The 102,542-nt window shown below is 54.5% G+C and carries 82 protein-coding genes, 1 rRNA gene and 1 pseudogene; 24 read left to right on the forward strand and 60 right to left on the reverse strand.

Features of this window, described 5'->3' with window-relative positions; translation table 11 throughout:
- From F0Q32_RS22295 to guaB, 4 genes are all read right to left on the reverse strand, one after another.
- The coding region (locus F0Q32_RS22295; RefSeq protein WP_223145811.1) for a RecQ family ATP-dependent DNA helicase at nucleotides 1-2,775 on the reverse strand (2,775 nt) is incomplete at its 3' end.
- A gap of 210 nt (nucleotides 2,776-2,985) precedes the next feature.
- Complete coding sequence (locus F0Q32_RS22300; protein ID WP_149464782.1) at nucleotides 2,986-4,050, reverse strand: SEL1-like repeat protein; 1,065 nt, start codon at nucleotides 4,048-4,050, stop codon at nucleotides 2,986-2,988.
- Nucleotides 4,051-4,203: 153 nt separating this feature from the next.
- A complete protein-coding gene (gene guaA, locus F0Q32_RS22305; RefSeq protein ID WP_149464783.1) occupies nucleotides 4,204-5,781 on the reverse strand; it encodes a glutamine-hydrolyzing GMP synthase in 1,578 nt (525 codons plus the stop codon).
- A gap of 69 nt (nucleotides 5,782-5,850) precedes the next feature.
- Complete coding sequence (guaB, locus tag F0Q32_RS22310) at nucleotides 5,851-7,317, reverse strand: IMP dehydrogenase (protein ID WP_149464784.1); 1,467 nt, start codon at nucleotides 7,315-7,317, stop codon at nucleotides 5,851-5,853.
- Nucleotides 7,318-7,478: 161 nt separating this feature from the next.
- Between guaB and xseA the strand changes: the two genes are divergently transcribed.
- Nucleotides 7,479-8,846 carry an exodeoxyribonuclease VII large subunit gene (gene xseA, locus F0Q32_RS22315; protein ID WP_149464785.1) on the forward strand — a complete coding sequence of 456 codons (1,368 nt, stop codon included), beginning with the start codon at nucleotides 7,479-7,481 and terminating at the stop codon, nucleotides 8,844-8,846.
- Between the two features lie 55 nt (nucleotides 8,847-8,901).
- Here the strand turns inward: xseA and F0Q32_RS22320 are convergent, their stop codons facing one another.
- The 14 genes from F0Q32_RS22320 to F0Q32_RS22385 form a co-directional block, all read right to left on the reverse strand.
- Entirely contained in the window at nucleotides 8,902-16,986 is an 8,085-nt protein-coding gene (locus F0Q32_RS22320) for an adhesion domain-containing protein (RefSeq protein ID WP_149464786.1), read from the reverse strand.
- A 109-nt stretch (nucleotides 16,987-17,095) separates the two neighbouring features.
- A complete protein-coding gene (locus F0Q32_RS22325) occupies nucleotides 17,096-18,088 on the reverse strand; it encodes a SinI family autotransporter-associated protein (protein ID WP_149464787.1) in 993 nt (330 codons plus the stop codon).
- A 55-nt stretch (nucleotides 18,089-18,143) separates the two neighbouring features.
- Nucleotides 18,144-20,321 carry an intimin-like inverse autotransporter SinH gene (gene sinH / locus F0Q32_RS22330; RefSeq protein WP_149464845.1) on the reverse strand — a complete coding sequence of 726 codons (2,178 nt, stop codon included), beginning with the start codon at nucleotides 20,319-20,321 and terminating at the stop codon, nucleotides 18,144-18,146.
- Nucleotides 20,322-20,541: 220 nt separating this feature from the next.
- Entirely contained in the window at nucleotides 20,542-20,760 is a 219-nt protein-coding gene (locus F0Q32_RS22335) for a zinc ribbon domain-containing protein (RefSeq protein WP_149464788.1), read from the reverse strand.
- Between the two features lie 49 nt (nucleotides 20,761-20,809).
- Complete coding sequence (der, locus tag F0Q32_RS22340) at nucleotides 20,810-22,288, reverse strand: ribosome biogenesis GTPase Der (protein ID WP_149464789.1); 1,479 nt, start codon at nucleotides 22,286-22,288, stop codon at nucleotides 20,810-20,812.
- A 134-nt stretch (nucleotides 22,289-22,422) separates the two neighbouring features.
- On the reverse strand, nucleotides 22,423-23,601 hold the full coding sequence (gene bamB, locus F0Q32_RS22345; protein ID WP_108473402.1) for an outer membrane protein assembly factor BamB: 1,179 nt from the start codon (nucleotides 23,599-23,601) through the stop codon (nucleotides 22,423-22,425).
- A 10-nt stretch (nucleotides 23,602-23,611) separates the two neighbouring features.
- Nucleotides 23,612-24,232: a YfgM family protein gene (locus tag F0Q32_RS22350; RefSeq protein WP_149464790.1), complete on the reverse strand. Its 621-nt coding sequence runs from the start codon at nucleotides 24,230-24,232 to the stop codon at nucleotides 23,612-23,614.
- 33 nt (nucleotides 24,233-24,265) lie between these two features.
- Complete coding sequence (hisS, locus tag F0Q32_RS22355; protein WP_149464791.1) at nucleotides 24,266-25,540, reverse strand: histidine--tRNA ligase; 1,275 nt, start codon at nucleotides 25,538-25,540, stop codon at nucleotides 24,266-24,268.
- Between the two features lie 239 nt (nucleotides 25,541-25,779).
- Entirely contained in the window at nucleotides 25,780-26,898 is a 1,119-nt protein-coding gene (gene ispG / locus F0Q32_RS22360) for a flavodoxin-dependent (E)-4-hydroxy-3-methylbut-2-enyl-diphosphate synthase (RefSeq protein WP_015963437.1), read from the reverse strand.
- A gap of 26 nt (nucleotides 26,899-26,924) precedes the next feature.
- A complete protein-coding gene (rodZ, locus tag F0Q32_RS22365) occupies nucleotides 26,925-27,935 on the reverse strand; it encodes a cytoskeleton protein RodZ (RefSeq protein WP_149464792.1) in 1,011 nt (336 codons plus the stop codon).
- A gap of 277 nt (nucleotides 27,936-28,212) precedes the next feature.
- On the reverse strand, nucleotides 28,213-29,379 hold the full coding sequence (locus tag F0Q32_RS22370; RefSeq protein ID WP_149464793.1) for a bifunctional tRNA (adenosine(37)-C2)-methyltransferase TrmG/ribosomal RNA large subunit methyltransferase RlmN: 1,167 nt from the start codon (nucleotides 29,377-29,379) through the stop codon (nucleotides 28,213-28,215).
- 260 nt (nucleotides 29,380-29,639) lie between these two features.
- Nucleotides 29,640-30,071 (reverse strand): nucleoside-diphosphate kinase, encoded by a 432-nt coding sequence (gene ndk, locus F0Q32_RS22375; RefSeq protein ID WP_015963434.1) that lies wholly within the window; start codon nucleotides 30,069-30,071, stop codon nucleotides 29,640-29,642.
- A gap of 156 nt (nucleotides 30,072-30,227) precedes the next feature.
- Nucleotides 30,228-32,552 carry a peptidoglycan glycosyltransferase PbpC gene (gene pbpC, locus F0Q32_RS22380; protein WP_149464794.1) on the reverse strand — a complete coding sequence of 775 codons (2,325 nt, stop codon included), beginning with the start codon at nucleotides 32,550-32,552 and terminating at the stop codon, nucleotides 30,228-30,230.
- Between the two features lies 1 nt (nucleotide 32,553).
- On the reverse strand, nucleotides 32,554-37,506 hold the full coding sequence (locus tag F0Q32_RS22385; RefSeq protein ID WP_149464795.1) for an alpha-2-macroglobulin: 4,953 nt from the start codon (nucleotides 37,504-37,506) through the stop codon (nucleotides 32,554-32,556).
- 219 nt (nucleotides 37,507-37,725) lie between these two features.
- Between F0Q32_RS22385 and sseA the strand changes: the two genes are divergently transcribed.
- A complete protein-coding gene (sseA, locus tag F0Q32_RS22390; RefSeq protein ID WP_149464796.1) occupies nucleotides 37,726-38,571 on the forward strand; it encodes a 3-mercaptopyruvate sulfurtransferase in 846 nt (281 codons plus the stop codon).
- A 496-nt stretch (nucleotides 38,572-39,067) separates the two neighbouring features.
- Here sseA and sseB read toward each other — a convergent pair whose 3' ends face one another.
- The 11 genes from sseB to trmJ all read right to left on the reverse strand — a co-directional run bounded on the left by sseB (nucleotide 39,068) and on the right by trmJ (nucleotide 47,884).
- Nucleotides 39,068-39,844 (reverse strand): enhanced serine sensitivity protein SseB, encoded by a 777-nt coding sequence (sseB, locus tag F0Q32_RS22395; protein ID WP_149464797.1) that lies wholly within the window; start codon nucleotides 39,842-39,844, stop codon nucleotides 39,068-39,070.
- A gap of 122 nt (nucleotides 39,845-39,966) precedes the next feature.
- The gene (pepB, locus tag F0Q32_RS22400) at nucleotides 39,967-41,253 is read right to left on the reverse strand and encodes an aminopeptidase PepB (protein ID WP_149464798.1); all 1,287 of its coding nucleotides are present in this window, start codon (nucleotides 41,251-41,253) and stop codon (nucleotides 39,967-39,969) included.
- A gap of 53 nt (nucleotides 41,254-41,306) precedes the next feature.
- Entirely contained in the window at nucleotides 41,307-41,507 is a 201-nt protein-coding gene (gene iscX, locus F0Q32_RS22405; protein WP_015963428.1) for a Fe-S cluster assembly protein IscX, read from the reverse strand.
- 11 nt (nucleotides 41,508-41,518) lie between these two features.
- Nucleotides 41,519-41,854: an ISC system 2Fe-2S type ferredoxin gene (gene fdx, locus F0Q32_RS22410; RefSeq protein ID WP_015963427.1), complete on the reverse strand. Its 336-nt coding sequence runs from the start codon at nucleotides 41,852-41,854 to the stop codon at nucleotides 41,519-41,521.
- A 1-nt stretch (nucleotide 41,855) separates the two neighbouring features.
- Nucleotides 41,856-43,706 (reverse strand): Fe-S protein assembly chaperone HscA, encoded by a 1,851-nt coding sequence (gene hscA, locus F0Q32_RS22415; protein WP_149464799.1) that lies wholly within the window; start codon nucleotides 43,704-43,706, stop codon nucleotides 41,856-41,858.
- A gap of 15 nt (nucleotides 43,707-43,721) precedes the next feature.
- Entirely contained in the window at nucleotides 43,722-44,237 is a 516-nt protein-coding gene (gene hscB / locus F0Q32_RS22420) for a co-chaperone HscB (RefSeq protein WP_149464800.1), read from the reverse strand.
- Between the two features lie 69 nt (nucleotides 44,238-44,306).
- On the reverse strand, nucleotides 44,307-44,630 hold the full coding sequence (gene iscA / locus F0Q32_RS22425; protein ID WP_004104506.1) for an iron-sulfur cluster assembly protein IscA: 324 nt from the start codon (nucleotides 44,628-44,630) through the stop codon (nucleotides 44,307-44,309).
- A gap of 16 nt (nucleotides 44,631-44,646) precedes the next feature.
- A complete protein-coding gene (iscU, locus tag F0Q32_RS22430) occupies nucleotides 44,647-45,033 on the reverse strand; it encodes a Fe-S cluster assembly scaffold IscU (protein ID WP_005120408.1) in 387 nt (128 codons plus the stop codon).
- 24 nt (nucleotides 45,034-45,057) lie between these two features.
- On the reverse strand, nucleotides 45,058-46,272 hold the full coding sequence (gene iscS, locus F0Q32_RS22435) for a cysteine desulfurase (RefSeq protein ID WP_149464801.1): 1,215 nt from the start codon (nucleotides 46,270-46,272) through the stop codon (nucleotides 45,058-45,060).
- A 135-nt stretch (nucleotides 46,273-46,407) separates the two neighbouring features.
- The gene (iscR, locus tag F0Q32_RS22440; protein WP_149464802.1) at nucleotides 46,408-46,899 is read right to left on the reverse strand and encodes a Fe-S cluster assembly transcriptional regulator IscR; all 492 of its coding nucleotides are present in this window, start codon (nucleotides 46,897-46,899) and stop codon (nucleotides 46,408-46,410) included.
- Nucleotides 46,900-47,149: 250 nt separating this feature from the next.
- The gene (trmJ, locus tag F0Q32_RS22445; protein ID WP_149464803.1) at nucleotides 47,150-47,884 is read right to left on the reverse strand and encodes a tRNA (cytosine(32)/uridine(32)-2'-O)-methyltransferase TrmJ; all 735 of its coding nucleotides are present in this window, start codon (nucleotides 47,882-47,884) and stop codon (nucleotides 47,150-47,152) included.
- 121 nt (nucleotides 47,885-48,005) lie between these two features.
- On the opposite strand from trmJ, the gene suhB reads away from it, so the two are divergent.
- A complete protein-coding gene (gene suhB / locus F0Q32_RS22450) occupies nucleotides 48,006-48,809 on the forward strand; it encodes an inositol-1-monophosphatase (protein ID WP_149464804.1) in 804 nt (267 codons plus the stop codon).
- 84 nt (nucleotides 48,810-48,893) lie between these two features.
- Here the strand turns inward: suhB and F0Q32_RS22455 are convergent, their stop codons facing one another.
- Both F0Q32_RS22455 and F0Q32_RS22460 read right to left on the reverse strand, forming a co-directional pair.
- Complete coding sequence (locus tag F0Q32_RS22455; protein WP_149464805.1) at nucleotides 48,894-49,874, reverse strand: nickel/cobalt transporter; 981 nt, start codon at nucleotides 49,872-49,874, stop codon at nucleotides 48,894-48,896.
- Complete coding sequence (locus F0Q32_RS22460) at nucleotides 49,865-50,503, reverse strand: DUF1007 family protein (protein WP_149464806.1); 639 nt, start codon at nucleotides 50,501-50,503, stop codon at nucleotides 49,865-49,867. The genes F0Q32_RS22455 and F0Q32_RS22460 overlap by 10 nt, the downstream gene beginning before the upstream one ends.
- A 122-nt stretch (nucleotides 50,504-50,625) precedes the next feature.
- Here F0Q32_RS22460 and csiE point away from each other — a divergent pair, with 122 nt between their 5' ends.
- The gene (csiE, locus tag F0Q32_RS22465) at nucleotides 50,626-51,903 is read left to right on the forward strand and encodes a stationary phase inducible protein CsiE (protein WP_149464807.1); all 1,278 of its coding nucleotides are present in this window, start codon (nucleotides 50,626-50,628) and stop codon (nucleotides 51,901-51,903) included.
- On the opposite strand, the gene F0Q32_RS22470 is transcribed toward csiE, so the two are convergent.
- Both F0Q32_RS22470 and hcaR read right to left on the reverse strand, forming a co-directional pair.
- The gene (locus F0Q32_RS22470) at nucleotides 51,900-53,036 is read right to left on the reverse strand and encodes a 3-phenylpropionate MFS transporter (protein WP_149464808.1); all 1,137 of its coding nucleotides are present in this window, start codon (nucleotides 53,034-53,036) and stop codon (nucleotides 51,900-51,902) included. The genes csiE and F0Q32_RS22470 overlap by 4 nt on opposite strands.
- Before the next feature lie 128 nt (nucleotides 53,037-53,164).
- Complete coding sequence (gene hcaR / locus F0Q32_RS22475) at nucleotides 53,165-54,049, reverse strand: DNA-binding transcriptional regulator HcaR (RefSeq protein ID WP_149464809.1); 885 nt, start codon at nucleotides 54,047-54,049, stop codon at nucleotides 53,165-53,167.
- Between the two features lie 133 nt (nucleotides 54,050-54,182).
- On the opposite strand from hcaR, the gene hcaE reads away from it, so the two are divergent.
- The 6 genes from hcaE to F0Q32_RS22505 all read left to right on the forward strand — a co-directional run bounded on the left by hcaE (nucleotide 54,183) and on the right by F0Q32_RS22505 (nucleotide 58,909).
- Nucleotides 54,183-55,544: a 3-phenylpropionate/cinnamic acid dioxygenase subunit alpha gene (gene hcaE / locus F0Q32_RS22480; RefSeq protein WP_149464810.1), complete on the forward strand. Its 1,362-nt coding sequence runs from the start codon at nucleotides 54,183-54,185 to the stop codon at nucleotides 55,542-55,544.
- Nucleotides 55,541-56,059: a 3-phenylpropionate/cinnamic acid dioxygenase subunit beta gene (gene hcaF, locus F0Q32_RS22485; protein WP_149464811.1), complete on the forward strand. Its 519-nt coding sequence runs from the start codon at nucleotides 55,541-55,543 to the stop codon at nucleotides 56,057-56,059. Before hcaE ends, hcaF begins: the two co-directional genes overlap by 4 nt.
- Nucleotides 56,059-56,379, forward strand: coding sequence for a 3-phenylpropionate/cinnamic acid dioxygenase ferredoxin subunit (hcaC, locus tag F0Q32_RS22490; protein WP_149464812.1), 321 nt, complete (start codon nucleotides 56,059-56,061; stop codon nucleotides 56,377-56,379). The genes hcaF and hcaC overlap by 1 nt, the downstream gene beginning before the upstream one ends.
- The gene (hcaB, locus tag F0Q32_RS22495; protein ID WP_149464813.1) at nucleotides 56,376-57,188 is read left to right on the forward strand and encodes a 3-phenylpropionate-dihydrodiol/cinnamic acid-dihydrodiol dehydrogenase; all 813 of its coding nucleotides are present in this window, start codon (nucleotides 56,376-56,378) and stop codon (nucleotides 57,186-57,188) included. Before hcaC ends, hcaB begins: the two co-directional genes overlap by 4 nt.
- Before the next feature lie 9 nt (nucleotides 57,189-57,197).
- On the forward strand, nucleotides 57,198-58,400 hold the full coding sequence (hcaD, locus tag F0Q32_RS22500) for a phenylpropionate dioxygenase ferredoxin reductase subunit (protein ID WP_149464814.1): 1,203 nt from the start codon (nucleotides 57,198-57,200) through the stop codon (nucleotides 58,398-58,400).
- 86 nt (nucleotides 58,401-58,486) lie between these two features.
- A complete protein-coding gene (locus F0Q32_RS22505) occupies nucleotides 58,487-58,909 on the forward strand; it encodes a DoxX family protein (protein ID WP_149464815.1) in 423 nt (140 codons plus the stop codon).
- A gap of 141 nt (nucleotides 58,910-59,050) precedes the next feature.
- On the opposite strand, the gene glyA is transcribed toward F0Q32_RS22505, so the two are convergent.
- A complete protein-coding gene (gene glyA, locus F0Q32_RS22510; RefSeq protein ID WP_015963408.1) occupies nucleotides 59,051-60,304 on the reverse strand; it encodes a serine hydroxymethyltransferase in 1,254 nt (417 codons plus the stop codon).
- 314 nt (nucleotides 60,305-60,618) lie between these two features.
- Here glyA and hmpA point away from each other — a divergent pair, with 314 nt between their 5' ends.
- The gene (hmpA, locus tag F0Q32_RS22515; RefSeq protein ID WP_149464816.1) at nucleotides 60,619-61,809 is read left to right on the forward strand and encodes an NO-inducible flavohemoprotein; all 1,191 of its coding nucleotides are present in this window, start codon (nucleotides 60,619-60,621) and stop codon (nucleotides 61,807-61,809) included.
- Between the two features lie 119 nt (nucleotides 61,810-61,928).
- On the opposite strand, the gene glnB is transcribed toward hmpA, so the two are convergent.
- The 5 genes from glnB to purL form a co-directional block, all read right to left on the reverse strand.
- Nucleotides 61,929-62,267, reverse strand: a complete 339-nt coding sequence (gene glnB / locus F0Q32_RS22520; RefSeq protein ID WP_003860685.1) for a nitrogen regulatory protein P-II — start codon at nucleotides 62,265-62,267, stop codon at nucleotides 61,929-61,931.
- A 67-nt stretch (nucleotides 62,268-62,334) separates the two neighbouring features.
- Complete coding sequence (gene glrR / locus F0Q32_RS22525; protein WP_149464817.1) at nucleotides 62,335-63,672, reverse strand: two-component system response regulator GlrR; 1,338 nt, start codon at nucleotides 63,670-63,672, stop codon at nucleotides 62,335-62,337.
- The gene (gene qseG / locus F0Q32_RS22530; RefSeq protein WP_149464818.1) at nucleotides 63,669-64,391 is read right to left on the reverse strand and encodes a two-component system QseEF-associated lipoprotein QseG; all 723 of its coding nucleotides are present in this window, start codon (nucleotides 64,389-64,391) and stop codon (nucleotides 63,669-63,671) included. The genes glrR and qseG overlap by 4 nt, the downstream gene beginning before the upstream one ends.
- On the reverse strand, nucleotides 64,388-65,779 hold the full coding sequence (gene qseE / locus F0Q32_RS22535; RefSeq protein WP_149464846.1) for a two component system sensor histidine kinase QseE/GlrK: 1,392 nt from the start codon (nucleotides 65,777-65,779) through the stop codon (nucleotides 64,388-64,390). The genes qseG and qseE overlap by 4 nt, the downstream gene beginning before the upstream one ends.
- A 624-nt stretch (nucleotides 65,780-66,403) precedes the next feature.
- Nucleotides 66,404-70,291: a phosphoribosylformylglycinamidine synthase gene (gene purL / locus F0Q32_RS22540; RefSeq protein ID WP_149464819.1), complete on the reverse strand. Its 3,888-nt coding sequence runs from the start codon at nucleotides 70,289-70,291 to the stop codon at nucleotides 66,404-66,406.
- Between the two features lie 256 nt (nucleotides 70,292-70,547).
- On the opposite strand from purL, the gene mltF reads away from it, so the two are divergent.
- On the forward strand, nucleotides 70,548-72,104 hold the full coding sequence (gene mltF / locus F0Q32_RS22545) for a membrane-bound lytic murein transglycosylase MltF (protein ID WP_149464820.1): 1,557 nt from the start codon (nucleotides 70,548-70,550) through the stop codon (nucleotides 72,102-72,104).
- Here the strand turns inward: mltF and tadA are convergent.
- A complete protein-coding gene (tadA, locus tag F0Q32_RS22550; protein ID WP_149464821.1) occupies nucleotides 72,098-72,637 on the reverse strand; it encodes a tRNA adenosine(34) deaminase TadA in 540 nt (179 codons plus the stop codon). The two genes, mltF and tadA, sit on opposite strands and share 7 nt — an antisense overlap.
- A 27-nt stretch (nucleotides 72,638-72,664) precedes the next feature.
- On the reverse strand, nucleotides 72,665-73,300 hold the full coding sequence (gene yfhb / locus F0Q32_RS22555; RefSeq protein WP_149464822.1) for a phosphatidylglycerophosphatase C: 636 nt from the start codon (nucleotides 73,298-73,300) through the stop codon (nucleotides 72,665-72,667).
- Nucleotides 73,301-73,529: 229 nt separating this feature from the next.
- Between yfhb and F0Q32_RS22560 the strand changes: the two genes are divergently transcribed.
- Nucleotides 73,530-74,378 (forward strand): MurR/RpiR family transcriptional regulator, encoded by an 849-nt coding sequence (locus F0Q32_RS22560; protein ID WP_149464823.1) that lies wholly within the window; start codon nucleotides 73,530-73,532, stop codon nucleotides 74,376-74,378.
- Nucleotides 74,379-74,406: 28 nt separating this feature from the next.
- Here the strand turns inward: F0Q32_RS22560 and F0Q32_RS22565 are convergent, their stop codons facing one another.
- Together F0Q32_RS22565 and F0Q32_RS22570 are read right to left on the reverse strand one after the other, a co-directional pair.
- Entirely contained in the window at nucleotides 74,407-75,324 is a 918-nt protein-coding gene (locus F0Q32_RS22565) for an oxidoreductase (RefSeq protein WP_149464824.1), read from the reverse strand.
- Between the two features lies 1 nt (nucleotide 75,325).
- Nucleotides 75,326-76,534: an OFA family MFS transporter gene (locus tag F0Q32_RS22570; RefSeq protein ID WP_149464825.1), complete on the reverse strand. Its 1,209-nt coding sequence runs from the start codon at nucleotides 76,532-76,534 to the stop codon at nucleotides 75,326-75,328.
- 115 nt (nucleotides 76,535-76,649) lie between these two features.
- On the opposite strand from F0Q32_RS22570, the pseudogene F0Q32_RS26620 reads away from it, so the two are divergent.
- The 3 genes and pseudogenes from F0Q32_RS26620 to F0Q32_RS22580 all read left to right on the forward strand — a co-directional run.
- A pseudogene (locus F0Q32_RS26620) lies at nucleotides 76,650-76,820 on the forward strand (LysR family transcriptional regulator); the annotation flags it as partial.
- 72 nt (nucleotides 76,821-76,892) lie between these two features.
- Complete coding sequence (locus tag F0Q32_RS22575) at nucleotides 76,893-77,573, forward strand: LysR family transcriptional regulator substrate-binding protein (RefSeq protein WP_255475690.1); 681 nt, start codon at nucleotides 76,893-76,895, stop codon at nucleotides 77,571-77,573.
- Nucleotides 77,574-77,610: 37 nt separating this feature from the next.
- A complete protein-coding gene (locus F0Q32_RS22580) occupies nucleotides 77,611-77,871 on the forward strand; it encodes a YfhL family 4Fe-4S dicluster ferredoxin (RefSeq protein WP_149464827.1) in 261 nt (86 codons plus the stop codon).
- Here F0Q32_RS22580 and acpS read toward each other — a convergent pair.
- The 12 genes from acpS to rseD form a co-directional block, all read right to left on the reverse strand.
- Complete coding sequence (gene acpS / locus F0Q32_RS22585; protein WP_149464828.1) at nucleotides 77,868-78,248, reverse strand: holo-ACP synthase; 381 nt, start codon at nucleotides 78,246-78,248, stop codon at nucleotides 77,868-77,870. The genes F0Q32_RS22580 and acpS overlap by 4 nt on opposite strands.
- Nucleotides 78,248-78,979: a pyridoxine 5'-phosphate synthase gene (gene pdxJ, locus F0Q32_RS22590; RefSeq protein ID WP_015963396.1), complete on the reverse strand. Its 732-nt coding sequence runs from the start codon at nucleotides 78,977-78,979 to the stop codon at nucleotides 78,248-78,250. The genes acpS and pdxJ overlap by 1 nt, the downstream gene beginning before the upstream one ends.
- Nucleotides 78,980-79,094: 115 nt before the next feature.
- Nucleotides 79,095-79,802, reverse strand: a complete 708-nt coding sequence (gene recO / locus F0Q32_RS22595) for a DNA repair protein RecO (protein WP_149464847.1) — start codon at nucleotides 79,800-79,802, stop codon at nucleotides 79,095-79,097.
- Between the two features lie 133 nt (nucleotides 79,803-79,935).
- Nucleotides 79,936-80,841: a GTPase Era gene (gene era, locus F0Q32_RS22600; protein WP_149464829.1), complete on the reverse strand. Its 906-nt coding sequence runs from the start codon at nucleotides 80,839-80,841 to the stop codon at nucleotides 79,936-79,938.
- On the reverse strand, nucleotides 80,838-81,518 hold the full coding sequence (gene rnc, locus F0Q32_RS22605) for a ribonuclease III (protein WP_015963393.1): 681 nt from the start codon (nucleotides 81,516-81,518) through the stop codon (nucleotides 80,838-80,840). Before rnc ends, era begins: the two co-directional genes overlap by 4 nt.
- Before the next feature lie 216 nt (nucleotides 81,519-81,734).
- Nucleotides 81,735-82,709, reverse strand: a complete 975-nt coding sequence (gene lepB, locus F0Q32_RS22610) for a signal peptidase I (protein WP_149464830.1) — start codon at nucleotides 82,707-82,709, stop codon at nucleotides 81,735-81,737.
- A gap of 16 nt (nucleotides 82,710-82,725) precedes the next feature.
- On the reverse strand, nucleotides 82,726-84,525 hold the full coding sequence (gene lepA, locus F0Q32_RS22615) for a translation elongation factor 4 (RefSeq protein WP_149464831.1): 1,800 nt from the start codon (nucleotides 84,523-84,525) through the stop codon (nucleotides 82,726-82,728).
- Between the two features lie 185 nt (nucleotides 84,526-84,710).
- The gene (gene rseC, locus F0Q32_RS22620; protein WP_149464832.1) at nucleotides 84,711-85,187 is read right to left on the reverse strand and encodes a SoxR-reducing system protein RseC; all 477 of its coding nucleotides are present in this window, start codon (nucleotides 85,185-85,187) and stop codon (nucleotides 84,711-84,713) included.
- Nucleotides 85,184-86,137, reverse strand: a complete 954-nt coding sequence (rseB, locus tag F0Q32_RS22625; protein WP_015963389.1) for a sigma-E factor regulatory protein RseB — start codon at nucleotides 86,135-86,137, stop codon at nucleotides 85,184-85,186. The genes rseC and rseB overlap by 4 nt, the downstream gene beginning before the upstream one ends.
- Complete coding sequence (rseA, locus tag F0Q32_RS22630) at nucleotides 86,137-86,790, reverse strand: anti-sigma-E factor RseA (RefSeq protein WP_149464833.1); 654 nt, start codon at nucleotides 86,788-86,790, stop codon at nucleotides 86,137-86,139. Before rseA ends, rseB begins: the two co-directional genes overlap by 1 nt.
- A 31-nt stretch (nucleotides 86,791-86,821) precedes the next feature.
- Nucleotides 86,822-87,397 (reverse strand): RNA polymerase sigma factor RpoE, encoded by a 576-nt coding sequence (gene rpoE, locus F0Q32_RS22635; protein ID WP_015963387.1) that lies wholly within the window; start codon nucleotides 87,395-87,397, stop codon nucleotides 86,822-86,824.
- A gap of 55 nt (nucleotides 87,398-87,452) precedes the next feature.
- Complete coding sequence (gene rseD, locus F0Q32_RS26860) at nucleotides 87,453-87,548, reverse strand: rpoE leader peptide RseD (protein WP_144052231.1); 96 nt, start codon at nucleotides 87,546-87,548, stop codon at nucleotides 87,453-87,455.
- Nucleotides 87,549-87,818: 270 nt separating this feature from the next.
- Here rseD and nadB point away from each other — a divergent pair, with 270 nt between their 5' ends.
- Nucleotides 87,819-89,438, forward strand: a complete 1,620-nt coding sequence (gene nadB / locus F0Q32_RS22645; RefSeq protein ID WP_149464834.1) for an L-aspartate oxidase — start codon at nucleotides 87,819-87,821, stop codon at nucleotides 89,436-89,438.
- Here nadB and F0Q32_RS22650 read toward each other — a convergent pair.
- Nucleotides 89,423-90,160: a tRNA1(Val) (adenine(37)-N6)-methyltransferase gene (locus F0Q32_RS22650; protein WP_149464835.1), complete on the reverse strand. Its 738-nt coding sequence runs from the start codon at nucleotides 90,158-90,160 to the stop codon at nucleotides 89,423-89,425. The two genes, nadB and F0Q32_RS22650, sit on opposite strands and share 16 nt — an antisense overlap.
- A gap of 117 nt (nucleotides 90,161-90,277) precedes the next feature.
- Between F0Q32_RS22650 and srmB the strand changes: the two genes are divergently transcribed.
- Nucleotides 90,278-91,606 carry an ATP-dependent RNA helicase SrmB gene (gene srmB, locus F0Q32_RS22655; RefSeq protein WP_149464836.1) on the forward strand — a complete coding sequence of 443 codons (1,329 nt, stop codon included), beginning with the start codon at nucleotides 90,278-90,280 and terminating at the stop codon, nucleotides 91,604-91,606.
- 48 nt (nucleotides 91,607-91,654) lie between these two features.
- Here the strand turns inward: srmB and grcA are convergent, their stop codons facing one another.
- Entirely contained in the window at nucleotides 91,655-92,038 is a 384-nt protein-coding gene (grcA, locus tag F0Q32_RS22660) for an autonomous glycyl radical cofactor GrcA (RefSeq protein WP_015963383.1), read from the reverse strand.
- Between the two features lie 318 nt (nucleotides 92,039-92,356).
- Between grcA and ung the strand changes: the two genes are divergently transcribed.
- Entirely contained in the window at nucleotides 92,357-93,046 is a 690-nt protein-coding gene (gene ung / locus F0Q32_RS22665) for a uracil-DNA glycosylase (RefSeq protein ID WP_149464837.1), read from the forward strand.
- Nucleotides 93,047-93,735: 689 nt separating this feature from the next.
- Here ung and F0Q32_RS22670 read toward each other — a convergent pair.
- A complete protein-coding gene (locus F0Q32_RS22670; RefSeq protein WP_149464838.1) occupies nucleotides 93,736-94,794 on the reverse strand; it encodes a tRNA/rRNA methyltransferase in 1,059 nt (352 codons plus the stop codon).
- 204 nt (nucleotides 94,795-94,998) lie between these two features.
- Here F0Q32_RS22670 and trxC point away from each other — a divergent pair, with 204 nt between their 5' ends.
- The 5 genes from trxC (at nucleotide 94,999) to F0Q32_RS22695 (ending at nucleotide 100,713) form a co-directional block, all read left to right on the forward strand.
- Nucleotides 94,999-95,424 (forward strand): thioredoxin TrxC, encoded by a 426-nt coding sequence (trxC, locus tag F0Q32_RS22675; RefSeq protein ID WP_149464839.1) that lies wholly within the window; start codon nucleotides 94,999-95,001, stop codon nucleotides 95,422-95,424.
- Between the two features lie 68 nt (nucleotides 95,425-95,492).
- On the forward strand, nucleotides 95,493-96,191 hold the full coding sequence (gene tapT / locus F0Q32_RS22680; protein ID WP_149464840.1) for a tRNA-uridine aminocarboxypropyltransferase: 699 nt from the start codon (nucleotides 95,493-95,495) through the stop codon (nucleotides 96,189-96,191).
- Nucleotides 96,192-96,226: 35 nt separating this feature from the next.
- Nucleotides 96,227-98,878, forward strand: a complete 2,652-nt coding sequence (gene pat, locus F0Q32_RS22685; RefSeq protein WP_149464841.1) for a protein lysine acetyltransferase — start codon at nucleotides 96,227-96,229, stop codon at nucleotides 98,876-98,878.
- Between the two features lie 108 nt (nucleotides 98,879-98,986).
- Nucleotides 98,987-100,342 carry a CDP-diacylglycerol--serine O-phosphatidyltransferase gene (gene pssA, locus F0Q32_RS22690; protein WP_149464848.1) on the forward strand — a complete coding sequence of 452 codons (1,356 nt, stop codon included), beginning with the start codon at nucleotides 98,987-98,989 and terminating at the stop codon, nucleotides 100,340-100,342.
- 44 nt (nucleotides 100,343-100,386) lie between these two features.
- Entirely contained in the window at nucleotides 100,387-100,713 is a 327-nt protein-coding gene (locus F0Q32_RS22695) for a YfiM family lipoprotein (RefSeq protein ID WP_149464842.1), read from the forward strand.
- 2 nt (nucleotides 100,714-100,715) lie between these two features.
- Here F0Q32_RS22695 and F0Q32_RS22700 read toward each other — a convergent pair whose 3' ends face one another.
- Together F0Q32_RS22700 and rrf are read right to left on the reverse strand one after the other, a co-directional pair.
- Nucleotides 100,716-102,014: an MFS family transporter gene (locus F0Q32_RS22700; protein ID WP_149464843.1), complete on the reverse strand. Its 1,299-nt coding sequence runs from the start codon at nucleotides 102,012-102,014 to the stop codon at nucleotides 100,716-100,718.
- Nucleotides 102,015-102,371: 357 nt separating this feature from the next.
- Nucleotides 102,372-102,487, reverse strand: a 5S ribosomal RNA gene (gene rrf / locus F0Q32_RS22705).
- Nucleotides 102,488-102,542: the final 55 nt, after the last annotated feature.

A 102,542-nucleotide genomic window follows, 5' to 3' on the forward strand; every position in this document is an offset into this window, starting at 1 on the left:
CTTGTTCGCACCTTCCCTAACAATTCTCGTCCAGAGATGCCGACCTTTAATTCGGAGTTTGAGGTAGTCCCGATTAATCTGCCTCAGTTCAAAAGTGCTGCGCTGATGACCATCTGAATCATGATCCTGGGCCAGGCTACGTAATAATCGCAAAACATGTATTGGGAGTAACCCTTCAATTTCGGTGAGGGCTTTCAACTCCATGGTAAGTACAGGCAGTTGTAAATCCTGCCATCCGCCCTGTTCGGCATCGGGCATCAATTCAGGCAGGCGTTTTAGCAGAGCTGACTCCAGTTTTAAGGAGTTCTGGAGCCGTTGGAGAGAAGCGCCGGCCACGCCATAACGCACGTATATTGTAATCTGAGAGTCATTAATTAATATCCCCAACTCTTCCAATTGCTTTAACGCACTGGCAATTTCCTCTGACTCGAGGCTGGTCAGTTGCATGAGCTGATCGGTATTTATTCTCTCCGCAACGTCTGCATTATAGAGAAAACGCAGGATAGCGCGGTATTCCTCACGCCGACGTTGCGGTATCTGAGCTTTCAGCAGGCGATTTTCCGCTTCTTCCTCAGCAAGATTAAGTTTTCCTGGGAATATCTGAGTATGATTTTCCTCACGTTTAAGATATTCACCACGCTCAAGCCAGGCTACGGCGGTAACCACCTTCGTTTCCGCGTCTCGTTCATCAGCAGAAAAGGTTGTGTCAACGCTATCATCCTGCAAGATTTCTCCGGCAGTAATCACAAGTTTATTTCCCTTTCTTCGATTACTTTCGTTACGCAACTTACGTAAAATTTGTTGGATATCCCGGATACTTAATTTTGAACGCTCACTCATGCCAAATTGCGTTTCGATATCCTGTGGGTCGTATAAAAGAATACAGCGCGCATCTTCTTGATCGCGGCCAGCGCGTCCCGCTTCCTGTAAGTAGTTTTCAAGCGATCCGGGAATATCAGCATGAACAACAAGCCGAATATCAGCCTTATCCACCCCCATTCCGAACGCATTTGTCGCAACGATGATTCGCAATTGGCCCGCTTTAAAACTGTCCTGAATATCTGTTTTCGTATTGGGCTCCAGCCCGGCATGAAAGTGCTTACATGGCCATCCTTGTCCTATCAGAAAATCGGATAGCGCTTCTGCATTCTTTCTGCTTGAGACAAAAACAACCGCTCCACCGTTCTGGTTATCGAGATACTCGTGTAGCAAACGATCCGTATGCTGCCATTTTTCAGCTCGAACACAGGGTAATACATCAAAATAGAGATTAGTACGCTCATGGCCCCCATGAAAAACCGCAAAATCGATATTCAAGGTATCCTTAAAGTGGTTGCGTATATCAGCAAGCACATCCGGTTTCGCGGTCGCAGTAAAGCAGCCTATCTGAGAAAGTGTATTTTCCCCCGTATATTCGCGGATAAAACGAGAAACATAGAGGTAATCGGGCCGAAAGTCGCTGCCCCATTTCGACAGGCAATGCGCTTCATCAAAAATCCATGCCCCAATCTGACGCTGGCTGAGCGCTCGTCTGAATGCTTTATTGCGAAATTGTTCCGGAGATACCAGCAGGATACCGACATCCCCCATCTGAATTTTCTCCAGGACATCCGCACGCTCCGGCATGGTCAAAAGCCCATTCAGGGCCGCCGCACACTGGATATTACGCTCAAGAAGCCCATCGACCTGGTCCTTCATAAGCGATTGTAAGGGGGAAATAATCACTGTCAGGCTGCCATTGCGATGAAAACGGTTGAGGGCAGGCAACTGATAGCATAAAGACTTACCCCCACCGGTTGCCAGTACAGCCAGAACATGTTGCCCTCGCATACCCGCAAGCACGATGTCGTGTTGCAGACTCTTACCCGGCTGCTCATAACGAAAATCGGCAAAGCCGAAATAACGCTTAAGTTCATGACGTGGATTATGGGTTGTCTGGCAATATTGGCAATTGGCCCGCTCGCAAGGGACATCGCGCAGCTCGTGAACCAGTTGTTGCACTTCAGGGAACTGATGCCTTACCCAGGGAGCCAGAACAGAATTCCCGCCCGAAACACGAAGCCATGCCAAAGCATAAGCTAACGGCAAATGTTGTGCAGGATTATGCAAATCCCGCTCAAGCAGGTGTTCCAGCCGTGTCCGACAGACCTTCAAATCTCGAGACAAAGAGGGATCGGATTCTTGTAAAATTTCCGGAAGAAGCGCCTTTAAATCAAATAGAGGTAAAGCGTTACGACCTGTCAGTGAGACAAAAAAAGCAGCCAGGTCAGAATCTGTCGCCGGAGCTAATAATGTTTGATAACACAACAACTCCTTTCGACTCACCGTATTCAATTGTGTAAAGGCCAGACGCTGATCGTTAAAAAGCGTCCAGGTAGAATGGCAATCTGACAGCGGTGAATTCAGGCTATCACGAATGAGTTTATAATCTTTCACCAGACGATGGTACGGGTTCTGCGGAAATGCCAGCGGCGACAGACGCAATGTATCAATCGCGGGTAAAGAATGGAGCGATAAAGAGGGATAAACTTTTCGTAGGATAGGAAGATCGTGCTCAATGATATTATGACCAAGGACGAAACTCGCACCTTCAGACAAACTATCTAATTTCTGCAACGCGGGATAGGGGTCGCCAGAAACTTTTAACTCCAGCTCTGCCCCTGAGTCGGGACATAATGCACCCAGCATGATAATGCGTGGAGGCTGATCGTCAATTGATGGTACGACTTCAAGATCGAACACCATCCCCGTAGATTGAGAAAAAGATAGAGACACCAGGCTATTCCTTTAATACCATTCGATATGAACCACTCCCGGCAAGGAAAATTATTTACACCGTGAATTACTTAAATACATATAAGCCGGGCAGTTATGTGTTAACAATGAGCCGCGCACTCCACAGCTCTCATACTTATAAAATACACATAAAATCCAATAAGGTTCAGTATTTTTATACTTGATGGGACAAAGACAATATATTTATCTCTACTTGTCGGTATCGGTGCCCAACACCCACGCTCCCACATAATGCCCGCCAAGCCGGCTGTACCACATCAGCGCCAGCAGGGTGTTCTTTTCCGTCCCTTCGCCGCGCAGATACATACCTGCTACGGCTTTTTCAGCTTCAGGTAGCCCACGCTCCGCAGCTTTCAGGTACCATTCCAACGCCAATTGGCGATCTTTATTCAGATGGTAGCCATTGTAATACCATACGCCAAAGTTATATTGGACCTTCGCAATTTCCCGTTCCGCGGTCTGGCGATACCACGTCTGTGAATGAACTTGCTCAGGCCTGTGGGCTTTGTCATATATTTCACCAAGAGGAAGCTGGCCTGGTGCATAGCCACTCCGTACCGCTTCATTGAGCCAGTAAACGGCAAGCCGATAATCCTGCTCGACGCCTTTACCGGTGAAATAGGCCTCACCCAGGTAGAATTGCGCCGGCTCATACATTCTGTCTGCCGCTTTGCGCATATAAGCCACTGCCTGTTTATCATCCTTAGGTAAGGCAAGGCCGTGCGCATACATAACGCCAACAAGAAACTGTGCTGTTGAAGAGGGATCGCCTATTTTATCGGCGGCTTTACGATACCAGTTAAGTGCCTGTAGGTAATCCTGCGCAAGCCCATCACCGTAGTAGTACGCGTTTCCCAATATGACTTGCGTAGAACTGTCCCCCTTCTCCGCCGCCTTGCGATACCATTTGAGGGCTTGTTGCCTGTCTTGTGGGAAATTTTTGCCATATTGGTAATGATAGCCAAGGATGAAATACTCAAACCCGTTACCTTCCTTACCTGCTTTTTCAAGCCACTTTATCGCCAGTTTATAATCAGGAATAACATATTCACCATTCGCATACATATCGCCAAGAATAAATTGCGAAAGGTCATGCCCTTCTTCCGCTTTGCGCTCAGTTTGTTGTACATACTGACACTCCTCTGAATCTGACGTGTATCGAGGTAGGCAGCGAGCGGCATAGCTTTGTTGCGGAAGAATAAAACCTAATAATGTAAAAACAGCCACTATTCTCAAAATTAATATTAAGTGCATACAACATCCTTATTGTCATTTTGACATCAGATTATCTGTGCAATATTGTTCCCGTCATCGCTTAATTGTGCCTTCGCCTTACAGGTGAATAGCAGCATAAAAAAACCCGCCGTTAAGCGGGTTTCAATTACTTCACCGTATCAAAAGGAATAATCATTCCCACTCAATCGTTGCTGGTGGTTTACCGCTGATGTCATACACCACGCGGGAAATACCGTTCACTTCATTGATAATGCGGTTAGAGACACGGCCCAGGAAATCGTACGGCAGGTGTGCCCAGTGTGCGGTCATAAAGTCGATAGTTTCGACGGCTCGGAGGGAAACAACCCAATCGTACTTACGGCCATCGCCCATTACGCCAACGGAACGCACCGGCAGGAACACGGTGAACGCCTGGCTCACTTTGTTGTACAGGTCAGCTTTGTGCAGCTCTTCGATGAAGATGGCATCAGCGCGACGCAGCAGGTCGCAGTACTCTTTCTTCACTTCGCCCAGCACGCGAACGCCGAGGCCTGGCCCCGGGAACGGGTGACGGTAGAGCATGTCGTACGGCAGGCCAAGTTCCAGACCAATTTTACGCACTTCATCTTTGAACAGCTCACGCAGCGGTTCAACCAGGCCCATCTTCATCTCTTTCGGCAGGCCGCCCACGTTGTGGTGAGATTTGATGACGTGCGCTTTACCGGTAGCGGAAGCCGCAGATTCGATAACGTCCGGATAGATAGTGCCCTGTGCCAGCCATTTCACATCTTCCAGCTTCAGCGCTTCTTCGTCGAATACTTCAACAAAAACACGACCGATGATTTTTCGTTTTGCTTCCGGGTCGTTTTCACCCGCCAGCGCATCGAGGAAGCGTTTTTCACCTTCTACGTGAACAATGTTCAAACCGAAGTGATCGCCAAACATGTCCATGACTTGCTGAGCTTCATTCAGACGCAGCAGGCCGTTGTCGACGAATACGCAGGTCAGGTTTTTGCCGATTGCGCGGTGCAGCAGCATTGCAGTCACGGAGGAATCCACGCCACCAGAGAGGCCGAGGATCACTTTATCGTCGCCAACCTGTTCACGAATACGAGCTACAGCGTCGTCGATAATTTTCGCCGGCGTCCACAGCGCTTCACACTGGCAGATATCCAGTACAAAACGTTCCAGCATGCGCATGCCCTGACGGGTATGGGTCACTTCCGGGTGGAACTGCACGCCATAGAAGCGTTTTTCTTCGTTCGCCATAATCGCGAACGGGCAGGTTTCGGTGCTGGCAACGGTAACAAAATCGGACGGGATTGCAGTGACTTTGTCGCCGTGGCTCATCCAGACGTCCAGCAGCGGTTTGCCTTCCGGCGTCAGGGAATCTTCGATACCGCGAACCAGCGCGCTGTCGGTCAGGACTTCAACCTGTGCGTAGCCGAATTCACGCTCAGAAGAGCCTTCCACGTGGCCGCCAAGCTGCATGGCCATGGTTTGCATGCCATAGCACACGCCAAATACCGGTACGCCTGCTTCAAAGACATACTGCGGCGCGCGCGGGCTGTTTTCTTCAGTGGTGCTTTCCGGGCCACCGGAAAGTATGATGCCGCTTGGATTAAACTCACGGATTTGTGCTTCAGTAACATCCCACGCCCACAGTTCGCAGTAAACGCCCAGCTCACGTACGCGACGTGCAACCAGTTGGGTGTACTGCGATCCGAAATCGAGAATAAGAATGCGATGCTTATGAATATTGTCTGTCATTTGACGATTGTTCCGAGGCAAGTGAAACAGGGTAAATAAATCGCCCGACGCGGAGTCGGGCGAAGAAAATCAGGAACCCAGACGGTAGTTCGGGGATTCTTTGGTGATGGTCACATCGTGAACGTGGCTTTCCTGAATGCCCGCACCGCTGATGCGTACGAATTCAGCTTTAGTACGCAGCAGGTCAATCGTACCACAACCGGTCAGCCCCATACAGGAGCGCAGGCCGCCCATCTGCTGGTGAATGATCTCTTTCAGGCGACCTTTGTAAGCGACGCGGCCTTCGATACCTTCCGGCACCAGTTTGTCGGCGGCGTTATCGCTCTGGAAGTAACGGTCAGAGGAACCTTTGGACATCGCGCCCAGGGAACCCATGCCACGGTAAGACTTGTAAGAACGGCCCTGGTAGAGTTCGATTTCACCCGGGGATTCTTCAGTACCGGCCAGCATGGAACCCACCATTACCGCGCTTGCACCAGCAGCGATGGCTTTCGCGATATCACCGGAGAAACGGATACCACCGTCGGCGATAACCGGAATGCCCATCCCTTCCAGCGCTTCAACCGCGTCGGAAACAGCAGTGATCTGCGGAACACCGACACCGGTAACGATACGGGTAGTACAGATAGAGCCAGGACCAATACCCACTTTAACCGCGCTGCAACCGGCTTCTGCCAGCGCACGAGCGCCTGCGCCCGTTGCGACGTTACCGCCAATAATTTGCAGATCAGGATATTTAGCACGGGTTTCACGAATACGTTGCAGAACGCCTTCGGAGTGACCATGTGAGGAGTCAATCAGCAGGACGTCAACGCCCGCGGCAACCAGCGCATCAACACGCTCTTCGTTGCCGGCACCCGCGCCTACCGCAGCACCTACGCGCAGACGGCCATGCTCATCTTTACAGGCGTTCGGTTTACGTTCTGCTTTCTGGAAATCTTTAACGGTGATCATGCCGCGCAGATGGAAGCTGTCGTCAACAACCAGCGCTTTTTCAACGCGTTTTTCGTGCATTTTGGCCAGAACCACTTCGCGGGTTTCACCTTCACGCACGGTAACCAGACGCTCTTTCGGCGTCATATATACGCTGACCGGCTGGCTGAGGTCAGTAACGAAACGTACGTCACGACCGGTAATAATACCCACCAGCTCGTAGTCTTCGGTGACAACCGGGTAGCCTGCGAAACCGTTACGCTCGGTCAGTTCTTTCACTTCGCGAAGCGTCGTGGTTGGCAGAACAGTCTGCGGGTCGGTGACGATACCGGATTCATGTTTCTTCACGCGCTTCACTTCTTCAGCCTGGCGCTCGATAGACATGTTTTTATGGATAAAGCCGATGCCGCCTTCCTGCGCCAGCGCAATAGCCAGGCGTGCTTCAGTCACGGTATCCATTGCCGCAGAGAGCATAGGAATGTTCAGGCGAATGGTTTTCGTCAGTTGGGTGCTGAGGTCAGCAGTATTCGGCAGAACGGTGGAATGAGCGGGAACAAGGAGGACGTCGTCAAACGTCAGAGCTTCTTTAGCGATACGTAGCATGGGCAATATCTCGACCAGAGTGGTTAATAAATATTGCCGTGGCATTATACAGAGCGTAATCGGTTGCATCCACCTTTTTTTGCAAATAATGCTTGCGCTCCCCGGTCAGCACGTTACTATCGATTAAATAACCTGCTGATTTAAAATTTGATCTCGCTCACATGTTACCATCTCAATCCCCCGCAATTTTTACGGTTAGTCGCCTGAATCAGACCGTCCGTTTGCTGCTTGAGCAGGAGATGGGGCAAGTGTGGATCAGCGGCGAAATTTCTAACTTTAGCCAGCCCTCTTCCGGGCACTGGTACTTCACCCTTAAAGACGATACCGCCCAGGTGCGCTGTGCGATGTTCCGTAACAGCAACCGCCGGGTAACCTTCCGTCCACAGCACGGGCAACAAGTTTTAGTTCGCGCCAACATTACGCTGTATGAACCGCGCGGCGATTATCAGATTATCGTCGAAAGTATGCAGCCCGCCGGTGAAGGTTTGCTGCAACAGAAGTACGAACAGCTTAAAGCGAAGTTGCAGGCTGAAGGTTTGTTCGATCAGCAAATTAAAAAAACACTCCCCTCCCCTGCGCACTGCGTGGGTGTCATCACCTCAAAAACGGGCGCCGCACTGCACGATATTTTGCACGTGTTAAAGCGTCGCGATCCTTCCCTGCCAGTGATTATTTACCCCACAGCCGTTCAGGGCGATGACGCACCAGGGCAAATCGTTCGTGCCATTGAGCTGGCGAATCTTCGCAACGAATGTGACGTGTTGATTGTTGGGCGTGGCGGTGGCTCACTGGAAGATTTATGGAGTTTTAACGACGAACGCGTGGCGCGTGCGATTTTTGCCAGCAGCATTCCGGTAGTCAGCGCTGTCGGGCATGAAACCGATGTGACCATTGCCGATTTTGTTGCCGATTTACGCGCACCAACACCGTCAGCCGCCGCCGAAGTGGTGAGCCGCAATCAGCAAGAGTTACTGCGCCAGGTGCAGTCTGCGCAGCAACGGCTGGAAATGGCGATGGATTACTACCTCGCCAACCGCACGCGACGTTTTACGCAGATCCATCACCGCTTGCAGCAGCAGCATCCACAGCTCCGGCTGGCGCGTCAGCAAACCACCCTTGAGCGTCTGCAAAAGCGGATGAGCTTTGCGCTGGAGAATCAGCTTAAACGCGCCGGTCAGCAACAGCAGCGATTAACACTGCGGCTGAATCAGCAAAACCCGCAACCGAAGATTCATCGCGCACAAACGCGGGTTCAGCAACTGGAATATCGTCTCGCTGAAACACTTCGCGCACAGCTTAGCGCCACGCGCGAACGCTTTGGTAATACAGTGACGCACCTCGAAGCGGTGAGTCCACTCTCCACGCTCGCACGCGGTTATAGCGTTACCAGCGCCGCTGATGGCGCGGTGCTAAAACAGGTTAAGCAGGTGAAAGTGGGTGAGACACTGACCACTCGCCTGGGCGATGGCGTAGTGATCAGTGAAGTGAGTGCTGTGACGAAAATCCGCAAGCCTCGCAAGAAAATCTAATGACGCATTGCGAATCTTATTTACATCTTGGCCCCCATTTACAGACCCGATAAGTCTACTGGAAACAGGTCGCAAACCCTGCAGTACTGGATGCCTGAATACCGCAGTTTTGTGTCCCCGCCCCTTCATCCATACCACAATAGAACGAACCGGCCCGATCGGTAGAGAAATAGGGGAAGCTTATCGATGATGGCCATCCCAGCGCGCTAAAACCGCTATGCAATGACTGTAAATCAGCATAGCTCGGTGCTTTACTAAAGTCACCGCACTGCTTTGCAATATCCCATTTTTGAGCATCGACCACATGCGCCAGCGCCCAGGTTTCATTATTCACATCAGGCGTTGCTGCCGCTGTAGCCCCTGACGGCAACTCCGATTTTAATAGCGGGCGATGCAGCGTCTTGCCACTTACGGTGGCGGTATCCGCCATATGACCCCAGAAATATGCCGTGGCGACATTCGGGCTGGTCGGCACGGTGAAAATCGTATCCAGCGTCGCCGTTATTGTGGCGTTATCCGTCAGCGTCACCGTCAACGGCGTTTTATATCCTGGCGTATTATCCTGACGAACGGCAAAACTTGCCGTACCGTCCGCCCCTGTCACACCGTCGATCGTATTCCCACTGTCAGCCAGCGTTACCACCGTCCCGCTGGCAGGTTGTACCGTCATATCATCCATCGCCGCAACATCACCATACAATGTCGCCCCGCTGTTACGCGGCACGGCATCACCACGTTTTAAGGTGAAAGCGACATTCGGTACCGGCTTCCCGGCGCTGTCTTTTACGGTAACAACGAGGGGCACGGCTTCACCTTTTTTTACCTTCGCTGCCTGCGTAGTGGCATCTATCGCCGTCGATGTCAGCGTGACGCTGGAGACGGTCGCGCGGGGATTGACCAGACATCCCTGATACCCCGTACTCGCCGTCGACGACTCAAAACCATTATTCAGACTGACAACCAGGGCATTCCCCTGCTTGTTATCCAGTGCCCACCATGCATACTTCGTAGACCAGCCGATTTGAGTCGTCAGCGTGTTCCCCGGATAGCGCGCGTAGAGCGATAATAAATCATCGCTCAATGGCCGACGTGCCGCTTCACAAGGACTGAGGCTGTTATCTTCCCTTTGCGTTGCCTTAAACAACGGCCACACTTCATTGTTATCCGTCACCTGACTGACTCCGGCGCTCGACGGCAGCTCTTTCAACAATTTAGGCCGTTCAAAGACCACGCCGTTTTCCGCCGTTACCGTATCCGGCATATGGCCCCAGTAGGTCGCCATTGCGGAATCCGGGCTGGTGACGACGGTAAAGATCGCATCAATGACGCTGGTAGTTGCGACATCTCGCGCCAGTATAGCGGTGAACGAGATGGCCAGGCCGATGGTCTCAGGCTGTTCAACATTGAAAGTGGCCGTACCATCACTGCCGGTGAAACCTTGCCATTGCGTATCGTGTGCGGCCAGAGAAAACTCCGCCGACACAGGTGTCAACTCTGTCAACGTCATTGCATTTGCCGGCGTGTTCACTCCTGCTCCTGAACGGCTCATCGCTGAACCACGCCTGAGCGTCACGGCCTCTCCCGCCAGCGGGTTACCATCACGGTCTTTGACCGTCACCACAATTGGCAGTGGGTTACCTTTTTTCACTGACGCGCTAGGCCGCCCGCCATTACTGAGGGTTCTGGTGTTATCCATTGCGGATGACGTCAACATTACGCTGACGCCTGCCGGATGCGGCTTCGTCAGGCAAAGCATCAGCGCGTTGTTTGCCGAGCTCTTCGCGATATCTCCTGCGCTCAGGCTGACAGTCTGATACTGCCACGTATATAAATCCGGCATGACCATATCATAAGCCCACCACTTGCCTGCATATATCGGCAGCCCCAGGTCAGTCATTATCGCGCCGTTGGGATGATCATTATACAAATCCAACAATTCATTACTGCGCGGTTGATTCTCCAGCGGACAATCTGTCGATGTTAAATTTTGAACGTTGCTCATATACGACCACACTTCACCATTGCCGTTAGTGCTAATCGATGACCCTGAAGTCGCTTCGGCTTTCAGCAGCGGTCGTCTGAAGGTGACGCCTGCCGAACTGGTAAAGGTGTCCGGCATGTGCCCCCAGAATTTCGCGCTCGGTGAGTCCGGGCTGGTTATCACCGTGTAGATAACATCCAGCGTGGCGGTTTTGGTTACATCACGCGCCAGCGTGACGGTTATCGGTGTCGCCAGACCGGTCGTGGCATTCTGGCTCACTTCAAAGGTGGCTGTGCCATCACTGCCCGTTGTTCTGAGCACTTTTGCCCCATTTGCCGTCAGCACAGCGTCACTGTTCGCGGGTATCAATGACTTCACGGTAAGATCGTCCGCACTCGAGTTAACGGTTGCTTTCGAGCGATCCAGCGTCGTTTCACGCGTGAGGGTAAAGTCGGCATAGGGTACCGGATTCCCGGCGCTATCACGTACGGTCACCGTCAGCGGAATCGTCTCACCTTTCTTCGCTACGGCGCTCGGTCGACCACCATTGCTGACCGTTTTTGCCGCATCCTGTGCTGTTGAAGTGATCTCTATCATCGCCGGAACGGTATGCGGTTCCACCAGGCACATCACTACCGCCGTATAACTGGACGATGCCTGAACTGTCTGACCATTAACGAGCGAATATGCCTGGTTGCTCCAGCTGCTGCCAGAAACCGTCATCATGTCGTAGGCCCACATATACCCGGCGGAAGTCGGCAAGCCGAGCACCGTGCCCAACTGGTTGTTAGGGTAATCCGCATACAACCCCTGCATGTCAGTCGTCAGCGGTTGATAACTCTCATCACATCCAGCCTTGCTGGCATCCGTTTTCTCCGTTGCTGTCAGGCGCGACCAGACTTCATTATTGGTCGTTACCGCCGTACCACCAGAAAGTTCAGCTTTGAGGAAAGGCCGTTTGAAGGTGACGCCCTTGCTGCTGGTAAAGGTTTCCGCCATATGCCCCCAGTTGGCCGCCAGCGGTGTATCCGGGCTGGTGACGACGGTGAAGATCACTGGCAAGGTGTTCGACGACACGCCGGTATCGTTCAACAGAGCATAAAAGTCGGTTTTGAGTCCAGTAGACGCATCCTGTCGGAGTGTCATCGTGGTGGTTCCGTCTGGCCCGGTCACGCCATACAGAATGGTCGATGCAGTGGTATCCACCGTCGTACCCGACGCAGTCGTGACCGACACTTTCTGCGATGTTGACGCCACATTTTGGCGATTGACCGGGTTAGCGTGTTTCAGGGCAAACGGCGTATTGCCGACTAAATTCCCCTGTGCATCTTTAGTCGAAATGCGGATCGACACGCTATCGCCTTTCTGCACTTTGATCGCGCTAAGCGTACTGTCAATGCTGACAAATTGCGCGGGGTCTGAGGCCTCCAGCGTAATCTGGCTAGCAGCCGTCAACGGCGTTGTGCGGCAGGTTTGTAGCACGACTGTGTTCGTCGAGATTTGTGAGACTGCACCAGTATTCAGTTGCACCACATTGTAGTAACGGCTCCCTGTTTGCGTATCACTCGGGGTATTGGTGAGATAGGTCGTTTTTACCGGCCATCCCTGCACCGTACTCATCACATTACCGCTATTGGCGTCATACAAAGACTTCAGTCCATCCAGCGTCGGCATATAATCTGTACCACACCCATTCATGCTGGTGTCAGCCGACTGAGTCCAGGTGAATCTTGCCCAATCTTCACCGTTTTCAGCCGTAGAATTTCGACCACTGGTGTTACTCAGCTCTTTCAACAACAGTGGTCGTTTATAGATTGTACCGTCGGAGGCCATCACCGTTTCGGCCATATGTCCCCAAAAATTCGCTTTTGGCGAATCCGGGCTGGTCACGACAGTAAAGACCACCGGTAGCGTCGCCTTGACGCTGCTGGACGTATCCAGTTTTGCCGTGAGATCGGTTCTTAACCCGGTACTGTTATCCTGTTTCAGGGTAAATGTCGTTGACCCGTCTGCACCAGTCACGCCGTAAATCGTTTCACTCGTCGACTGGAAATTATTTCGCGTATTTCCCCAGGCATCCGTCACCGTCAGCGCGCCCACGCTCGCGGTTGCTGATGCGTTAGCCCGACTCACGCTGTTGGCACGCGTCAGGATAAATGCCGTATTGCCCACCAGGTTGCCTTGCGTATCTTTGGTGGTGACGCGCACCACGGATTCTTCGCCTTTTTTCGCTTTTACCACGTTATAGGTGGTATCCAGCGTCGCCGGATCTGCCGCTTCCAGCAGAATTTGGCCCACCGTGGTTACCGGCGTGGTCTGGCAGGTCAGCAGTTGCAGCGCCGTTGATGACACTGCCGCACTCGTGCCATTGCTGAGATCTACCGCCTTGTAGTTACGCTGCTCCATGCTGCCGTTGTCGGACGTGTTGGACAAATAGCGTGTTGCCACCGGCCAGCCCTGCACGGTTTTCATGGTGTTGCCCGCATTATTAGCAAACAGTGACGTCAGACCGGCTTGAGTCGGAATATAGTTGGTTCCACAGCCACTATACGTCGTAGAAGAACTCGCATAATTAATGTTAAACAACGCCCAGTTTTCATTGTCTTCAGACGTCGATGTTCGCCCAGTCTGATAGGCCAGTTCCTTCAACAACAGCGGGCGTTTAAATACCGTACCGTCCGCAGCCGTCACCGTTTCCGGCATATGCCCCCACATTTTCGCCTGGCTGCTATCCGGGCTGGTGACCACAGTAAAGATTGTGTCCAGGCTGTCTTTTTTTGTTGCATCGGAATACAACGTCGCCGTCAGCGCCGTTTTGGTGCCGTGAGTATCCGGGCGGGTAATATTGAGGATTTTGCTGCCGTCGCTACCGGTCATGGCAGTATAAAATCCCGCGGTGTCGTTCAACGTCGTTTCATCCGCCAGCCCGCTGTTAATCACCACCGGCGCCACCAGCGCATCGCCGCTACCGGCAATATGTTTTTCGCCCGTGCGGGTATAACCGTCTCCGCGACTGAGTTTAAATGGCATATCCGTGAGCCGATTACCCTGCGCATCTTTTACCGTTACCTTAACCTGTAGCGTTTCGCCTTTTTTCAGCTTCGCCGCGTTATTTCCGGCAGCCCACTGTGCGTTATCAACCACATCCAGCGTAATGCTGCTGGCCGGTTTGTTCGCCGTCGTCAGGCAACTGACGTAAACCGGCGTATCGCCGCCGATAGCCTGTGCGCCGTTATCCAGGGCAATGGTGTAATAGTGCGGCGTTACATCCGCGGGGGAACTGCTCCAGTAGGGCTGACGCTGCGTCGGCCAGCCGTGTGTGGTTTGCACCGCATTGCCGTTATTAGCGTCATAGAGCGCACTGAGCTGTGAGCGACGCGGCAGCATATTGGCTCCGCAACCGCCTTTACTGGTAATGGCCGTACTGGCCTGGCTAACGCGCGCCCAGACTTCGTTTTTTTCCGTTAGTGTGCCATCCGGACTGGCGATTTCTGCTGCCAGCTTAGGCCGGGTAAAGGTTAATGAATCAACAGTAATCGTTTCATCCATATGGCCCCACATCTGCGCGCCAATAACGTCCGGGCTGGTTGGGGTGGTGAAAATAACGCTGTAATTAACGGTATTCGGCAGGTAGGAATTTACCGGCGTTACGCTCAGCGCCGTTCTTAGCCCGACGCCTTGTGGTTGCTCTATTTCGACCGTTGCCACGCCTTGTGCATCTGTCGTACCCGTATAAACCATCGACGGCTGCGATGTGCCGTATTGCGTGCCATTCATCGAGATTGCGCCGCTGCTCGGGTCATCAAACCCGCTCACCAGCCCCGCTCGGTTATACCCCATGCCTTTAGTGATGGTGAAGGCAGTAAAGGGAACCGGAGTATTATTGAGCGCGTTAACCGTACGCACGGTCATCACGACGGTGTCTCCCACTTTGGCCTGCGCTTTGGTGCCAGGGGTGACATCGTGATCGGTGCTCACTTCAACCTTCGCGACCATCTCATTGCCCGAACAGGAGAGGTAATTTCGCTTAAAGCCGGGGTAGCTGTCGACGTTTCCGTTCGCCAAATTCACCGATGAATGCGTGGCTTGCTCCACCGCGCTTAGGTAGTTCTGTTGTGCGGTGGGCCAGCCATACTCAGTGCCAATCGCGTTACCGGGATGGGCTGAAAAAAGGCTTTCCAGCCCACTCTGACTTGGCGTATGGCCGACGCCGCATTCAGCCTGCATACTGGTGTCTTGATCGAACAGCGCCCAGTCTTCGTTATTTTCCCGCACCGATCCCAGTTCATGCTCAGTTTCATCCGCCAGCACTGAGCGTTTGAACAGACTGCCAGATACAACAATGCCGCGCATATGGCCCCACATCCGCGCCTTGTCGCTGTCCGGGCTGGTGATCACAGTAAAAATCACGTCTTTGGCATCTGTAGCCGTAAAATTGCTGCGCATTTTCGCCGTGATATGGGTTTTCACGCCTGCGCCGTCGGGCTGGCTCAGGGTTAGCGAAGCCTGACCGTTGACATCGGTCATGCCTTCATAGGTGTGAGCATCAACCTGTTGCAAATTCGAACCACCAGTAATCTGCACCGGATGGGCTTCCCAGGCGGAATCGGTTTGATTTTTGCGGTTAACGCCGTCATCCAGATGCAGCGAGAAGTAGTAATACGCCAGTGGTTGATCGTTATTTTTATTGTCGGTGATCGTCAGACGCATCGTGGCGTCTTCGCCCACCTGCGATTTCATCGCCTGTGCCGTATCATCATAGTTTTCGGGCGTAAGGACGATTTTCGGCTCGACATCAGGCGCGGGTTTATCCACGCAGCTTACAAGAAACGGGGTGCTATCCGGCTTTTGCGTTTCACCACGGTTAGAGACATCCGCCGCATGGTGCTGCCCGGTGGTGCCCGCCAGCGATGACCAGTAATAATCCCCCTGCATCGGCCAGCCAAGGACTGTCTGCACCGATGTGGGGATAACGGTCGCCAGCGCGCCGAAGTGGCGCATGCCGGGCAGCACGGTGCAGTGGTTATCTGCGCCGCTCCAGGTGAAGGTGGACCAGGTTTCGTTGTGATCGACGACCGTGGCGCTTTCATTGCTGACTTCTGCCGCCAGCTTTGGTCGACTGAAGGTGTAACCGTGGGCTTCTACCGTCTCCGCCATATGGCCCCACATCGTAGCCTGCGCCACGTCCGGGCTGGTGAGTACGGTAAAAATCACCGCGGTTTCGCTGGTTTGCGCAATGCCGGAAATGCTGACCACCAGTGGCGTTTTGACGCCAGGGCCGTTCGGTTGGCTCACCGTGATGGTGGCCGTGCCGCTGACATCAGAGGTGCCATGGTATTCGGTAGCCGTCGTCGTTAACTCGGTGCTATCCAGTACCACTGGCGCAGTATTATTCACCGCCCCCTGGCGATTTTCAGCATCTTTACGTTTGATAATAAACGGAATATTACCCGCGACGTTGCCCTGACAATCTTTAGTGGTGACGGTGAGCGTGATGGTGTCGCCAACGGTGGTTTTTGCCGCCGCGATCGTTTCGTTATAACCGCTGGCGCTCACCGAGATTAAATCGCCCTGCGCGGGCGCGATGTTCAGGGTCACTTTCTGGTCCACCAGCGCCACCGTCCCCGCATAGGGATACCCGGTCGAGGTCAGCAGGTAGAGCAGTGGGAGGGTTTGCTGCGCATCAATCTGCGGCCAGGCCACCAGCGAGCGTCCGGCCAGCCCCTGAGCGCAAAAGCTACGGTTAGCAATGGGTTGTGGGTTAAGGGGCACATCGGGCGTGGCGGCATCGGCCCACACCAGGCTGACGGTAGGGGGTGTTTGATTTTCCCAGCGCAGCGCAGGTGGTGTGGAAAAATGGTCGCCTTCATTGTCCTGAGGATTAGCGACAATCAGGTTAGCAGCGTCATCGTCAACGCTAAATTCATTCGGTTTAGCAGAAAACCCGACATCATGAGATTCAGCAGGATTAAGCTGAACACTGCCCTGATAGACGGGTACGCTGGCGCTGTCGGCAAAAGGAACGGTTCCGTTAAACTCGCCTGTAGAATCATGATATGTCTGCCATTCCGCCCCTGCCCGTGCAAAGTCAGACAGCATAAAAGCTGCCAACATGCCCAGAAGCATAATGATTTTCCCTGGTTTCAGACATACCGACATGTAAAAAACTCCAGCATGATAAACAAAACATCAACCTGTTTTGCTTAACGCGTCGCTAAGCAAAACAGGCGGAAAACAGCATTCCCGTATGGGAATGCTGTTGTGCGCATTAGTGGTGTTTGTAAATGATAGACAGCGTATAGCCCTGAACGCCGTCGCCGTTTGCCGGGATCGCAAGACCACTCTTACCATTACGATCACTACCGTTAAGGCTGGTTCTTGCTTCTTCGTTAGTTTGTGGGATAACAATTTTATTGTTATCGAAGCTGGCATTAGCAATACCGCCTGCAGCACCGAGTTGTTTACTGTTACCGTTAAAGACCCATGCAAAGTCATAGTTAGCGGTAACGTCCATATCCGTACCCGCGTCATATTTACCGTTCTGGTTTTCATCCGAGTACAGTTTGGCCACATAGGTTTTGTTAAGCGCAATGGCCGTATTACCACCGATAAGGTTGGTAGTGGTACCTTCCTCGAAGATGGCAACTTTCAGATTCTGGTTCACAACCGGGCCGGGATCGACATTGTCCGTATCGCTGCCGCCACCGCTGGCCGTTGAAATATCCAGCAGAGTCAGCGATGTTCCCTGGAAAGGATTACCGGTCTGGGTGATGGGCTGGATTTCAACACCGATATAACGCCCACGTTCGTCATCAGTGAGTTTATAACTCGTCTTACCCGCCGCTGCGGTCAGCTCCGTTTTACCGCCACCCGCATTATCGCTGTAACTGTACCACTTGATAGTGGCTGTCGTTTTCGCATCAATGCCTGCGGGACCATCATCGATATCCCCTTCGGTATCGCCGATATCCCAACCCAGCGTGATGGTATCCCCTGAGTAAAGGCGTTTATCCGTCTCGCTACCCGGAGGACGGGTACCTTTACCATCAGACGTTACTTTAATGTGATCCGCATCTTCCGAGTTAATCGTGGCATTCCCCCCTTCGCGATAGAGCCAGGGTATGGTCCCCTCGAATTCAGCGGTCGTTCCACTGGCGACCCAGGCGGCATCTTCCGCCATAGCGGCTGGTACGGCACAGTATCCAGCCAGCATCAGTGCCAGCGCGACTTTTGTCAGGCCACGTTTCATATGAGGTTTCATAAACACTCTCCTTGATTAATATTCAGCGGTGGCCCGATCAGCCATGGCGCCGCCCCTATTTCTTGCTGTAATTGACCTGCAAACCGTATCCCTGCACGCCATCGGTTACCTGGGCACTAAACTTTGCTGCCGCGTCCTTGTTGGTTGCCGGAATCTCTATATCGACGTTCGTGGTATTGGTTTGCGCACCGGTATTGCCATTTACGCTATGCCCCGTGAATTCCCACTGATAGTCATACTGTTTCATCTCGTCGTCAGTGAGCTTCTCAGAAAGCTGGAACACGCCGTCTTTGTTAGCGTCGCGCCACAGCACAAAGCGATAGCGGCTATTGAGAGGCAACGGTTCTTTGTTGCCGATAAGATTGACGGGCTTAGCTGCACCAACGCGGTAGATAAAAGCATTCAGCCCGCCGATGTCAGAACCCAGGAACGTTACGTCAACATAGTTACTGTCATCATAAGGGGCGGCTTTCGCTTTCCAGCGGAAGGTGCCGGGCAACGTACTGGAGAGCGTAACGGTCCCCTTTTCTTTATCTTGTTTGGCGATAAAAACGCACGGCACTTCGGTGGTGCAGGGTTTATTCGCCAGCGTCACTTTTTTATCGTTGGCATCAAACAGCTGCGGGCTGAGATTATCCTGCGGCAAGACATTACCGTTACGGTCAGTGTTGTCGCCAAAACTATCGGTAACGTCGAGATCCATGACGACACCATCTACACCATCCGCTTGCGCGCTGGCTTCGTGGCTGTGATTGTTCTCATCCGGTACATTGGCGATGTTGTTAACGATGAGCTCAATTTTACGATCCTGCTGAACGGTGATTTCCACCACGCCGGAGTTCTGCCGATTGCCTTTTTCATCTTCCAGCGCCAGGCGTACCCGCCAGGTATTGAGTTTTTCCTGGTCGGCTTTATCAGAGCTGTACTGCCAGGCAGGCAGTACCAGATTCCAGTGGTTGTTGTTCCCTTCAGTAAGGGTGTTTTCTTTGATAACCGGCATCACCAGCGTACGTGCAGCATTGTTTTTCGCCTGCCAGGAGGCAGCAACGATTTTGTAATGATGATTAATGAGCGCGTTAATGGTCCACTTACATTTTTCCAGCCCGATGGCTGCTTCTGGCGTATCTTTAATCACGCACTCGGGATGTTCATTCGTCGCATCAGCTTTCAGCCACAAAGTGACATCGAGGGGATCTTTCTCTTTGTATTCCAGAACAATAAAGTTGTTACGTTCAACAAAGTCGTGACGGCTGCCCATGAGCGAGTGAGCCGCGCTTACTTTGTCAGGATCAAGCTGGTCTTTGAGCGGGACGCCAAACTGGTAGTTCAGCGTTGCGTTAACAGAAAGATCGGTATTATCGCCAGTGCCGGCTTTGAAATCCGTTCCTACGGCAATGAGCGGTACGGGCTGGTATTTCACACCCAGCGTGACGGCGAAGGGATCTTTCTCCAGATTATCGGTGCCAAAAAGCGCGACTTCATCACCGTAATACTGTTCGAAAACGATTTTACCGCCAAGCTGCGGGTAAGCGGGTAGCCAGGCTTCGGCGCGAATATCCCAACCGCGCGCAGGACGCTCCTCATAAAAATCGAAATCTTCGGAGTCTTTCCAGTCAGAAAGCGGATGATAATAGTTGCCAGAGAATTTTAAATAATCAGTCCAGGCTTCGGCACCTAAACCTAAACGGCGATGCCCACGGGTAAAGTCATAATCATAAAATATATTTCCACCCAATAACCATTTATCAGTATTATGCCTTACGCCTATTCCCAGATTGCCTATTGTTCTTTCCTCTTTTCGTTGCGTAGATAATTGGCTAAAAAATAAGGTCGTTTGGTTATCATATAAGGGAACAAAATAATCTAGCGAGCTGCCATCAAGATCGCCCCCCTCGCCAAGCGAGAGATTGGTTCTCACTTTGCCAAAAGGCGCTAGCGCATCTTCGACAAGTGACTGTGCCCCGGACGTCACCTGCCCCTGAACATAGCTCCTGGCCTGCGACTGCAATGCCTCTGGCGTCAGGTTATCAAACCCTTGTGTCGCCGAGTTGATAAAATAATCCGCCCCTTGTTCCTTAAGGGATTTGCCCTTGCTGTCAGTTTCTTCCTGCTGCGCAGCCTGACTGCCAAGATCGGGGAGCGTAGATTCGAGAGAGGGCTTTTTAACAGATGCAGAAAACTCAGGCTCGGCAAAAACCGAGCCTGATAAAATCATGAGCATCAAAAAAAGCATCCTCTGCACGATAAATCTTCCAGGAAGAAATTATCCTGCCAGTTTAACCACCCGTCGAAATAAAAAAAATAAAATAACGACCAAATAAAATCCGAAAAAATACAATTTGTGACGACTACAAAATAAACGCCACTAAAATAATATTAATATTAAATAAAATCGAGTTAAACATTCAGTATATTTATGCTCTGGCATAACACTTATTACCAGAGCTATTAATTTAAGTGGGAATAACAAACTCCACACGCTTACGCGAAATCAACCCGTGACCATTCTGGCAGAAATAATCGACCGCACCGCAGGCTTTTAGTACCTGTAAAGGCTGATGGCAATCCGGGCAGCAGGCCAGCAGTTCGACATCATTACCGCAGGATGGACAATGCGCATGTGCGCCATCCTGCTCCAGCAGGTGCTGACATTTTGGGCAAAGCAGTTCCATAGTGGCTCCTTAATAACAATGGCCTCTTAACGAGGCCATTGATTAGTGATTACTTACTTTTCTTAATATGCTTAATCAGACGTTTACGCTTACGCATCTGGGTTGGGGTCAGCGTATTGCGCTTGTTCGCATACGGGTTTTCCCCTTCCTTGAACTGAATACGAATCGGCGTCCCCATCACATCCAGCGACTTACGGAAGTAGTTCATCAGATAACGTTTGTAGGAATCCGGCAGGTCTTTCACCTGGTTGCCGTGAATTACCACGATTGGCGGGTTATAACCCCCGGCGTGCGCATATTTCAGCTTCACGCGACGGCCACGCACCAGCGGCGGCTGATGATCTTCCACCGCCATCGTCATGATGCGAGTCAGCATGGCGGTTCCTACGCGGCGGGTCGAACTGTCATAGGCTTCGCGTACGGATTCAAACAGGTTGCCGACGCCGCTGCCGTGCAGCGCAGAGATAAAGTGCACGCGCGCGAAGTCGATAAAGCCCAGACGGTAGTCCAGCGTCTCTTTCACCTGCTCTCTGACTTCGTTACTCAGGCCATCCCATTTGTTGACCACAATAACAAGTGAGCGCCCACTATTCAGGATGAAGCCCAGCAGGGACAGGTCCTGATCGGAGATGCCTTCACGGGCATCAATCACCAGCAGGACCACGTTAGCGTCGTCAATCGCCTGTAACGTCTTGATGACGGAGAATTTCTCGACCACATCGGTAATTTTGCCGCGCTTCCGCACTCCGGCGGTGTCGATGAGCACGTATTCACGTTCATCACGTTGCATTGGAATGTAGATACTGTCACGCGTCGTCCCCGGCATGTCATAGACCACTACGCGGTCTTCGCCGAGAATACGGTTAGTAAGTGTAGACTTACCTACGTTCGGACGACCGACAATCGCCAGCTTGATTGGCAGCGTCGTCGGGTCGAAATCATCTTCCGGCTCTTCAAGCTCTTCGCCGTTCTGCTCAGCTTCAAATTTCGCCCAATACTCCGCGTCTTCGTCTACTTCTTCCGGCGGATTAACGTCATCAACAAACGGCAGCAGCACGTGTTCCAGCAGGCTGGTCACGCCGCGACCGTGAGAGGCGGCGATTGGGTAGATATCACCCAGGCCAAGCGACCAGAAATCAGCGATGGCCTGATCGGCATCAACGCCGTCCGTTTTGTTCGCTACCAGGAAGGTCGGTTTTTCACGAGAGCGCAAATGTTTGGCGATCGCTTTATCCGCAGGCATCAGCCCGGCACGCGCATCAACCATAAACAGCACCACGTCGGCCTCTTCAATCGCCAGCAACGATTGTTCCGCCATGCGGGTTTCCACACCCTCTTCTGTACCGTCGATACCGCCAGTATCGATACAGATGAACTCACGGCCTTCCACTTCAGCACGACCGTATTTACGGTCACGAGTCAGACCCGGGAAATCCGCGACCAGCGCATCACGAGTGCGCGTCAGGCGGTTAAATAGCGTGGATTTTCCAACGTTAGGGCGCCCGACAAGCGCGACCACAGGAATCATGTTAAAGCCTCATTAACTCAATATTTGGTTTGCCGGGTGGCGCATCGCCATCGGGCATAAAAACAATAATAATAAAAATAGCAAACGGCCCCTGATTTAACAGGAGCCGTTATTCACTGAATCACCGCACTATTTTAACGCGTAATCGCGTACAGCGTACCGTCTTTTGCCTGAATCAGCAGTTTGCCATCGGCAACAACGGGTTCAGTCAGGAAGCCAGAGCTGTCCACTTTTTGCTGTGCAACAAAGCGGCCATCTTCAGTGTTAATCCAGTGCATGTAACCTTCGCTATCGCCAACCACCAGGTTGCCGTTATACAGCGCAGGTGCCGTCAGCAGGCGGTGCAGCAGATCGCTTTGCGTCCACAGCGTTACGCCGCCATCAGTGGTGAGCGCCAGAAGGCGGTCGTTCTGATCGACCATGTAGATACGGTTGCCATCGACGATGAAATCATTCACCGAGCCCAGCTCGCGTTTCCACAGGATCTGGCCGCTGCGCAGGTCCAGTGCGGTCAGGTTACCGTTGTATGCCAGCGCGTAAACGACGCCATTGGCGATAACCGGCGTGGTATCGACATCGCTCAGACGGTCAATTTCGGTGTTACCCGTTGCCTGAGAAATACGTTGCTGCCAAATCAGCTGGCCCTGCTGCATCAGCACGGCGCTGACGCGTCCGTTATCACCACCCACAATCGCTGCGCCGTAAGCAACAGCCGGAGCGGATTCACCGCGCAGGGACAACGCTGGCATATCCAGGTTGACGGTCCACTTGATCGCGCCATCAGCTTCGTTCAGCGCCTGCAACTGACCGTTGCTGGTATGAACCAGCACCAGGCCGTCGCTGACCACTGGACGAGACAGTACCTCACCTGCCATTGCGGTCTGCCAGGTGATGGAACCATCGCCTGCATCCAGGGAGTACACTTTCGCTTTTTCACTGCCGACATACACGTGGCCGCCAGAAACGGTCAGGCCGCCGGAAAGCAGCGCCGGTTTACGTGACAGCCAGCCATCTTTTTCCGCCAGGTCGACAGACCAGACTTCTTTACCGTCATCCGCGTTCACGGCTTTAACGGTGCCACGACGATCTGCCGCATAAACCACGCTGTCCGCATAGGCCGGATGCAGGTTGGAATAGAAGTTGCCAATTCCGTTTCCGACCGACACATCCCATGCGGTAGAAGGCGTGAACTGGTTTTCAACCGTCGGCAGCGGGGACATTTTTACGATATCTTCTTCGCCGCTAAACCAGGAACAACCACTCAACAGAGTGACAGAAAGCAGTCCTGGCAAAAGTAATTTACGCAATTGCATCGGGTCCCTCTCAGATGGACAAATTATTAATTTTCATGCGCATCATTTCGCTGAGCGCAGGAGAAGCATCGCTTTTCGCCCCTGCTTCCCAGGCCGCGCGAGCGCCTTGTTTGTCACCTTTGCTGAGCAGAATTTCCCCGCGCAAATCGGCGACGATAGCCGTCCAGCCTTCGCCTTTAATGCTTTCAATGGTCTTCAACGCCGCATCCGGCTGCTTCATTTGCAGTTGAACGCGCGCCAGACGCATGCTGATAACCGATTTCAGATTCTCATCAGAAGCCGCAGCTAAGCCCTGGTTAAGCTGTTTTTCCGCTTTATCCAGTTCATTTTTGTCTACGTATTGCTGAGCCAGTTCCAGCGACGCGAAAGCACCGTAGGTGTTTTTCGATTCGGCGGCGAATTTCTCCGCCCCGGCCAACGCTTCCGGTTTCCCTGAACTAAGAGAAGAAACGGCATTTTCATAGGCCTGTGAAGATTCACGTGCCGTATTCAACTGATGGGACGTCCAGTAACGCCAGCCAACCAGCGCACCAATCCCTAAAATGACCCCAACGGCCAGCGCTTTGCCGTTTTCGGCAAAGAAACGCTTAAGCGCGTCAACCTGGTCGTTATCGTTATTGTACATTTCCACGCAGTCCTTCTCCTGATAAAAATGTCCGGGAGATTAACCCAGAATAGTGCGCAAATGCGCAGCAACGCCGTCCTGCGTTACGGTTGTCTGCTCGCCAGAACGTAAATCCTTCACAACCACATTCGCTTGTGCGACTTCAGACTCACCCAACACCAGAGCAACGCGCGCGCCCCATTTGTCCGCACGGGCGAACTGTTTCTTGAAGTTGCCGCCGCCGTGGTTAGTCATCAGTTTCACACCTGGAATTGCATCACGAACCGCTTCAGCCAGACGCATTGCGGCGGACTGAGTATCGGCACCTGAGGCTACCAGGTATATATCGACAACAGGATCGGCTTTAAATTCCGGATTAACTGCCTGAACTAACAAAACAAGTCGTTCGAGCCCCATCGCGAAGCCCACCGCTGGTGTGGCGCGACCGCCCAATTGCTCAACCAGACCGTCATAACGCCCACCGGCGCAAACGGTACCCTGCGAGCCCAGGCTGTTGGTCACCCACTCAAACACGGTGCGGTTGTAGTAGTCCAGACCGCGCACCAGACGCTGGTTGACGGTGTAGGCAATGCCAGCCGCGTCCAACTGAGCGCACAGCCCGGCAAAGTGTTCGCGAGACTCATCATCGAGATAGTCGCCCAGCGCAGGCGCGTCGTTCAGCAGCGCCTGAACGTCCGGATTTTTTGAATCCAGCACGCGCAGCGGGTTGCTGTACATACGACGTTTGCAATCTTCGTCCAGCTTCTCTTTATGCTGTTCGAGGAAGGCAATCAGCGCATCACGATAGTTCGCACGCGCTTCCAGGGAACCGATAGAGTTCAGTTCCAGCGCAACATGCTCGGAAATACCCAGCGCACGCCACCAGCGAGCGGTAAGCATAATCAGCTCGGCATCGATATCCGGCCCTTGCAGACCAAACACTTCACAACCCAGTTGATGGAACTGGCGGTAGCGGCCTTTCTGCGGACGTTCGTGACGGAACATCGGCCCGATATACCACAGACGCTGCTCCTGATTGTACAGAAGACCATGCTCGATGCCGGCGCGTACGCAGCCCGCAGTACCTTCCGGACGCAGGGTCAGGCTATCGCCATTGCGGTCCTCAAAGGTATACATCTCTTTTTCAACCACGTCGGTCACTTCACCAATCGCGCGCTTGAATAACGGGGTCTGCTCTACAATCGGCAAACGGATTTCACTGTAACCGTAGCTGCCGAGCACGTTTTTGAGTGTGCCTTCAATGCGCTGCCAGATGGCGGTCTCGCCAGGCAGATAATCGTTCATGCCGCGGATGGCTTGAATGTTTTTTGCCACGTTTATTCTCTTTATAAATATAAAAATGAACCCTCAGCGGATTTCCCGCAGGGGTTCAATCATACACGGGAAGTTCGGGTCGTCATATACACTTCATCCTTCAAGTTGCCTCTGCGTTGGCTGCGCTCGTTCACCCGAATCACTTACCCTGGTAAGCTCATCGGGATTCACTCGCTTGCCGCCTTGACGCAACCTGAATGATTTTGTGTATACCTCGAGAACGCGAACTTCCCATCTTGTTATTTTTCGACCTGCTGAACATCGATACGATTGGCTTCATCCAGAATGGTTGCTTTCGCACGAATGCGAGCTTCCAGCTGGTCAATCATATCGTTGTTATCCAGACGGTCTTTACGCACGCCATCTTCGTACAGGCCGCTTTTCTTGTTACCGCCTGTCACGCCCAGCGTTGACACCAGCGCTTCACCAGGACCATTCACCACGCAACCGATGATGGAAACGTCCATCGGCGTGATGATATCTTCCAGGCGCTGTTCCAGTGCATTGACCGTACCGATAACGTCGAATTCCTGACGTGAACAGGTCGGGCAGGCAATGAAGTTGATGCCGCGTGCGCGAATACGCAGAGATTTCAGAATGTCGAAACCGACTTTGATCTCTTCGACCGGATCTGCCGCCAGCGAAACACGCAGGGTGTCGCCGATCCCTTCCGAGAGCAACAACCCTAAGCCGATCGCCGATTTCACCGCTCCACTGCGCGCGCCGCCCGCTTCGGTGATCCCAAGATGCAGTGGCTGATCGATCTGCTTCGCCAGCAGACGATACGACTCAACGGCGAGGAAAACATCAGAGGCTTTCACGCTGACTTTGAACTGATCAAAGTTCAGACGATCGAGGTGATCGACATGGCGCATCGCGGATTCCAGCAGCGCCTGAGGCGTCGGTTCGCCATATTTCTCCTGGAGATCTTTCTCCAGAGAACCGGCGTTAACGCCAATGCGGATAGGGATATTTTTGTCACGCGCACAATCCACTACCATTCGGATACGTTCTTCGTTTCCGATGTTGCCGGGGTTGATACGCAAACAATCGACGCCGTATTCCGCTACTTTTAGCGCAATACGGTAGTCGAAGTGAATATCAGCCACCAGCGGCACGCTGACCTGCTGCTTGATGAGTTTGAACGCTTCTGCCGCGTCCATCGTCGGCACGGAAACACGAACGATATCCGCCCCGACGCGTTCTAACGCTTTAATCTGATTGACCGTTGCTTCCACATCGGTGGTGCGCGTGTTGGTCATCGACTGTACGGCGATGGGAGCCCCATCGCCAATCGGCACGTTCCCAACGTAAATGCGTTTCGATTTTCTACGTTGAATTGGAGCCTGGTTGTGCATGAAAAATCTCCCGCGTTGCCCGTCTGTTACTGTGCCGGTGATTGTTCGGCATTCACGGTCAGACGCGCAACCTGGTTAGTTCTGATAAAACGGCTCAGATCGACAGGTTTACCCTGATACTGGATCTGTACTGCAGCCGGTGCGCCAATTTTCAGTTTGTACGGCGCCTGGCCTACGAGATTCAAGTTACCATCTTTACGCTGCAAACCGCTGAACAGTTTTTTACCGGTCGCATCGGTGACTTCCAACCAGCAATCGGCGGTAAAGTTCATCACCAGCGCATTCGGATCAGCAGCAGGCGTAGCAGGCTGAGCTGGATCGGTTGGCAGGGCAGTGGCTACCGGCGCCGTGGTCTGCGCGGTGGCTGCCGGATCGACATTCGCCTGGGACGGCGCAACAACAGCGTTATTCTGCGCGTCGGTTGCAGGCGCTGGCGTCGCTGTCGCCGCTGGCGTTTGCGTTGCTGCAGTCTCTGCTGGCGTCGTTGCTGGCGCGGTGTTATCCGTTGTAGCAGGTGCGCTGGTTGCGCCGGTATCTAATGGCACATCCTGAGAACCGGTATTGCTGCTGTTATTGAGTTCCACGGAGGATTGATCCGCCATGGTGGTGATCTCTTCCTGCTGCGCTTTGTGGTTTTGCCACCACCACGCCACCGTCAGACCGACGACCACAAACAGCACCAGCCAGGTGAAGCTCATCAGCCAGCCGTCGCGTTTTTTACGACGTTTACCCAGCGAGAAGCTCTGCATCGGCGCGACTTTCGCAGCACGAACCGGCGCCTGCTTTTCCATCATCGGAAGCAGTTCTTCTTCAGGAATATGAACGAGGCGAGCGTAAGAGCGGATATAACCACGCAGGAATGTTGAAGCGAGTTCAGCGGGCGCTTTATCTTCTTCAATATCGCGAACGGTGGAAACCTTCAGGCATAACCGTTCAGCAACCGCCTGCTGGCTGAGTCCGAGTTGTTCACGGGCATTGCGTAAACGGGAGCCCGTGGTGCGTGCTTCTTGTTGATCTGGGTTGGTTTCAGTATTCATTCGCTACAACTGCTGGTTCGTGAAATTAAGACTCTGATGCAGACTACGCCTACACCGCGAAACATCCGATCGTTGACTTCGAACAGACAGTATAAGCTGCCCGATTAGCGACCTCAAAACAGCACCAGAGACGGTAACGGCACTGTCATTCCTGCGCTACATACTGCCTCAATACTGGCGGAAACGCACCGTAATTATTAACCAGATCAGTACGTTTCGCCTAATCCTTGCCCATTTAACGTCGCGCACGCCATTTCTGCCGTGCGCGAAGGCATGATTACACGGCTTTTACGTCGATAGCCTCGCCCTGCATACGCTTACGCAGGGTACGTTTGGTACGGTCGATAACGTCACCGGCCAGCTGGCCGCATGCGGCATCGATATCATCACCGCGCGTTTTACGCACAATAGTGGTGAAACCGTATTCCATCAGTACTTTCGAGAAACGGTCGATACGGCTATTTGAGCTACGGCCATACGGCGCGCCCGGGAACGGGTTCCACGGAATAAGGTTGATTTTGCACGGCGTATCTTTCAGCAATTTAGCCAGCTGATGCGCGTGTTCGGTACCGTCGTTGACATGGTCAAGCATCACGTACTCAATGGTCACACGGCCCTGATTGGCGTTAGATTTTTCCAGATAACGGCGCACCGCCCCAAGGAAGGTTTCGATATTGTACTTTTTGTTAATCGGTACAATTTCGTCACGGATTTCATCGTTTGGCGCATGCAGGGAGATAGCCAGCGCAACGTCAATCATATCGCCCAGTTTATCCAGTGCCGGAACGACGCCAGAAGTAGACAAGGTAACGCGACGTTTGGACAGGCCAAAACCGAAATCATCAAGCATGATTTCCATTGCCGGAACCACGTTAGTCAGGTTCAGCAACGGTTCGCCCATGCCCATCATCACCACGTTAGTGATAGGACGTTGACCGGTGATTTTTGCCGCGCCAACGATTTTCGCCGCACGCCAGACCTGGCCAATAATTTCCGAAACGCGCAGGTTACGGTTAAAGCCCTGCTGCGCCGTAGAACAGAATTTACACTCTAACGCACAGCCAACCTGTGAGGAAACACACAGGGTCGCCCGATCGTCTTCCGGGATATAAACCGTTTCGACGCGCTGATCGCCAACCGCAATCGCCCATTTGATGGTGCCATCGGAAGAACGTTGCTCTTCAACCACTTCCGGCGCACGAATTTCAGCGACCTCTTTAAGCTTATTACGCAGAACCTTGTTGATATCGGTCATATCATCAAAGTTATCGCTGCAGTAGTGATACATCCACTTCATGACCTGATCGGCACGGAAGGGTTTCTCGCCTAAGTCTTTAAAAAACTCGCGCATCTGCTGACGGTTGAGATCCAGCAGGTTAATTTTTCCATCTTTATTGGGAACCGCCGGGATGGCGCTCTCAGGCGTGACAATTTGTTCAGACATAATCTTTACCGGCCTCGTTGTTACACGTTATGGCCCCTGGAGGGTTAATAAAAAGAAACGCCCCGGGAGAGCGGTCTGCTCGTCCGGGGGCGTTGCATTGTACAAATTCTGGCGCACGGACGCCACGTCTGCACGTGACATTCGTAAAAATAATCATACCTGTCTCAACCGTAGGCCTGATAAGCGAAGCGTCATCAGGCATTGTGCGGGTGCTTTGCCGGGTGGCGGCTGACGCCTTACCCGGCCTACAGGCTGATCAATTAGCGAGTGCGCGGGCAGACTTCGCCTTCACCGAAGAAGTAAGCGATTTCGCGCTGTGCAGATTCAACGGAATCGGAACCGTGAGTGCCGTTTTCGGTGAAGCTGTCAGCATAGTCTGCGCGCAGGGTACCCGCCAGGGCGTTAGCCGGGTTGGTCGCACCCAGCAGATCGCGGTGACGCTGTACCGCGTTCTCGCTTTCCAGAACGGAAACCACGATCGGGCCAGAGGTCATGAATTCAACCAGACCGTCGAAGAACGGCTTACCATCATGCTCAGCGTAGAATCCACGCGCCTGCTCAACGGTCAGATGCAGCATTTTGGTGCCGACGATTTTGAACCCTGCCGCTTCAAAACGTGCAAAGATGCTTCCAATAACGTTTTTTGCCACCGCGTTTGGCTTGATGATGGAAAAAGTACGTTCAATAGCCATGATTACCTCTGAAATGTGTTCTGTTGTTATGCATACATCGTATGACCTGGCGCGGATTATAATGAGACAAGCTCGCCTTGCCTATGGACGAAGGTAACATTTTTTTAAAATAAAATTAGCTTTAGCAACATTCTTACGCTACCTGGCGCAAAAATCTTAGCGAAAGGTAAAATTCACCGTCGCTATCTGCCCACCTTCATCCATTACCACCAGTTGATATTCTGCCGCTTTTTGTAACGTAAGCGTCAGATTTTTTCCCGCACTTTCCTGCGGCTCACCATTCAGAAACCACCAGCGTCGCCCTTCTCCGCCGCTGGTTTGCAGCGCAAGCGTCACCTGCGACTCGCCAGGAGCACGTTGGATCACCGCGCCTTCTCGCACGCCAGAAAGTACTAACGGCGGCGCGTCCTGCGATAGTTGTGGCGGGCAAACCGTGGAGGCGGCAGGAAGTCTGACAGCGCGTCGCTCGCTGGCAGGAAGCCAGGGTTCCAGCGGCAGCGGCCACACATCCAGGGTGGTTTGCTTCGCATCCGGGCAATCTGCTGCAACGCGTTTGCCCTGCGCATCCAGCCAGATTGGGAAGCGAATTCCGCGAATGCCTTCCTGACCGGGTAACAGCAGCGTCGGCGGCTGGCTATTGTCCAGAAGCCAGGTCGCGAGACGGCGGCGGCAGTTCGCGTCGCCTTCAGCCAGCGACTGCCCGCCAGGCCAGCAAATCGTCCCGCCGCTCACCGAAGCAGGGCGTGGATCGGTAGGTAATCCGTTTTTCCCTGCACTGGCGCGGGACAGCAACAAATTGCTGACCTGATTCAGAAGCGGCACCGCGCTGGCAAAACCAAACTGCCCGGCGACGGGGGTACCGTCCGGCCTGCCGGTCCAGATGCCGATGCTGTAACGCGCATTCAGCCCAATTGCCCACGCGTCACGGTAGCCGTAGCTGGTCCCGGTTTTCCATGCCAGCGGTACGACTTGTGGCAGCATATCATCTGCCATCGGCTGATCTTCCCCGGCCAGAATACGGCGAATGATCCACGCCGATCCCGGCGACAAGAGCGGGCGCTCCACCAGCGGATCGTCAGCAAGTAAACGTAAGCGCCCTGCTTTACCATGACGTGCAAACGCGCTATAGGCGGCAGTGATATCAGCCAGCCTCGCGCCCGCCCCGCCGAGGATCAACGATAAATTAGGCTCCGCGCCTGCGGGCAATATCAACGGTAAACCGGCGTTACGCAGGCGCGCGGCAAACTGTTTCGGGCCGTAAGCCTCCAGAACCTGTACAGCGGGAAGATTCAGCGATCGCACCAGCGCCTCGCTCATGCTCACCGGGCCGTGGAAGCCGCTATCAAAGTTTCCAGGTCGGTAATCCCCCACCCGGCGCGGCACGTCCTGGAGCAGCGAAGCAGGGTGGATCAATCCTTCATCCATCGCCATACCATACACAAACGGTTTCAATACCGATCCCGGCGATCGGATCGCCGACACCATGTCGATATGCCCAAATCGACTGTCATCACCGATGTCTGCCGACCCCACCCAGCCGCGTACCTGCATCGTGCTGTTGTCCACGACGATCATCGCCAGCGAACTGCGCGGCGGCAGGCGCGATTTCCAGTTAAGCGCCATCTCCTCAAGCTGGCGTTGCAGCCCGGCATCCAGCGTAGTGGTGATTTTTTCTGCTTTGCTCATCGCCAGCACTTTGCGCGAGAAGAGCGGCGCCAGTTGCGGCATCTGCCGTGGGAACAACCAGACAGGCTCTTCGCTGGCCTCTTTCACCACCTTCGCTGGCCACACCTGTTGGGTTTGCATGCGGGCCAGCACTTTGTTGCGTGCCGCCTGCGCGCGTTCCGGCCAGCGATCCGGGCGTAAACGACTCGGCGCCTGCGGCAGCACGGCCAGCAACGCTGCATCGGCATAGCTCAATTGTGCGGGCGGTTTACCCAGATAGGCCCAGCTCGCCGCGCCCACGCCCTGCAACGTGCCGCCGAAAGGTGCGCGATTGAGATAAAGGGTGAGAATATCGCGTTTTGAAAGGTGCCACTCCAACTGTAACGCGCGCCAGAGCTGACGGAATTTACCGCCAAAAGTGCGAGGATGAGGGTCGAGCAGACGGGCCACCTGCATGGTAAGCGTACTGCCGCCGGAGATCACGCGCCCGGACGTAAGATCCTGCCAGGCCGCACGCAGGATCGCCAACGGGTTAACGCCGGGATGATCCCAGAACCAGCGATCTTCATACTGGATCAGCGCATCAAGATAGCGCGGTGACACCTCTTCGATGGTGACCGGATAACGCCAGATCCCTTCGGCGTCAGCAAAGCGCCACAGCGGTGTGCCATCCTGAGCGACCACCACGCGAGCGGGTGTCACTTCATGTAACGGCAGCGGCCAGAGACGATCGGCCCCCAGCACCGCCAGCCACACCACAACTACGCTCGCCGCCAGCCATAGCCAGCGGCGTTTAAACGCATACCACAACCGCATCTTACGGCGTGACGATCAGCGGGCCATCCGCCTGGCCGGTCGCGCGCCACTGCGGTACATACATCGATTCCACCTGCGGCTGCGGCAACTGATAAGTTCCCGGCATCACCGCCCGCGCCAGATAAACCAGCGTGACTGGCTGATTCTCATTGACGGCCACGGCCGCCACAAAGCGGTCGTCGCGGAATTCCATATGCTGAATATCCGCCTGTTGCATCTGGTTGATCAGGTTCTGCGCTTCGCCTGCGTTATCCGCAAGGCTGGCACTGCTGTTTGCCAGGTTCTGATTCTCCAGTTCGAGCCCGGCGGGCAACATATCAACGACCAGCGCATCCGGGACGTTCTGGCTGGCGTTGATCTCAATGCGCACCAGCACCAGGTCGCCGCTGCGCAGTGAAGAGATGGCTTTCGGCCTTCCGTCAGTACCGAGGATCTGGCGTTCAATCTGCAATACGTTACTGACCGGCTCTGGCGAATACTCCGGGTACCCGGTGGCATCGAGGCGCAACCACAGCGGCTGCGTGCCGCTATTAGTCACCTGCAACGCGCCTAACTGATCCGCATCCAGATTACGGGTTTGTGCTTTATCGCTCTGCAACGGTGCGGCATCCAGCGATGTTTGTGCCTGCCAGTTACCCGGCAAATCAGCAAGACCGCGACCCGCCAGGAACAGCGAATTGCTCTCCTGCGTGGATAGCCAACGCTCGCCGAACGCCTGCTCAGAGAGCGTTTGCAGCAGCGTGTTTTGCGCATCCGGCAGCAGTTTGTTCTCTTCCATCAACGCCAGCATCAGCGCGTTATCCCGCAGCGCGCTGCCGTAATCACCAATCCAGCGCGGCGTGTCGGCACGCGGGGTTTTCAGCGCCAGTTGAATGGCTTCTTCACTACGCGGCGCATCGCCCATCGCTTTCAGCGCCACGCCCAGTTGCATCAACGGCAAGCCCGATTTCGCCTGTGCGTGACGCTCCCAGATTTCGCGCAGCGCGCCGAGCGGCGCTTTCTGCTGACGCGCCAGCACCTGCGCGGCATAAGCCTGCACGGCAAAGCGGCTGGCGGCGGTATCATCGCTGTAGCGAAGGGTCATCAGCCCCGGCTCCTGTAGATAACGCAGCAGACGGTTATTGCCTTTGTTAATGGCGTCTGCCGGTACGCTGTAACCCTGTTCGCCCGCGCGCACCAGGAAGTCCATCGCGTAGGCGGTTAGCCAGTACTCTTCCGGGCCTTCTTTATCCCACAGGGCGAAACCACCATCCTGACGCTGCATTTGCAGCATCCGTGAAATTCCCACATCTACCGCCGCGCGACGTTTCTCATCGCTGTCGCCGGTAATACCGAGCGTTTTGAGCTGTGCGGCATTGGTGTATAGCGATGGGAAAAGACCGCTGGCGGTCTGCTCCAGACAACCATACGGATACGCTTTCAGCTCACGAATATAGCGCGCCAGGTTCAGCGGCGGCTTGCCGCTCAGCAGCAGTTGCCCCTGGACCGTGGCCGGGGAGAAATTCGCCAGATAGCCCTGCGGCACACTCCAGCTTTCGCCAGGCTGCAACGCCGCGCCGCTGTTCACCGTCTGCGCCGGGAAGGCCGGGCGTACGCCCAGCTTCCAGGATTTGCTGACCGGCGGCAGCGTTTCACCCGGCAGTTCCAGACCACTCACCGTGATATCCACCTGACCGTCGCCGAAACCTTCTTTGGCGCTAACCGGCACAAACTGAATATTGCGCACGCCCGGCTGTAACGTAATCGGCGCAGGCTGCGCGCCTTCCAGCTGAATCAACCCGCTCGCCGCCAGCTGTACGTTCAGCGTTTGCGGTTTATCCGTGAGGTTCGTGATATCCAGCGTCAGACGCGCGGTATCGCCGCCCGCCAGGAAGCGCGGCATGTTCAGTTCAGCAATCACCGGCGCGGCAACCACCACTTTATCTTCGCTGCTGCCAAAATCTTCATCGGTCCACGCCTGCGCCATCACGCGCAGCTCGCCGTTGAAATCGCCAATCGGCAGCGTGACGGTGCCTTCGCCGTTGTCATCGAGCGTTACCGGCTGGGCCTGTTGCGCGATAATGGTTACATGGTTAACCGGCGGTTTACCGCCACGTTTCAGTTCGTCGCCATCACCACCAAAGCGCAGGCTCGCCAGACGCCCCTGCCCTTCAATCACCTGACCGTAGATATCATAAATATCCGCGCCGTAGCGTTTCTGGCCAAAGAAGCCCTGCCACGGATCGGGGGTGGTGTAATCAGTAATGTTCAGCACGCCGCTGTCCACCGCCGAAAGCAGCACGTTCACCTGTTTCGGCGCAGCACCTTCTTTGCGGTCGACTTTCACTTTCACCGTCAACGGATGATTCGGGCGCATTTTCGCAGGCGCATCAAGAGCGATATTCAGACGGCGGTTGTCATCGCCGAGCGGCAGATGCAGTACGCCGACCGCGCGTTTTGGCGTGGCGGAACGGGATTTGTCACCCGGACGCACCACCAGCGTACTCAAATAGAGGTCATGACGATTCCAGCTTTTATCCACCGGAATGGAGAGATCCAGCCCTTCCGCCGGAACGGTGATTTCCTGCCACCACAACGGGCCTTCGCTCGATTCCACCATTGCATAGCCTTTGCCCGCCGCCGGGGCAGCTACGTGCAGATTGATGGTATCGCCCGGTTTATAAGACGGTTTATCCAGCTTCATGGTCACGCGATCCGGACGCGCCGCGCCGCTGCCGTCGCTGTTATCCTGCCAACTGTAACCGGCCCAGAAACGAACACTACTGATGGTGTCGTTCGGCCCTTTGACTTCCAGACGATAAGCGCCCCACTCGACCGGGAAACTGACCTTACCAGTTTCATCGGCTTTGAGATTAAGGCTCTCTTCGCCTTCCACCAGGTCTTTCTGGTCAAACTGTGATTTCCAGCCCTCGTCTTCTGACCAGTTCCAGTAGTAGTCGCGGCGTTCACGAATAAGACGCACCTGCAAGCCTTCTACCGCTTTGCGCTCGCCCTGAGCATTGGCATAAACGATATCAAATGCCGCCTGGCTGTCTTCGTCGACAATCGGCTGATTCACCGTGGTGTCGGTGCGATAGTCATACACCGCTTTGCTGGCGAACTGCGGTCGAATACCCGGCAGTTCCGGCGCAGGCCAGATAGCCTGTTCGGCACGACGCGTCACCGGACGGCCACCGGACTCCAGCAGGCTGGCCTGTAAAATGACCTGCAACGGGGAATGTGCTTCCTGCCACTGGCTGGAGGTAGTCACTTCCCCGCGCCCTTTTTCATCCAGCGTCAGGCTGGCTTCATCCAGACTGCGCGAGAGATTCTCTTCAGCTATATCGCCGAACTGGAAACCCGGCAGGGCAGCCACCGCATCACGAAGCGGACGCAGGAACAGCTTGCCCTGTAAGGTGTTGCCATTGGCCGGTGCGCCATAGAGGTAGTAACCGACAACGCCAAACTTCACATCATCTTCTGGTGCCAGCGGGGTTTTCTGGGCGCTCAGATTAAGCGCCAGGCGTTCTGGCATGAAATCTTCAACGTGGAAATCCCACTCCTGACGCTGGTTATCACCGGTGTTGGCGCGAATATGCCACATTCCGGTCGCGGCCCCGCTGTCGAGCGGATAGGTGAACTGATACAGACCGTTCACCGGTTTGCTGACCACGCTGCGAACCACCTGGCCGTCGGGTTTCACCACGTCGATTTTGACCGGTTGTTCCGCCAGCGGTTTGCCATCGCCATCGCGCAGAAGGCCGTTCAGGATGACGGTTTCACCAGGACGATAGAGATCGCGCGGGCCAAACATGAAGAACTGTTTGCTGTAGCCAGGCGCACCGGCAATAGCGAATTCAGCGAGATCGAGCGCCGGGAGTTTGAGATCGAGCAGCGTGGTTTGTCCATCTTTACGCGCCAGCACCAGCGCCGCTTCTTTATCAGTTTGCAGCGTGGCGTGCCCCTGCCCATCGCTGTTCGCCTGCGCCAGGGTTTGCCCTTTTTCATTCAGCAGTTGTACATCCACCGCCGACTGCGCCGCGCCGTTTTCCAGACTTTGGGTAAAGACGTCCAGACGATTGTGATAGCGGTGCGCGGAAAGGCCGATATCGCTCAGGGTAAAGAGCGTGGCGGCATTGCTGTAGTTATAGTGTCCTGCCTGATTCATCACCGCGATATAAACACCAGACTGTTGCAGGGGTTTGATATCTTTCAGCGGCAGCAGCAGTTTCTCGCGGGTGTTACGTTCCGGGTTGAGATCGAAGCGCCCGGTGTAGACTAAATCCGCCATTTTCAGCAGTTCGTCAGATTCCCAGTTGCTCAGCGAGTTACGGTATTCCCACGAACTGACAAACGACGCCAGCGACTCCGGCTTCACGCGGTAGAAGTTGACATCGACGTTGTTAACGTTGAGCGCCATCACTGGCAACCCTTCAACCACTTTGCCCGGCAGCAGCGAACCACGGCTGGCAAAACCGACCGTTGGCGCAATATCGCGGGTAGAAATTGTTTTTTCGACGCCTTTGCCCAGCGTCTCTTTATTCACGGCAACCAGTTCAGGATCAATGGTCACAATCAGTTCGCGTTTTGGCTCCAGATGCCGCAGACGTAACTCTTTCAAATTCGGTGCAAGCTCCCAGGCACCGTCAATCTTGCCGCTCTTTTTATCGACGGCATGCACGGTTTTGGCGAAATCCTGATTGGGATCGAGCGGCACTGAGAACGTGAGCACCAGCGCAGAGGCGCCTTCAAGCTGCACTTCCGAGGCATCCAGCAGGGTTAAGGCCTTTCCTTCGCTCTGTTGAGCCAGTTTGGCTAACGTCGCGCTATCAGGTTTTGTAGGAGCAGGCATCGCCGGGGTAGCCGTTGTGGCTGCGGGAGCAGGCGCACCGGTTTTCTCTTTATCGTTATTATCACAGCCGGCAAGCGTCGATGCGGCAAGCAGCGCAAGTGCCGCCAAACGGAAGGGTTTCATCCTTAGAACCTCTGGCTCTGGAGCCTGTTTGTCATGAATGCTCAATAGTATTACGCGTGAACAGCGTTTTACCACCTCTCGGGACGTTTAAATTGCGGTCTTTTTCCGAATTATTTATTCAGTAACTTATTCGGTGTTATCACATACCAGGAGTCATTAACTTGTCACTGCCGGGCAAAACGCCGACAATTCGTTTACAACTGATAAATGGAGGCCCATATGAGCACCTCTTTCTTTGTCGCCGCCGACTGGCTGGCAGAACACATTAATGACCCGGAAGTGCAGATTATCGATGCCCGCATGGCGCCGCCGGGGCAGGAACATCGTGATATGGCCGCAGAGTACCGCGACGGTCATCTCCCTGATGCCCTTTTCTTTGATATTGAAGCGCTTTCAGACCATACCACCCCGCTCCCGCACATGATGCCGCGCCCGGAAGCCTTCGCAGTTGCTATGCGTGAACTGGGCGTCAGCAGCGATAAACATTTGGTGGTGTACGATGAAGGTAATCTCTTCTCCGCGCCGCGCGCCTGGTGGATGCTGCGTACATTTGGCGCTGAAAAAGTCTCAATTCTGGCTGGCGGATTAGCGGGCTGGCAACGCGATGATTACCTGCTTGAGCAGGGTAATGTCGATATGGTCGAAGGCGACTTCGAGGTGAAATTCGATGCTCAGAAGATCAAGCGCCTGACCGACGTGCTGCTAATTAGCCACGAAGGCACTGCGCAAATCGTCGATGCCCGCCCGGCACCACGCTTTAACGCCGAAGTTGACGAGCCACGCCCGGGCTTACGTCGTGGGCACATTCCCGGGGCGCGTAACGTGCCGTGGGGCGATTTAGTCTTCAACGGTGAGCTGAAAACCGTTGATGAATTAACCACGATTTTTGACCGCGCAGGTGTTGACCTCAACCGCCCAATCGTCGCCAGCTGTGGTTCCGGCGTAACGGCGGCAGTGGTTGTACTGGCGCTGGCGACGCTGGAAGCCGATGATGTGACGCTGTATGACGGCGCCTGGAGCGAATGGGGCGCACGCGATGACTTGCCGGTTGAGCCGGTGAAATAACGCGCATTGCAGCAATAAAAAAACCGCCCATAAAAAGGCGGTTTTTTTATTGCTGGTCTGGTTCGCGGCCTTTCCAGCGGGTTCTGTTGCGAAAGCAACGCAGGTACTACCCGGTAACGAAATAATCCGTTTTCAGAGCGCTGAAGTCAAGTCCACTTATGGATTAACCTTGCAAAAAGAGGGTATTATTTAAACGGCCCTTTCCGCCGTCTCGCAAACGGGCACTGGCTTCTGGAGAGGATGTTCCGTGGCCGTAAGCGCAGGTACTATCCGGTACTTGCTATCGCGTCATTATCGCCAGTGGTGCTGCCGTGATGCGGTCTTTGCATGGACCGCGCAATGAAACGATACGTTTGTATCGTGCTTATTGTAACCAGCACGCTGTTTGCTCACGTTAACGAAGACTGGGATCTTTCAGGCTACGCTTTTCGCAACGCAATCAATGTAATGGGCAGGTAAGCCAGGATGCCGCCCTTCGGGGCGGCCTTCCTCAAACTTAAATAATCCGATTCTGTTTAAAATCACGCAGGAAGCCGCCCCAGCGGCGTTCGTAGAACGGCGTGATATGTTCGGTAATAAAGTGGCTGATTCCCTTTTCCCCTTTTACCACCTGGCAGATATCAATCGGTTCATCGCCCGGTAGCGTATCGGTCGCCACGCTGCCTGCGGCGTGAATAATCTCTTCAATATCACCGTCGGCTTCGATACCAATCAGCAGGTTCGCCTCGCCTTCTGCACTCTCTTTGATTGAACAGATAAACGCGCGTTTCACCGGTTTGATGGTTTTAAACAGTGTGGTGAGCGAATCCACCATTTGGGCAGGCGGCTCCGCCACTTCGGAGAGGATCAGCGATTCGCCGCCTTCCAGCACTTCCTGGGTACTGAGCGGGTTTCCCTCTTCACCAATCAGATGGCTGATTTCGCGCGGGGTGAACTCTTTTCCGGTCGGCAGTTTGGCGTTGAGGAACAACGTTTCACCGAGGGTCATTTCAAACAACGTGCGAACGGGCATGACCACGAACGCCTGTTCCTCTTCAACGGCTTGCTGCAAGGCTTCCAGCGAGGTGAAAAAGGGAATAACGGAAGTGCCGTCGTCCTTTTCCCAGTGCTGTAAATCGAGTGCGCTGTCTTCCACAATTTGTTCGCCTTCCGCCGCTGTGCCGGGCACCCACACGGTGGATTCCAGCAGCGTGCGGAAGAACGCAGGGCGATGCGCCGGTTCGGTCGCCGCCTGTTCAAGCAGGATTTCTAATTCGTTTTTGGTTTCGGACATAGAGGATTCCAGGATATCGATTTTCCCCTCACCCCGGCCCTCTCCCTCAGGGAGAGGGAGAAAACCGCACGGAGCAGTCCCCTCTCCCTGAGGGAGAGGGTTAGGATGAGGGGTCACAAAGATTATTCAGCGGTCAGCAGATTCGCAATCGTACGCACGCCCAGCCCGGTCGCGCCGGCGGCCCACTGCTCTACCGCGCCTTTGCGGTAAGTAGCGGAGCAGTCAATATGCAGCCAGCCCTGGTGATAGTTTTCAACGAAGTGAGACAGGAAGCCCGCCGCCGTGCTAGCACCCGCCGGATAAGTGGCGTTCGCGGTGTTGTTCAATTCAGCAAAGTTGGACGGCAACTGGTTGCGGTGGAACTCCGCCAGCGGCAGGCGCCAGAACGGTTCGTTTTCCGCAGCCGCACTCGCCATCATGCGATTGACCAGGCCATCATCGAAGCTGAACAGCGCGTGATAATCGTTACCCAGAGCCGTTTTTGCAGCCCCGGTCAGGGTTGCAGCGTCGATGATCAGTTCTGGTTTCTGCGCAGAGGCGTCAATCAGACCATCGGCCAGCACCAGACGCCCTTCCGCATCGGTGTTCATCACTTCAACGTTTTTACCGTTACGATAGTGAATGATATCGCCCAGTTTGAAGGCGTTGCCGCTCACCATATTATCGGCGCAGCACAGGTACAGTTTCACACGCTTGTTCAGACCACGCGTAATAGCAAACGCCAGTGCGCCAGTGACCATTGCCGCGCCGCCCATATCAGACTTCATCGAGTCCATGAACGCGCTTTGCTTCAGGCTGTAACCGCCGGAATCGAAGGTGATGCCTTTGCCGACCAGGCAGGCGTAGACCGGTGCGTCTTTATCGCCGGTTGGGTTGTAGTCCAGCGCCAGCAGTACCGGCGCGCGCTCGGAGCCACGACCTACGGTGTGAATCCCCATGTAGTTCTGCTCGCGCAGATCTTCGCCTTTGGTGATGCGGTAAGAAACCTGATCGCAGGCGACGCTGCACAGCAGATCAACCGCACGCTGCGCCAGCTGTGACGGGCCAACCTCTTCCGCCGGGGCGTTGATGGTATCGCGCACCCAGTCGATGATGGTCAGGCGGTTATCCAGCTCCTGACGCTGAGCGTCATCCAGTTCCGGCCATTCCACTTTACGCGTGCCTTTCGGCCCTTTATAACCGGCCCAGAAAGCCCACGCGCTGTCGGCGCTCCAGCCTTCGCCGGTCAACGCTACGTGTTTAATGCCCAGACCATCAATTTTACGCGCCGCGCGCTGAATCAGGCCCAGGTCGTCCTTACCGGTCAGGTGCAAAGAGATTCCATTATCGTTAATGCTATAAGTCGCTTTTTCGCCCCAGCGCGCATCGGCGGGCTGCGTGGTAAGCGTAATGTTCATCGCTTCGGTCATTTTAGTTATCCTTATTAGTAAACGGGCCACCCGAAGGCAGCCCGATATGTGACTTATTCAGCTTCGTCTAACCAGACTAGCAGAATTGCCTCAAGGATTTTTTCATTTGATGCCTGAGGGTCATCATCAAAATCCTCAAGGTCGCAAATCCATTGGTGCAGGTCAGTAAAGCGCACGGTCTTCGGATCGGTATCCGGGAAGGTGTCGTAAAGCGCTTCGCCGATTTCACGGCTGTCGGTCCACTTCAGTCCCATACTATCCTCTGTTAGTGCTCTCGTGCGTGGTTAATAGTGTAACGCGGAATTTCGACCACCAGATCTTCGTCGGTGACGCGCGCCTGGCAGCTCAGACGGCTATCCGGCTCCAGCCCCCAGGCTTTATCCAGCATATCGTCTTCATCTTCAGTGCTTTCTGGCAGAGAATCGAAACCCTCACGCACGATGCAGTGGCAGGTGGTGCAGGCACAGGATTTTTCGCAGGCGTGTTCAATCTCGATACCGCTGCGCAGCGCCGCATCCAGAATGGTTTCACCGGTCTCAGCTTCCACAACTACGCCATCCGGACACAGGTCCTGGTGGGGCAGAAAAACAATCTTTGGCATATTAAACCTCGTCCACGGATTGGCCTTTCAGCGCAGCACGGACTGATTTGTCCATACGGCGAGCGGCGAATTCCTGGGTTTGTTTATCAACGTTTTTAATGGCTTGTTCTATGGCGTCAGTGTCATTGCCTTCCGCAACCGCGCTCAGATGCGCAGCGGCTTCGTCAATGACCTGACGTTCTGCGGCGCTTAACAGCGCGGCATCGGCGGCCAGAGCACCGGTCAAACTCTCCAGTACGCGTGCTGCTTCTACTTTTTGCTCCGCGAGCATACGGGCTTTAACATCGTGCTCGGCGTAGCTCATGGAATCCTGAATCATGGTGGCGATTTCACCATCGGTCAGACCGTAGGACGGTTTAACCTGAATCGAAGATTCCACCCCGGTGGATTTCTCCATCGCGGTCACGCTTAACAGCCCGTCGGCATCCACCTGGAAGGTAACGCGAATATGCGCCCCACCCGCCGGCAGCGCCGGAATACCCCGTAACGCAAAGCGCGCCAGCGAGCGGCAATCCTGCACCAGTTCGCGCTCGCCCTGCATCACGTGAATAGACATCGCCGTCTGACCATCTTTGAAGGTGGTAAACTCCTGCGCGCGCGCCACCGGAATGGTGGTGTTACGCGGAATGACTTTCTCCACCAGGCCGCCCATGGTCTCCAGACCGAGCGACAGCGGGATAACATCCAGCAACAGCATTTCACTGTCTGGCTTGTTACCCACCAGAATATCGGCCTGAATCGCCGCGCCAATGGCAACAACTTTATCCGGGTCGATAGCGGTGAGCGGCGTGCGGCCAAAGAATTCACCCACGCGTTCACGCACCAGCGGAACACGCGTTGAACCACCAACCATCACCACTTCCAGCACGTCCTCCGCTTCCACGCCCGCATCTTTCAGCGCGCGGCGGCAGGCCATCAGGGTGCGTTTAACCAGTGAGGAAATAAGGTCGTTAAACTGTTCGCGGGTGATATCGCCTTTCCAGCCTGCAACGTCAACCGTCACGCTCTGAGCATCACTCAGGGCGATTTTAGCGGCGATAGCGGCATCCAGCAGTTCACGCTGAACGCGGTTGTCGCTGCGATCGGGAATACCTGCCTGTTCGCGAATATAGTCCGCCAGCAAATGGTCGAAGTCATCGCCGCCGAGCGCAGAATCGCCGCCGGTTGCCAGCACTTCAAACACACCGCGGCTTAAGCGCAGAATAGAGATATCAAACGTCCCGCCGCCCAGGTCATACACGGCAATCACGCCTTCCTGGCCGGAATCCAGCCCGTAGGCAATTGCCGCAGCAGTCGGTTCGTTAAGCAGACGCAGCACATGCAGGCCCGCCAGACGCGCGGCGTCTTTGGTGCCCTGACGCTGTGCATCGTCAAAGTAAGCCGGAACGGTGATCACTACGCCGTCGAGTTCACCGGCCAGCGATTCGGTCGCGCGCGCTGCCAGCGCTTTGAGGATATCGGCCGAGACGCGAATCGGGTTCAGCACACCGGCTTCTGTGACCAGCATTGGCAGGCCATTTTCGCTTGCCTGGAACTGGTACGGCAGATGCGGATAACGCGCCTGGATGTCGGCCAGCGAGCGCCCCATCAAGCGTTTGACAGAACTGATGGTGTTAGCGGGGTCCTGCGCGGCATTGGCGCGCGCATCATAACCCACGACGTGGCCCTGCGCCTGGTAATGGACAACAGAGGGCAGCAGGTGACGACCCTGGCTGTCGGCCAGTGTTTCCGCCTGACCGCTACGGACCGTCGCAACCAGAGAATTGGTGGTGCCTAAATCGATGCCAACCGCCAGACGACGCTGATGCGGCGCGGCACTCAGACCAGGCTCACTAATTTGTAATAAGGCCATATTGAGCTTCCGAAATTAATAGTCGAGCAGTTTTTCTTCGAGTTGTTCAGCACTGCTGCGCAGTTTATCGAGAAAACGCAGTTTACGCACGGTATCCGCGGCCGTCTCCCACGCTTCATCGTCTAATTCTTTCACCATCTGTTGATGGCGGGTGTCGAACATTGCTTTGACGCGTTTAATGAACCCTTCCAGACGTACTTCATCCTTCGCCTGTTCAATCTCGTCCAGCTCTTCGCGCAGTTCCAGTTGTTCCATCAGAAAAGCGGTATCGCGCACCGTGTGCTGCTCGCTGGCTAAATCAAAACCGTGCAGCGACAACAGATATTCTGCGCGCGGCAGCGGATGGCGTAGCGTTTGCCAGGCCTGATTAATGGTTGCGGAACGTTGCACCGCGGCCAATTGCTCGGCTGCGCTGGCGCTGGCGAATTTGTCGGGATGGTTCTGACGTTGCAGATCCTGAAAACGGGTCGCAAGGGCCTGAGTATCGACGTGATAGTGGGCGGGTAACCCGAAGAGGCTGAAGTAATCCATAACAATCTCAGGGTAAATAAAACAAAACCCCACCCACAGAAGGCCTGCGGTGGGGTTGGTGACGTTCAGTTACACGTTAAAGCTTTCGCCGCAACCGCACTCATCTTTGACGTTCGGGTTGGTAAATTTAAACCCTTCGTTCAGGCCTTCTTTGACGAAGTCCAGTTGAGTGCCGTCGAGGAATTGCAGGCTTTTACCGTCGATCACCACCTTCACGCCTTTGTCTTCGAACACGGTATCTTCTGCCGCAGGTTCATCAACAAATTCCAGTACATACGCCATACCCGAGCAGCCGGAAGTTCTCACGCCCAGACGCAGACCAAACCCTTTACCGCGGTTGGCCAGGAAGGTATTGACTCGCGCTGCTGCACTGTCGCTCAATGTAATCGACATAACAAAACCTCAATTCTTATTTTGCTTCACGTTTGCTTTTGTAATCCGCAATGGCGGCTTTGATCGCGTCTTCTGCCAGGATAGAGCAGTGAATTTTCACTGGCGGCAGTTCAAGCTCGTCTGCGATGTCGGTGTTTTTAATCGCCTGTGCTTCGTCCAGAGACTTGCCTTTCACCCATTCAGTGACCAGCGAGCTGGACGCAATGGCAGAACCGCAGCCGTAGGTCTTGAAACGCGCGTCTTCAATGATACCTTCATTGTTGACTTTGATCTGCAACTTCATCACGTCGCCACATGCTGGCGCGCCAACCATGCCGCTACCTACGCTCTCATCGCTGTTGTCGAAAGAGCCGACGTTGCGCGGGTTCTCGTAATGATCAATAACTTTTTCGCTGTATGCCATGATTGAATTCCTCTTATCTACCGATTAGTGATGTGACCATTCGATGCTGTTCAGATCCACGCCCTGTTTGAACATTTCCCACAGCGGAGAAAGGTCGCGCAGACGGCCAATGGAGTTACGAACCAGTTGAATGGTGTAGTCAATCTCTTCTTCGGTAGTAAAACGACCTAAAGAGAAACGGATAGAGCTGTGTGCCAGCTCGTCGGTCATGCCCAGCGCACGCAGCACGTAGGATGGCTCGAGGCTTGCAGACGTACAGGCAGAACCGGAAGAAACGGCCAGGTCTTTCAGGGCCATAATCAGCGATTCACCTTCAACAAAGTTGAAGCTGACGTTAAGAATGTTTGGCGCGCCCTGCTCAAGGTCACCGTTCAGGTAAACTTCTTCCATATCCTTCACGCCGTTCCACAGACGGTTACGCAGACCGCGCAGACGGGCCATTTCGGTTTCCATCTCTTCTTTCGCGATACGGTAAGCTTCGCCCATGCCGACGATCTGGTGAACAGGCAGAGTACCGGAACGCATGCCGCGCTCGTGACCGCCGCCGTGCATCTGTGCTTCGATGCGGATACGCGGTTTACGACGCACGTACAGCGCGCCAATGCCTTTCGGACCATAGATTTTGTGGCCGGAGAAGGACATCAGGTCAACTTTCAGTTGGCTCAGGTCGATAGGCAGTTTGCCCACGCTCTGGGTCGCATCAACGTGGTAAATAATACCGCGCGCACGGCACATTTCGCCGATGGTCGCGATATCCTGTACCACACCGATCTCGTTGTTCACATGCATGATGGAAACGAGGATGGTGTCATCACGCATCGCCGCTTCGAGTTCTTTCAGGTCAATGATACCGTTGCGCTGAGGGGCAAGGTAGGTGACTTCAAAACCTTCACGCTCAAGCTGACGGCAGGTATCCAGCACAGCTTTGTGTTCGGTTTTGCTGGTAATAATGTGCTTACCTTTTTTCTGATAAAAGTTGGCTGCACCTTTAATTGCCAGGTTGTCAGATTCCGTTGCACCGGAGGTGAAGACGATTTCGCGCGGATCCGCACCAACCAGATCGGCAATCTGATTACGGGCGATATCTACCGCTTCTTCAGCCTGCCAGCCAAAACGGTGAGAACGGGAGGCCGGGTTACCAAAGGTTCCGTCCAGGGTTAAAAACTGCATCATTTTCTCGGCAACACGCGGGTCCACCGGCGTGGTTGCGGAGTAATCGAGATAAATCGGTAATTTCATTGCTCTTAAACTCCGTACATCGCTTCAATGCAAGGAATCAGGCTATCGGCTGGATGTACGACCGAGGAGACGGAGCGCGGCACGCTCCGGCCTGATTCTGAAATCTCTTTATTATCCGTCGCGCGGATATTTATATTACGCGCGCAGTTTGACGTCGATGGCGTCTTGCGCACGGGTGTTGCGCGTTGTTTCATGGGTGTGCTGACGACCAGACACATCCAGCACTTCCTGATTATTCACCAGTTCGCCCAGCGTAATGTTATTCAGGAAGCCGGTCAGGCGATCGCTCAGGTCACGCCACAGCGCGTGAGTCAGGCATTTATCACCGCCCTGACAACCACCTTTACCCTGGCAACGGGTCGCGTCGACGGATTCGTCAACCGCGCTGATGACTTCGCCAACCGCGATATGGTTAGCTTCTTTACCCAGCAGATAACCGCCGCCAGGACCGCGAACGCTGGATACCAGACCATTTTTACGCAGACGGGAGAACAGTTGCTCCAGGTAGGAAAGTGAAATTCCCTGTCGTTCTGAAATATCGGCCAACGGCACCGGGCCCGCTTCGGAGTTGAGTGCAACGTCCAGCATCGCGGTCACGGCGTAACGCCCTTTAGATGTCAGTCTCATGTCTTACTTAACCTCAAACTCGCCCCTGCCCGGGGTTTTTAATAATATATGTGTGGGTATTGCATAGCAGGACCAAGTCTGACATTCCCGAGTAAAATGGTCAACTATTTACTTGAGTAATTTAGTCAGGTATTTAACATTCAGTGCGGTCTGATGCCCTCACCCCGGCCCTCTCCCACAGGGAGAGGGAGAACACAATGCACAGCCTGTCCCCTCTCCCTCAGGGAGAGGGTTAGGGTGAGGGTGGCCCTTATGACTTCTTATTCTGCTGCTCAATCGACGCCAGAATCCCGCGCAGGATGTTCAACTCCTGGCTTTCCGGGCGGGCGCGCGTGAACAGACGACGCAGTTTGTTCATTACCTGCCCCGGATGATTCTCGCGGATAAAACCGGTACTCAGCAGCGTTTGTTCAAGGTGACCATAGAAACGCTCCAGGTCATCAACCAGCGGATATGGCGTTTCGTCGTGCTCAACTTTTGCTTCGCCGCTTTCCTGCGCCGCCAGCCATGCCATGCGGACCTCATAAGAGATAACCTGCACCGCCATCGCCAGGTTCAGCGAACTGTATTCCGGGTTAGCGGCGATTGCGACGTGATAATGGCACTTTTGCAATTCTTCGTTAGTCAGGCCCACGCGCTCACGACCAAACACCAGCGCCACCGGGGCGTGCTCTGCTTCTGCAACGCTCTTCAGCCCGCACTCGCGCGGGTCGAGCATCGGCCACGGCAGCGTGCGCGAACGCGCGCTGGTGCCCACCACCAGGCTGCAACCCGCCAGTGCTTCATCGAGCGTATCGACGATATTGGCGCTACCGATAACATCGCTGGCTCCGGCTGCCAGGGCGATGGCCTGGGAGTCAGGTTTTACCAACGGATTCACTAGCCAAAGGTTGGTTAAGCCCATGGTTTTCATCGCACGGGCCACAGAGCCCATGTTGCCGGTGTGAGAGGTTTCAACCAGCACAATTCGAATATTTTGCAGCATTGTCTTTCTTCGTCTAAAGATTATTCGGCCATATTACCATAAACCGAAGACAGAGTCCGAATTCGCTGTTATGATATGCGCCGTTTTTCCCCGTTCTTTAACATCCAGTGAGAGTAACCTGATGCATCCGATGCTGAACATCGCCGTGCGCGCAGCGCGCAAGGCGGGTAACCTGATTGCCAAACATTACGAAACGCCAGATTCTGTTGAAACCAGCCAGAAAGGCAGCAACGATTTCGTGACCAACGTTGATAAAGCGGCTGAAGCCATTATCATCGAAACCATTCGCAAATCTTACCCGCAGCACACCATCATCACCGAGGAAACCGGTGAACATGTTGGCGAAGATCTGGATGTACAATGGGTTATCGATCCACTGGATGGCACCACCAACTTCGTTAAACGTCTGCCGCACTTCGCGGTCTCCATCGCTGTACGCATCAAAGGCCGTACTGAAGTTGCGGTGGTTTACGATCCAATGCGTAACGAACTCTTTACCGCTACCCGTGGTCAGGGCGCACAGCTGAACGGCTACCGCCTGCGCTGCAGCACCGCGCGTGACCTCGATGGCACCATCCTGGCGACCGGTTTCCCGTTCAAAGCCAAACAACACGCCCCGGCGTACATGAACATTCTCGGTAACCTGTTCACGGAATGTGCTGATTTCCGCCGCACCGGTTCCGCTGCACTGGATCTGGCTTACGTTGCCGCAGGCCGCGTAGACGGTTTCTTCGAAATCGGTCTGAAGCCGTGGGACTTCGCCGCAGGTGAACTGCTGGCGCGTGAAGCGGGTGCTCTGGTGTGCGACTTCACCGGTGGTCACAACTACATGATGACCGGCAACGTGGTTGCGGGTAACGCGCGCGTCGTGAAAGCGATGCTGGCGAACATGCGTGACCAGTTGAGCGAAGCGCTGAAGCGCTAAGCGATTGTTGTGCCCGGTAGCGCTCGCGCTTACCGGGCATACAGAAAATACCCCATCATTGCCTGTCTATCCGTCATCCGACTTTTAAAACGGACGCATTCCCCGCCCCACCGGCACCGCGCTCACCCACATCACCACTGCAGCAATAATCAATAGCGCGCCACCAGCCAATGCCAGCGTGGTCCAGCCTACCTGCCGCCACAATACCGGCGCACGATTTCCACTTAGCCGCACCGCCAGTTGACGGAAACTGTGCACCAACAGCGCAAGCGAAGAGATGGTCAGTGACGTGCCCGCCGCCATCGCCAGCGCCGACGCCATTCCCCAGACAAATACGCCAATCACTTTGCTGAACAGCAAAACCATAATCGCACCGGAGCAGGGGCGTAACCCCATCGAGAGCACCACCATCAGGCGCGCGCGCCAGTCATCACCGCTGCGAATTTGCTCCGGATCGGGCAGATGCTTGTGCCCACAGCCGCAGTGTTCATCATGGACATGAACAGGCTTAAAGGCCGTAAACGCAGGCTTGCGCATCAGAAGGCGCAATTTTTTTAGCGCCCGCCAGCAAAGCATGAGGCCCAGAATCCCCACCAGCGCGTAGCTCGCTTTCTCCATCCAGAATCCGCTAACGTGCAATTGTCTTGCGGGGAGTTGCAACAACAGAAGCACGACCACCACCAGGCCAATCGCCACCAGTCCCTGTAACAGTGACGAGGCCAGCGTCAGTCCGATACCTGATTTGAGCTTTGAAGGATGCGTAGCCAGCCAGGTAGCTATCACGACTTTGCCGTGCCCCGGCCCCAGCGCATGCAGCACGCCGTAGATAAAGCTAAACAGCAGCAACGAACCGCCTGCCTGGGTCGGGTTTTCCGCTACCGCTTTGAGCAGGCCGCTCATCTGCTGATTCACATCGCGCTGCCAGATGATGCTTTTTATCATCACTTGCGGCCATGCCTGCCACAGCCAGAGACCCGCCAGCACGCTCAGTAGCAGAAAAATGGCCAGCGGCCAGAGCGCCAGCCAGCGGCGTGACGGGCGTTTTACCAGAGCGTTCACTGACATGTTAACGTCACCTTCTGGGCAAATTGTTTACCGAGATCCATGTCTTCATCCGGTGCGTCTTCTTTATCAAGCGACAACGCATAAGACATCATTTCGTCACTGGGCTGCGGCGTATGCACCGCCAGTTTGCAGATGGATTTCAAACTCGCGGGTAACGAGACATCACCGTCATTCTCATAGTGCATATCGACATAATAGGTCGGGTCAAATGTCGAGAAGGTGTAGGTCTGCCCCGCTAACTTCTGCGGATTCGCCAGCGGCAGCGTGAACGTCAGTACCGCCTGATGCCCCTCCCGCGCAAGGCCATAATCAGCGGGCAGATTATCAAATTTCACCTTTTTACCGTTGTGCCAGAACTCAGTGAAGTAATGCTGCCCCAGCACGTTGGCCATCACCTCCGCCGCCAGTTTTTTCCACACATCGTCACCCGGTTTAGCCTTTCCGGCATCATATAACAGGTCTGCTGATGTTAATTCATCCATTACCCAGCGCATTTTCAGCCCGCTTATCTGCCCATCCTGCGCCACAACGTCCGTCGTCAGGGTGATAAAACTGTGCGGGTGCGCCTGGACGCTAAGCGATAAAACCGCGAAAAATACCAGACTTACGCTTTGTTTCACTCTCTTCATCCGTTCCTCAGTGAAAAATTCTGTGACCGACGCCGATATTCCTTACGTAAACAGGCTGAGCACGCCGACGAAAGACTATCCTTTAGCTATTCTTATCAAAAACGCAAACTGGAATCTTTCAGATGATGACGCTCATGGAACCTCCATCTGTGCTTTCCAGTCCACAGCGCCGCTGCCAGGTGCTGCTGATGTTCTACCTCCCCGGCCACACCATTACGCCCGAATTCATTGGCAAGGTGAATGGTGTTGATGCAACAACTGCCCGGCAAGATATAGCCGAGACGGAGGAGGAGATCCAGCGTTACCATCGTCTGGCGATTGCCAGCGGAGCGGACGGCAGCTATCGGATTGAAGGCACCACGCTCGATTTACGTCTGTGCTTGCTGCACTGGCTGCGGCGTGCCTTCCGTTTATGCCCACATTTTGTTAGCCAGCATTTTACTCCGGCGCTTAAAACGCACCTTAAACAGCAGGGCATTGCCCGCACGCTGTATGACGACACCAATTTGCAAGCGCTGGTAAACCGCTGCGGGCGCAGCCTGCAACGCCAGTTCGAGTGCCGCGACACGCAGTTTTTGCGCCTCTATCTGCAATACTGCCTGCTTCAGCATCATCAGGGAGAGAGCCCCTCCTTCAACTCGCTGCAAAGTACCTGGACCCGTACCACCCAGGAGTTTCAGGTAGCCGCCGAGATTGTTCGCCACTGGCAGCGTCGCATTCATCAGCAGCCTCACTGCAGCGAACAACAATTTCTGGCACTGCTGTTTATGCTGATGCGCACGCCAAACCCCGTTTACGATGGTCATGCGCAGGACCGTCAGTTACACCTGGCCATTGATCAACTAATCGACCGCTTCCAGCAACTGGCAGGCCGACAACTGGGTAATGAACAAAGCCTGCGCGATCAGCTCTATATTCACCTGGCGCAGGCGCTGAATCGCTGTATTTTCGGCATCGGTATTGATAGCCAACTTACTGAAGAGATTCATCGACTTTACCCGCGCTTAATGCGCACCACACGCGAAGCGCTGGTCGATTTTGAGACGCGTTATACCCTGCAATTCAGCCATGAAGAAGCGGCGTTGATTGCCATTATTTTTGGCGCGGGGCTCATGCAGGAGAGCGAGTTACATGAGAAAGAAGTGGTGTTGCTGACGGGCGATAATCCGGCGCTGGAGCAGGAAATTGAGCAGCAGCTTCGGGAGCTCACGTTGCTGCCGCTCAATGTAAAATATCTGGCGGCGCGAACCTTCCAGAAAGAGGGCGCGCCGAAAAGCGTCAGCCTGGTGGTGTCGCCTTATGCTGTCGCCCTGCCGCTCTTTTCACCGCCGCTGATCCATGCCGATCGGCCATTAAGCGATCATCAGCGGCAGCACATCAGCAAGGTCCTCGACGCTTAAGCGGCTACCGTTTTCGGACGCAGGATCAACGCCGGCAACGCGACCAGCGCCATCACCCAGAATACGCCCTGGTGCAAATGCTGGTACAGGAAACCGGCAAACACGGTCATCACCGCGATACTGCCGCCCATCGCTACCGCAGAGTACACCGCCTGCAATCGAATCACCTCGTTCCCCTGACGCGCGGCGATGTAGCGCATGGCCGCCAGATGGCAAACGGTGAAGGTGCCACAGTGCAGAATTTGCGCAACAATCAGCCACGGCAGTTCCGTGGTCCAGCCCATGATCCCCCAGCGGAACACGCCGCATACCGCCGACAACAACAGGAGGTCGCGCGCACTAAAGCGACGGAAGACTTTCTTGCTCAGAGCAAAAATGACCACTTCCGCCACCACGCCGAGCGACCAGAGATACCCCACAGCCGATGCCGAATAGCCCGCGCCCTGCCAGTAGATGGCGCTGAAACCATAGTAGGCCGCATGCGCGCCCTGCAACAGGCACACGCAGGCGAGGAAGCGCCAGCTCTGCAACACCAGCGCTCGCCATGCTGGCCACCCCGCCGCTTCCTGATGACGTGATTCACCTTGCGGCATTACCGACGGTCGCAGCAGCATACCGAGCAGCATTGAAGCTATCCCTAAGCTCAGCAGCACGAGGATGGCATGATAATCAAACAAGCTCACCAATTTGCCCGTCAGCGCCGAGCCAATCACAAAGGCAATCGAGCCCCACAGGCGCACCCGGCCATAATCCATGGTGATTTGCTTTTGCCAGGTATTGGCGAGCGCATCAGTCAGCGGTACCAGCGGTGAGAAAAAGAGGTTAAAGCCAATCATTACCGCCATCAGCCAGGCAACGTGGCTACCGGCCCAGAAGGCCATCGCAAACAGAAGGGTTAACAGCGCCAGAATGCGCAACACGCTAATTAATCGGGAGGGATCGCTGACGCGCGGCGCAATCAGCAGGCTGCCAAGAAAACGCGCCACCAGCCCCGCGCCAAGCAGAACGCCGATAGTTTCAGGCGTTAGCCCCGCGCCCTTGAGCCAGACGCTCCAGAAGGGCAGAAAAATACCGTAGCTGAAAAAGTAGGTGAAGTAACTGAGCGCCAGCCAACGCGTTGAGTGCAAGACCATGATTTCCTCCAGAATGGAGGCGACAGTCTGGCGGTAAAACGTTTGCCTGGCGCGAATACGGGTTAAAAATCGTGATCTCCATCACCTATTTTCGATGACCGCACACCGGATTCACAAAAATGTGAGAGCTACAGCAACTCACACCGCGTCTTCACAATATCGATAAAATCGCGCAGCGCGGGTTTCAGCTCGCCTTTTTTCCACGCCATCAGTAGGGCAATGGTCGGGGCATCGTCGGCCAGCGGGCGAAACACCACCTGCCCGGTGTTGAAGCTCTGCATGTAACCGGGGATCAGCGACACCCCGAGCCCCATGCCCACCAGATTCATGGTGACCAGAATATTGGTCGCCATCTGCACAATCTTCGGCTGACACTGCTGATCGGTAAGCCATTTATCGACGATCGACGCCAGCGCGCCGGAATAGGCGGGATCGGTACTGATAAAATCGACACCGTTCAGCTGTGCCGCGCTAATTTTGCGCTCACGCGCCAGCGGATGCGTGGCGGGCATCACCACTGCCAGCGGTTCATGGAACAGCTCCAGATAATCAATTTCCGGGTTGTAGATGGGATGGCGCATCAGGCCGACATCCAGCTCACCGCTGCGCAATTTTTCTTCCTGCTGAGTGGTTATCAGGCTCACCAGTTCAATTTGCGTTTCCGGTTGACGCAAGCGCAGCAGCGGCATCACCTTCGGCAACAAATTGACTTCCGCCGAGGGCACAAAACCAATCACCAGATAATTCCCCAGAAGCGCGGCGTTACGTGCGCGGGCTTTCGCCTGCTCCGCCTGGTCAAGGATCGCCAGCGCATCGGTAAGAAAGCATTCACCGGCCGTGGTCAGCGTCACTTTGCGTTTATCTCTTTCCAGCAGCGAGACGCCCACGCACTGCTCCAGGTCGCGAATTTGGCTACTGAGCGATGGCTGCGAGGTATGCAGTTTTTCCGCCGCGCGCGTGAAGTTTAGCTCCTGCGCAACGGCCACAAAGTAGCGAAGGTGTCTCAGTTCCATGCCCTTCTCCCTGTCATAGATAAAACGTCTCAGCTGGTAGAAATTAAGTATTTCACATAACAACAACCAATTAGCAACATAGTAAAGACACAAAAACCAGAAGGTCAATACCTCTTACCCACGAGATAACGATATGACCACGAAAACACCTGTAGACATCTACTCTCTGATCGACACCCACAACGGGAGCGTCACCCCACGCATTTACACCGACCCTGACATTTATCAACTGGAGCTTGAACGCATTTTTGGTCGCTGCTGGCTGTTTCTGGCGCACGAAAGCCAGATCCCGAAAGCGGGCGACTTTTTTAACACCTATATGGGCGAAGACGCGGTCGTTGTCGTTCGCCAGAAAGACGGCAGCATCAAAGCCTTTTTGAACCAGTGCCGTCACCGCGCCATGCGCGTGAGTTACGCCGATTGCGGCAACACCAAAGCGTTCACCTGCCCCTATCACGGCTGGTCTTATGGCATCAACGGCGAGCTGATTGATGTGCCGCTGGAGCCACGCGCCTACCCGCAGGGATTATGTAAATCCCATTGGGGATTAAACGAAGTGCCCTGCGTAGAAAGCTACAAGGGGCTCATTTTTGCCAACTGGGATACCTCCGCCCCGCCGCTACTGGATTATCTGGGCGACATGAAGTGGTATCTCGACGGCATGCTGGATCGCCGGGAAGGCGGCACCGAAATTGTCGGCGGCGTGCAAAAATGGGTAATCAACTGCAACTGGAAATTCCCGGCAGAACAGTTCGCCAGCGACCAGTATCACGCCCTCTTCAGCCACGCCTCCGCCGTACAGGTGCTGGGTGCGAAAGATGACGGCAGTGATAAACATCTCGGCGAGGGCCAGACCGCCCGCCCGGTGTGGGAAACGGCGAAAGATGCCTTACAGTTCGGCCAGGACGGGCACGGCAGCGGCTTCTTCTTCACCGAAAAACCAGACGCTAACGTCTGGGTCGACGGCGCAGTCTCCAGCTATTACCGCGAAACCTACGACGAAGCCGAACAACGACTGGGAAAAGTGCGCGCCCTGCGCCTGGCTGGTCATAACAATATTTTCCCGACCCTATCATGGCTGAACGGCACCGCCACATTGCGCGTCTGGCACCCTCGCGGCCCGGATCAGGTGGAAGTATGGGCCTTCTGTATCACCGACAAAGCCGCCTCTGATGAGGTGAAAGCGGCCTTTGAAAACAGCGCCACCCGCGCCTTCGGTCCCGCAGGCTTCCTGGAACAGGATGACTCGGAAAACTGGTGTGAAATCCAGAAGCTGCTTAAGGGTAACAAAGCGCGTAATAGCCAGCTTTGTCTGCAAATGGGGCTGGGCCAGGAAAAACGTCGCGAAGACGGTATTCCGGGCATTACCAACTACATCTTCTCAGAAACCGCCGCGCGCGGGATGTATCAGCGCTGGGCCGATCTCCTCGCCAGCGAAAGCTGGCAGGAAGTGAATGAGAAAACCGCTGCCTACCAGCAGGAGGTGATGAAATGAGCAATCCCGTCTCTTTAGAACTGCATCATCGCATCGCCCAGTTTCTCTATCTGGAAGCGTCCCTGCTCGACGACTGGCGTTTCCGCGACTGGCTGGATCAGCTTGATGAAGAGATCGTCTACACCATGCGCACCACGGTCAACGCGCAAACCCGCGATCGCCGTAAAGGCAAACAACCGCCAACCACCTGGATCTTCAACGACAACAAAGATCAGCTTGAGCGCCGGATCGCCCGTCTGGAAACCGGCATGGCCTGGGCCGAGGAGCCGCCGTCACGCACGCGCCATATGGTCAGCAATATTCAGGTGAATGAAACGGAACAGCCGGATGTGTTTGCTGTGCGCGTGAATTATTTACTTTATCGCGCGCAAAAAGAGCGTGATGAAACCTTTTACATCGGAACGCGCTTTGACAAAGTGCGCCGCCTGGATGGCGAACAGTGGCGTCTGCTGGCACGTGAAATCGTGCTCGACCAGGCGGTGATCACCTCCCACAACCTGAGTGTATTGTTCTGATGAGCCGTGTATTTGCCTGCTCCACTGCGGAGCTGCCGGAGGGCGAAGCGCTCCGGCTGGAAACATCCCCCGTTATCGCCCTGTTTCACGTCGGCGGGGAGTTTTATGCCATTGACGACCGTTGCAGCCACGGTAACGCGTCAATGTCTGAAGGGTATCTGGAAGACGATGCCACCGTAGAATGCCCGCTTCATGCCGCGAGTTTCTGCCTGAAAACCGGAAAAGCGCTGTGTCTGCCCGCAACCGATGCCATCGCCACCTATCCGGTGTATGTGGAAGGCGACGACGTGTTTGTTGATATTCCGCAGGAGCTATCATGAGTGATTTAAAAGATGAGGTGGTTTTCATCACCGGTGGCGGCTCCGGCCTGGGGCTGGCGCTGGTCGAGCGCTTTATTGAAGAGGGCGCGAAGGTTGCCACACTCGAACTGTCAGGCGCGAAAGTGGCCAGCCTGCGCCAGCGTTTTGGCGAGCATGTGCTGGCGGTTGAGGGTAACGTCACCTGTTACGCGGATTATCAGCGTGCGGTTGACCAGACGCTGACGCAGTTTGGCAAGCTGGACTGTTTTATTGGCAACGCAGGCATCTGGGATCATAACGCCTCGCTGGTGAATACGTCTGCCGACGCGCTGGAGAGCGGCTTCCACGAGCTGTTTAACGTGAACGTGCTCGGTTATCTGCTGGGAGCGAAAGCCTGCGCCCCGGCACTGATTGCCAGCGAAGGCAGCATTATTTTCACGCTCTCCAACGCTGCCTGGTATCCGGGCGGCGGCGGCCCGCTGTATACCGCCAGCAAACACGCGGCGACGGGGTTAATTCGCCAGTTGGCCTATGAACTCGCGCCAAAAGTGCGCGTTAATGGCGTCGGTCCTTGCGGGATGGCGAGCGATTTACGCGGCCCGCAGGCGCTGGGGCAAAGCGATACCTCGATTATGCAGTCGCTGACGCCGGAAAAAATCGCCGCCATTCTGCCGCTGCAATTCTTCCCCGACCCGGCAGACTTCACCGGGCCGTATGTGATGCTGGCGTCACGGCGTAATAATCGGGCACTGAGTGGCGTGATGATTAACGCCGACGCGGGCCTGGGCATTCGCGGCATTCGCCACGTTGCAGCCGGACTCGATCTCTAAGGAGCCGCCATGAATAACGAAATTATTGCCATTATCGGTGGTGGTCAGGCAGCGGCAATGGCGGCTGCCTCGCTGCGCCAGCTGGGTTTTGGCGGCGAAATACACCTTTTCTCCGATGAACCGCAACTGCCCTATGAACGCCCACCGCTGTCGAAAGCGATGCTGCTTGACGATAACCCGCAGTTGCAGCCGGTCCTCGCCGCCGACTGGTGGCTGGCAAATAATGTGCAGTTGCATCTGGGCGTGACAATCCGCCAGCTCGATCGTCAGGCTAAAACGGTGGTACTGGCGGACGGTCAACGCTACCGCTGGACGAAATTGATGATAGCCACCGGGGCGGCGGCGCGTCCTCTGCCGATGCTGGATGCGCTGGGCGAGCGCTGCTTTACGCTGCGTCATGCCGGGGATGCTGAACGTCTGCGCCCGGTGCTGGACGCCGGTAAATCACTGGTGATTGTAGGCGCGGGAACCATTGGCCTTGAGCTGGCGGCTAGCGCCACCCAGCGCGGTTGTCAGGTTACAGTCGTCGAGCTTGCGGCTACCGTGATGGGCCGAAACGCCCCGCCGCCGGTACGCGATTATCTGATTCATCGCCATCAGCAGGCGGGTGTACGTTTGCTGCTCAACAGCGCGATTGAACACGTAGATGCAGGCGATACGCTGACCCTGACATTACAGAGCGGCGAACAGCTTCAGGCCGATGCGGTGATTTACGGCGTCGGTATTGTGGCGAACGACGCTCTTGCCCGCGATGCCGGGCTGGAAACGGCCAACGGTATCGTGGTGGATACTCGCGGTATGACGTCCGATCCCGCTATTTTCGCCGCGGGTGACGTAGCAATAACGCGTCAACCGGACGGTTCCCTGCATCGCATTGAAAGCTGGGAAAATGCCAACTTTCAGGCGCAAACTGCTGCGGCAGCGATGCTGGATCAGGCGCTTCCCGTCGCCACGCCGGGCTGGTTCTGGACCGATCAATTCAGCGATAACCTGCAATTCGTGGGAGAAATGCAGGGCGAAAACTGGATCTGTCGCGGTAACCCGGATGAGCGAAAAGCTATCTGGTTCCAACTGCGCGATGGGGCGCTGGTTGGGGCTGTGGCGCTTAATCAGGGGCGCGAAGTGCGCGTACTGCGCAAATTGATTCAGTCAGGGAAATCGCTTTCGATTGACGCCTTAACCGATGAGAGCATTGCACTTAAGTCGCTGTAAGTCAGTAAACATAACGGCGCGTAGCGTGGCAGAGTGTCGCATTGTGTATTACGTTTTAAGAACACGTCTTAACACAATGGAAGACTATGAACACGCTACGTTATTTCGACTTTGGCTCATCGCGTTCGCTGATGCTGCTTATCGCGCGCATCGCTCTCGTACTGCTGTTTATCCTTTTCGGTTATCCGAAAATGCTGGGTTTCGACGGCACGGTTCAGTATATGGCGTCTTCGGGCGCGCCAGTGCCAACGCTGTCGGCGATTATTGCCATCATTATGGAAGTGCCGGTCGCCATTCTGATTGTACTGGGCTTCTTCACGCGCCCGCTGGCGGTTATTTTTATATTCTATACGCTGGGTACGGCGGTGATTGGCCACCATTACTGGGATATGACGGGTGATGCGGTGGTACCGAATATGATTAACTTCTGGAAAAACGTCAGTATTGCGGGCGGTTTCCTGCTGCTGGCGATGACCGGGCCGGGCGCGATTTCCCTGGATCGCCGGTAGAAAAAATGCCTGATGGCGCTGCGCTTATCAGGCCTACGCGCTCATTTGTAGGCCGGATAAGGCGTTTACGCCGCCATCCGGCAATATGACAGACATAAAAAAGGCCGCTTGCGCGGCCTTTTCTTATTCGGCAAAACAGAATTATGCGTAAACCGGGAAGCGTGCGCAGATATCCAGAACTTTACCTTTGATGCGCTCGATAACCGCTTCATCATTGATGTTGTCCAGAACGTCACACATCCAGCCAGCCAGTTCCTTCGCTTCCGCTTCTTTGAAGCCACGGCGGGTGATTGCCGGAGAACCGATACGGATACCGGAGGTCACGAACGGGCTCTTCGGATCGTTCGGCACGCTGTTTTTGTTGACGGTGATGTTGGCGCGGCCCAGGGCGGCGTCAGCTTCTTTACCGGTCAGGTTTTTGTCCACCAGGTCAAGCAGGAACAGGTGGTTTTCAGTACCGCCGGAAACCACTTTGTAGCCACGGTTCAGGAACACTTCAACCATCGCTTTGGCGTTTTTCGCAACCTGCTGCTGGTAAACTTTGAACTCAGGCTCCATCGCTTCTTTCAGTGCTACCGCTTTACCGGCAATCACGTGCATCAGCGGGCCGCCCTGCGCATTTGGGAAGACAGCGGAGTTCAGTTTTTTGTACAGCTCTTCGTCACCGCCTTTCGCCAGAATAAGGCCGCCACGCGGACCCGCCAGGGTTTTATGGGTGGTGGTGGTCACGACGTGCGCATGAGGAACCGGGTTCGGATAAACGCCCGCGGCAATCAGACCCGCAACGTGCGCCATATCGACAAACAGGTATGCGCCGATGCTGTCAGCGATTTCACGCATTTTTGCCCAATCAACGATACCGGAGTAAGCCGAGAAGCCACCGATGATCATCTTCGGTTTATGCTCTTTGGCCTGCTTCGCCATGTCTTCGTAGTCAATTTTACCGGACTCATCAATACCGTAAGGGATGATGTTGTACAGTTTGCCGGAGAAGTTTACCGGGGAGCCGTGAGTCAGGTGACCACCCTGCGCCAGGTTCATACCCAGAACGGTATCGCCCGGCTGCAGCAGAGCGGTGTAGACCGCAAAGTTAGCCTGAGAGCCAGAGTGCGGCTGAACGTTAGCGTAGTCTGCGCCAAACAACTCTTTCGCGCGGTCGATAGCCAGTTGCTCAACGATATCCACATACTCGCAACCGCCGTAGTAGCGTTTGCCCGGATAACCTTCAGCGTATTTGTTGGTCAGCTGAGAACCCTGTGCCTGCATCACGCGCGGGCTGGTGTAGTTTTCGGAGGCGATCAGTTCGATGTGCTCTTCCTGACGTACTTTTTCCTGCTCCATAGCCTGCCACAGTTCGGCATCATAATCGGCAATGTTCATTTCACGCTTTAACATCCGCATCTCCTGACTCAGCTAACAGTAAATTTTTTAAGCCCTGATGGACAACGGCCAACAGTATAACTGATTAGTTCTGCGATAACAGGTCTTGACAAACGTTTTTACGCAAACGTTTTCCTCCACGCCACACAAGGGCTTGAGGAATAAAGGTTCGCCAAATTTCAACGGATATCTTTTCAGGTTTGTGATGCAAATTCTTCACGTTGTAACTATCGTGATGCATTGTTACAAAGAACCATTTACATTGCAGGGGTATTTTTATAAGATGCATTTAACATGCAACAATAGATAATCCTAAAAGGAAGCCTGCCATGCTAGATGCTCAAACCATTGCTACCGTCAAAGCTACCATTCCCCTGCTGGTTGAAACCGGCCCCAAACTCACCGCCCACTTTTATGACCGGATGTTTACCCACAACCCGGAACTGAAAGAGATTTTCAATATGAGCAACCAGCGCAACGGCGACCAGCGCGAGGCGCTGTTCAATGCCATTGCCGCGTATGCCAGCAATATTGAAAACCTGCCGGCCCTGCTGCCTGCGGTTGAGAAAATCGCGCAGAAACACACCAGCTTCCAGATTAAGCCTGAGCAGTACGACATCGTGGGGGCGCACCTGCTGGCGACGCTTGACGAAATGTTCAGCCCGGGTCAGGACGTGTTAGACGCATGGGGTAAAGCCTACGGCGTGCTGGCGGGGGTATTTATCAACCGTGAAGCGGAAATCTACCAGCAGAATGCGAACAAAACCGGCGGCTGGGAAGGCACGCGCCCGTTCCGTATTGTGGCGAAAACGCCGCGTAGCGCACTCATCACCAGCTTTGAATTTGAACCGGTGGACGGCGGCGCAGTCGCGGATTATCAGCCAGGCCAGTATCTGGCCGTGTGGCTGAAACCGGAAGGCTTCCCGCATCAGGAGATTCGTCAGTACTCTCTTACCCGTAAAGCCGATGGCAAAGGTTACCGTATTGCGGTGAAACGCGAAGACGGCGGTCAGGTTTCAAACTGGCTGCACAACGCCGCGAATGTCGGCGATGTGGTGCATCTGGCGGCACCTGCGGGCGATTTCTTTATGTCCGTGGAAAACAACACCCCGGTGACGCTCATCTCCGCCGGTGTCGGTCAGACGCCGATGCTGGCGATGCTCGACACGCTGGCGAAATCCAGCCATACCGCGCAGGTGAACTGGTTCCACGCGGCGGAAAATGGCGATGTGCATGCCTTTGCCGACGAAGTGAAAACCCTGGGTTCCAGCCTGCCGCGCTTTACCGCGCACACATGGTATCGCCAACCGACCGAGGCAGATCGCCAGGCTTCCGCGTTTGACAGCGAAGGATTGATGGATTTAAGCGCGATGGAAGGGGCGTTCAGCGACCCGGCGATGCAGTTTTATCTCTGTGGCCCGGTCGGCTTTATGCAGTTTGCTGCAAAGCAGTTGGTTGAGCTGGGAGTGAAGCCGGAAAGCATTCATTACGAGTGTTTTGGGCCGCATAAGGTGCTGTGATTTTGCCCTCACCCCGCCCTCTCCCACAGGGAGAGGGAGAAAACCAGCGCAAGAATTGACGCCTGCACAAACCATTCCCTCTCCCTGCGGGAGAGGGTTAGGGTGAGGGAGATGCGGCGTTAAATCGCCGCGTCGTCCTCTTCACCCGTACGAATACGGATCACGCGCGCCACGTCAAAGACGAAGATTTTGCCGTCGCCGATTTTACCCGTTTGCGCCGTGCGGATAATAGTATCCACGCAGGTATCAACGATATCGTCGCTGACCACGATTTCAATTTTGACCTTCGGCAGGAAGTCCACCATGTATTCCGCACCGCGATAGAGCTCGGTGTGGCCTTTCTGACGACCAAAGCCTTTCACTTCCGTTACCGTCATCCCGGTAATACCGACTTCCGCCAGCGCTTCACGTACATCATCCAGTTTGAAGGGTTTAATAATCGCATCAATTTTTTTCATGGTGTTCCTGTTTTTCAGTCGCGTAACCGGTTGCTCACCGTATCATAAATCACGCAAAAGTACGGTGCTACTCTTTAAAATCATTTGCATCCAGTTCGTGGCGTGAAAGTAGCTTGTAAAACTCCGTGCGGTTACGCCCCGCCATTCTCGCCGCATGCGTCACATTCCCTTTGGTAATTTGCAGCAGCTTGCGCAGGTAGTTGAGTTCAAACTGATTACGCGCTTCCACAAAGGTTGGCAGCGCAGTGTTCTCACCTTCCAGCGCCTGTTCGACCAGCGCGTCGCTGATCACCGGCGACGAGGTCAGCGCCACGCACTGTTCAATCACGTTCACCAGTTGTCGCACGTTTCCCGGCCAGTTGGCCGCCATTAATCGCTTCATCGCATCGGTAGAAAACGCGCGTACGAACGGTTTGTGTCGGTCGGCGGACTGGCGCAGCAGATGGTTTGCCAGCAGCGGAATGTCTTCCGTGCGCTCGGCAAGCGTTGGAATTTTGAGGTTTACCACGTTAAGGCGATAGAAGAGATCTTCACGAAACTCACCGCGCGCCATCGCTTTCGGTAAATCGCGGTGGGTCGCGGAGATAATCCGCACATTAATGTCGAGATCGCGGTTGCTGCCCAGCGGGCGCACCTTGCGCTCCTGTAAAACACGCAGAAGTTTGACCTGCAGCGGGGCAGGCATATCACCGATTTCATCCAGGAACAGCGTGCCACCTTCCGCCGCCTGAAACAGCCCTTCCCGGTTGCTTACCGCGCCGGTAAAGGCCCCGCGCGCGTGGCCGAAGAGTTCTGATTCCAGCAACTGTTCCGGCAGCGCGCCACAGTTTATCGCCACAAATGGCTTACTGTTGCGCGGGCTGGCGTTGTGAATCGCCTGCGCCAGAATCTCTTTCCCGGTGCCGCTCTGGCCATTAATCAGCACGCTAACGTCAGACTGCGCAACCATCTGCGCCTGCTCCAGCAGCCGCAACATAATTGGGCTACGGGTCACAATCGATTCCCGCCAGCGCTCATCTACCGCCGGAGCGGTCCGCGCCAGCGCTTCATCGATAGCTTTATACAGCGCGTCTTTGTCGACCGGTTTGGTCAGGAAGCTAAACACGCCCTGTTGTGTCGCGGCGACCGCGTCAGGAATCGAACCGTGGGCGGTGAGGATAATTACCGGCATACCCGGCTGCACTTTCTGAATTTCACTGAACAGCTGCAAACCGTCCATTTCATCCATCCGCAGGTCGCTGATAACCAGGTCGATACGCTCTTTTGCCAGTACACGCAGCCCCTGCTGCCCGCTCTCTGCGGTATCCACCTGATAGCCTTCGCTGGTCAGGCGCATACCCAACAGTTTCAATAGCCCCGGGTCATCATCCACCAGCAACAGGCGGGCCGTTTTCCGTGGTGTCATTGTTTATCCTCCGTGTCAGCAGACGCATCCGTGCCGTGTGTGCTGTCCGGGTTAAAGCCGGACGAGGGTTTACGGCTGGAGAGCTGCCGCTCAATATCGGTCAGGTTTTGCAGCTTGCGGGTCGTCAGATCAAGTTCGCCCTTTAGCGCCTGCTGCTGCTGACGCAGTTCATCCATCGCGGCATCGCTCGACTCCTGTAGCTTGCTGTAGCGCGTGCGTTCATCAGAGAGTTTCAGCTGGAGCATCTGGTTATCGCGCCACACCTGATACAGCGGGCGAATACGTGACGGAATTTGCGCACTATGCGCATCAAGACGCGAAACAATCAGTTCACGTTCGGGGGGCGTGATTTTCGCATTCGCCAGCAGCACACCGCGCTTGAAGGCATCAGACCAGCTCGCATCGCCCAACTGGTTAGCCTGCGCCCGCGCCTGTGCAGGCGTTAGACGGTCGGCACAATCCATGCCGCGCAGCCAGTACAACGGATTGTTCTCCGCAATGGAGCCGTCAAGCGTCCAGAGTTCGTCACAGGTGGTGGAAAGGTAATCCGCCACCTGTTCGTGGGGAATTTTCTCTTCGCTGACGCCAATATGAGGCGTGAGGCCAGCGCTACAGCCAACGAGCGCCAAACAGGATAAGCCCGACAGCCAGAAACGGCGGGCGCCCTGTACGACGCGCGTACTTAAAAAGTGGGACATATGCACCCGATATGTAGTCATGAGTTTGTTTTATCCGGCCCGGGGACAGGGAGTTCAATGCGAAAACAGATATCGCCCGCACTATCGTCAATAAGATGAAGCTCGCCGTGCATCTTGCGCACACAATCGCGGGCAATACTCAACCCCAGACCACTGCCCTTTACGGCCCCTTTTCGCTGGCGACTGCCCTGGAAAAAGGGCTCAAAAATCATTGCCTTTTCGGCATCCGGGATCGGCGTCCCTGTGTTGGCCACATCAATAGCGATTCGCCCGCTGAAGACGTGGCTACGGATATAAATGTTACCGGATTCAGTACCATAGTGCACCGCATTGGAGTAGAGATTATCCAGCGCGCTCATCAATAGCGTCGATTCGGCCAGGCATGCCGGGGCTTCCAGAGAAACCCGGGTATGCATCATTTTAGCTCGCGCCGGCAAACTGTGCGCAGAAACAACGGCTTCCACCATCGGGGCCAGCTCGACGCGGCTCATAGGTACCGCGCCATCGCTCAGTTTACGGTTGTAATCCAGCAGTTGTTCAATCAGCTTTTGCAAATTGCGACTGCTATCATCAAGGATATCCACCACCTCTTTTTGCTCCGGCGTGAGTGGGCCGACAACCTGGTCCGCCAGCAATTCAGTCCCTTCACGCATACTGGCAAGCGGCGTTTTGAGTTCGTGGGAGAGATGGCGCAAAAACTGGTGGCGCTGCGATTCCAGCCAGGAGAGCCGCTCGCTCAACCAGACGATACGCTGGCCGACGGATCGCAGTTCACGCGGGCCACGGAACGTGACGCCCTCTTTGAGGGTTTCCCCCTCGCCCAGGCGATTAATCATACTCTCAATGCCTTTGACCGGGCCGATAATCATGCGCGTAAACAGCAGCACCATCGCCAGGCTGACAAGAAACAACACCAGCGCCTGCCAGCCGAAGAACTGGCCGCGTTCGGCGATTTCCTGCTGTAGCTGTTGACCGCGCGAGAAGACCACCGTACGCGTCGCCTGGACCATTTCGGTATTGGCACTGGCAAAAGCTTCCAGCCTGGCTGCCGCCAGCTTTTCCGGGCCACTATTGAGACACTGTAACTGGGCCAGATCGTTAAGATCTTGTCTTAATGCCTGATACAGTTTTTCATCAGGCAGCACGCCCGCATGCGCGTCGAGCATATCGCTGTAGCGCTTACGTTGACTCTGGTAAACCCGCGCCAGGGTCGGGTCATCAAGCACACAGTACTGGCGATAACTCCGCTCCATTTCCAGCGCAATGTTGGTCATTGCTTCACTGCGGCGCGCGTCAATCAGGGTGGTACGGTTGGTTTTTTCGGCCTGAGCGCTAAGCGCATTCAGGCTCTGCCATGCCTGCCAGGCCAGCACCAACAGCGGCAACAGGATCAGCAGAAAGGCCAGCATAACCAATTGTCGCAGCGAACGGGGAGAAAGAGAGACGCGTTTCACAAGGAGTTCCCAAAAAATCAACCTGTAAGGATGCTAACTGAGGAAGTGACGCGGGGAAAGGCAGAAATAACAAAGCCGGGTCGAAACCCGGCTTTGTTCTGGAATAAGGCGGTGCCTAACTCAACGTTTCGCCCGATGGTTGATATGCAAAGATATCAGAAGCTGGACGGCAGGCACCTTGTTGTGCGTCATTCGAAGTTTATGTAGCACGTCCCGAAGGGGCTGACATAAGAAGGTGAATGAGCCACTGAGTATATTAATGCAGGTTGCGTGCCAACATGGAAGATAAAATGTTAACTTAATGATAATTAAAGATAATATTGATTTTATCAATCTTTGAGCAAATGATTACTTTTTGTTCTTTGCGTCGCTGATTAGCAACACTTTATGCATCGTTAAATAAAATAGATTTTAATCAATGAGTTAGATGTCGCCATTTAGAGACACCTACAATAAGGATTGTCTGTCATTCACGACACTTGAAAACGCCGGATGGCGGCTGCGCCTTATCCGGCCTACACGTCGATGCGAATGATTGCGGTCATCCAACAAAAAGGGCCGCTTTCGCGGCCCTGTCTCTTAACCTAACTGCTTACGCGCATTGCGGAAGATACGCATCCACGGGCCATCCTCGCCCCAGTTTTCCGGGTGCCAGGAGTTCGCCACGGTACGGAAGACGCGTTCCGGGTGCGGCATCATGATGGTGACACGACCACTTTCGTTGGTCACCGCGGTGATGCCGTTCGGAGAACCGTTCGGGTTCGCCGGATAGGTTTCCGTCACCTTGCCGAAGTTATCAACGTAGCGCAGCGCCACCAGCCCTTTGCTTTCCAGCGCCGCCAGATGCGCAGCATCACGCACTTCCACACGCCCCTCACCGTGAGAAACGGCAATCGGCATCTGTGAACCCACCATCCCCTGCAGCAGCAGCGACGGGCTTTGCGTCACTTCGACCAGGCTGAAACGCGCTTCAAAACGGTCCGAGTTGTTACGCACAAAACGCGGCCACAGGTCGCTGCCCGGGATCAGCTCGCGCAGATTAGACATCATCTGGCAACCGTTACACACGCCCAGCGCCAGCGTTTGCGGACGATGGAAGAAAGTTTCGAATTCATCACGCACGCGATTGTTGAACAGGATGGACTTCGCCCAGCCCTCACCCGCGCCCAGCACATCACCGTAAGAGAAACCGCCACAGGCAACCAGCGCATCAAAACGCGCCAGCCCGGTGCGACCGGCCAGCAGGTCGCTCATGTGCACGTCGATGGCATCGAAGCCCGCACGCTGGAACGCCGCCGCCATTTCAACGTGAGAGTTAACGCCCTGCTCACGCAGTACCGCCACCTGAGGACGTGCACCCTTCGCAATGTACGGCGCAGCGATATCTTCGCTGATGTCATAAGTGAGTTTAACGTTCAGACCCGGATCGTTATCGTTGGCTTTCGCGTTATGCTCCTGATCGGCGCTTTCCGGGTTATCACGCAGACGCTGCATCTGCCAGGTCGTTTCCGCCCACCACATACGAAGCGTGGTGCGGCTTTCGCTAAAGACCGGCTGGCCGTTGGCGGTCAGCGTAAAGCGGTCGCCCGTTACGGCGTTACCCAGATAATGTACGCAATCGCCCAGGCAGTGTTTAGCCAGTAGCGCTTCAACCGCCTCACGGTCAGCCGCGCGAACCTGAATCACCGCCCCCAGCTCTTCGTTGAACAGTGCAGCCAGACGGTCGTCGCCAAGCGAAGCAATATCCGCCTCAACACCGCAGTGACCGGCAAAGGCCATTTCCGCCAACGTCACCAGCAGGCCGCCGTCGGAACGGTCGTGATAAGCCAGCAGTTTACGCTCTGCAACCAGCGCCTGAATGGCGTCGTAGAAGCCTTTCAGCTGCGCGACATCACGTACATCGGCCGGTTTGTCGCCCAGTTGACGGTAAACCTGCGCCAGCGCGGTAGCGCCCAGCGCGTTATGGCCTTTCCCAAGGTCAATCAGCAGCAGCGCGTTATCTTCCGTAGAAAGCTGTGGCGTAATGGTATGACGCACATCTTCCACGCGAGCAAACGCGGAAATCACCAGCGACAACGGCGAGGTCATTTCACGCTGTTCGTTACCTTCCTGCCAGCGGGTTTTCATCGACATGGAGTCTTTACCCACCGGAATCGTCAGGCCCAGCGCCGGGCAAAGTTCTTCACCCACCGCTTTCACTGCTTCATACAGACCGGCGTCTTCGCCAGGGTGACCGGCGGCAGACATCCAGTTAGCCGACAGTTTAATGTGTTTGATATTGCCAATTTGCGTGGCCGCAATGTTGGTCAGCGCCTCACCGACTGCCAAACGGGCAGACGCGGCGAAGTCGAGGAGCGCAACCGGAGAACGTTCACCGATCGCCATCGCTTCACCGTAGTAGCTGTCGAGGCTGGCGGTGGTGACCGCGCAGTTAGCCACCGGGATCTGCCACGGGCCAACCATCTGATCACGTGCCACCATGCCGGTGACGGTACGGTCGCCGATGGTGACGAGGAAGGTTTTTTCCGCCACGGACGGCAGGTGCAGAACGCGGTTAACCGCATCGGCAAGGGTAATGCCTTCGCGAACCAGCGCGTCGCCCTTCGCTTTCAGGGTGGTGACATCGCGGGTCATCTTCGGCGTTTTGCCCAGCAGCACGTCCAGTGGCAGGTCGATAGGCTGATTGTCGAAGTGCTTGTCATTCAGACTGAGGTGCAGTTCTTCAGTCGCTTCGCCAATCACCGCATACGGTGCGCGTTCACGCTTACAGAGTTCATCAAACAACGGCATCTGCTCAGGCGAAACCGCCAGCACGTAACGTTCCTGCGATTCGTTACACCAGATTTCCAGCGGGCTCATACCCGGCTCGTCGCTCAGGATGTCGCGAAGTTCGAATTTACCGCCGCGCCCACCGTCGCTGACCAGTTCCGGCATGGCGTTAGAAAGACCGCCTGCGCCGACGTCGTGGATAAACAGAATCGGGTTCGCGTCACCAAGCTGCCAGCAGCGGTCGATCACTTCCTGGCAACGACGTTCCATTTCCGGGTTATCGCGCTGAACGGACGCGAAATCGAGATCCGCGTCAGACTGGCCGGAGGCCATGGAAGAGGCTGCACCGCCGCCAAGGCCGATATTCATCGCCGGGCCGCCGAGGACGACCAGTTTCGCACCCACGGTGATCTCGCCTTTCTGCACGTGATCGGCGCGGATATTGCCGATCCCGCCTGCCAGCATGATCGGTTTGTGATAGCCGCGCAGCTCCTCGCCGTTGTGGCTGTTCACTTTCTCTTCATAGGTACGGAAATAGCCGTTCAGCGCCGGGCGACCAAATTCGTTGTTAAATGCCGCGCCGCCCAGTGGGCCATCGGTCATAATATCCAGCGCGGTAACAATGCGTTCAGGCTTGCCGAAATCTTCTTCCCACGGCTGCTCAAAGCCCGGTATACGCAGGTTAGAAACGGAGAAACCGACCAGACCGGCCTTCGGTTTTGCACCACGCCCGGTGGCACCTTCATCACGAATTTCACCACCAGAACCGGTTGCCGCGCCCGGCCACGGAGAAATCGCCGTCGGGTGGTTGTGAGTTTCGACCTTCATCAGGATGTGCGCAGGCTCCTGGTGGAAATCGTAGCGACCCGTTTCGTGGTCGGCAAAGTAGCGGCCGACTTCAGACCCTTCCATCACCGCGGCGTTATCTTTATAGGCAGACAGCACGTGATCCGGCGTGGTCTCAAAGGTGTTTTTGATCATCTTGAACAGCGATTTCGGCTGCTGTTTGCCGTCGATAATCCAGTCGGCGTTAAAAATTTTGTGTCGGCAGTGCTCAGAGTTAGCCTGCGCAAACATATAGAGTTCGATATCGTTCGGGTTACGCCCAAGCTTAGTAAAGGCGTCCTGCAGATAGTCGATTTCATCATCTGCCAGCGCCAGCCCCAGACGCAGGTTGGCGTCGATGAGCGCCTGACGCCCTTCCCCCAACAGATCGACGCTGGATACGGGTGCGGGTTGATGATGAGCAAACAGTTTTTCCGCATCCTGCAGCGAGTCGAAGACGCTTTCCATCATGCGATCGTGCAGCATCGCCGCCACGTCACGCCACTGCTCCGCCGTAAGCGTAGAGGCTTCCACATACCAGGCCACACCGCGTTCCAGGCGCAGAACCTGAGTCAGGCCGCAGTTGTGGGCGATGTCGGTTGCTTTTGAAGACCAGGGGGAGATGGTGCCAGGGCGGGGAGTCACGAGCAGTAATTTACCGGATGGCGTATGGCTGCTGAGGCTCGGGCCATACTTTAACAGACGTTCAAGTCTGGCGTGCTCTTCGTCGTGAAGCGGAGCATCCAGATCGGCAAAATGGACATACTCAGCGTAAATATTGCTTACCGGGAGGTTGGCTGCCTGAAAACGCGTCAGCAGTTTGTTAATACGAAATGCAGACAGTGCAGGCGAACCACGCAGAATTTCCATCATAAGTCTCTCGTCTTCTAAGCTTTCAGTGTGCGCAAGGGGGGAAAACGGGCGCTATTATAGTTAATCCTGCGCCCTGACGAAACCGTTTGCGTAGAAATAAAATCACTTCCTGCTTTTACCAATAGATGTGACGTATCTCTCGAATTAGTTGCCAACTGGCGTAATCTTAAGCAAAATGCCGCTCATTCTGTTCCAGACCATAGTCTTCTTATGGTCACTGCACACAGTGATTTTGTTAGCGCAGAGAATTAACTATTTGAAAAAATTAAAGATTAATTATCTGCTGATCGGCATCGTTGCACTGCTGTTAGCAGCAGCCCTTTGGCCCTCCATTACATGGATCAACCAACCGGCCAATCGCATTGCCGCCATTCAGGCGCGGGGGGAACTTCGCGTCAGTACCATTGTGTCACCTTTAACCTACTCTCGCGTTGACGATAAAGAGTACGGACTCGACTACGCCCTTGCTGAACAGTTTGCCGATTACCTCGGTGTTAAGCTGAAAGTGACCGTGCGACAGAATATCAGCGAACTGTTTGACGATCTCGACAATGGCAAAGCAGACCTGCTGGCTGCAGGCCTGGTTTATAACAGCGAACGCGTCAAAAACTACCACGCTGGCCCGGCCTACTATTCCGTTTCTCAGCAGGTGGTGTATCGCGTCGGCAGCTATCGCCCGCGCTCGTTGGGAGAACTGAACGCCGATAATCTTTCCATTGCGCCAGGACATGCGGTGATCAACGACCTTCAGGCACTGAAAGAAACGAAGTATCCCGATATCAGCTGGCAAGTGGATGAAAAGCGCAGCAGCGAAGCCTTAATGGAAGATGTACTGGCGGGCCGCCTGAATTACACCATCGCAGATTCGGTGGCGATCAGTCTGTTCCAGCGCGTTCACCCGGAACTGGCCGTGGCGCTCGATATCACCGACGAGCAGCCGGTGACCTGGTTTAGCGTTAACGACGAAGACGACACGCTTTCCGCCGCGATGCTCGACTATTTCAACAGTATAAATGAAGACGGCACCCTCGCCCGCCTGGAAGAGAAATATCTGGGGCATGGCGGCGATTTCGATTATGTCGATACGCGGTCGTTCCTGCGCGCCGTCGATAACGTATTGCCTGACCTTCAGCCGCTGTTTGAAAAATACGCCAAAGAGATAGACTGGCGACTGCTGGCGGCTATCTCGTATCAGGAGTCGCACTGGGATGCGCTGGCAACCTCCCCCACCGGCGTGCGCGGCCTGATGATGCTCACCAAAAATACCGCCCAAAGCCTGGGTCTGACGGATCGTACCGATGCGGAACAAAGCATTGGCGGCGGCATGCGATATCTGCTGGATATGATGGAGAAAGTACCGGATACGGTGCCGCAGGATGAGAAAATCTGGTTTGCCCTCGCCGCTTATAATATGGGGTACGCGCATATGCTTGATGCCCGCGCGTTAACGGTCAAGCAGAAAGGCAACCCGGACAGCTGGACGGATGTAAAACAGCGCCTGCCGCTGCTCAGCCAAAAACCTTATTACAGCAAGCTTACTTACGGGTATGCGCGCGGGCATGAGGCCTATGCCTATGTCGAAAATATCCGTAAGTATCAAATTAGCCTGGTGGGGTATCTGGCGGAGAAAGAGAAGAAAGTGGCTCAGGAGATAGCGATTGCCGCCGATTACCCGGCGGTAACGATGGATGAACTGAACCGCAACAATGCTGACTTCTTACCATTCATTTCCCTGTCGCCACGCGATTATCTGCACAGCGTGCAGGGCTCGACGTCAAGCGAACTGGTCGATGCCGCACAGCCCCGTCATTGATTTTCAGCTTTCTGCGCTTTGCGCAGTGCCTTGATTTGTTCCCGGCGTTCGCGGAAAAAATCACTTAGCATTCCAGCGCATTGATCGCGCAATACGCCTGCCATAACCTCGACACGGTGATTCATTCCCGGATGATGCAGGACATCCATTAACGACCCGGCAGCGCCAGTTTTGGCATCGCGCGCGCCAAACACGACGTGTCCAATGCGGCTATGCACCATTGCGCCTGCACACATCACACACGGTTCCAGCGTAACGTACAGCGTGGCGTTAATCAGGCGGTAGTTTTGCAACACCATGCCGCCCTGACGCAGCGCCATAATTTCGGCGTGAGCCGTCGGATCGTGACGACCAATCGGGCGATTCCAGCCTTCGCCAATCACCTGATTATCGAGCACGAGCACCGCGCCAACCGGCACTTCCCCTTCATCCCAGGCGCGCTGCGCAAGCGTAAGCGCATGGCGCATCCAATATTCATGGTTGAATTCATTGTCGGACAAAGTGGGCACTCCAGATGATAAATCGGGGCGCATTATACATAGAGAGAATAAGATTACCCACTATTCCAGCCGCTGAAGTTCACCGCGCGGCGTTACCCGCCAGCGATGCTGGCAAAAATAGAGCAGCGGGTTATCCTGCTTGCTGTCGCTATAACCGCTAAACAGACGCAGCGGCGTACCGATTTTGCGCTCCAGTTGCACGACTTTTTCATGCCCCAGGCAACGCAGTGAGAGCACCCAGCCGCCATGAGCCCGGGTTATCTGGCTGGCGATAAGATTCACGCGCGGCAGCCAGGGCGTATCAAAATAGACTTTCTCCACCAGCGACTGCGGCGAGCCGGTAATCAGCCATACATCGGCATCGGTGCTGATGAGGTATTCGGTCAGGCGCTTATGCACCACCGGGAAAGCCACCACATTCGCCCGAAACCACGTAGCAAAATCCGCTTCCAGCGCGCGCAGTCTGGCTTCGCTGTGTCCAAAGGTACACCCCCACAACAGCAAACTCATTGGCCAGCGCGCAGCGCGCCCTTTTACCAGCAGCGCGATACCGATAATCGGCAGCAGCGGCAGCACCAGCAATGCGTTGAGGGGCAGTCGCCGTAGCAGATAGCGCAGAAACGTGCCGAACATATCCTGTTGATGCAGGGTGCCATCCAGGTCGAAAAAAATAACTCGACGGGGGTCGTTTGCCAAACCAGACTCCTTTAAGCAATGAATTTCCGTTAACTCATTACAAGCGTAACAGATAGCGCGGGTGATTTCTGGAAACATCGCCTCAACGGCGGGATGCAAAAAGTGTTCAATATTTTGCGCCAGATGGAATATTTAATTCAGGTTAATCCGTTATAATCGAATAATAATTCTTTCAGGCGAGCAGAATTGTTGTCGGGAGAGGTAGCGTAATTTTGCCCTTGAGGAGCGTATGAATTGTTTAATCCGTATTCGCCAGCGATATCCACAACTGGCGCAAAGTGATAAAAAACTGGCCGATTTTATCCTGGCGCAGCCTGACCTGGCGCGTCATCTCAGCTCACAGCAGCTGGCGAGCCAGTCGGGTGTCAGCCAGTCCAGCGTGGTGAAGTTCGCGCAAAAACTGGGCTTTAAAGGTTTTCCGGCCCTGAAACTGGCGCTGAGCGAAGCCCTGGCCAGCAATCCGAATCCGCACTCTATTCCGGTACATAACCAGATTCGCGGTGACGATCCACTGCGTCTGGTGGGCGAAAAACTCATTAAAGATAACGTTGCCGCGATGCATGCCTCACTCGACGTCAACGACGAAGAGAAACTGCTGGAGGCCGTGAACATGCTGCGCGGCGCACGGCGCATCGTACTGACCGGGATTGGCGCCTCGGGCCTGGTGGCGCGCAACTTTAGCTGGAAACTGATGAAAATTGGCCTTAACGCCGTCGCCGAGCTGGATATGCACGCCCTGCTCGCCAGCGTTCAGGCGCTAAGCGAAGGCGACCTGCTGTTAGCAATTTCCTACTCCGGCGAGCGCCGCGAGATAAATCTGGCAGCGGATGAAACCCTGCGCGCGGGTGGCAAAATTCTCGCCATCACCGGATTTTCACCCAACGCGCTCCAGCAGCGCGCCACGCACTGCCTTTATACTATTGCGGAAGAACAGGCCACGCGCAGTGCGGCGATTTCCTCAACCAGCGCGCAGATGATGCTGGCGGATGTGCTGTTTATGGGGCTGGTGCAGCAGGATCTGGAAAATGCGCCGGATCGCATTCGCCATAGTGAAGCGCTGGTGAAGAAGCTGGTGTGATTGCGCGGGCCCACGCCCGCGCCTCCCTTTATTGTGCTTCTTTGGCATGGATAAGCTGGGTTAACAGGCGATTCACAGGCACCGGTATCCCCTGGGCTTCTCCTATGCGCGCCACCGCACCATTCAGGTAATCAATTTCGGTGAGGCGCCCTTTATGCAGATCCTGATGCATCGACGGGTAGTGCTCGCCACTTTCACGTGGATCGAACACCTTCTGAACGGTGTGCATCACTATCTCTTCCGTCAGCGGGATCTGTTGGCTTATGGCAACCTGTACAATCTCCGCCACAACAGTACGCGCAATCTCCAGCGCACCAGGGCGACGGCCAAATCCTCCAACATTACAATCCAGCAGCGCACAGTAGGTATTCATTACGCTGTTGAACGCCGCTTTCTTCCAGATGGAGAGCAACACATTGGCGCTCAGTTCAGCGTTCAGGCCCGCGTGATTAAGCATATCCACAACCTGACCTGCCATTGCCATATCCGTCGACATCAGTGGTTGTAGCTCAATATTACCCGACCCCGTCGCCCGAATATGCCCCGGACCTTCCAGCTCGCAGGACCAGAGTGTCACGCCCGCGTAAATAACTGAACGATCGACATACTGCTCCAGCGTCTCAATGTTCCCAAGTCCGTTAGAGAGCGTCATCACCACCTTTGCTGATGACAGCACCGGTGCAATTTTTCGCAGCATTTCCGCCATCTGCATTGCTTTTGTGAAGAGGATGACCACATCGAATTCGCCGTGCGCATCTTCAGCCAACATCGCAGGGAGAGAATAATGACGACTTCCGCTTTCTGTTTCGACGAATAAGCCCTGCTGATTGATGGCATCAACGTGCGTTTTCCAGCCATCAATCAAGGTAACATCTATCCCGCTATCGGCCAGCATATAACCAAAACGGCAGCCCATTGCACCTGCGCCCGCTATTGCTACTTTCATCTCAGACTCCTTGCGTTTTCATGTTCGTCAAAATTTTCGCGACATAGTTTTTGGTAAACAAAATCAGGATCACCCCAAGCGCCAGCAAGCCGGTGGTGAGCATAAAGACGGGATCATAGCTGCCGCTGGATTTGGCGATTGCAGAGGTAATGTACGGCGCAATCACCGCGCCCACGGCAAAACCGAAATACATAAAACCGTAGTTAAGACCCTGATTACGCATGCCAAAATTCTGACTGGTAAGCCCTGGGAAAATCACCAGGATGCCGGCATAGCCAAACCCGACGCCCAGCGCGCTGAGGTAGAACATTGTGGTGTTACCGGTGAAAAAGAGCAGTGCCAGCATGCACAGCGCAAGGAAGAGATAGACGGTGACAAGCGTTGGGTATCCGCCGAGCTTATCCGCCACGGTCCCCCAGAACAGACGGCCCACCGAGTTGAAGATAGAGACCAAACTCACCACCATCGCACCGGATGCCAGACCGTACTGCATCATGCCGATTTGCGCTGAACTGGAGCTGATCACCATCCCGGAGAAAACGCCCAGCGCCAGAATGGCGAACAGTAACCAGAATCGCGGATCGCGCAGCATCTGACGATAATCTTTATCCATGGGTGAAGCCGCGATGCCACCGCTGTCTTTCGCCGGCGCGCTGCGGATGAAAAACTGCACCACAAATATCACTACCAGATAAACAATGCCTAGATAAAGCAGCGCCTGGCTGACATCGTGGGTTTGCGACATAAAAAATTCGGCGAGTTTGGTACAGAGCAGCGTACCGACTCCAACACCAGCCAGAACGATGCCACTGGCCAGGCCTCGACGGTCGGGGAAGAATTTGAGGATATTATTGAGATTACCGGTAAACGCCAGACCAGAACCTAACCCGGCCAGCACGCCGTAAGTCAGGAACAGCAAATACAGATTGTCGACGAATCCGGAGAGAATGAAACCGAGTGAAAACAGAATGCCACCAATGACAATCGCCTGCTTACCTTTACCATTATCAATCATCTTGCCGCCCCAGATCATGGGGATGGGAATAATCCCCATATTGATTGAGAAGGCTAAGGCCAGCATTGCCGGATCCCAGTGATACTGTGCCATCAGCGGCGTTTTAAAGTAACTGAAGGCATAAACGCCCCCCAGTACAAAGTTAATGCATACGTGTGCCGCCAGCATCCCCCAGCGGTTAATTGGCTTCGCCATCCTTTATTTCCCTTTATAAAAATAAACTGGTCACAGTTTAAAAAAGATGAAATAGGCAAACCATTTGGTAATTTTTATAATCGTGATAATAAAAACCTATTTTGCGAAGCCTGTAATGAATCTCAAGCAACTGCAATCTTTTCTGATACTTAGCGATGAGCTGCACTATGGGCGAGCCGCTGCGCGACTGTTTATCACGCAGCCATCATTGAGCCAACAAATAAAACAACTGGAATTATCATCAAAAATTATTCTTTTCCAACGAAAAGGGCGAAATATAGAATTAACCCGCGCAGGTACGGTATTACGAACTCATGCCATAAAAATTCTTCAGGATATAAAAAATGCTGAGAACGAATTGTCACTTTACCAATATCAGACTCGCGATAATATTTCACTTGGCGTCTCGGGAAGCCATCTGGTACTGCCCATTTTCAAACAATTTAGTGCGAAGTATCCCGAGATAGCCCTGACGGTAAAAGAGTTTTCCACCGAACAAACGATTAAAAAAATTGGCGATAAAGTGATCGACTTTGGCATCGTTTATCAGTGTCGTGTGCCTGAAAACATTAGCGCGACGCGTCTCTTTGAAGATGAGATCGTCGCGGCAGTCCCGCTTTCCCATCCTCTGGCACGACAGACTTCGTTACACCTGGAACAACTGGCTGGACAACCCATTATCATCCTCAATGAATCACTGCTGCTGCGAGGCGTGATTGCCACCGAGTTAGGAAAGCGTCATATCGCGCCGAATATTATTTGCGAACTCGATAACCATTACTCCTGCCTGGAATATGCCGAGGCACAGATTGGCATCGCACTGCTTACCCGTTCGCTGCTGCGATCCACGCCCGCCAAGAACGTTCGGCTGATGTCGTTACAGGAACCCACGTTTTATCAACAGGTCATACTGGTGCACAGTAGCGATTTGCTTCCTGATGAGCCGGTGCGCGACCTGCTGACACAAATCAAAGATCACTACGGTAACGATACGAATACCCCGGAAAAAGTATGGTCTGCGCAGAAAATGCGCGTATAATGCGCGGCCCGAATAGGTTGTTTCTGAGAGTTTCCTGATGGCGTTGTTAATCACCAAAAAATGCATCAACTGCGATATGTGCGAACCGGAGTGTCCGAACGAAGCCATTTCGATGGGTGATAGCATCTATGAGATCAATAGCGATCGCTGCACCGAGTGCATCGGCCATTACGAGACGCCTACCTGTCAGAAAGTGTGCCCGATCCCGAATACGATTTTAAAAGATCCGGCACACCTTGAGAGCGAAGAACAGTTGTGGGATAAATTTGTGACGTTGCATCACGCCGACAAAATCTAGTTTTCCAGAATGACCGTCGCGCAGGCATAGCGACGTTCATCCGCCAGGGTGACGTGTATGTGCACCACGCCCATTTTTTCCGCCAGAATCTGCGCTTCGCCCCACAGGCGCAGTTTCGGTTTCCCCATTTCGTCGTTGTAGACTTCAAACTGGTTAAACGCCAGGCCATTACGGATGCCCGTGCCAAAGGCTTTCGCTGCCGCTTCCTTCACCGCGAAACGCTTGGCCAGAAAACGCACCGGTTGTTGATGCGTTTCCCAGATAGCCCACTCATTGTCGGTTAATACCCGACGCGCGAGGCGATCGCCGCTGCGGGCAATCACCTCGTCGATACGCGTAATCTCGACAATGTCGGTTCCTAGCCCAAGAATCGCCATTATTTGCGCGCTTCCAGCATCAGGCGTTTCATTTCGGCAACGGCCTCTTTCAGACCGGTCATCACCGCGCGGCCAATGATGGCGTGGCCGATATTCAGTTCGTGCATCTCTGGCAGCGCCGCGATAGCTTTCACGTTGTGATAAGTCAGGCCATGCCCGGCATTGACTTTCAGCCCCAGGCTTGCGGCATAAGTTGCGGCGTGAGCGATACGCTCCAGTTCTTTAGCCTGCTCGGCGTCGGTTTGAGCATCGGCATAGCAACCCGTGTGAATTTCGATATAAGGCGCGCCCACTTCTGCCGCGGCTTTAATCTGCTCGTTATCGGCATCGATAAACAGGGATACCAGAATACCTGCGTCGGCGAGGCGTTTGCAGGCATCGCGCATTTTGTCACGCTGACCAGCAACGTCGAGACCGCCTTCGGTGGTCACTTCCTGACGCTTTTCCGGCACCAGGCAGCAGAAATGCGGTTTGGTGTCGACGGCAATGTTCAGCATCTCTTCGGTGACCGCCATCTCCAGATTCATGCGCGTGTCGAGCGTCTGACGCAGGATACGCACGTCGCGGTCGGTGATGTGGCGACGGTCTTCACGCAGATGAACGGTGATGCCATCCGCACCGGCCTGTTCGGCGATGAATGCCGCCTGAACCGGGTCCGGATACGCTGTGCCGCGCGCGTTACGCAGGGTGGCAATGTGGTCAATATTGACGCCTAACAGTAATTCAGCCATGACAATCCTCGGTTTTTAGTTCGGTATTCGTTTTCCCCTCACCCTGGCCCTCTCCCGGAGGGAGAGGGGACCGTTTATGCACTATATTCAGTACTGTGATGATTCAGGGGGGAGGTTATTTCTTTGGCAAAAACTGCCTGAATAATTCCCGGCTTTTTAGCGGTTTGCCACCAAGATACGGCTTCAGCGCCATACGGGTAAAGCGTTTTGCGGCTCGCAGCGAATCCACATCCGGAAACTCGCGGCTGGCCAGCGCTTTCAACTGATGGCCGGTAAAGGTGTAGTTATCAATTACGACGCTGGCGATAAAGCCCTTTTCTTCACGATAGCGATAGGTCATGGTGTCATCAACTTCATCGCCGCTTCCTGCGCAGTGCAGGAAATCGACGCCGTATCCCAGATGCCCCAGTAGCGCCAGCTCAAAGCGACGCAGCGCGGGTTCAGGCGAACCAGAGGTTCCCGCCAGCGCCTGAATGCAGTGCAGGTAATCGAAGAAAAGTTCAGAGAAACGGGTTTCGTGCTCCAGCACGCGGGAAATGAGTTCGTTAACGTAAAGGCCGCTGTAAAGCGTAATGCCGCTCAGGGGGAGCGCCAGCGAAACGGCTTCCGCGCTGCGCAGGGTTTTGACTTCACCGCGCCCGCCAAAGCGAACTAACAGGGGGGTAAAAGGCTGAAGCGCGCCTTTTAGATTGGAACGTTTGGAACGTGCGCCTTTGGCAACAAGGCGCACGCGACCGGACTCTTCCGTGAAGACGTCCAGCATCAGGCTGGTTTCGCTCCAGGGGCGACTATGCAGGACAAATGCGCGCTGCCAGCCTTCCATCATACCCGTCGTCTTTCAAGCCGCAGGTGCGTTGGCTGCGACTGTTCACCCCAGTCACTTACTAATGTAAGCTCCTGGAGATTCACACTCTTGCCGCCTTCCTGCACCATGAAAGCCATAGGGTATGAGAAACTTAAAGATCGTCGCCATAGCCAAGACTACGCAGTGCACGCTCGTCATCAGCCCAGCCGGATTTCACTTTCACCCACAGTTCCAGGTGAACCGGAGCTTCGAACATTTCCTGCATGTCTTTACGGGCTTCGATACCGATGGTTTTGATTTTGGAACCTTTGTTGCCAATCACCATCTTTTTCTGCCCGTCACGCTCAACGAGGATCAGGCCGTTGATGTCGTAACCGCCGCGCTCGTTAGTCACGAAACGTTCGATTTCCACGGTAACAGAATACGGCAGTTCTTCGCCCAGGAAGCGCATCAGCTTTTCACGAATGATTTCAGACGCCATAAAACGCTGAGAACGATCGGTGATGTAATCTTCCGGGAAGTGATGAATCGCTTCCGGCAGATGTTTGCGTACGATTCCGGCGATGGTGTCGACATTCAGCCCGGTTTCCGCAGACATCGGCACGATGTCGAGGAAGTTCATCTGGCTGCCGAGGAACTGCAGATGCGGCAGAAGATCTGCTTTTTCCTGCACGTTATCGACTTTGTTAACGGCCAGAATCACCGGCGCTTTGCCTTCGCGCAGTTTGTTCAGCACCATTTCGTCGTCCGGCGTCCAGCGCGTGCCTTCCACGACAAAAATCACCAGTTCAACATCCCCGATGGAGCTGCTTGCTGCTTTGTTCATCAGGCGGTTGATGGCGCGCTTTTCTTCCATGTGCAGACCCGGGGTATCGACATAGATTGCCTGATACGCACCTTCCGTATGAATACCGACAATGCGGTGACGGGTGGTCTGCGCTTTACGCGAAGTAATGGAAATTTTCTGCCCCAGCAGATTGTTCAGCAGGGTAGATTTGCCGACGTTCGGGCGACCGACGATGGCGATAAATCCGCAGTAAGTTTTGTCGTTGCTCATTCCAGCTCCAGTTTTTTCAACGCCTGTTCGGCGGCAGCCTGCTCCGCCTTGCGACGGCTGGAACCTGTGCCAACCACCGGTTCACTCAGGCCGCTAACCTGGCAGTGGATAGTAAATTCCTGATCGTGTGCTTCCCCACGCACCTGCACCACCAGATAAGATGGCAGCGGCAGATGGCGGCCTTGCAGATACTCCTGCAAGCGTGTTTTTGGATCTTTCTGTTTATCGCCCGGGCTGATTTCGTCCAGACGCGTTTGATACCAGGAGAGGATTAACTTCTCGACATTCTGAATATCGCTGTCGAGGAACACCCCGCCAATCAATGCTTCAACCGTATCCGCGAGGATAGATTCGCGGCGGAAGCCGCCACTTTTCAGCTCGCCCGGCCCTAAACGCAGACATTCGCCCAGTTCGAATTCACGGGCGATTTCCGCCAGCGTATTACCGCGAACCAGCGTCGCGCGCATACGGCTCATATCGCCTTCATCCACACGCGGGAAGCGGTGATAAAGGGCGTTCGCGATCACGTAGCTTAAAATGGAATCGCCCAGAAATTCTAAGCGCTCGTTATGTTTGCTGCTGGCACTGCGATGGGTTAATGCCTGTTGCAACAACTCCTGATGAACAAAAGTGTAGCCCAGCTTCCGTTGAAGCCGATTAATTACGATGGGGTTCATGCGATACCAATAAATGAATGCGTCAAAAATTCAGCACACGAAACAGATCTGAAAGCACCAATACGGTTTCGTGTGCCGTGTCTATTAAGAAAGACATGTGTAACTTCGGGGGGATATTCTATACGCAACGACAAGGGATGTCGTTAGTTTGGAGAGATTTAACTGCTAAATAATTTATGCGGAGGCACTCATGCCCCCGCATCGGTCTGACAAGAATTAGTGGATACCGCCAATACGGCTTAAACGTACGCCGGTCGGCCATTCACCTTCCTGTTTTTCGAAGCTCATCCAGATGGCCGTCGCCTTCCCGACCAGGTTCGCTTCCGGCACGAAGCCCCAGTAACGGCTATCGGCGCTGTTATCGCGGTTATCACCCATCATGAAGTAATGACCCGGCGGCACAATCCACGTAGCCGGCTGTAACCCCGACTGGCGATAGTACATGCCGACCTGATCCTGCGCGATTGGCACGGTCAGAATGCGGTGATTCACCTCGCCCAGCGTCTCCTGACGTTCGGTCAGGCGAATACCATTTTCTTTGGTTTCGCCTTTCGGCAACTCAAAGAAACCGCTGGTCGCTTCGCCGCCGTTACGACGGGCAAAGGTCTGCACGAAATCACTCGGTTCAACGTTCGAGTAGGTGACCGGCAGTGCGTTACCGCAAGCCTGGCCGGAACTGCAGTTCGGTTGAATCGTGACTTCTTTGCTGATCGGATCGTAAGTGACTTTATCACCCGGCAGACCTACCGCACGTTTGATGTAATCAAGGCGCGGATCTTCCGGATATTTAAAGACCACAATATCGCCACGTTTCGGGTGACCCGTTTCGATAATCGTTTTCTGGTAAATAGGATCTTTAATGCCGTAGGCGAATTTTTCCACGAGGATAAAATCACCAATTAACAGCGTCGGCATCATTGAACCGGATGGGATCTGGAACGGCTCATAAATAAAAGAACGCACGATGAGCACAATCGCCAGCACCGGAAATACGGACGCGCCCGTTTCCAGCCAGCCCGGTTTCGGGCCTACTTTTTTCAGCGTTTTTTTGTCCAGCGCATCTCCGGTTGCGACCTGCGCCGCAGCCTGACGTTCCCGACGTTTGGGCGCGAAGATAAATTTATCAACGCACCACAAAAGGCCCGTGACCAGTGTGGCAATCACCAGAATCAGGGCAAACATATTCGCCATGCCAACTCCTTAAGGATTATTTACCGTCTTTTCCGACGTGCAGAATGGCGAGGAAAGCTTCCTGCGGCAGTTCGACGTTACCGACCTGCTTCATACGCTTTTTACCCTCTTTCTGTTTTTGCAGCAGCTTTTTCTTACGGCTGACGTCACCGCCATAGCATTTTGCCAGAACGTTTTTACGCAACTGTTTCACCGTAGAACGCGCGATGATGTGGTTGCCAATGGCCGCCTGAATCGCGATATCAAACTGCTGACGAGGGATCAGCTCTTTCATCTTCTCAACCAGCTCACGACCACGGTACGGGGCATTGTCGTTGTGCGTGATCAGCGCCAACGCATCCACACGTTCGCTGTTAATAAGAACGTCAACACGCACCATGTTAGACGCCTGGAAGCGTTTGAAGTTGTAATCCAGCGACGCGTAACCGCGGGAGGTTGACTTCAGACGATCGAAGAAGTCGAGTACCACTTCTGCCATCGGGATTTCATAGGTCAGCGCAACCTGTTTGCCGTGGTAAACCATGTTGGTTTGCACACCGCGTTTTTCCACGCACAGAGTGATAACGTTGCCGAGATATTCCTGCGGCAGCAGCATATGACACTCGGCAATCGGCTCACGCAGCTCCGCGATGTTATTTAGCGGCGGCAGCTTGGACGGGCTGTCGACGTAGATGACCTCTTTATTGGTGGTCTCTACTTCGTACACTACGGTCGGCGCGGTGGTGATGAGGTCCAGATCGTATTCACGTTCCAGACGTTCCTGGATGATCTCCATGTGCAGCAGACCGAGGAAGCCACAGCGGAAGCCGAAGCCCAGCGCGGTAGAGCTTTCCGGCTCATAGAACAGGGAGGCGTCGTTCAGGCTCAGTTTGCCCAGCGCATCGCGGAAGTTTTCGTAATCGTCAGAGCTTACCGGGAACAGGCCCGCATAAACCTGCGGTTTGACTTTTTTAAAGCCTGGCAGCGCTTTGTCAGCCGGGTTGCGCGCCTGGGTCAGCGTATCGCCAACCGGTGCGCCCAGAATGTCTTTAATGGCGCACACCAGCCAACCCACCTCGCCGCATTTCAGCTCGGTACGGTCAACCTGTTTCGGGGTGAAGATGCCCAGACGGTCTGCGTTGTACACCTGACCGGTGCTCATCACTTTGATTTTATCGCCTTTGCGCATGGTGCCGTTTTTAATACGCACCAGCGAGACCACGCCCAGGTAGTTATCAAACCAGGAGTCAATGATCAACGCCTGTAACGGGCCTTCCGGATCGCCTTCCGGCGGCGGAATATCGCGCACCAGACGTTCCAGAACGTCGGTTACGCCCACGCCAGTTTTCGCTGAGCAACGTACAGCGTCCGCCGCGTCGATGCCGACGATATCTTCAATTTCTTCCGCCACACGCTCAGGATCGGCTGCCGGGAGGTCGATTTTGTTCAGAACCGGAACCACTTCCAGATCCATTTCCATGGCGGTATAGCAGTTCGCCAGGGTTTGCGCCTCTACGCCCTGCCCGGCGTCAACCACCAGCAGTGCGCCTTCACAGGCCGCCAGAGAACGGGAAACTTCGTAGGAGAAGTCGACGTGACCAGGGGTGTCGATAAAGTTCAGTTGATAGGTTTCGCCATCAGCTGATTTAAAGTCCAGGGTGACGCTCTGCGCTTTAATGGTAATGCCGCGTTCGCGTTCCAGATCCATCGAGTCGAGAACCTGGGCTTCCATTTCACGATCAGAAAGGCCACCGCAAATCTGGATGATACGGTCAGACAGCGTCGACTTACCGTGGTCGATATGTGCAATGATCGAAAAGTTACGTATATTCTTCATATATTAAGATAATTATGCCTTACGAATACTTTGAGGCCGCTGTTCTGTGCCTGACGTTTGTGTCGTTCGAAAACGCCGCATTCTACACTACAACTGCGCAACCAGGAAATGCTCTTCCAGCAAGCATAGCGGTTCCGCTTACGGCTTTCTCATACCAGATGTAAATAAAAATAAAGCCAGTGCGATCACTGGCTCAATTCAGAAGAAGTGGAGGTGCGCAGGAGATCTGGCGGCAGGCCAACGCTAATAATGACCGGTTGCCACGTTTCGCGTTTCGCAAGCGTCGGCGAAAAACCGCGCGCCAACAAAAAGCCGCCCACACCGCCTAACAGCGCCCCGCACATGGCGGCGATATCTGTGCCAAACAGCACCTGGAACAGAGAGGCCATGATAAACAGCCCTACAAGCGGTGACAGGTAAACCAGCATAGCCGATCCCAGTAGGCTGCTTTCGCTGATTCCCAGTTCCACTTTTTGCCCTGCCACCAACGGTTCGGCGCTGGGAACGGTAATGGTGTGGCTGGTTTGTGGCCCCAGCTTATTCAGCACACGACTGCCGCAGCCCGCGCGTGACGCGCAGCTGCTGCATGAGGCTTTCACATCACAGTGAACTTTCGCTACGCCGTTCTCCCAGGAGATAACGGTCGCCCACTCTTTAATCATTGTGCGCCCTTGAAGCTAATACCGTCGGCAATACGTTTCGCCGTTGGCGGCGGCAGTTCACCGACGATAGTGATTTCAGCCTGGTTGCGCACGGTGGTGCTCACCGTGCGGCGACCGGTACGCAGCATTTGTTCGCTGCTGTTGGCCGTGGCCCGGCTGATGTTGATGGAGAAACTGAACAGGCCATCCGAGAAGAGACGAGACTCCACGGCGGTATCAATAGTAGGTAACGTGCGGCGGCTGCTGGAGACTTCGCTGAAGCCCTGAGGCACCCAGGTCGGCGACCAGTTGAAGTTCACTTTACTGCCCGCCGGAACGGAGAGCAGCGGTGGCAGGCTGGCTTTCGCCAGTTTATCCATGCTGCTACCCACTTGATCGCCCACGTTAAACGCAATGACGCGGAACTGCTCCAGCGTTTCGCCGTCGCGATCGAGCAGGTCAACGCGCATCGGCAGTTTGCTTTCAGAGTCCATCCAGACGATGTAGCTATAACGGGTTCCATCGCGTGCGACGACGCGGATCACCTCGCATAAGCGATCGGCAATACGGGTGCGGCCAACGGAGATAAAATCGTAGTACGGCGCCAGGCGTTTAAAGTCGGTATAGACCAGCGACGGCAGGGAATCGACGATGTAATCGCCATTGAGCGTAAACGGGTCGAGGCCCGGCTCAAAATAGCTGATTTCATTGCCGCGTTGCACCACTTCGCGACGCGGACCATCGAGCTGCAAAAGCTGCGCCAGCGCCTGATTATTCAAACGCGCGTGACGATAGCGTAGCGATTCGACACCGGCTTTATTGATGCTGACGAATGACAGCTCATAGTTGAGGGACTGACTGGCCAGATTCATCTGCTGCAACAACGCCCCGGACGAGACATCAGCCGAGGCGTTGACAGAGAAGAACAGGCTGCCAGCCACAAGGGACATGGCACACCAAAGTTGCTTCATTACTGCGATTGCGTTCCTAAAGTTTGATAGCCCGGCACCTGAACAGCAGCCTGCTGGGTTTGTGCCTGTTCAAACTGAAGTTGCTCAGAATGCAGGCGGCGCTGCAATTCATAATCCTGCAACATTGCGTTGATGCGACGGCGTTGTTCCTGAACCTGCTGTTGCTGACCAGTACCCGCAGTGGCATCAGACGGCACGCCCAGGCTAACCGGACTTGCTTTGCCCATCATCGGTAAGGTATTAAAAACCGGTGTTTCGGGCTGCTGAGTAGAATCTGATTGCCCATTATAGTGCTGGACACCGACAATAACTGCAAGCGATACGCAAGCCGCAACGCCCATTTGGGTAAGTGAACTCGCCCACGGACGGACTTTTTTCCAGAATGGCATATTCTGCCATTGATGCGGTGCTGGCTGGGCTTCAGGAATGAGCGGCGTCGCCTGGGCAGCAGCGGACTCATTTTCGATGGCAGCCATGACGCGAGAAGAGATATCAAAATGAAGGACATCCGCCGTATCGCCGCGAAGCGAATCACGGATGAGATGATAGCTCTCCCAGGTTTTTTGCATTTCCGGCGAACGAGTTAATTCGACAAGCAACTCGTTATCCAGCGTTTCACCATCCATTAAGGCGGAAAGTTTTTCTTTCTGCATGCCTAATACCTTTTCCAGTATCCCGCTACCGTCAACGCCTGATAAGCGGTTGAACTTTATTATCAATAGCTTCTCGCGCACGGAAGATACGGGAACGAACAGTACCAACCGGGCAATCCATAATTGCAGCTATCTCTTCATAGCTTAGGCCATCCAGCTCTCGCAGGGTAATTGCCATGCGTAAATCTTCTGGAAGGCTTTCAATGGTGCGAAAAACAATTTGTCTCAGTTCTTCTGACAACATTAAGTTCTCAGGGTTCGAAATTTCTTTCAGTGCGCCGCCACTTTCGAAGTTTTCTGCTTCCATTGCGTCCACATCGCTGGACGGTGGGCGTCGCCCCTGAGCAACCAGGTAATTTTTTGCCGTATTGACAGCAATACGGTACAGCCACGTATAGAAAGCGCTATCCCCCCGGAATGAATCCAGCGCACGATAGGCCTTTATAAAAGACTCTTGCACCACATCAGGAACGTCACCTGACGGCACATATCGGGAAACCAGGCTCGCCACCTTATGCTGGTAGCGCACCACCAGTAGGTTAAAAGCTTTCTGGTCTCCTTTCTGGACCCGTTCAACCAGGACCTGGTCCGTTAACTGCTCGCTCATCCGAGGTAATGTCTCCCCAAACCCTATTCCAATGCGTAATCAAAACGCCACTCCGTTACTGCACTATGAGCAAGCACAGAGTTAGAGTGTCTGATGATTGTAAAGTTCCGTTACGCCTTTGTTTTTTGTTTGTCAGTTGTAGACCGTTCATTGTCTCTCATTATAAGTCTACGCATGCACTACGTTGTCTAAGTTGCGAAAGAAAAACGCAATTCTCGCAAGAGTAACGTAACGCGCCTTTTATTTCACCATAAATAGGGGTTTCCGGAGTCAGAGATTCGAATATTTTCCTTCGTTTACAAAGTCCCTTCCGAGGTTGTTATGTTTAGCCGTTACAACTTCCGCTAAAAAAATGTGTGCGCCAACGCGTTTTATGATGCTATGCTGACCAAACCGTGTTTAGTAAATTAAACAAACCATCATGAACACTCTTCCAGATCTCTCCTGTGATGTCCTGATCATCGGTAGCGGTGCTGCCGGTTTATCTCTCGCGCTGCGCGTTGCCGAGCAGCATTCTGTCATTGTGCTCAGTAAAGGCCCGATTAGCGAAGGTTCAACCTTCTACGCACAGGGTGGTATTGCAGCCGTTTTTGATGAAACCGACAGTATCGAATCTCATATTGAGGACACGCTCATCGCCGGTGCCGGGATCTGCGATCGCGACGCCGTGTCGTTCGTTGCCAGCAATGCCAAAAACTGCGTCCAGTGGTTGATTGACCAGGGCGTGCTGTTTGATACGCAATTACAAAGCAACGGCGAAGCGAGCTATCACCTGACGCGCGAAGGCGGCCACAGCCATCGCCGCATTCTGCATGCGGCCGATGCCACCGGCAAAGAAGTGGAAAACACGCTGGTCAGCAAGGCGCTGAATCATCCCAATATTCGGGTGATTGAGCGCTGCAATGCCGTAGACCTGATCATGTCCGATAAGATTGGCCTGCCCGGTACGCGCCGCGTTGTGGGCGCGTGGATCTGGAACCGTAATAAAGAGAGCGTGGAAACGTGCGCAGCAAAATCGGTGGTGCTGGCGACGGGCGGTGCATCCAAGGTCTATCAGTATACCACTAACCCGGATATCTCATCGGGCGACGGCATCGCCATGGCCTGGCGTGCGGGCTGCCGCGTGGCGAATCTGGAGTTTAATCAGTTCCACCCCACCGCCCTGTTCCACCCGCAGGCACGTAACTTCCTGCTCACCGAAGCGCTGCGTGGAGAAGGCGCTATGCTTAAGCGCCCGGACGGGACGCGCTTTATGCCTGATTTCGATGAACGAGGCGAGCTTGCGCCGCGCGATGTAGTGGCGCGCGCTATCGATCATGAAATGAAACGGCTCGGCGTGGATTGTATGTATCTGGACATCAGCCATAAGCCCGAAGAATTTGTCCGCCACCATTTCCCGATGATTTATGAAAAACTGCTTGGGCTGGGTATCGACCTGACAAAAGAGCCTGTGCCTGTTGTTCCGGCTGCGCACTATACCTGCGGCGGCGTGATGGTGGATGATAACGGACGCAGCGACGTTGACGGCCTGTATGCGATCGGCGAAGTGAGTTATACCGGCCTGCATGGTGCAAACCGTATGGCCTCTAACTCCCTGCTGGAGTGTCTGGTCTATGGCTGGTCAGCGGCGGAAGATATCAACAAACGGATTGCCAGCACACGTCAGGTGGAAAATCTGCCTGCGTGGGATGAAAGCCGGGTGGATGATTCCGACGAGCGAGTGGTGATTCAGCACAACTGGCATGAGTTACGTTTGCTGATGTGGGACTATGTCGGCATTGTGCGCACCACGAAACGGCTTGAGCGCGCCCTGCGTCGCATTACCATGCTTCAGCAGGAGCTCGACGAGTACTATTCACGCTTTCGCGTGTCTAATAATTTGCTGGAACTGCGCAATCTGGTACAGGTGGCGGAACTGATTGTCCGCTGTGCGATGATGCGTAAAGAGAGTCGCGGCCTGCACTACACGCTGGATTACCCGGATCTCATGCAGGATTCCGGCCCATCCGTGCTCTCGCCGCTCACTCACATAAAGAGATAAAATGCCTGGGTCAGCGCGGTATACGCTTCGGAGTATTGCTGCTCTGGCCCACGAATCACCATTCTGTCGCTAAAGGCCTCACCGTTTTGTGGCGAGAATGCCAGCAGGACCCGATGCGGCGGGCGGGTATCATATTCGGCGATATCCGTGCGCAGACGTAAATGCCAGCCCATCGACAGAGCCAGTTCGGTAAAACTCTGGCCGATGTTTTCCGGTAATACGACGCAGAAAAATCCCTCTTCGGTAATGGCATCCGCCGCGCAGGTCAGCAACGTTTGATGATCGAGGGATGTGGTGTAGCGCGCCTGCTCACGCTGCGGCGTGGCGCACTCGACGCCCTGCTCATAGTAAGGCGGATTGCTGACGATCAGATCATAGCGACTCCTAACGCTCGCGACCCAGCTCTGAATATCCGCCGTGTGGACGGCAATTTTTTGCGGCCACGGAGATTGCGCGACGTTCTCACGCGCCTGTTCTGCGGCATTTTCATCCAGCTCAACGGCGTCGATGAGCGTATTCGCCTCGGTGCGCTGTGCCAGCATTAACGCCAGCAATCCGCTTCCCGTGCCAATATCCAGCACGCGCGTTACATGGGCAATCGGCGCCCATGCGCCCAGCAAAATGCCGTCCGTGCCCACTTTCATGGCACAACGGTCATGCGCGACAAAAAATTTTTTGAAGGTAAATCCATTACGACGCAGCGTGGGTTTCGAGTCAGACATAGTTATTTTACGTATTCGGTTTTGGCTCAGCACAATACCTGAGAACAGATAGCCATACAAACAGATGAAGATTAGAGCCGTAACGTCTATAATCACCGCCTCACACTGAGGTAGACAATGACTGTAACGACTTTTTCCGAACTTGAACTTGATGAAAGCCTGCTGGACGCCCTCCAGAGCAAAGGCTTTACACGCCCGACCGCCATCCAGGCTGCCGCCATTCCGCCTGCGCTCGATGGACGTGATGTTTTGGGTTCTGCGCCCACCGGCACCGGTAAAACAGCGGCGTATCTGCTGCCTGCGTTGCAGCATCTGCTCGACTTCCCGCGCAAAAAATCCGGCCCGCCGCGCATCTTGATCCTGACGCCAACGCGTGAACTGGCGATGCAGGTTGCCGACCACGCGCGCGAACTGGCCAAAAATACCCATCTCGATATTGCCACCATTACCGGCGGTGTCGCGTACATGAACCACGCTGAAGTCTTCAGCGAAAACCAGGATATCGTGGTTGCCACCACCGGTCGCCTGTTGCAGTACATCAAAGAAGAAAACTTTGACTGCCGCGCCGTCGAGACCTTAATTCTTGACGAAGCCGACCGTATGCTGGATCTCGGCTTTGCGCAGGATATCGAACATATCGCCGGGGAAACCCGCTGGCGTAAGCAGACGCTGCTCTTCTCCGCCACGCTTGAAGGCGATGCGATTAAAGATTTTGCCGAGCGACTGCTGGAAGACCCGGTAGAAGTTTCTGCTAACCCGTCCACGCGTGAACGTAAAAAAATTCATCAGTGGTACTACCGGGCAGATAACCTGGAGCACAAAGTTGAGCTGCTTAAGCACCTTCTGAAACAAGAAGATATGACGCGCGCTATCGTGTTTGTGCGTAAACGTGAGCGTGTACATGAACTTGCCGAAATGCTGCGTGCCGCCGGGATCAACAACTGTTATCTCGAAGGCGAAATGGCACAGATCAAGCGTACCGAAGGAATCAAGCGTCTGACGGAAGGCCGCGTAAACGTACTGGTTGCGACCGACGTTGCCGCGCGCGGTATTGATATTCCGGATGTCAGCCACGTGATTAACTTCGATATGCCGCGCACCGGCGATACCTATCTTCACCGCATTGGCCGTACTGGCCGCGCGGGTCGTAAAGGTACGGCGGTTTCTCTGGTTGAAGCGCATGACCATCTGCTGCTGCAGAAAATTGGCCGTTACATTGAAGAGCCGCTGAAAGCGCGCGTCATCGATGAACTACGCCCAACGACGCGTGCACCTAGCGAAAAAATGACCGGTAAGCCGTCGAAGAAAGTACTGGCAAAACGTGCAGAGAAGAAAAAAGAGAAAGATAAAGACAAACCGCGTGTGAAAGTACGCCATCGCGACGCGAAGAATGTTGGTAAGCGTCGTAAGCCAAGCGGTACGCCACCGCAGCCTACAGAAGAGTAAAAAAAACGCCGGGTCTCCCCGGCGTTTTGATTTTCTGCCTCAGAAAACTTACAGGCTTTCAGTGAAAGTACGGGCGATAACGTCGCGCTGCTGTTCAGGCGTCAGAGAGTTAAAGCGTACTGCGTATCCTGAAACACGAATGGTCAGCTGCGGATATTTTTCCGGATGTTCAACCGCGTCGAGCAGGGTTTCGCGACGCAGAACGTTAACGTTCAGGTGCTGGCCCCCTTCTACGCGAACTTCTGGTTTCGCTTCAACTGGAATTTCACGATATTCGATGTCGCCCAGTGCCTTCACAGCAACCACTTCATCTTCTGCATAACCACCTTTGGCAACCAGGCAGCGTGCTTCACCTTTTTCGCTATCCAGCAGCCAGAAAGAATTCAGCAGGTCGTCGTTAGCGGCTTTAGTAATCTGAATACCAGTAATCATTTGATGCCTCCCTTAGGCTATTCATATTCGTTTTAACCGGCCAGTTCCCGGCCAATTGGTAAAACCATTGTTGCTTGAGTGTATATATACCCCTCAAACACCCCGCATTCTTTGATTTAAATCAACAAAAACCACACCATAAAAGTGGTCATACACTAATTTACTTGTTTTATATCAAGTTACGCCACCTTGCCATGCCAAATTTTATCAGTAAATTTTCAACTTTTTTTAGGGTGAGCGTGCTTTTCCCGCTGGCCGATTTTGTGATGGAGAAAGAAGCAGTTAAGCTATCCCCATGACAATTTCCAGGAGAGCGAGATGAGCGCCCCTTTAACCTGGCACGATGTGCTGGCCGATGAGAAGCAACAACCCTATTTTTTGAACACACTGGCAACGGTGGCGAATGAGCGCCAGGCAGGCACAACGATTTATCCGCCGCAGAAAGATGTATTTAACGCCTTTCGCTTCACTGAACTGAGGGATGTAAAAGTAGTGATTTTAGGTCAGGACCCGTACCACGGGCCGGGTCAGGCGCACGGGCTGGCCTTTTCTGTTCGCCCTGGTATTGCCACGCCGCCGTCGCTGCTGAACATGTATAAAGAGCTGGAAGGTTCAATTCCGGGCTTTACCCGCCCTCAGCATGGCTATCTGGAAAGCTGGGCGCGCCAGGGCGTGCTGTTGCTTAACACGGTGCTGACGGTGCGTGCAGGTCAGGCGCATTCTCACGCCAGCCTCGGTTGGGAAACCTTTACCGATAAAGTGATCAGCCTGATTAACGAACATCGGGAAGGCGTAGTCTTTTTACTGTGGGGATCGCATGCCCAGAAGAAAGGCGCGATTATCGATACACAGCGTCATCGGGTGCTGAAAGCCCCGCATCCGTCACCGCTTTCTGCCCATCGCGGCTTTTTTGGCTGCAACCACTTTGTGCAGGCTAACGAGTGGCTGGTACAACGCGGTGAAGCGCCCATCGACTGGATGCCGGTGCTGCCGGCGGAAAGCGAGTAAAAAAAATGCCAGCGCGATGCTGTAATGCTGGTCAGTTAAGCGCAAAGTTCCGTTCACTTTATGTTTTGCGCAATATGTAACATCAGCATCAGTGAACGGGCAAAGGGGGTCAACCGCGCCCCCCTTCGCAATCCCCGCGGCCCCGCGGGGAAATCGGTGCTTCGCACTACGCTCTCCTCCGAACTCCAGCCTGCGGCACGGCGAAACTCGACGTCCTGTCTCGGTTCGCCTCAGTCCGCCATCCATGGCGGACTGACCTTGTCTTCCATTCTCCGGCTCGCCGATTTCCAACGGGGACTCGTCGGTTTCAGATACGCTGGTTTTTGCTGTTTACTTAAAGACCGCACCGCTGTTGGTGGCGTCAAAATCGCCGAAGTGTTCCCTGAAGGCCGGGGCAGCCCACATGGATGTGGGCTGAGGGCGCGGCTTTACAGGGATGTTACCTCGCGCCCGACCCGAAAGCCGTAAGGGATAAGCTGAGGGAACCGCGAAGCGGCGATTTTTCCGCCGAAGCCCGGGGGTGCAGGGGGCGGCGGCGATTGGCCGCCCCCTGCGTGCTCCCTGCGCCTGCACGATTTATATGGCATGGAGCCAGACAGGAGCGCAACGGGAAGATGCTTTGAAAAGTGAATCAGTGCTTAACTGACCAGCATTACAGCGCGATGCTGGCATTTTATTATGGCTTACGCTCAGGCTTTATTCTGACGCCACCATTCACTCAGCAGTACGCCGGTTGCCACGGAGACGTTCAGGCTTTCAACCGCGCCGGTACCGTCGATCGATACGCTCAGATCGGCGCTCGACAGGGCTGCATCAGACAGACCATCGCGCTCCTGGCCTAACACCAGCACCATTTTCTTCGGCAGCTCAGCCTTAAACAGCGGCGTACCCGCGTGACTGGAGGTGGTCACGATGGCGTAACCTGCTTTGCGGAAATCATCCAACGCATCAATGAAGCTATCGCCGGTGATCGGCTGAACGTGCTCAGCGCCGCCTTCTGCGGTACGGATTGCCGCGCCGGATTCCAGCACACCAGCATCCTGCAGCAGCAGGCCTTTAATACCGAAATGCGCACAGCTACGCATCATCGCGCCCAGGTTGTGCGGGTTGCCGACATCTTCCAGGGCCAGCACACAATCGGTATCGCCGCTTTTAGCGACCCAATCCTGAACGGACGTGCCACTGCGTTTTTTGATCAGGAAGCATACGCCGCCGTGGTGTTCGGTTCCGGACGCTTTCGCCAGCTCTTCTTCATCAACCACGTGGTAAGCTTTGCGGTTTGCCGCCATCCAGCGCAGCGCTTCTTTAAAGCGCGGCGTTACGCTCTGGATAAACCAGGCGCGTACAATGGCGTCCGGACGGCTCTGGAACAGCGCCTGGCAGGCGTTTTCACCGTACACGCGCGTCTCTTCCGCACGCTGACGACGCAGGACTTCCGGATCGATAAAGCTTTTACCGCTAATGCCACCGTGATCGGCTTTTACCGGGGTTTCATCACCCGGGGCGCGGGAAACCGTGCGCCACGGTGAGCTATCGCGTTCTCCGCGATCGTCACGATCGCGGCTGCGTTCGCGGTTCGGGCCTTTTCTGTCGTCACGGGCAGGACGGCGACCACCTTCGGCACGTGTACCAGGACGGCCACCGCCTTTTCCTGTACGCGGATTATGGGTGCGTTTATCCGAGTCATCGTCACTGCGGACATACATCACTTTGACTTTGCCGTTTTTGTTCTTCAGTTCGTCGCTCATATTTTTCTCCACCTGCGCTGCGCGAAGCGCGCAGATTACCTGATGTAGTAGCGCATAGCCATTACTTCATATCAAAGACGGTGACTATTGTACCCATTGAGTAAACCGCATTGTCGAATAAAACAGTCTCATCGATAATATGTAACATTACAGAAACATCCGGCGACCTCGCCGATCGGCAACCCTACTACCCAGAGGTTAGTTATGAATACCGTTTGTGCCCACTGTCAGGCTCTTAACCGCATACCTGAAGATCGTGTAAACGATGCGGCGAAATGTGGACGCTGTGGTCATGATCTGTTTGATGGCGATGTGATCAACGCCACCGACGCCACGCTGGATAAGCTGCTGAAGGACGATTTGCCTGTCGTTATTGATTTCTGGGCGCCATGGTGTGGCCCGTGCCGCAATTTCGCGCCAATATTTGAAGATGTGGCGGAAGAGCGCAGCGGCAAAATGCGCTTTGTGAAAGTGAACACTGAGGCCGAACGCGAGCTCAGCGCCCGTTTTCGCATTCGCAGCATCCCGACCATTATGATCTTCAAAAATGGCGAAATGATCGACATGCTCAATGGCGCAGTACCGAAAGCGCCTTTCGAGAGCTGGCTTAACGAAGCCCTCGAAGCATAACATCTACGGGGCGCATCTTGTGCCCCGTTTTCACCTCTGCGACAATAGCCTTTTTCTACGCTATTGCCATGACTCCAAACGCTGTACTGCAACTCCGGGCTGAACGCCTGGCCCGCGCCACGCGCCCTTTCCTCGCCCGCGGCAATCGTGTTCGCCGCTGCCAACGTTGCCTGCTGCCGCTTAAACAGTGTTTATGCGAAACCCTGCAACCCAGTACCGCCACCAGCCGTTTTTGTCTGGTGATGTTCGATACTGAGCCCATGAAACCCAGTAACACGGGACGTCTGATAGCAGACATTCTTCCGAATACTGCCGCATTTCAATGGTCTCGTACCGAGCCGCCAGCCGCACTACTGGAGTTGGTACGCGATCCCGCCTATCAGCCGATGGTCGTTTTCCCGGCATCCTACGCCGGAACAGAGCGCGAAGTGATCGCCGCGCCGAAAACAGGCAAACCGCCGCTATTTATTATGCTAGACGGCACCTGGACCGAAGCGCGCAAAATGTTTCGCAAGAGCCCCTGGCTGGATAACTTCCCGGTGATTTCGGTCGATTTGTCGCGCGTTTCCGACTATGGCCTGCGGGAAGCGCACGCGGATGGTCAGTACTGCACCGCCGAAGTGGCGATGGCGCTGCTCGACCTGGCGGGTGATACCGACGCTGCTCACGCGTTAGGCGAACACTTTACGCGTTTTCGTACCAGCTATCTGGCAGGAAAAACCCAGCATAAGGGAAGCATCACAGCACAACGCGAGGAAAGCGTTTAGACTCATACGGATGCTTATACCTGAGGGAAGCCGGAATGAGTCAACGTGGGCTGGAAGCACTTCTTCGACCAAAATCGATTGCCGTGATTGGCGCATCCATGAAGCCGCAGCGCGCCGGCTTTTTGATGATGCGTAATCTGTTAGCCGGTGGGTTTAACGGCCCCGTTATGCCCGTTACGCCCACCTGGAAAGCGGTGCTCGGCGTGCTGGCCTGGCCGACCATCGCCAGCCTGCCGTTTTCACCCGATCTCGCCGTACTCTGCACACATGCCAAACGCAATCTGGAACTGCTGGAAGCGTTGGGCGAGAAAGGATGCAAAACCTGCATTATTCTCTCTTCACCGCCCGATCAGTTTGCCGAATTATCAGCTTGCGCGGCACGCTACCAAATGCGCATTTTAGGGCCAAACAGTCTGGGGCTTTTAGCGCCCTGGCAGGGGCTAAACGCCAGTTTTTCACCGGTGCCGATTCGCAAAGGCAAACTGGCATTTATTTCGCAGTCCGCGGCCGTTTCCAATACCATTCTTGACTGGGCGCAGCAGCGCGAGATGGGCTTCTCCTACTTTATTGCGCTCGGTGATAGCCTGGATATCGATGTGGACGACCTGCTCGATTTCCTCGCGCGCGACAGCAAAACCAGCGCCATTCTGCTCTATCTGGAGCATTTGAGTGACGCCCGACGCTTTGTTTCCGCCGCCCGTAGCGCCTCACGTAACAAACCCATTCTTGTGATTAAGAGCGGACGTAGCCCGGCGGCGCAGCGGTTGCTTCACGCCAACGCGGGTCTGGACCCCGCCTGGGACGCCGCGATCCAGCGCGCCGGTCTGCTGCGCGTGCGCGATACTCACGAACTTTTCTCCGCCGTTGAAACCTTAAGCCATATGCGCCCTTTGCGCGGCGAGCGTTTAATGATTATCAGCAACGGTGCTGCCCCGGCCGCGCTGGCGCTCGATCAACTGTGGGCGCGCAACGGCAAACTGGCGACCCTCAGCGATGAAACGCGAGCCAGATTGACTGAACGACTGCCGGATTCCGTGCAGGCCGGAAACCCGCTGGATCTGCGTGATGATGCCAGCATCGAGAGCTACATCGCTGCAGTCAACACATTACTCGACAGCCCGGATCTGGATGCGCTGTTGGTGATTCACTCACCCAGCGCCACCGCAACCGGCACTGAAAGCGCCGTAGCGTTAATTGACGCGATTAAACACCATCCACGTGGGCACTACATCAGCGTGCTGACCAACTGGTGTGGTGAGTACTCTTCTATCGAGGCGCGACGCCTCTTCAGCGACGCGGGCATCCCCACCTATCGTACGCCGGAAGGCACGATTACGGCATTTATGCATATGGTGGAATATCGCCGGAACCAGAAACAGCTGCGGGAAACGCCCGCACTGCCACAGAATTTAACGGCCAACACGGCGCAGGTTCACGAACTGCTCGCGCAGGCTATCGATAGCGGTATCCGCGCGCTGGATACACATGAAGTGCGTCCTGTGTTGCAGGCGTACGGCATGCACACGCTTCCCACCTGGATCGCCGCTGACAGCGCGGAAGCGGTACATATCGCCGAACAAATTGGTTATCCGGTGGCGCTGAAACTGCGTTCACCGGACATCCCGCATAAATCGGAAGTTCAGGGGGTGATGCTGTATCTGCGTACCCCGGCGGAAGTGCAACAGGCGGCGGATGCGATTCTCGATCGCGTTAAAATGACCTGGCCACAGGCGCGCATTGACGGCCTGCTGGTACAAAGTATGGCTAACCGCGCAGGCGCACAGGAACTGCGCGTGGTGGTGGAACATGATCCGGTCTTTGGCCCGCTGATTATGTTGGGTGAAGGTGGCGTGGAGTGGCGACCTGAAGAACAGGCTGTAGTCGCTCTGCCGCCGCTGAATATGACGCTGGCGCGCTATCTGGTGATTCAGGCGATTAAGAGCAAAAAGATTCGTGGGCGCAGCGCGCTGCGACCGCTGGATATTCCCGGCTTGAGCCGTTTGCTGGTTCAGGTCTCAAACCTGATTGTTGATTGCCCGGAAATTCAGCGGCTGGATATTCACCCACTGCTGGCCACAGGTAATGAATTTACCGCGCTGGACGTGACGCTGGATATCGCGCCGTATGAAGGCGAAAGCGAAAGCCGCCTCGCGGTAAGGCCATATCCGCAGCAACTCGAAGAATGGATTACCATGAAAAATGGCGGACGTTGTCTGTTTCGCCCCATTCTCCCTGAAGATGAGCCGCTTTTGCAGCAGTTTATCGCCCGGGTGACGAAGGAAGATCTTTATTACCGCTACTTTAGCGAGATCAACGAATTTACCCACGATGATTTAGCGAATATGACCCAGATCGACTACGATCGTGAAATGGCTTTCGTTGCGGTACACACTACGGCTGAACAGACAGAGATCCTCGGCGTAACGCGCGCTATCTCCGATCCGGATAACATCGATGCTGAATTTGCGGTGCTGGTGCGCTCCGACCTGAAAGGGTTAGGGCTGGGTGGACGATTGCTGGAAAAGTTAATCAACTATACGCGCGATCACGGTCTGCAACGCTTAAACGGCATTACTATGCCCAACAACCGTGGGATGATCGCTCTGGCTCGCAAGCTGGGCTTTGACGTCGATATCCAACTGGAAGACGGTATAGTCAGCCTGTCTCTGAAGCTAAGTCATGACTAAGTTGCTGGAAATACTACCCTTGACCGACAGAGATGGTATTATTGACCGCTTACGTCGTCTGCCTGGTACAGAGGACCCTTCACTAAAACAGAGAAGAAACGCACTGTGATGTTGTCAAAATTTAAGCGTAATAAACATCAACAACACCTTGCCCAGCTACCCAAGCTTTCTCAGTCAGTTGATGATATTGAGTTTTTCTACGCGCCTGCCGATTTTCGGGAAGCGCTGCTGGCAAAGATAGCCGGCGCTACGCGACGCATCTGCATCGTCGCGCTGTATCTGGAACAGGACGATGCAGGGAAGGCGATTTTACAGGCGCTGTACGATGCAAAACGTCAACGGCCTGAGCTGGAAGTGAAAGTACTGGTTGACTGGCATCGCGCTCAGCGTGGCCGTATTGGCGCAGCGGCGTCGAATACTAACGCCGACTGGTACTGCCGCATGGCGCATGAAAACCCGGGTGTGGACGTGCCGGTGTATGGTGTGCCAATCAATACCCGCGAAGCGTTGGGCGTTCTCCATTTCAAAGGCTTTATTATTGATGACAGCGTGCTGTACAGCGGCGCAAGCATCAATGATGTCTATCTCCATCAGCATGATAAATATCGTTACGACCGCTATCAGTGCATTCGTAACCCGCAGATGGCGGACATCATGTATGACTGGGTGGGGCAAAATTTAGTGGAAGGTCGTGGCGTTAACCGTCTCGATGATAGCTGCCGCCCGAAAAGCCCGGAAATTAAAAACGATATTCGCCTCTATCGCCAGGAACTGCGCGATACGGGATACCATTATCTGGGCAACGCCGACGACGAACAGCTCTCCGTTACGCCACTGGTAGGCCTGGGTAAAACCAGCCTGCTGAATAAAACCATTTTCCATCTGATGCCGTGCGCCGAGCATAAGCTGACGATCTGCACCCCTTATTTCAACCTGCCTGCGCTGTTAGTGCGCAATATCATTCGCCTGCTGCGTGAAGGCAAAAAGGTCGAAATTATCGTTGGCGATAAAACGGCGAACGATTTCTTCATCCCGGAAAATGAACCGTTCAAGATTATCGGCGCGCTGCCGTATCTGTACGAAATCAACCTGCGTCGATTCCTGAGCCGTTTACAGTACTACGTCAACACAGACCAGCTCGTTGTACGTCTGTGGAAAGATGGCGATAACAGCTATCACCTGAAGGGGATGTGGGTGGATGACGAGTGGATGCTGCTGACCGGCAACAACCTTAATCCACGCGCCTGGCGTCTGGATCTCGAAAACGCCGTACTCATCCATGACCCGCAACATAAACTGCGGGAGAAACGCGAGAAAGAGCTGAAGCTGATTCGCGCCCATACTACCGTGGTCAATCACTATCGCGACCTGCAAAGTATCGCTGATTATCCGGTAAAAGTGCGCAAGCTGATCCGCCGTCTGCGACGCATCCGTATCGATCGTCTTATCAGTCGTATCCTCTAAATATCAGCCCCGTCCAGTGCGGGGCTTTTTTTCAGGAGAGATTTATGCGAACCCTCCTTCCTCTGATTGCCCTTTTCACTCTGAGCGGTTGTAGCCATATGGCGAACGACAGCTGGAGCGGGCAGGATAAAGCCCAACACTTTATTGGTTCCGCGATGCTTTCCGCCGCCGGCAATGAATACTTCCAGCATCAGGGCGTGAGCCGCGATCGCAGCGCCGCATTGGGGGTGATGTTTTCATTGAGTCTGGGGGCATCAAAAGAACTGTGGGATAGCCGCCCCGCAGGGAGCGGCTGGAGCTGGAAAGATTTTGCGTGGGATGTTGCCGGCGCCACGACCGGCTATACGGTGTGGCAGCTGGCACAACATTAATCCTACAGGCGTAATCCTTTTCCTTTGCGATGCAGCATCAGCGACACCAGGAAAGCCAGCGCCGTCATCGCGGTGACGTACCAGAAGAAGGCCGACTCCACGCCAAATGATTTCAGTGACAGTGCGACATACTCCGCAGAACCACCAAACAGGGCATTGGCTACGGCATAAGATAGCCCCACCCCTAACGCGCGAACCTGCGCCGGGAACATCTCAGCCTTCAGGATCCCGCTAATTGAGGTATAGAAGCTGGTTATCAACAGTGCGCACATCACCAGTGCGAAAGCGGCAAACGGGGAGGTGACGTTTTGCAGTGCGGAGAGAATTGGTACGGTAAACAGCGTCGCCAGTGAACCAAAACAGAGCATGGATGCGCGGCGACCAATTTTGTCAGAGAGCAGGCCGAAAAGCGGCTGGGCAAGCATGTAGACAAACAGTGCAGCAGTCATAATGATGCTGGCAACTTTCGGGTCCATCCCGGCGGTGTTAACCAGATACTTCTGCATGTAGGTGGTGAAGGTGTAGAAAATTAACGAGCCACCTGCAGTAAAACCGAGCACCATGACGAAGGCTTTACGATTACGCCACAGGCCCTTGAAGGAACCCGCTTCTTTCAGCGTACGCGTTTCTTTATGCGACGTTTCATCCAGCTGACGACGCAGCCACAGCGCCACAACCGCTAACACCGCCCCCATTGCGAATGGAATACGCCAGCCCCAACTGTGCAGGTCTTCGCTGCTCAGGACATTCTGCAAAAGCACGACAACCAGCAGCGCCAGCAGTTGGCCACCTATCAGCGTGACATACTGGAATGAGGCATAGAATCCTTTACGGCCTTCTACCGCGACTTCACTCATGTACGTTGCGCTGGTGCCGTACTCCCCGCCGACAGAGAGCCCCTGGAACAACCGTGCCAGCAGAAGCAGCGCAGGAGCCCAGGTTCCGATCGTGTCGTATCCCGGCAGGCAGGCAATGACCAGAGAGCCAAAACACATCATACAGACAGAGATCAGCATCGACTTTTTACGTCCATGACGATCCGCAATACGACCAAACATCCAGCCGCCAATGGGACGCATTAAAAAGCCTGCGGCAAAAACACCCGCCGTTTGTAACAGCTGGGTCGTGGTATTTCCGGTTGGGAAAAAGATGTGGGCAAAGTAGAGAGAACAGAAGGAATAGACGTAAAAATCAAACCATTCGACAAGGTTCCCTGATGAAGCCCCGACGATGGCCATGACCCGGCGACGGGTATCATGATCGGTGAGCGACTGCTCGGCGGCTACGCTGGTTTCGGTCATTATAATTATGCTCCTGCTACAGGTGTTTTATCTGTCTTACCGGGCGTAACTCGTCACGCAGATAAATTTTCAGTGAACGAAATGTTATATAATTGTTATTAATTATTTTGCGATATCTATCACGTTTTTTGTTAGCAAGGTAACAAATTAGGATTAGCTGTAGCGGGAGTATTTTGGGGTGGGGGTAGTGCGCGTTGTGTTGCCCGGTGGCGCTTGCGCTTACCGGGCCTACGGGTTCGTGCCATTCGGTGGGGTTTGTTCTTTTGTAGGCCGGATAAGGCGCAGCCGCCATCCGGCAGGTTTTTTCGCACCAGCGCAAAAAGGCCATCCTTCCGGATGGCCTTCTGCTTATTTGATGCCTGGCAGTTCCCTACTCTCGCATGGGGAGACCCCACACTACCATCGGCGCTACGGCGTTTCACTTCTGAGTTCGGCATGGGGTCAGGTGGGACCACCGCGCTAGTGCCGCCAGGCAAATTCTGTTGTATTAACCCGCTTATCGCCGGTTAATTTAATCTGTTATCAAGC

Source organism: Pseudocitrobacter sp. 73, assembly GCF_008369545.1.
Classification (GTDB): Bacteria; Pseudomonadota; Gammaproteobacteria; order Enterobacterales; family Enterobacteriaceae; genus Pseudocitrobacter; species Pseudocitrobacter vendiensis.

Coding starts and splice junctions, on each gene's coding strand:
- F0Q32_RS22560 (WP_149464823.1), top strand. CDS start 73,530: ATGAATTGTTTAATCCGTATTCGCCAGCGATATCCACAACTGGCGCAA.
- F0Q32_RS22300 (WP_149464782.1), bottom strand. CDS start 4,050: ATGCACTTAATATTAATTTTGAGAATAGTGGCTGTTTTTACATTATTA.
- sinH (WP_149464845.1), bottom strand. CDS start 20,321: ATGCTTTTTTTGATGCTCATGATTTTATCAGGCTCGGTTTTTGCCGAG.
- ndk (WP_015963434.1), bottom strand. CDS start 30,071: ATGGCTATTGAACGTACTTTTTCCATCATCAAGCCAAACGCGGTGGCA.
- sseB (WP_149464797.1), bottom strand. CDS start 39,844: ATGTCCGAAACCAAAAACGAATTAGAAATCCTGCTTGAACAGGCGGCG.
- trxC (WP_149464839.1), top strand. CDS start 94,999: ATGAATACCGTTTGTGCCCACTGTCAGGCTCTTAACCGCATACCTGAA.
- F0Q32_RS22570 (WP_149464825.1), bottom strand. CDS start 76,534: ATGGCGAAGCCAATTAACCGCTGGGGGATGCTGGCGGCACACGTATGC.
- iscU (WP_005120408.1), bottom strand. CDS start 45,033: ATGGCATACAGCGAAAAAGTTATTGATCATTACGAGAACCCGCGCAAC.
- F0Q32_RS22460 (WP_149464806.1), bottom strand. CDS start 50,503: ATGAAGAGAGTGAAACAAAGCGTAAGTCTGGTATTTTTCGCGGTTTTA.
- lepB (WP_149464830.1), bottom strand. CDS start 82,709: ATGGCGAATATGTTTGCCCTGATTCTGGTGATTGCCACACTGGTCACG.
- F0Q32_RS22670 (WP_149464838.1), bottom strand. CDS start 94,794: ATGAGCGACGAACTGAAGAACAAAAACGGCAAAGTCAAAGTGATGTAT.
- purL (WP_149464819.1), bottom strand. CDS start 70,291: ATGATGGAAATTCTGCGTGGTTCGCCTGCACTGTCTGCATTTCGTATT.
- trmJ (WP_149464803.1), bottom strand. CDS start 47,884: ATGCTGCAAAATATTCGAATTGTGCTGGTTGAAACCTCTCACACCGGC.
- xseA (WP_149464785.1), top strand. CDS start 7,479: ATGTTACCATCTCAATCCCCCGCAATTTTTACGGTTAGTCGCCTGAAT.
- suhB (WP_149464804.1), top strand. CDS start 48,006: ATGCATCCGATGCTGAACATCGCCGTGCGCGCAGCGCGCAAGGCGGGT.
- hcaE (WP_149464810.1), top strand. CDS start 54,183: ATGACCACGAAAACACCTGTAGACATCTACTCTCTGATCGACACCCAC.
- pssA (WP_149464848.1), top strand. CDS start 98,987: ATGTTGTCAAAATTTAAGCGTAATAAACATCAACAACACCTTGCCCAG.
- pat (WP_149464841.1), top strand. CDS start 96,227: ATGAGTCAACGTGGGCTGGAAGCACTTCTTCGACCAAAATCGATTGCC.
- ung (WP_149464837.1), top strand. CDS start 92,357: ATGAGCGCCCCTTTAACCTGGCACGATGTGCTGGCCGATGAGAAGCAA.
- F0Q32_RS22695 (WP_149464842.1), top strand. CDS start 100,387: ATGCGAACCCTCCTTCCTCTGATTGCCCTTTTCACTCTGAGCGGTTGT.
- guaB (WP_149464784.1), bottom strand. CDS start 7,317: ATGCTACGTATCGCTAAAGAAGCTCTGACGTTTGACGACGTCCTCCTT.
- F0Q32_RS22385 (WP_149464795.1), bottom strand. CDS start 37,506: ATGAAACCCTTCCGTTTGGCGGCACTTGCGCTGCTTGCCGCATCGACG.
- F0Q32_RS22470 (WP_149464808.1), bottom strand. CDS start 53,036: ATGGTCTTGCACTCAACGCGTTGGCTGGCGCTCAGTTACTTCACCTAC.
- glrR (WP_149464817.1), bottom strand. CDS start 63,672: ATGACACCACGGAAAACGGCCCGCCTGTTGCTGGTGGATGATGACCCG.
- nadB (WP_149464834.1), top strand. CDS start 87,819: ATGAACACTCTTCCAGATCTCTCCTGTGATGTCCTGATCATCGGTAGC.
- recO (WP_149464847.1), bottom strand. CDS start 79,802: ATGGAAGGCTGGCAGCGCGCATTTGTCCTGCATAGTCGCCCCTGGAGC.
- hcaF (WP_149464811.1), top strand. CDS start 55,541: ATGAGCAATCCCGTCTCTTTAGAACTGCATCATCGCATCGCCCAGTTT.
- F0Q32_RS22370 (WP_149464793.1), bottom strand. CDS start 29,379: ATGTCTGAACAAATTGTCACGCCTGAGAGCGCCATCCCGGCGGTTCCC.
- tapT (WP_149464840.1), top strand. CDS start 95,493: ATGACTCCAAACGCTGTACTGCAACTCCGGGCTGAACGCCTGGCCCGC.
- F0Q32_RS22325 (WP_149464787.1), bottom strand. CDS start 18,088: ATGAAACCTCATATGAAACGTGGCCTGACAAAAGTCGCGCTGGCACTG.
- rpoE (WP_015963387.1), bottom strand. CDS start 87,397: ATGAGCGAGCAGTTAACGGACCAGGTCCTGGTTGAACGGGTCCAGAAA.
- fdx (WP_015963427.1), bottom strand. CDS start 41,854: ATGCCAAAGATTGTTTTTCTGCCCCACCAGGACCTGTGTCCGGATGGC.
- csiE (WP_149464807.1), top strand. CDS start 50,626: ATGATGACGCTCATGGAACCTCCATCTGTGCTTTCCAGTCCACAGCGC.
- iscS (WP_149464801.1), bottom strand. CDS start 46,272: ATGAAATTACCGATTTATCTCGATTACTCCGCAACCACGCCGGTGGAC.
- glyA (WP_015963408.1), bottom strand. CDS start 60,304: ATGTTAAAGCGTGAAATGAACATTGCCGATTATGATGCCGAACTGTGG.
- glnB (WP_003860685.1), bottom strand. CDS start 62,267: ATGAAAAAAATTGATGCGATTATTAAACCCTTCAAACTGGATGATGTA.
- pbpC (WP_149464794.1), bottom strand. CDS start 32,552: ATGCGGTTGTGGTATGCGTTTAAACGCCGCTGGCTATGGCTGGCGGCG.
- rseC (WP_149464832.1), bottom strand. CDS start 85,187: ATGATTAAAGAGTGGGCGACCGTTATCTCCTGGGAGAACGGCGTAGCG.
- hcaD (WP_149464814.1), top strand. CDS start 57,198: ATGAATAACGAAATTATTGCCATTATCGGTGGTGGTCAGGCAGCGGCA.
- iscR (WP_149464802.1), bottom strand. CDS start 46,899: ATGAGACTGACATCTAAAGGGCGTTACGCCGTGACCGCGATGCTGGAC.
- hcaB (WP_149464813.1), top strand. CDS start 56,376: ATGAGTGATTTAAAAGATGAGGTGGTTTTCATCACCGGTGGCGGCTCC.
- F0Q32_RS22455 (WP_149464805.1), bottom strand. CDS start 49,874: ATGTCAGTGAACGCTCTGGTAAAACGCCCGTCACGCCGCTGGCTGGCG.
- pepB (WP_149464798.1), bottom strand. CDS start 41,253: ATGACCGAAGCGATGAACATTACGCTTACCACGCAGCCCGCCGATGCG.
- hmpA (WP_149464816.1), top strand. CDS start 60,619: ATGCTAGATGCTCAAACCATTGCTACCGTCAAAGCTACCATTCCCCTG.
- grcA (WP_015963383.1), bottom strand. CDS start 92,038: ATGATTACTGGTATTCAGATTACTAAAGCCGCTAACGACGACCTGCTG.
- era (WP_149464829.1), bottom strand. CDS start 80,841: ATGAGCAACGACAAAACTTACTGCGGATTTATCGCCATCGTCGGTCGC.
- iscA (WP_004104506.1), bottom strand. CDS start 44,630: ATGTCGATTACATTGAGCGACAGTGCAGCAGCGCGAGTCAATACCTTC.
- tadA (WP_149464821.1), bottom strand. CDS start 72,637: ATGCGCCCCGATTTATCATCTGGAGTGCCCACTTTGTCCGACAATGAA.
- srmB (WP_149464836.1), top strand. CDS start 90,278: ATGACTGTAACGACTTTTTCCGAACTTGAACTTGATGAAAGCCTGCTG.
- F0Q32_RS22580 (WP_149464827.1), top strand. CDS start 77,611: ATGGCGTTGTTAATCACCAAAAAATGCATCAACTGCGATATGTGCGAA.
- iscX (WP_015963428.1), bottom strand. CDS start 41,507: ATGGGACTGAAGTGGACCGACAGCCGTGAAATCGGCGAAGCGCTTTAC.
- F0Q32_RS22320 (WP_149464786.1), bottom strand. CDS start 16,986: ATGTCGGTATGTCTGAAACCAGGGAAAATCATTATGCTTCTGGGCATG.
- F0Q32_RS22335 (WP_149464788.1), bottom strand. CDS start 20,760: ATGGAACTGCTTTGCCCAAAATGTCAGCACCTGCTGGAGCAGGATGGC.
- der (WP_149464789.1), bottom strand. CDS start 22,288: ATGATTCCTGTGGTCGCGCTTGTCGGGCGCCCTAACGTTGGAAAATCC.
- rseD (WP_144052231.1), bottom strand. CDS start 87,548: ATGAACGGTCTACAACTGACAAACAAAAAACAAAGGCGTAACGGAACT.
- F0Q32_RS22700 (WP_149464843.1), bottom strand. CDS start 102,014: ATGACCGAAACCAGCGTAGCCGCCGAGCAGTCGCTCACCGATCATGAT.
- hscA (WP_149464799.1), bottom strand. CDS start 43,706: ATGGCCTTATTACAAATTAGTGAGCCTGGTCTGAGTGCCGCGCCGCAT.
- acpS (WP_149464828.1), bottom strand. CDS start 78,248: ATGGCGATTCTTGGGCTAGGAACCGACATTGTCGAGATTACGCGTATC.
- guaA (WP_149464783.1), bottom strand. CDS start 5,781: ATGACAGACAATATTCATAAGCATCGCATTCTTATTCTCGATTTCGGA.
- sseA (WP_149464796.1), top strand. CDS start 37,726: ATGAGCACCTCTTTCTTTGTCGCCGCCGACTGGCTGGCAGAACACATT.
- lepA (WP_149464831.1), bottom strand. CDS start 84,525: ATGAAGAATATACGTAACTTTTCGATCATTGCACATATCGACCACGGT.
- qseE (WP_149464846.1), bottom strand. CDS start 65,779: ATGCTGGCCTTTCTGCTGATCCTGTTGCCGCTGTTGGTGCTGGCCTGG.
- pdxJ (WP_015963396.1), bottom strand. CDS start 78,979: ATGGCTGAATTACTGTTAGGCGTCAATATTGACCACATTGCCACCCTG.
- rodZ (WP_149464792.1), bottom strand. CDS start 27,935: ATGAATACTGAAACCAACCCAGATCAACAAGAAGCACGCACCACGGGC.
- ispG (WP_015963437.1), bottom strand. CDS start 26,898: ATGCACAACCAGGCTCCAATTCAACGTAGAAAATCGAAACGCATTTAC.
- F0Q32_RS22505 (WP_149464815.1), top strand. CDS start 58,487: ATGAACACGCTACGTTATTTCGACTTTGGCTCATCGCGTTCGCTGATG.
- rnc (WP_015963393.1), bottom strand. CDS start 81,518: ATGAACCCCATCGTAATTAATCGGCTTCAACGGAAGCTGGGCTACACT.
- hcaR (WP_149464809.1), bottom strand. CDS start 54,049: ATGGAACTGAGACACCTTCGCTACTTTGTGGCCGTTGCGCAGGAGCTA.
- hcaC (WP_149464812.1), top strand. CDS start 56,059: ATGAGCCGTGTATTTGCCTGCTCCACTGCGGAGCTGCCGGAGGGCGAA.
- F0Q32_RS22650 (WP_149464835.1), bottom strand. CDS start 90,160: ATGTCTGACTCGAAACCCACGCTGCGTCGTAATGGATTTACCTTCAAA.
- rseA (WP_149464833.1), bottom strand. CDS start 86,790: ATGCAGAAAGAAAAACTTTCCGCCTTAATGGATGGTGAAACGCTGGAT.
- bamB (WP_108473402.1), bottom strand. CDS start 23,601: ATGCAATTGCGTAAATTACTTTTGCCAGGACTGCTTTCTGTCACTCTG.
- rseB (WP_015963389.1), bottom strand. CDS start 86,137: ATGAAGCAACTTTGGTGTGCCATGTCCCTTGTGGCTGGCAGCCTGTTC.
- hscB (WP_149464800.1), bottom strand. CDS start 44,237: ATGGATTACTTCAGCCTCTTCGGGTTACCCGCCCACTATCACGTCGAT.
- F0Q32_RS22565 (WP_149464824.1), bottom strand. CDS start 75,324: ATGAAAGTAGCAATAGCGGGCGCAGGTGCAATGGGCTGCCGTTTTGGT.
- qseG (WP_149464818.1), bottom strand. CDS start 64,391: ATGACTACATATCGGGTGCATATGTCCCACTTTTTAAGTACGCGCGTC.